General features: G+C 69.3%; 110 protein-coding genes and 2 pseudogenes (2 of these 112 only partly in view). 50 read left to right on the top strand and 62 right to left on the bottom strand.

Annotated elements, in window-relative coordinates:
- Positions 1-961: the beginning of an AAA family ATPase gene (locus tag QF046_RS15260; protein ID WP_307371424.1), read on the bottom strand. The gene continues 1,886 nt to the left of window position 1, outside the view; only the first 961 of its 2,847 coding nucleotides appear in the window; the start codon lies at positions 959-961; its stop codon lies off the left edge, out of view.
- A 58-nt stretch (positions 962-1,019) separates the two neighbouring features.
- Here QF046_RS15260 and QF046_RS15265 point away from each other — a divergent pair, with 58 nt between their 5' ends.
- Positions 1,020-4,808, top strand: a complete 3,789-nt coding sequence (locus QF046_RS15265; protein WP_307371427.1) for an adenylate/guanylate cyclase domain-containing protein — start codon at positions 1,020-1,022, stop codon at positions 4,806-4,808.
- A 54-nt stretch (positions 4,809-4,862) separates the two neighbouring features.
- On the opposite strand, the gene QF046_RS15270 is transcribed toward QF046_RS15265, so the two are convergent.
- Positions 4,863-5,855: a hypothetical protein gene (locus QF046_RS15270; protein ID WP_307371430.1), complete on the bottom strand. Its 993-nt coding sequence runs from the start codon at positions 5,853-5,855 to the stop codon at positions 4,863-4,865.
- 114 nt (positions 5,856-5,969) lie between these two features.
- On the opposite strand from QF046_RS15270, the gene QF046_RS15275 reads away from it, so the two are divergent.
- Positions 5,970-9,146, top strand: coding sequence for an MDR family MFS transporter/patatin-like phospholipase family protein (locus QF046_RS15275; protein WP_307371433.1), 3,177 nt, complete (start codon positions 5,970-5,972; stop codon positions 9,144-9,146).
- Positions 9,147-9,155: 9 nt separating this feature from the next.
- On the opposite strand, the gene QF046_RS15280 is transcribed toward QF046_RS15275, so the two are convergent.
- Entirely contained in the window at positions 9,156-10,559 is a 1,404-nt protein-coding gene (locus QF046_RS15280) for an MFS transporter (RefSeq protein WP_307371435.1), read from the bottom strand.
- Between the two features lie 149 nt (positions 10,560-10,708).
- On the opposite strand from QF046_RS15280, the gene QF046_RS15285 reads away from it, so the two are divergent.
- Entirely contained in the window at positions 10,709-11,110 is a 402-nt protein-coding gene (locus QF046_RS15285) for a hypothetical protein (protein ID WP_307371437.1), read from the top strand.
- Between the two features lie 21 nt (positions 11,111-11,131).
- On the opposite strand, the gene QF046_RS15290 is transcribed toward QF046_RS15285, so the two are convergent.
- From QF046_RS15290 to QF046_RS15305, 4 genes are all read right to left on the bottom strand, one after another.
- Positions 11,132-11,476 (bottom strand): hypothetical protein, encoded by a 345-nt coding sequence (locus tag QF046_RS15290; RefSeq protein WP_307371439.1) that lies wholly within the window; start codon positions 11,474-11,476, stop codon positions 11,132-11,134.
- A gap of 90 nt (positions 11,477-11,566) precedes the next feature.
- Complete coding sequence (locus QF046_RS15295) at positions 11,567-12,142, bottom strand: hypothetical protein (RefSeq protein WP_307371442.1); 576 nt, start codon at positions 12,140-12,142, stop codon at positions 11,567-11,569.
- Positions 12,126-12,944 (bottom strand): prolipoprotein diacylglyceryl transferase, encoded by an 819-nt coding sequence (locus tag QF046_RS15300; RefSeq protein WP_307371445.1) that lies wholly within the window; start codon positions 12,942-12,944, stop codon positions 12,126-12,128. The genes QF046_RS15295 and QF046_RS15300 overlap by 17 nt, the downstream gene beginning before the upstream one ends.
- A gap of 1 nt (position 12,945) precedes the next feature.
- Positions 12,946-14,886 carry a radical SAM protein gene (locus QF046_RS15305; protein ID WP_307371446.1) on the bottom strand — a complete coding sequence of 647 codons (1,941 nt, stop codon included), beginning with the start codon at positions 14,884-14,886 and terminating at the stop codon, positions 12,946-12,948.
- 256 nt (positions 14,887-15,142) lie between these two features.
- Here QF046_RS15305 and QF046_RS15310 point away from each other — a divergent pair, with 256 nt between their 5' ends.
- From QF046_RS15310 to QF046_RS15320, 3 genes are all read left to right on the top strand, one after another.
- Entirely contained in the window at positions 15,143-15,625 is a 483-nt protein-coding gene (locus QF046_RS15310) for an FBP domain-containing protein (RefSeq protein WP_307371448.1), read from the top strand.
- Between the two features lie 113 nt (positions 15,626-15,738).
- Complete coding sequence (locus QF046_RS15315) at positions 15,739-16,380, top strand: NADPH-dependent F420 reductase (protein WP_307371450.1); 642 nt, start codon at positions 15,739-15,741, stop codon at positions 16,378-16,380.
- Positions 16,381-16,486: 106 nt separating this feature from the next.
- Complete coding sequence (locus QF046_RS15320; protein WP_307371451.1) at positions 16,487-17,710, top strand: HupE/UreJ family protein; 1,224 nt, start codon at positions 16,487-16,489, stop codon at positions 17,708-17,710.
- A 9-nt stretch (positions 17,711-17,719) separates the two neighbouring features.
- Here the strand turns inward: QF046_RS15320 and QF046_RS15325 are convergent, their stop codons facing one another.
- Positions 17,720-18,430 carry a hypothetical protein gene (locus tag QF046_RS15325; protein ID WP_307371453.1) on the bottom strand — a complete coding sequence of 237 codons (711 nt, stop codon included), beginning with the start codon at positions 18,428-18,430 and terminating at the stop codon, positions 17,720-17,722.
- Between the two features lie 192 nt (positions 18,431-18,622).
- Here QF046_RS15325 and QF046_RS15330 point away from each other — a divergent pair, with 192 nt between their 5' ends.
- The gene (locus QF046_RS15330) at positions 18,623-20,200 is read left to right on the top strand and encodes a fibronectin type III domain-containing protein (protein WP_307371455.1); all 1,578 of its coding nucleotides are present in this window, start codon (positions 18,623-18,625) and stop codon (positions 20,198-20,200) included.
- Between the two features lie 74 nt (positions 20,201-20,274).
- The gene (locus QF046_RS15335) at positions 20,275-21,264 is read left to right on the top strand and encodes a WxL protein peptidoglycan domain-containing protein (RefSeq protein ID WP_307371456.1); all 990 of its coding nucleotides are present in this window, start codon (positions 20,275-20,277) and stop codon (positions 21,262-21,264) included.
- Here QF046_RS15335 and QF046_RS15340 read toward each other — a convergent pair.
- The 8 genes and pseudogenes from QF046_RS15340 to QF046_RS15375 form a co-directional block, all read right to left on the bottom strand.
- Positions 21,173-22,135: a PaaX family transcriptional regulator C-terminal domain-containing protein gene (locus tag QF046_RS15340; RefSeq protein ID WP_307371458.1), complete on the bottom strand. Its 963-nt coding sequence runs from the start codon at positions 22,133-22,135 to the stop codon at positions 21,173-21,175. The two genes, QF046_RS15335 and QF046_RS15340, sit on opposite strands and share 92 nt — an antisense overlap.
- The gene (locus tag QF046_RS15345) at positions 22,132-23,424 is read right to left on the bottom strand and encodes a kynureninase (protein ID WP_307371460.1); all 1,293 of its coding nucleotides are present in this window, start codon (positions 23,422-23,424) and stop codon (positions 22,132-22,134) included. The genes QF046_RS15340 and QF046_RS15345 overlap by 4 nt, the downstream gene beginning before the upstream one ends.
- Position 23,425: 1 nt before the next feature.
- On the bottom strand, positions 23,426-24,397 hold the full coding sequence (locus tag QF046_RS15350) for a hypothetical protein (RefSeq protein WP_307371462.1): 972 nt from the start codon (positions 24,395-24,397) through the stop codon (positions 23,426-23,428).
- Entirely contained in the window at positions 24,394-25,248 is an 855-nt protein-coding gene (locus QF046_RS15355; protein WP_307371464.1) for a tryptophan 2,3-dioxygenase, read from the bottom strand. The genes QF046_RS15350 and QF046_RS15355 overlap by 4 nt, the downstream gene beginning before the upstream one ends.
- Before the next feature lie 150 nt (positions 25,249-25,398).
- Positions 25,399-25,977: a cysteine hydrolase family protein gene (locus QF046_RS15360; RefSeq protein WP_307371466.1), complete on the bottom strand. Its 579-nt coding sequence runs from the start codon at positions 25,975-25,977 to the stop codon at positions 25,399-25,401.
- Positions 25,974-27,444, bottom strand: a pseudogene (locus QF046_RS15365) (cytosine permease). The gene QF046_RS15360 and the pseudogene QF046_RS15365 overlap by 4 nt, the downstream one beginning before the upstream one ends.
- A gap of 78 nt (positions 27,445-27,522) precedes the next feature.
- Complete coding sequence (locus tag QF046_RS15370) at positions 27,523-27,927, bottom strand: arsenate reductase ArsC (protein ID WP_307371468.1); 405 nt, start codon at positions 27,925-27,927, stop codon at positions 27,523-27,525.
- Positions 27,924-28,619, bottom strand: coding sequence for an aquaporin (locus QF046_RS15375; RefSeq protein WP_307371470.1), 696 nt, complete (start codon positions 28,617-28,619; stop codon positions 27,924-27,926). Before QF046_RS15375 ends, QF046_RS15370 begins: the two co-directional genes overlap by 4 nt.
- Before the next feature lie 48 nt (positions 28,620-28,667).
- On the opposite strand from QF046_RS15375, the gene QF046_RS15380 reads away from it, so the two are divergent.
- Positions 28,668-29,342 (top strand): MarR family transcriptional regulator, encoded by a 675-nt coding sequence (locus tag QF046_RS15380; RefSeq protein ID WP_307371472.1) that lies wholly within the window; start codon positions 28,668-28,670, stop codon positions 29,340-29,342.
- Between the two features lie 17 nt (positions 29,343-29,359).
- On the opposite strand, the gene QF046_RS15385 is transcribed toward QF046_RS15380, so the two are convergent.
- Together QF046_RS15385 and QF046_RS15390 are read right to left on the bottom strand one after the other, a co-directional pair.
- Positions 29,360-30,664 carry a M18 family aminopeptidase gene (locus tag QF046_RS15385; protein WP_307371474.1) on the bottom strand — a complete coding sequence of 435 codons (1,305 nt, stop codon included), beginning with the start codon at positions 30,662-30,664 and terminating at the stop codon, positions 29,360-29,362.
- A 49-nt stretch (positions 30,665-30,713) separates the two neighbouring features.
- Complete coding sequence (locus tag QF046_RS15390) at positions 30,714-31,370, bottom strand: response regulator transcription factor (protein WP_307371476.1); 657 nt, start codon at positions 31,368-31,370, stop codon at positions 30,714-30,716.
- A gap of 230 nt (positions 31,371-31,600) precedes the next feature.
- Between QF046_RS15390 and QF046_RS15395 the strand changes: the two genes are divergently transcribed.
- Positions 31,601-32,743: a sensor histidine kinase gene (locus QF046_RS15395; RefSeq protein WP_307371478.1), complete on the top strand. Its 1,143-nt coding sequence runs from the start codon at positions 31,601-31,603 to the stop codon at positions 32,741-32,743.
- Between the two features lie 195 nt (positions 32,744-32,938).
- On the opposite strand, the gene QF046_RS15400 is transcribed toward QF046_RS15395, so the two are convergent.
- Both QF046_RS15400 and QF046_RS15405 read right to left on the bottom strand, forming a co-directional pair.
- Entirely contained in the window at positions 32,939-33,679 is a 741-nt protein-coding gene (locus QF046_RS15400) for a membrane protein insertase YidC (protein WP_307371480.1), read from the bottom strand.
- Positions 33,680-33,763: 84 nt separating this feature from the next.
- On the bottom strand, positions 33,764-34,048 hold the full coding sequence (locus tag QF046_RS15405) for a DUF6412 domain-containing protein (protein WP_307371482.1): 285 nt from the start codon (positions 34,046-34,048) through the stop codon (positions 33,764-33,766).
- Between the two features lie 128 nt (positions 34,049-34,176).
- On the opposite strand from QF046_RS15405, the gene QF046_RS15410 reads away from it, so the two are divergent.
- Positions 34,177-34,380 carry a hypothetical protein gene (locus tag QF046_RS15410; protein ID WP_307371483.1) on the top strand — a complete coding sequence of 68 codons (204 nt, stop codon included), beginning with the start codon at positions 34,177-34,179 and terminating at the stop codon, positions 34,378-34,380.
- A gap of 9 nt (positions 34,381-34,389) precedes the next feature.
- On the opposite strand, the gene QF046_RS15415 is transcribed toward QF046_RS15410, so the two are convergent.
- The gene (locus QF046_RS15415; RefSeq protein ID WP_307371485.1) at positions 34,390-34,884 is read right to left on the bottom strand and encodes an FHA domain-containing protein; all 495 of its coding nucleotides are present in this window, start codon (positions 34,882-34,884) and stop codon (positions 34,390-34,392) included.
- Positions 34,881-35,306: a CBS domain-containing protein gene (locus QF046_RS15420; protein ID WP_307371486.1), complete on the bottom strand. Its 426-nt coding sequence runs from the start codon at positions 35,304-35,306 to the stop codon at positions 34,881-34,883. Before QF046_RS15420 ends, QF046_RS15415 begins: the two co-directional genes overlap by 4 nt.
- 313 nt (positions 35,307-35,619) lie before the next feature.
- Here QF046_RS15420 and QF046_RS15425 point away from each other — a divergent pair, with 313 nt between their 5' ends.
- A complete protein-coding gene (locus QF046_RS15425) occupies positions 35,620-36,297 on the top strand; it encodes a DUF6766 family protein (RefSeq protein ID WP_307371489.1) in 678 nt (225 codons plus the stop codon).
- Positions 36,298-36,309: 12 nt separating this feature from the next.
- On the opposite strand, the gene QF046_RS15430 is transcribed toward QF046_RS15425, so the two are convergent.
- The gene (locus tag QF046_RS15430; protein ID WP_307371490.1) at positions 36,310-36,618 is read right to left on the bottom strand and encodes a hypothetical protein; all 309 of its coding nucleotides are present in this window, start codon (positions 36,616-36,618) and stop codon (positions 36,310-36,312) included.
- Between the two features lie 80 nt (positions 36,619-36,698).
- On the opposite strand from QF046_RS15430, the gene QF046_RS15435 reads away from it, so the two are divergent.
- From QF046_RS15435 to QF046_RS15450, 4 genes are all read left to right on the top strand, one after another.
- A complete protein-coding gene (locus tag QF046_RS15435; protein ID WP_307371493.1) occupies positions 36,699-37,034 on the top strand; it encodes an ATP-dependent DNA ligase in 336 nt (111 codons plus the stop codon).
- A 112-nt stretch (positions 37,035-37,146) separates the two neighbouring features.
- Positions 37,147-37,611, top strand: a complete 465-nt coding sequence (locus tag QF046_RS15440) for an SRPBCC family protein (RefSeq protein WP_307371495.1) — start codon at positions 37,147-37,149, stop codon at positions 37,609-37,611.
- Between the two features lie 22 nt (positions 37,612-37,633).
- Positions 37,634-38,593, top strand: a complete 960-nt coding sequence (locus tag QF046_RS15445; RefSeq protein ID WP_307371497.1) for a TIGR03885 family FMN-dependent LLM class oxidoreductase — start codon at positions 37,634-37,636, stop codon at positions 38,591-38,593.
- On the top strand, positions 38,590-40,230 hold the full coding sequence (locus QF046_RS15450; protein WP_307371499.1) for an alpha-amylase family glycosyl hydrolase: 1,641 nt from the start codon (positions 38,590-38,592) through the stop codon (positions 40,228-40,230). Before QF046_RS15445 ends, QF046_RS15450 begins: the two co-directional genes overlap by 4 nt.
- Here the strand turns inward: QF046_RS15450 and QF046_RS15455 are convergent.
- Together QF046_RS15455 and QF046_RS15460 are read right to left on the bottom strand one after the other, a co-directional pair.
- A complete protein-coding gene (locus tag QF046_RS15455; protein WP_307371500.1) occupies positions 40,179-40,367 on the bottom strand; it encodes a hypothetical protein in 189 nt (62 codons plus the stop codon). The two genes, QF046_RS15450 and QF046_RS15455, sit on opposite strands and share 52 nt — an antisense overlap.
- The gene (locus QF046_RS15460) at positions 40,364-40,600 is read right to left on the bottom strand and encodes a hypothetical protein (protein WP_307371502.1); all 237 of its coding nucleotides are present in this window, start codon (positions 40,598-40,600) and stop codon (positions 40,364-40,366) included. The genes QF046_RS15455 and QF046_RS15460 overlap by 4 nt, the downstream gene beginning before the upstream one ends.
- A gap of 203 nt (positions 40,601-40,803) precedes the next feature.
- Between QF046_RS15460 and QF046_RS15465 the strand changes: the two are divergent.
- The 3 genes and pseudogenes from QF046_RS15465 (at position 40,804) to QF046_RS15475 (ending at position 43,142) form a co-directional block, all read left to right on the top strand.
- Positions 40,804-41,689, top strand: a pseudogene (locus QF046_RS15465) (SDR family oxidoreductase).
- A complete protein-coding gene (locus tag QF046_RS15470; protein WP_307371506.1) occupies positions 41,686-42,000 on the top strand; it encodes a hypothetical protein in 315 nt (104 codons plus the stop codon). The pseudogene QF046_RS15465 and the gene QF046_RS15470 overlap by 4 nt, the downstream one beginning before the upstream one ends.
- Before the next feature lie 101 nt (positions 42,001-42,101).
- Positions 42,102-43,142 carry a nitronate monooxygenase family protein gene (locus tag QF046_RS15475; RefSeq protein ID WP_307371508.1) on the top strand — a complete coding sequence of 347 codons (1,041 nt, stop codon included), beginning with the start codon at positions 42,102-42,104 and terminating at the stop codon, positions 43,140-43,142.
- 3 nt (positions 43,143-43,145) lie between these two features.
- Here QF046_RS15475 and purU read toward each other — a convergent pair whose 3' ends face one another.
- Positions 43,146-44,009 (bottom strand): formyltetrahydrofolate deformylase, encoded by an 864-nt coding sequence (gene purU, locus QF046_RS15480; protein ID WP_307371509.1) that lies wholly within the window; start codon positions 44,007-44,009, stop codon positions 43,146-43,148.
- A 147-nt stretch (positions 44,010-44,156) separates the two neighbouring features.
- On the opposite strand from purU, the gene QF046_RS15485 reads away from it, so the two are divergent.
- The 3 genes from QF046_RS15485 (at position 44,157) to QF046_RS15495 (ending at position 45,996) form a co-directional block, all read left to right on the top strand.
- Positions 44,157-45,155: a magnesium transporter CorA family protein gene (locus tag QF046_RS15485; protein WP_307371511.1), complete on the top strand. Its 999-nt coding sequence runs from the start codon at positions 44,157-44,159 to the stop codon at positions 45,153-45,155.
- A 163-nt stretch (positions 45,156-45,318) separates the two neighbouring features.
- Positions 45,319-45,486 (top strand): hypothetical protein, encoded by a 168-nt coding sequence (locus tag QF046_RS15490; RefSeq protein WP_307371512.1) that lies wholly within the window; start codon positions 45,319-45,321, stop codon positions 45,484-45,486.
- 51 nt (positions 45,487-45,537) lie between these two features.
- Complete coding sequence (locus QF046_RS15495; RefSeq protein WP_307371514.1) at positions 45,538-45,996, top strand: glutaminase; 459 nt, start codon at positions 45,538-45,540, stop codon at positions 45,994-45,996.
- Between the two features lie 9 nt (positions 45,997-46,005).
- Here QF046_RS15495 and QF046_RS15500 read toward each other — a convergent pair whose 3' ends face one another.
- A complete protein-coding gene (locus QF046_RS15500; RefSeq protein WP_307371516.1) occupies positions 46,006-46,767 on the bottom strand; it encodes an SDR family NAD(P)-dependent oxidoreductase in 762 nt (253 codons plus the stop codon).
- Positions 46,768-46,853: 86 nt separating this feature from the next.
- Complete coding sequence (hisD, locus tag QF046_RS15505; RefSeq protein WP_307371519.1) at positions 46,854-48,170, bottom strand: histidinol dehydrogenase; 1,317 nt, start codon at positions 48,168-48,170, stop codon at positions 46,854-46,856.
- A 72-nt stretch (positions 48,171-48,242) separates the two neighbouring features.
- Between hisD and QF046_RS15510 the strand changes: the two genes are divergently transcribed.
- Positions 48,243-49,181 (top strand): LysR family transcriptional regulator, encoded by a 939-nt coding sequence (locus QF046_RS15510; RefSeq protein WP_307371522.1) that lies wholly within the window; start codon positions 48,243-48,245, stop codon positions 49,179-49,181.
- Positions 49,182-49,226: 45 nt separating this feature from the next.
- Here the strand turns inward: QF046_RS15510 and QF046_RS15515 are convergent, their stop codons facing one another.
- The 4 genes from QF046_RS15515 to QF046_RS15530 form a co-directional block, all read right to left on the bottom strand.
- Positions 49,227-50,033, bottom strand: coding sequence for an amino acid ABC transporter ATP-binding protein (locus QF046_RS15515; protein WP_307372877.1), 807 nt, complete (start codon positions 50,031-50,033; stop codon positions 49,227-49,229).
- A gap of 70 nt (positions 50,034-50,103) precedes the next feature.
- Complete coding sequence (locus QF046_RS15520) at positions 50,104-50,757, bottom strand: amino acid ABC transporter permease (RefSeq protein ID WP_307371524.1); 654 nt, start codon at positions 50,755-50,757, stop codon at positions 50,104-50,106.
- 54 nt (positions 50,758-50,811) lie between these two features.
- Complete coding sequence (locus QF046_RS15525) at positions 50,812-51,618, bottom strand: ABC transporter substrate-binding protein (RefSeq protein WP_307371526.1); 807 nt, start codon at positions 51,616-51,618, stop codon at positions 50,812-50,814.
- Between the two features lie 174 nt (positions 51,619-51,792).
- On the bottom strand, positions 51,793-52,506 hold the full coding sequence (locus tag QF046_RS15530) for a GMP synthase (protein ID WP_307371528.1): 714 nt from the start codon (positions 52,504-52,506) through the stop codon (positions 51,793-51,795).
- Positions 52,507-52,606: 100 nt separating this feature from the next.
- Between QF046_RS15530 and QF046_RS15535 the strand changes: the two genes are divergently transcribed.
- Positions 52,607-55,147, top strand: a complete 2,541-nt coding sequence (locus tag QF046_RS15535) for an ATP-dependent Clp protease ATP-binding subunit (protein WP_307371530.1) — start codon at positions 52,607-52,609, stop codon at positions 55,145-55,147.
- A gap of 90 nt (positions 55,148-55,237) precedes the next feature.
- Here QF046_RS15535 and QF046_RS15540 read toward each other — a convergent pair whose 3' ends face one another.
- From QF046_RS15540 to QF046_RS15550, 3 genes are all read right to left on the bottom strand, one after another.
- On the bottom strand, positions 55,238-56,110 hold the full coding sequence (locus tag QF046_RS15540) for a CPBP family intramembrane glutamic endopeptidase (protein ID WP_307371532.1): 873 nt from the start codon (positions 56,108-56,110) through the stop codon (positions 55,238-55,240).
- Between the two features lie 224 nt (positions 56,111-56,334).
- On the bottom strand, positions 56,335-57,063 hold the full coding sequence (locus tag QF046_RS15545; protein WP_307371534.1) for a LysR substrate-binding domain-containing protein: 729 nt from the start codon (positions 57,061-57,063) through the stop codon (positions 56,335-56,337).
- Positions 57,064-57,104: 41 nt separating this feature from the next.
- Complete coding sequence (locus QF046_RS15550; protein ID WP_307371536.1) at positions 57,105-57,782, bottom strand: metalloregulator ArsR/SmtB family transcription factor; 678 nt, start codon at positions 57,780-57,782, stop codon at positions 57,105-57,107.
- Between the two features lie 122 nt (positions 57,783-57,904).
- Here QF046_RS15550 and QF046_RS15555 point away from each other — a divergent pair, with 122 nt between their 5' ends.
- The gene (locus tag QF046_RS15555) at positions 57,905-58,300 is read left to right on the top strand and encodes a hypothetical protein (RefSeq protein WP_307371537.1); all 396 of its coding nucleotides are present in this window, start codon (positions 57,905-57,907) and stop codon (positions 58,298-58,300) included.
- On the opposite strand, the gene QF046_RS15560 is transcribed toward QF046_RS15555, so the two are convergent.
- The 3 genes from QF046_RS15560 to QF046_RS15570 all read right to left on the bottom strand — a co-directional run bounded on the left by QF046_RS15560 (position 58,273) and on the right by QF046_RS15570 (position 60,216).
- Entirely contained in the window at positions 58,273-58,632 is a 360-nt protein-coding gene (locus QF046_RS15560) for a hypothetical protein (protein WP_307371539.1), read from the bottom strand. The two genes, QF046_RS15555 and QF046_RS15560, sit on opposite strands and share 28 nt — an antisense overlap.
- On the bottom strand, positions 58,629-58,970 hold the full coding sequence (locus QF046_RS15565; protein WP_307371541.1) for a hypothetical protein: 342 nt from the start codon (positions 58,968-58,970) through the stop codon (positions 58,629-58,631). The genes QF046_RS15560 and QF046_RS15565 overlap by 4 nt, the downstream gene beginning before the upstream one ends.
- Before the next feature lie 82 nt (positions 58,971-59,052).
- Positions 59,053-60,216: a PspC domain-containing protein gene (locus QF046_RS15570; protein WP_307371542.1), complete on the bottom strand. Its 1,164-nt coding sequence runs from the start codon at positions 60,214-60,216 to the stop codon at positions 59,053-59,055.
- Between the two features lie 114 nt (positions 60,217-60,330).
- Between QF046_RS15570 and QF046_RS15575 the strand changes: the two genes are divergently transcribed.
- Genes QF046_RS15575 through QF046_RS15585 form a run of 3 tightly spaced genes read left to right on the top strand, consistent with a single transcriptional unit; the run spans position 60,331 to position 64,319 of the window.
- A complete protein-coding gene (locus QF046_RS15575; protein WP_307371544.1) occupies positions 60,331-61,557 on the top strand; it encodes an ATP-binding protein in 1,227 nt (408 codons plus the stop codon).
- Positions 61,554-62,234, top strand: a complete 681-nt coding sequence (locus tag QF046_RS15580) for a response regulator transcription factor (RefSeq protein WP_307371546.1) — start codon at positions 61,554-61,556, stop codon at positions 62,232-62,234. Before QF046_RS15575 ends, QF046_RS15580 begins: the two co-directional genes overlap by 4 nt.
- A gap of 15 nt (positions 62,235-62,249) precedes the next feature.
- Entirely contained in the window at positions 62,250-64,319 is a 2,070-nt protein-coding gene (locus QF046_RS15585) for an acyltransferase family protein (protein WP_307371547.1), read from the top strand.
- 9 nt (positions 64,320-64,328) lie between these two features.
- On the opposite strand, the gene QF046_RS15590 is transcribed toward QF046_RS15585, so the two are convergent.
- From QF046_RS15590 to QF046_RS15615, 6 genes are all read right to left on the bottom strand, one after another.
- On the bottom strand, positions 64,329-64,736 hold the full coding sequence (locus QF046_RS15590; RefSeq protein WP_307371549.1) for a transferase: 408 nt from the start codon (positions 64,734-64,736) through the stop codon (positions 64,329-64,331).
- An 80-nt stretch (positions 64,737-64,816) separates the two neighbouring features.
- The gene (locus QF046_RS15595) at positions 64,817-65,590 is read right to left on the bottom strand and encodes a DNA-formamidopyrimidine glycosylase family protein (RefSeq protein ID WP_307371550.1); all 774 of its coding nucleotides are present in this window, start codon (positions 65,588-65,590) and stop codon (positions 64,817-64,819) included.
- Positions 65,583-66,332, bottom strand: a complete 750-nt coding sequence (locus QF046_RS15600; protein WP_307371552.1) for an EI24 domain-containing protein — start codon at positions 66,330-66,332, stop codon at positions 65,583-65,585. Before QF046_RS15600 ends, QF046_RS15595 begins: the two co-directional genes overlap by 8 nt.
- Positions 66,333-66,539: 207 nt before the next feature.
- Positions 66,540-71,243: an ATP-dependent helicase gene (locus QF046_RS15605; protein ID WP_307372878.1), complete on the bottom strand. Its 4,704-nt coding sequence runs from the start codon at positions 71,241-71,243 to the stop codon at positions 66,540-66,542.
- Between the two features lie 47 nt (positions 71,244-71,290).
- Entirely contained in the window at positions 71,291-71,605 is a 315-nt protein-coding gene (locus QF046_RS18330; protein ID WP_373425737.1) for a type II toxin-antitoxin system RelE/ParE family toxin, read from the bottom strand.
- A complete protein-coding gene (locus QF046_RS15615; protein WP_307371555.1) occupies positions 71,602-71,886 on the bottom strand; it encodes a type II toxin-antitoxin system ParD family antitoxin in 285 nt (94 codons plus the stop codon). The genes QF046_RS18330 and QF046_RS15615 overlap by 4 nt, the downstream gene beginning before the upstream one ends.
- Before the next feature lie 73 nt (positions 71,887-71,959).
- Between QF046_RS15615 and QF046_RS15620 the strand changes: the two genes are divergently transcribed.
- Positions 71,960-72,574: a hypothetical protein gene (locus QF046_RS15620; protein ID WP_307371557.1), complete on the top strand. Its 615-nt coding sequence runs from the start codon at positions 71,960-71,962 to the stop codon at positions 72,572-72,574.
- A gap of 38 nt (positions 72,575-72,612) precedes the next feature.
- A complete protein-coding gene (locus tag QF046_RS15625; RefSeq protein WP_307371560.1) occupies positions 72,613-73,023 on the top strand; it encodes a DUF6157 family protein in 411 nt (136 codons plus the stop codon).
- A 14-nt stretch (positions 73,024-73,037) separates the two neighbouring features.
- Here QF046_RS15625 and QF046_RS15630 read toward each other — a convergent pair whose 3' ends face one another.
- From QF046_RS15630 to QF046_RS15675, 10 genes are all read right to left on the bottom strand, one after another.
- A complete protein-coding gene (locus tag QF046_RS15630) occupies positions 73,038-73,220 on the bottom strand; it encodes a PspC domain-containing protein (protein WP_307371562.1) in 183 nt (60 codons plus the stop codon).
- Between the two features lie 14 nt (positions 73,221-73,234).
- Positions 73,235-74,413 carry a PA2928 family protein gene (locus QF046_RS15635; protein ID WP_307371564.1) on the bottom strand — a complete coding sequence of 393 codons (1,179 nt, stop codon included), beginning with the start codon at positions 74,411-74,413 and terminating at the stop codon, positions 73,235-73,237.
- Entirely contained in the window at positions 74,407-75,441 is a 1,035-nt protein-coding gene (locus tag QF046_RS15640; RefSeq protein ID WP_307371565.1) for a PA2928 family protein, read from the bottom strand. Before QF046_RS15640 ends, QF046_RS15635 begins: the two co-directional genes overlap by 7 nt.
- Before the next feature lie 2 nt (positions 75,442-75,443).
- The gene (locus tag QF046_RS15645) at positions 75,444-76,136 is read right to left on the bottom strand and encodes a hypothetical protein (protein WP_307371566.1); all 693 of its coding nucleotides are present in this window, start codon (positions 76,134-76,136) and stop codon (positions 75,444-75,446) included.
- A 53-nt stretch (positions 76,137-76,189) separates the two neighbouring features.
- Entirely contained in the window at positions 76,190-77,539 is a 1,350-nt protein-coding gene (locus tag QF046_RS15650) for a CHAT domain-containing protein (RefSeq protein ID WP_307371568.1), read from the bottom strand.
- Positions 77,533-79,185, bottom strand: coding sequence for a hypothetical protein (locus QF046_RS15655; RefSeq protein WP_307371570.1), 1,653 nt, complete (start codon positions 79,183-79,185; stop codon positions 77,533-77,535). The genes QF046_RS15650 and QF046_RS15655 overlap by 7 nt, the downstream gene beginning before the upstream one ends.
- A complete protein-coding gene (locus QF046_RS15660) occupies positions 79,182-80,249 on the bottom strand; it encodes a hypothetical protein (RefSeq protein WP_307371572.1) in 1,068 nt (355 codons plus the stop codon). Before QF046_RS15660 ends, QF046_RS15655 begins: the two co-directional genes overlap by 4 nt.
- Positions 80,246-81,538 (bottom strand): hypothetical protein, encoded by a 1,293-nt coding sequence (locus tag QF046_RS15665; RefSeq protein WP_307371574.1) that lies wholly within the window; start codon positions 81,536-81,538, stop codon positions 80,246-80,248. Before QF046_RS15665 ends, QF046_RS15660 begins: the two co-directional genes overlap by 4 nt.
- An 11-nt stretch (positions 81,539-81,549) precedes the next feature.
- A complete protein-coding gene (locus tag QF046_RS15670; RefSeq protein ID WP_307371576.1) occupies positions 81,550-83,253 on the bottom strand; it encodes an ABC-F family ATP-binding cassette domain-containing protein in 1,704 nt (567 codons plus the stop codon).
- Between the two features lie 353 nt (positions 83,254-83,606).
- Positions 83,607-84,257, bottom strand: coding sequence for an alpha/beta hydrolase (locus tag QF046_RS15675; RefSeq protein ID WP_307371578.1), 651 nt, complete (start codon positions 84,255-84,257; stop codon positions 83,607-83,609).
- A gap of 70 nt (positions 84,258-84,327) precedes the next feature.
- Between QF046_RS15675 and QF046_RS15680 the strand changes: the two genes are divergently transcribed.
- Positions 84,328-84,915, top strand: a complete 588-nt coding sequence (locus QF046_RS15680) for an NUDIX hydrolase family protein (RefSeq protein WP_307371579.1) — start codon at positions 84,328-84,330, stop codon at positions 84,913-84,915.
- A 13-nt stretch (positions 84,916-84,928) separates the two neighbouring features.
- Here QF046_RS15680 and QF046_RS15685 read toward each other — a convergent pair whose 3' ends face one another.
- Entirely contained in the window at positions 84,929-85,666 is a 738-nt protein-coding gene (locus tag QF046_RS15685; RefSeq protein WP_307371581.1) for an SDR family NAD(P)-dependent oxidoreductase, read from the bottom strand.
- 129 nt (positions 85,667-85,795) lie between these two features.
- Between QF046_RS15685 and QF046_RS15690 the strand changes: the two genes are divergently transcribed.
- From QF046_RS15690 to QF046_RS15730, 9 genes are all read left to right on the top strand, one after another.
- The gene (locus tag QF046_RS15690) at positions 85,796-87,709 is read left to right on the top strand and encodes a M3 family metallopeptidase (protein ID WP_307371583.1); all 1,914 of its coding nucleotides are present in this window, start codon (positions 85,796-85,798) and stop codon (positions 87,707-87,709) included.
- Between the two features lie 171 nt (positions 87,710-87,880).
- Complete coding sequence (locus tag QF046_RS15695; RefSeq protein WP_307371584.1) at positions 87,881-89,602, top strand: dihydroxyacetone kinase family protein; 1,722 nt, start codon at positions 87,881-87,883, stop codon at positions 89,600-89,602.
- Between the two features lies 1 nt (position 89,603).
- Positions 89,604-90,059: a ribose-5-phosphate isomerase gene (locus QF046_RS15700; RefSeq protein ID WP_373425738.1), complete on the top strand. Its 456-nt coding sequence runs from the start codon at positions 89,604-89,606 to the stop codon at positions 90,057-90,059.
- A gap of 10 nt (positions 90,060-90,069) precedes the next feature.
- A complete protein-coding gene (locus QF046_RS15705) occupies positions 90,070-90,807 on the top strand; it encodes a triose-phosphate isomerase family protein (RefSeq protein ID WP_307371589.1) in 738 nt (245 codons plus the stop codon).
- 30 nt (positions 90,808-90,837) lie between these two features.
- Complete coding sequence (locus tag QF046_RS15710; protein ID WP_307371590.1) at positions 90,838-91,557, top strand: GntR family transcriptional regulator; 720 nt, start codon at positions 90,838-90,840, stop codon at positions 91,555-91,557.
- A gap of 153 nt (positions 91,558-91,710) precedes the next feature.
- A complete protein-coding gene (locus tag QF046_RS15715; protein WP_307371591.1) occupies positions 91,711-92,709 on the top strand; it encodes a sugar phosphate isomerase/epimerase in 999 nt (332 codons plus the stop codon).
- Positions 92,710-92,734: 25 nt separating this feature from the next.
- On the top strand, positions 92,735-93,706 hold the full coding sequence (locus QF046_RS15720; RefSeq protein ID WP_307371593.1) for a 3-hydroxyacyl-CoA dehydrogenase family protein: 972 nt from the start codon (positions 92,735-92,737) through the stop codon (positions 93,704-93,706).
- A gap of 11 nt (positions 93,707-93,717) precedes the next feature.
- A complete protein-coding gene (locus QF046_RS15725; protein WP_307371594.1) occupies positions 93,718-94,488 on the top strand; it encodes an SDR family NAD(P)-dependent oxidoreductase in 771 nt (256 codons plus the stop codon).
- A 194-nt stretch (positions 94,489-94,682) separates the two neighbouring features.
- On the top strand, positions 94,683-96,080 hold the full coding sequence (locus QF046_RS15730; RefSeq protein ID WP_307371595.1) for an MFS transporter: 1,398 nt from the start codon (positions 94,683-94,685) through the stop codon (positions 96,078-96,080).
- An 84-nt stretch (positions 96,081-96,164) separates the two neighbouring features.
- On the opposite strand, the gene QF046_RS15735 is transcribed toward QF046_RS15730, so the two are convergent.
- On the bottom strand, positions 96,165-97,232 hold the full coding sequence (locus QF046_RS15735; RefSeq protein ID WP_307371596.1) for a low specificity L-threonine aldolase: 1,068 nt from the start codon (positions 97,230-97,232) through the stop codon (positions 96,165-96,167).
- Positions 97,233-97,285: 53 nt separating this feature from the next.
- Between QF046_RS15735 and QF046_RS15740 the strand changes: the two genes are divergently transcribed.
- Positions 97,286-98,764 carry an MFS transporter gene (locus tag QF046_RS15740; protein WP_373425739.1) on the top strand — a complete coding sequence of 493 codons (1,479 nt, stop codon included), beginning with the start codon at positions 97,286-97,288 and terminating at the stop codon, positions 98,762-98,764.
- A gap of 12 nt (positions 98,765-98,776) precedes the next feature.
- Here the strand turns inward: QF046_RS15740 and QF046_RS15745 are convergent, their stop codons facing one another.
- Positions 98,777-99,430, bottom strand: coding sequence for an SDR family oxidoreductase (locus QF046_RS15745; protein WP_307371600.1), 654 nt, complete (start codon positions 99,428-99,430; stop codon positions 98,777-98,779).
- Positions 99,431-99,554: 124 nt separating this feature from the next.
- Positions 99,555-100,985: a DUF6421 family protein gene (locus QF046_RS15750; RefSeq protein ID WP_307371601.1), complete on the bottom strand. Its 1,431-nt coding sequence runs from the start codon at positions 100,983-100,985 to the stop codon at positions 99,555-99,557.
- Positions 100,986-101,057: 72 nt separating this feature from the next.
- Here QF046_RS15750 and QF046_RS15755 point away from each other — a divergent pair, with 72 nt between their 5' ends.
- The 3 genes from QF046_RS15755 (at position 101,058) to QF046_RS15765 (ending at position 103,347) form a co-directional block, all read left to right on the top strand.
- Entirely contained in the window at positions 101,058-101,498 is a 441-nt protein-coding gene (locus tag QF046_RS15755; RefSeq protein WP_307371602.1) for an Lrp/AsnC family transcriptional regulator, read from the top strand.
- A gap of 101 nt (positions 101,499-101,599) precedes the next feature.
- Complete coding sequence (locus QF046_RS15760; RefSeq protein ID WP_373425763.1) at positions 101,600-102,550, top strand: 1,4-dihydroxy-2-naphthoate polyprenyltransferase; 951 nt, start codon at positions 101,600-101,602, stop codon at positions 102,548-102,550.
- On the top strand, positions 102,550-103,347 hold the full coding sequence (locus QF046_RS15765; protein WP_307371603.1) for a protein phosphatase 2C domain-containing protein: 798 nt from the start codon (positions 102,550-102,552) through the stop codon (positions 103,345-103,347). The genes QF046_RS15760 and QF046_RS15765 overlap by 1 nt, the downstream gene beginning before the upstream one ends.
- A 3-nt stretch (positions 103,348-103,350) precedes the next feature.
- Here QF046_RS15765 and QF046_RS15770 read toward each other — a convergent pair whose 3' ends face one another.
- Positions 103,351-104,382: a DUF5937 family protein gene (locus QF046_RS15770; RefSeq protein ID WP_307371604.1), complete on the bottom strand. Its 1,032-nt coding sequence runs from the start codon at positions 104,380-104,382 to the stop codon at positions 103,351-103,353.
- A gap of 72 nt (positions 104,383-104,454) precedes the next feature.
- Between QF046_RS15770 and QF046_RS15775 the strand changes: the two genes are divergently transcribed.
- The 3 genes from QF046_RS15775 to QF046_RS15785 are packed head-to-tail and all read left to right on the top strand — an operon-like array spanning position 104,455 to position 105,790.
- Entirely contained in the window at positions 104,455-104,808 is a 354-nt protein-coding gene (locus QF046_RS15775) for a cupin domain-containing protein (RefSeq protein WP_307371605.1), read from the top strand.
- 34 nt (positions 104,809-104,842) lie between these two features.
- The gene (locus tag QF046_RS15780) at positions 104,843-105,136 is read left to right on the top strand and encodes a DUF4287 domain-containing protein (RefSeq protein WP_307371607.1); all 294 of its coding nucleotides are present in this window, start codon (positions 104,843-104,845) and stop codon (positions 105,134-105,136) included.
- A gap of 12 nt (positions 105,137-105,148) precedes the next feature.
- On the top strand, positions 105,149-105,790 hold the full coding sequence (locus QF046_RS15785; protein ID WP_307371608.1) for a dihydrofolate reductase family protein: 642 nt from the start codon (positions 105,149-105,151) through the stop codon (positions 105,788-105,790).
- Between the two features lie 24 nt (positions 105,791-105,814).
- Here the strand turns inward: QF046_RS15785 and QF046_RS15790 are convergent, their stop codons facing one another.
- Positions 105,815-106,084, bottom strand: coding sequence for a DUF4229 domain-containing protein (locus QF046_RS15790; protein ID WP_307371609.1), 270 nt, complete (start codon positions 106,082-106,084; stop codon positions 105,815-105,817).
- A 108-nt stretch (positions 106,085-106,192) separates the two neighbouring features.
- On the opposite strand from QF046_RS15790, the gene QF046_RS15795 reads away from it, so the two are divergent.
- Positions 106,193-106,534, top strand: a complete 342-nt coding sequence (locus QF046_RS15795; protein WP_307371610.1) for a PLD nuclease N-terminal domain-containing protein — start codon at positions 106,193-106,195, stop codon at positions 106,532-106,534.
- Complete coding sequence (menD, locus tag QF046_RS15800; RefSeq protein ID WP_307371611.1) at positions 106,531-108,204, top strand: 2-succinyl-5-enolpyruvyl-6-hydroxy-3-cyclohexene-1-carboxylic-acid synthase; 1,674 nt, start codon at positions 106,531-106,533, stop codon at positions 108,202-108,204. Before QF046_RS15795 ends, menD begins: the two co-directional genes overlap by 4 nt.
- 39 nt (positions 108,205-108,243) lie before the next feature.
- On the opposite strand, the gene QF046_RS15805 is transcribed toward menD, so the two are convergent.
- Positions 108,244-109,251 (bottom strand): DNA recombination protein RmuC, encoded by a 1,008-nt coding sequence (locus QF046_RS15805; protein WP_307371612.1) that lies wholly within the window; start codon positions 109,249-109,251, stop codon positions 108,244-108,246.
- 615 nt (positions 109,252-109,866) lie between these two features.
- Between QF046_RS15805 and QF046_RS15810 the strand changes: the two genes are divergently transcribed.
- Complete coding sequence (locus QF046_RS15810; RefSeq protein WP_307371613.1) at positions 109,867-110,721, top strand: PPK2 family polyphosphate kinase; 855 nt, start codon at positions 109,867-109,869, stop codon at positions 110,719-110,721.
- 6 nt (positions 110,722-110,727) lie between these two features.
- Here QF046_RS15810 and QF046_RS15815 read toward each other — a convergent pair whose 3' ends face one another.
- A protein-coding gene (locus tag QF046_RS15815) for a thiolase family protein (protein ID WP_307371614.1) crosses the window boundary here: on the bottom strand, positions 110,728-111,857 show its 3' portion. It continues 55 nt past the right edge of the window; 1,130 of the gene's 1,185 nt are visible here — the last part of the coding sequence; its start codon lies beyond the right edge, outside the window; its stop codon occupies positions 110,728-110,730.

A 111,857-nucleotide genomic window follows, 5' to 3' on the forward strand; every position in this document is an offset into this window, starting at 1 on the left:
TCTCTTCGATGAATCCGGCGGCGAACGACTCCCGCAGCAGGGGCAGGAGCTCGCTCATCGGCTGATCGGCGACCAGGCGCAGCTGCGACGGCGAGAACCGTGTGCCCAGGAGAGCGGCGGTGGTCAGCAGCTCCCGGGTCTGCGGACTCAGATGACTCAGATGGCGCATCATGATCGTCGCCAGCGAAGGGGACGGGCCGATCGGCGCATCCAGCAGCGCCTCGCCGCGCCCGCCGAGCGTGACGGCGCCGTCGCGCAGGAGCGCGCGGATCATCTCGGTGAGGAACAGCGGGTTGCCTCCCGCGGCCGTCGTGTAGCGTGCGAGTTCGCCCTCGACTCGTGCGCCGGTGAGATTCTCGGCGATCGCCAGGCAGGTCTCCTCCGGCAGCGGGTCCAGCACGATCGAGTGCAGCAGCCCGCGCTCGCTGAGCACGCTGAGCAGACGATCGAGAGCCGGGACCGTCTCGTGCCTGGCCTGTGTGCGCAGAGAGGCGATGATCGCCAGCGGCAGCTGGTCGAGTGTGCGGCTGAGCCGGGTGAGCAGACGCAGCGACGCAGCATCGGCCCAGTGCAGATCCTCGAGCACCAGCAGCGCGGGCTCCCTGGCGACCTCCTCGATGATCGCCAGCAGGCGCTCACCGGCGATCTGCTCGCTCTGCTCCGCGGCGACGCGCTGATCGTCCTCGTCGAGCACGTCGGCCAGCGCATCCAGCAGCAGTCCGAACGGACGCCGCCGGTCCATGGCATCCGTCGCACCGCGCAGAATGCGCCTGCCCTGCGGCTCGCGTGCGAGCACCGCCTCGATCAGCGACGTCTTGCCGATGCCGACCTCGCCCTGCACGGAGACCACGAGTCCGCTCGACGACCCGGGTCCGAGCGCCTCGATGACGCGCTCGACCTCGGCCTCCCGGCCCAGGAAGAGTCTTCCGGGCGGGACGGTGGGCAGGGCGGACACAGGCATGCTGATGGCCCCCAACTCTCTGCCCCCGTTAGCTGGATTCTAGCGATGGAGGAGACCCATGTGGCCTGAATCGTCGGCGGAGGCCGATCGTGGTGACCCGTTCGCCCCGCGGCTCGTTCGCGAATGGCTCGCGCAGATGCCCGACGAGCGTCACCGCAGCCTGCCGGGAACCATGATCTTCGCGGACATCTCCGGCTTTACGCGGCTCACCGAGCGGCTGGCGCGACAGGGCAGAGTCGGCGCCGAGCTGCTCAGCGACACCCTCGACCTGACCTTCACGCGGCTGCTCGAACCCGCGTTCGACGACGACGCCGACCTGCTGAAGTGGGGCGGGGACGCCGTGCTGCTGTTCGTGCGCGGAGCCGAGCATGCAGCTCGCGCGGCACGCATCGCGCATGGCATGCGCGCGGCGCTGCGCACCCTCGTCCGCGATCGCATCCTCCCGGTTCCCGCGCAGCTGCGCATGTCGATCGGCATCCGCACCGGAGTGTTCGACATGTTCTTCGTCGGCGACCCCGCCAGCCATCGCGAGCTGATCGTCGGCGGACCGGACATCACTCGACTCGTCGCCATCGAGCAGACGTGCGACGCCGGTCGGATCCTGGTCTGCGCCGACACCGCCGACCTGCTGCCGTCACGGCTGCTCGGCGACGCGCACGACGTCGGCGGGGACAGGGAGGGACGGATGCTGCGCACGGCGCCCTCCGGGGCACGCCGCCCGCCGCGGACTCCCGTCGGGCCCGGCCCGTCGGTGCTGCCGACGCTGCCTCCCGGCATCCGCGCACAGGTCCTCTCGGGGCCCGGCGAGCCCGAGCACCGGCCGGTTGCGATCGGGTTCGTGCAGTTCACCGGCACCGACGCCCTGCTGCAGGACGCGGAGCGCGCGGCCGACGCCGTCGCGGCGCTGGTCGAAACCGTGCAGCGCGCCTGTCTGCGGCACGGCGTGACCTTCTTCGAGACCGACATCGCCGCGGACGGCGGGAAGATCATGCTCATCGCGGGGGCTCCGCGCAGCGCGGGCCGGGATGCCGCGCGGATGCTGTCGGTCGCGCGGCAGATCGCCGATCACACCGGTCCGCTGCAGGTGCGGGTCGGCGTGTCCACCGGCCCCGTGTTCGCCGGCGAGCTGGGGCCGGCGCTGCGGCGGGCGTACTCGGTCAAGGGCGATGCCGTGAACCTCGCCGCCCGGCTGCTCGGTCGGGCGCAGCCAGGGCAGGTGGTGGCCACTGCGGATGCCGTCAGCACTGCCCGTCTGCGCTTGCAGGCGGTGCCGATCGAGCCGTTCCTGGTGAAGGGCAAACGCGTCCCCGTGCACGCCCTGACGGTGCTGCACGTCGACGAGCAGACCTCCGACGCTCGGGGGGAGACGCCGTTCGTCGGCAGATCCGCCGAGATCGCCGTGCTGCGCGCGGCGCTGGCTGCGGCATCCGATCATCGAGGCAGCGTGATCGACGTCGTCGGCGAACCGGGCATCGGCAAGACGCGGCTCGTCGCCGAAGCGGGAGCGCCGGACGGCATCCGGTCACTGGTGACCAGCGCGAGCGGCTATGAGGCGGATGCTCCCTATGCGGCCGTCGGGGGTCTGCTGCGCGCGGCCCTCGGCATCGCCCCGCACGACGAGTCGGATGCCGTGGCATCACGCCTGTCCCAGACCGTGCATGCCGAGCGGCCGGACCTGCTGCCGTGGCTGCCGCTGATCGGCGTTCCTCTCGGCGTCGAGCTGCCCTCGACCCGTGACGTCGATGAGCTGGACCCTCGCTTCCGACGCGGGCGCATCGAAGACGCGGTCGTCGCACTGCTTGCGAGCCTGCTCCCCGCGCCCACGGTGCTGATCTTCGAGGACACGCATCTGCTCGACGAGGCGTCCGACTCGCTGCTGCTGCGTCTCGAGTCTGAGGCGCATCGGCATCCGTGGTGCGTGATCGCGACCCGCCGGGAGGTGCCCGTCGGCCATGTGCCGCGGCTGCAGGAACCGGCCGACCGCCGCATCGCGCTCGCCGCGATGCCGCATGAGCTCGCGCGTGCCCTCGTCGAGCAGGCGGCCGGATCGGTGCGGCAGAGCCGCCATGCGCTCGAGGCGATCGTGGAGCGCGGGCAGGGCAACCCCCTGTTCCTCACCTCGCTTGCGACCAGGCAGTCGGGTTCGACGACTGAGGAGGAGCTGCCCGGATCGGTGGAGGCGGTGCTGCTCGTCGACATCGACCGTCTCGACACCGCCGACCGTGCGCTGCTGCGGCTCGCCGCGGTGCTCGGCACCCGCTTCGATCCGCGATTCCTCGCACGGCTGCGAGATGCGGGTGCTGAGACGCGCCTGAGCGCCGAGGACATCGCCGATCGGCTGGCGGAGTTCGTGCGTCCGGTCGATGACGGCGACCTGGAGTTCCGACACGCGATGGTGCGCGACGTCGCCTACGCGGGCCTGCCGTTCCGGCTGCGGCGCAGACTCCACGAGCAGGTGGCGCTCGCCTGGGAGAACGCGGCCGACCAGTCGTCGTCCTCCGAACGGCTGAGTCTGCACTTCCATGCCGCCGGCTTGCACGAGCGGGCATGGGTGCATTCGCTGCATGCGGGGGAGCAGGCCCGGGGCAAGTACGCCTACGCGCAGGCGGCGGCCTTCTTCGCCCGAGCCATCGACGCCGCGATGCACCTGCCGCAGATCCCGCGTGCGGATCGGGCGGCGGCCTTCTCGTCCCTCGGCGACAGCCTCGACATGGCGGGGGATGCGACGGGCGCCCTGACGGCACTGCGCCGCGCACGGCGCGAACTCGCGGGGGACCCGGTCGCGACCGGGGACCTGCTCTACCGCGAGGCCCGTATCACGCAGCGTCTGGGACGCTACCGGGCGGCGATGGCTCAGTTGACGCGCGCGTTGCGCATGCTCGAGGAGAGCGTCGGCGCTGAGGCCGATGCGGTGCGCGCACAGCTCGCCACCCGCTACGGGTTCTGCCTGCACCTGCAGAGTCGTGCGCGCGATGCCGTGCGCTGGAGCCGCCTCGGAGTGGAATGGGCGGAGGCGTCGGGTGACCGCTCCGTGCTCGCGCACGCCTGCAACGCGCTGCACCTCGCCTACGGCGCGTCGGCGCTGGACGAGGACCGGCCGTACGGGCAGATCGCGCTGGGCCTGTACGAGCGGCTCGACGACCTGAGCGGCCAGGCGCTCACTCTGAACAACCTCGCCATCGACGCGTACAACGGCGGCGAGTGGAACGACGCGATCAGCGCCTTCGCCCGGTCGGGCGAGACCTTCCGCCGTCTGGGCGACGAGGCCAACGAGGCGACCGCGCTGTACAACACGGCTGACGTGCTGGTCGCCCAGGGCCGGCACGGCGAGGCGCTGCCGGTGCTGCAGGCGGCCCTGCGGCTGGCTCGCCGCGTCGATGACGAGGAGCTCGTCGGCCTGGTGCTGCGCGAACAGGCCAGGGCCGAGGCCGGCGTCGGAGACAGCTCCGTCGCCTGGCCGCTGTTCGACGAGGCGCGCGCGGTGCTCGCCGGGTTGGAGCTCGCCACCGAGGTGGCGCTGCTGGACGCGGCGCGTGCGGAGGCGCTGACGGATGCCGGGGATGCCGAGCAGGCACTGGCGCTCATCGACGACACGATCCGGGCCGCGCGGCTGCGGGCCGCCGACACGCTGGCTCGGCTGCATCGCATCCGCGCCCAGGTGCTCGTCTCCCAGGGTGAATCCTCGCAGGCCGCCGAGGCCGCGCGCGAGGGACTGGCCCGCACCACGGGCGGCTACGGGGGCTACGAACCGGCGCTGCTGCAGCTCGCGCTGGCCGAGGCCACCGGCGACGACGAACTGCAGTCGCAGTCCCGGCGCACGCTGCGCGACCTCGGTGTCGTCGTCTGATCACGCATCGACGGGCTCGGCCGCGCATGCGCCGCCGAGCCCGTCGAAGGGTGATCAGATCATTCCGCGCACGTCGTGCAGGAAGAGGACGACCAGTCGCAGGTCGCCGGCGTTCAGGCGGCTGCTGGAGACGACGTCGGTGCAGAACGTCTGATCGGCTCCGATGATGCCCTTCGCGGGGCACAGCGGGGCGATCGTCAGTGCCCCGGTCGCCGACTCCGACCACTGCGCCCGGTAGGACGCCACCCCGCCCTTGCCGCACAGCGTCTTGTCGCAGTAGATCGACATGCTCGCCGGGGCCGTCCGGGTGTACAGGTCGGCACCGTCAGGGCCGGTCAGGTCTCCCAGGAACTGCGTGACCAGGCTGCGGGCCGTGCAGGTCGCGCCGGTCGGGCATGCGCCCAGGCTCAGCGCCGTGCCGCCGGTCGCGCCGCGCGGCAGGGTGACGACGCCGCACATCGGGTGCGCCGCGTCCACGACCGCGCAGCCCGCGGCATCGGCTCCCGCCGTGCCGTTCTTCAGCGCGGGGCTCTGACCGTCGATGAGCGTCAGGCTCAGATCGACCGGGAACGCGGCGGCGACGCCCGAGACCGTCGGCGGCACCGTGGTGTGCTCCGGCGGCGTCGCGGTGATCGAGGCCGTCACGGTCAGTGCGGCCGTCGCCTGCGAGTACGAGGTCGAGATGTGCAGGCTCGACGCGCCGGCGGGCAGCGTGGCGGTCGTGGTCTGCAGCACGCCCGGCCCGGTGGCGGTGAGGGTCACCGTGGCCGGGTACTCGTACACGGCGGGCATGCCACCCGCATCCGTCAACGAGACACCCACGTCGAACGGCGTGCCGACGGCCGCGAGCACAGCGGGAAGCGACCCGGACGGCAGGGTGCCCAGCGACGCCGCGATGGCGGGGTCGGTGGTGACCGTGACGGTGGCGGCGGTCGGCAGCGGGGGCGGCGGGTCGGCGGACGCCATCTGCGGCGCGACCAGCGCCGACAGGGCGAGCGCCGCCACGGCGATCAGCGAGCGGGTGATCCGCAGGCGACGGTGCGACATGGGGGACTCCTCGGTGGGTGAACAGGCGGTGATCTCAGCCTGTCCTCGCGCGCACGGGAAAAGATCCGTGAGTTCACTGAGGTTTACGCTCCCCCGGCCCGAGAAGCTGGCGGAATGATGTTGCAGTCTGCCCGCCGGGGCGTGTCCGAGTCGCGCGAGCCCGGTGCCGTCGTGCGGCGGGGACGGGTACCTGAGCGGACCGTGCTGCTGGTGGCCTCGTTCGGGGCGCTGCTGGCGTTCCTCGACGCGACCATCGTCAACATCGCGTTTCCCAGCATCCGCGAGTCGTTCCCCGACGAGTCGATCAGTGAAATCTCCTGGGTGCTGAACGCGTACAACATCGTGTTCGCCGCGTTCATGATCGTGTTCGGCCGACTCTGCGACCTTCTGGGGAGGCGCCGGGTCTACCTGCTGGGGGTGGCCGTCTTCACGATCTCGTCGCTGGTGTGCGCGTTGGCGCCGTCGCTCGGTGTGCTGGTGGGGGCGAGGATCGTGCAGGCGCTGGGTGCCGCGATGCTCGTGCCCGCCTCGCTCGCCGTGGTGATCGACGGGTTCCCCGCGGCGAGGCGGGCGCGGGCCGTGGGCCTGTGGTCGGCGGCCGCCGCGGTCGCATCGGGGCTGGGGCCACCGATCGGGGGCGCGCTGGTCGAGGCGGGCGGCTGGCAGTGGGCGTTCTGGGTGAACCTGCCGCTGGGGGCGCTCGCCTGGTGGCTGGGGCGGCGTCAGCTGGTGAACAGCCGCGCCCCCGGCCGCCGTCGGATGCCGGACCTGCGCGGCGCCCTGCTGCTGGCGGGCTCGCTGGGGCTGATCAACGCCGCCATCATCAAGGGCGACGACTGGGGCGCGGCCAGCCTGATGCTGTGGCTCGTGGTCGGCGGGGCGGTGGTGCTGTTCGGCGGGTTCATCCTGAGCTCGATGAGGCACCGCTCGCCCGTGCTCGACCTGGCGATGATGCGCAATCGCTCGTTCCTGGTCGCGAACATCGCCACGCTCGTCGCGGGGGTCGGCTTCTTCGCGTACATGCTGGGCAACGTGCTGTGGCTGCAGTACGTCTGGCAGTACACGCTCCTCGAGGCGGGGCTAGCGCTGGTGCCCGGGGCGCTGGTCGCGGCCCTCGTTGCGGGACTGCTCGAGCCGATCGCCGCCCGGGTCGGCTACCGCTGGATCATCGCGGGCGGCTTCGTCGTCTGGGCGCTCGGCTACGTCTGGTACGTGACGGTGGTGGGGACCACGCCGAACTTCCTTGCGGAGTGGCTGCCAGGGCAGATCATCAGCGGCATCGGGGTGGGTGCGACCCTGCCGCTGCTGGCGGCATCGACGCTGGCGACGCAGCCCGACGGGAAGTACGCCACGGCATCCGCGGTGATCTCCAGCGCCCGCCAGATCGGCGGCACGATCGGCGTCGCGCTGCTGGTCGTCATCCTCGGCACTCCCACTGCGGCGACCGTCGTGCAGGATCTGCGCGACGGCTGGACGATGAGCATCTACGCGTTCGCGGCCGGCGCCGTGATCACCCTGTTCCTCGGGCGGGTGGATCACGGCGGTCACGTCGCGGCGACGGATGCCGAGGAGCGGCCCTCACCGCTGCGGATGCCGGATGCCGCACGGTCGGTGGTGCTGCGCCGGGCGATCCCGACGCCGGAGGAGTCGCTGTTCGGGCGCCTGCCGGAACCGGCGCGGGAGCGGCTGCGCGCGGATGCCCCGCGGCGCACGGTGCCCGCGGGGGAGTGGCTGCTTCGGCAGGGCGAGAGCGCCGACTCGATGTTCGTCGTGATCTCGGGGCGCGCCGAGGTCGTGATCGACGACGAGGTGGTGCGGGAGATCGGCCCCGGTGCGGTCGTCGGCGAGCTGGCGCTCTTCACGGACGGGCCCCGCTCGGCATCGATCCGCGCCCGCCGGGACTGCCAGGTGCTGGAGGTGTCGCGCGAGCTGCTGCAGCACACGATCGGCGAGGATGCCGGGGCGCTGTCCGCGCTGGTCACCGCCCTTGCGGGCCAGCTCGCCGAGGCCAGTCCGCCCGCCGCACGGACGGCATCGCGCCCGCGGTTGATCGCCGTCGTGGGTGCCGGTGCGGGCGCCCCGGTGCAGGCCGTGGCAGGCATGCTGCACCGCGGTCTCTCGGCGCACCTGAGGGTGGCGCTGCTGTCCGGCGCGCACACCCCCGAACAGGTCGATCGCGCCGAGGCGGACAGTGAACGCGTGATGCTCGTCGCCGACGGCTCGGATGAGGTGTGGGTGGGGCGCTGCGCACGGGAGGCGGATGCCGTCGTGCTGGTGGCCCGCGCGGAAGACATCCCGCCCGAGGCCTTGCCGACGATGACCTCCCGGCCGGAGCTCGTGCTGGTCGGTGCGCCGGGGCGCGCGGTCAGGCAGATCTGGCTGGATGCCGTGGACCCGTGGCGGGTGAGCGAGATCACGATGAACGACGCCGGATCGCCGGGGCGACCGCCGGAGGGCATCCGGGGTCTGATCGACCGGCTCGCGGGGCGCTCACTGGCGCTGGTGCTCGGCGGTGGCGGGGCCAGGGCCCTGACTCACGTCGGCGTGCTGATGGAGCTGGAGGAGGCCGGGCTGCGCGTCGACCGCATCGCCGGATCCAGCATGGGCGCGGTGGTCAGCGGCTACTACGCGACGGGCGCGTCCGCCGCCGAGCTCGGCGCAGTCACGTACCGCGAGTTCGTCCGCGAGGACATGCTGGGCGACTACGGGCTGCCGCGCACCTCGCTCGCCCGCGGACGGCGCGTGCACCGGGCGCTCGTGCGCTGCTTCGGCGACCTGAACATCGAGGAGCAGCCCCGCGGCTTCCGCTGCGTCAGCACCGACCTGCTCACCCGTGCCCCCGTGATGCATCGCCGGGGACCGATGGGGCAGGCGATCAAGTCGTCGGCACGGCTCCCGGTGCTGTTCACCCCGATCCCCAGCGAGGGGCGGCTGCTCGTCGACGGGGGAGTGCTCGACAACCTGCCGGTCGACACGATGGTCGAGCGCGATGAGGGTCCCGTGGTCGCGGTGAACATCTCGATGGGTGGCGGCGGTCACGTCCGCGCGCCCGGCGAGGCGCCGCGCCCGGTGCGGATCCCACCGCTGGGCGAGACCATGCTGCGCACCCTGATGATCGGCGGAGGCGGGGCGGCCGAGGCGCAGAACCTGGGCGCCTGGGTGATCACCCCGCACTCGATGGGGGTGGGGCTGCTGGAGTTCCACCAGTTCGACCGGATGGTCGAGGCGGGTCGGGCCGCCGCCCGCGACCTGCTGGATCAGGCGGGTGGGGAGCTGTTCGCGAGTCGGTGAGGCCGACCGTCAGCGCACCGGACCGGGGGTGGCCGGGGCCACGGCATCCGTCTCGGCCGGCTCGGCAGGATTGCGGCGGATGCCGATCCACGACACCACGCCGCCGACGGCGAACAGCGTCGCGGTCACCCAGGCGGCGCTGTGGAAGCCGTCGAGGTCGAGCGCGCCGCCGACGATGGTCGACAGCAGCGCGACGACCAGGAGACCCGCGACGCGGGAGACCGCATTGTTGACGGCGGACGCGATGCCGCTGCGGCTCTCGTCGATCGCGCCGAGGATGGCCGAGGTGAGCGGGGCGACGGTGAGGGCGAGCCCGAGTCCGAGCACGATCATGGCCGGAAGCACCTGCCACCAGTAGTCGAAGTCGGTGCCGACGGTGAGCAGCAGCAGCGCGCCGACCGCCATCAGGAGCGGTCCGACCGTCATGAACAGTCGCGGGCCGAGCTTTCCCGCCCACGCGCCTGCACGGGAGCTGAGCAGGATCATCAGGATCGTGATCGGCAGGCTCGCCATGCCGGCGGCTGTCGCGGGCAGGCCGGGGCCCTGCTGCAGGTAGACGCCGATCACGAAGCCGTTCAGCGACAGCGCCGCATAGACGAACAGCGTCGACAGGTTGCCCCAGCCGAAGTTGCGCACCCGGAACAGAGAGAGCGGCAGCAGCGGAGCATCCGACCGCCTCTGCCGGATCAGGAAGACGGCCGTCAGGATGATGCCGGCGATGCCGGGCATCCAGATCGCGGGGGACGCCCAACCCAGCCGCTCCTGCTCGATGAGCGCGAAGACCAGCGCGCCCAGGCCCAGCGCGCACAATGCGCCGCTGACCCAGTCCACCCGGACCGTCCGCACATGCTGAGGCAGGCGCAGCCGGCCCAGCATGATCAGGTTGACGGCGATCGGCAGGACGTTGATCAGGAACACGAATCGCCAGGACAGCAGGTCGACGAACAGTCCGCCCATCAGGGGGCCGATCAGCTGCGCGCCCGTGGTGAACGCCGTCCACACGCCGATCGCGCGCGACTGCACCTCGCCGCGCATAGTCGCGGTGATCAGGGCCAGCGAACTCGGCACCAGCAGGGCGCCCGCCGCACCCTGTGCGGCGCGGGCGATGATCAGCACGAGCGGATCCGGCGCGAGGGCGACGGCGACGGATGCCACGCCGAAGGCGATCAGCCCGATGCGCATCACAGTCACGCGTCCGTACGCGTCGGACACCGAACCCGCGAGCAGGATGAGTGCGCTCAGCGTGATCAGGTAGGAGTCCACCACCCACTGCTGGGTCACTATGCCGCCGCCCAGTTCGCGGCTGATCGCCGGGAGCGCCACGGTGACCACCGTGCCGTCGAGGAACGTCACGAACGAGGCGAGGATCGCGACGGAGACGACCAGGCGCTGCAGCGGGGTGAACGGTGTCACAGCCCGACTGTACTGCAGCCCTGGGACGGTGGGGCGGGTCGCGCGGATTCGCCCATCGACGCCGGCAGCGCACCGGCGTACCCTGGCGTCAGGCGGGTCCACCTGCCCGCCCGCAGCCGGCGAGAGCCGATGACGAGGAGCGGTGTGCGATGGACTCGATGATGATGGACGCCATGTCCAAGGACATGAAGATGCCGGGCATGGAGATGATGGACATGGCCGCCATGCAGGCGTGCATGGATGCGTGCGCCGCCTGCGAACAGGCCTGCACGGTGTGCTCGACGCAGACGATGGACTGCGCTCCGGCGTGCATGAACTGCGCCGACATGTGCAACACCATGATGCGCTCCATGCTGCGGATGCAGGGCATGACCCCGGCTGTGATGATGTCGATGCTCGACGCCTGCATCGCCATGTGCCAGATGTGCATGGAGGAGTGCATGGAGCACGCCGAGCACAGCGACGTCTGCCGGATGTGCGCTCAGGCGTGCAAGGCCTGCATGGACGCCTGTACCGCGATGCGCGAGTCGATGATGAAGATGGCTTCCTGACGAGATCCGCAGTTCAGAAGATCAGCGCGCGACGTTGAACTGCACGGCGCCCACGGCCAGCACGGCGTAGTCGCGGTGCAGGGCGACGGGAGTGCCTGCGGCGGCCTCGAGGGCCGCGCCCCCGGCGTTCCAGACGGTCGCGAGCTCGCCGTCCAGCGTGCGCAGGATCACGACTCCGGATGCCGCATCGGCATCCTCCACGAGCGCATCCACCCAGCCGAGCGGGGTCGCCGACGCCATCCGCGCCTGGATCAGGTGCAGGGCGTGGCCGGGAGCGAACGAGGAGCAGGCATAGCCGTGGGCGCACATGCACGCAGCATCCTGACGCACCTCAAGGGGCGAAAGGCGGGTCTGCGGCGTGGTCACGGTCGTCTCCTCTGGATCGGTTGATCCGAGGCTACGACCGGGATGTCACCCTGTCGATCCGCGGCGAAACGCGGCGAAACATGCTGGGCGTCAGCTGAACCCGCCCAGGATTACGATGCATGGGCCGATGACGATCAGCCACGCCGCCGCGGCGATGATCAGGATGCCCGTGGCGTAGGAGCGAGTCGCCCGGAAGAACATCATCACGATCGCCGCGATCGCGATCAACAGGAAGGGCCACAGCAGCCCGAGGATGCCGCCGTTGCCGCTCAGCATGTTGACGGATGCGAACATCGCGACGACTGCGAGGACATGCGCGACGACTCCTATCGCGATCCCGATCCCCAGTCCCGCGCCGAAGCTCAGTCCCTTCCGTTCGGGGACAGGTGGCGTCCAGGCGCCGGGTGCGTAGCCCATCGGTCCGGGCTGGGGCTGGCCGGACTGCTGCCACTGGCCGGGAACCTGAGGACCGGCGGCGTATGGATTGCCCGGCGCCTGCGGGATCGGGGGAAGGCCGGGCGGCGGCGGTGATCCCGCGTCACCCGGAACGGATGCCGCACCGGGAGGCGTCGCGTCCTCCGGCGGCACGACCGGCTCGGAGGCTGCCGCTGAGTCGTCGCGGGGATCCTCCGGGGGTGGAACGGGCTGGTCAGGCGTGCTGTCCATCGCGCACTCTCCTCTCATCGGTCACGGCACCGGCGACGCGGAAGCGTCCGGTGCGCAGCATCCAGATCATTCTGGCCGCCAGCAGCGGAATCGTCACCAGCAGGAACAGCTGCGGCCGGGTGAGTCCCATCCACGCGATCTCGTTCCCGCGCACGAACTCCACGGCGAAGCGGAACACCGCGTACGCGGCGATGTACAGCGTGAGCGTCTCGCCGGCGGCGATGCGGCGGTGGCGCAGCCAGAACCACAGCACCACGAAGGCGGCCAGGTGGAAGACGATCTCGTACACGAAGCTCGGGTGCAGCGGCACTCCCGCAGGCGAGCCGGTTCGGGTGGCGGCATCCGCATCCAGCACGATGCCCCACGAGGCGCCTGTCGGTGTGCCGGGCTGCTCGGTGAGCAGGCAGCCGATGCGTCCGATCGCCATCGCCAGCGCGACGGCAGGGGCGAACAGGTCGCCGCTGCGCTCAGGGTAGCCGCAGAGCTTCTTGGCGACGTGCACGCCCAGCCAGGCGCCGACCAGTGCCGAGAGCATCGAGGCGTTGCCGCGCGCGAGCTGGTCGATCAGGCTGAGGTTCTGCGACGGGTCGAGATGCTGTGCCCACGTGCCCAGCCGTGACAGCACGGCGGCGCCGATCAGTGCCCCGAGCACGAGGTACGCGATGCGATGATCCGTCACCCGACGGCGGCGCTTCTCGACCAGGAAGACGAGGCCGGCGGCGGTCAGACCCAGGGCGACGAACGTGGAATGCGTGTCCAGGGCGGGCAGCCAGGGCGCGAGGTCGCTCAGGGTCGGGAACATGTCAGCCCGCCAGCATCCGGACCCACAGCATGACCCAGAACGGGATCGCGACGGCGGCGCCGAGGGCGATCACCGACAGGTAGGCCAGCACCAGTCGGGTGTCGCCCAGCTTGCACTTCGAGCGCAGCAGCCCGCCTCGGCGGGCCTTCGCATATCCGGCGATCGCGATCAGGGCGAAGCCGAGCACGGCGATCGGACCCAGCACGGCGGAGATCAGCGCGATGGTGGTGAACACGCACAGTCGCAGCGGATCGAACGGCGGTGCCGGGTGACCGACGGCCGCGTCGAACTGGTTGAGCGGGGGAGTGGTCATCCGGACACCACCGGCAGGCGCGTACGCCCGCCCGTCTCGCGCACCTCGGTACTGATGGATGCCGGCCGACCTGTCGCGGTGGAGATGCGCGTGCGGCTGAGCGGCGCCCAAGCCTGCAGTGCGCAGAACGGGGCGCACTGGTGCGCGTTCGTCGTCTCGTTGACCGTCGCCACGTGCACGCAGCACTGGATCAGCCGCTCCTCGATCATCGTGTTGATGTCCATGAACGGCTTCACCGTGATGCGCAGCACCCGGTCGGCGAGCATCGCCCGCATCCGCTTGTGCTGACCCGGCAGCTTCGATGCCGCGAGCGTCGCGAGGGTGCCGACCCCGAGGTCGCAGTTCACGCAGATGTCGCGCCAGATGTCGCCCATCGACGGATGCGAGAGCGAGGACTGCTCGCTGAGCAGATCCATCAGCGAGCTCTTCACGACGTCGCGGATCGCCTTGTTCATGTTCGAGTCGGCGATGCGGTTGGCGATCAGGTCGGGGTTCAGGTCGAGGAACTCCTTCAACCGGCTCGTGTCCGATCAGCCCGACCAGCGACTTCCAGTCGCCCGAGTCGTCCTTGAGGAAGTAGCCCACCGAGCAGCAGTGCGGGTGGCTGCAGGGCAGAGCGGTCAGGTCGCGCCAGGTGATCTCGTCGCCGGTCTGCGGCCCGATCCGGGCCAGCACGCCGGTATGCGTGAGCCGGTCGTTCGGGTCGATGCCGGAGCTTCGTCCCGAGCCGAACACCGGCTGGATGGTCACACCGCCCACGTACGGCGTCGCCTGCGCTCGCCGGATGACCGCGCCGATCTCGTGGTCGTTCACCCCGAGGGTGGCGGTCATCGTCAGGGTGGTGAAGACCCCGGCATCCGACAGCCGCTCCAGCGCCCGCTCCTTGAACCGGCGGATGTCCGCGCCGCGGTGGAACGCGACGGACGCAGCCTCCTCGCCGTCGTACTGCAGGTAGATCTCCACCCGCTCGCGGTGCTTCTCGAGGAAGCGCACGAACTCGTCGTCGTTGGCGATGCGCAGCCCGTTGGAGTTCAGCAGGATGCGCACGATGGGCCGGGCGACGAGGTGCTCGATGAGCTGCTCCAGCCACGGGTACAGGGTCGGCTCGCCGCCCGAGAGCATCAGCACGTCGATGCGGTCGTTCTCACGGGCCAGTTTCGCGTCGACGGAGGCCAGCACCTCGGCGAGAGGGGCGACCGAGGACGCGGCGGGGCTCGACTCCGCGAAGCAGGTGGGGCATTTCAGGTTGCAGTGGTCGGTGATGTCCTCGAGGAGGATGCAGGTGTGCTGGGTCTGCATCTCGGGCAGGCCGTCCTCGTACGCCTGCGGGATGGGCTTGAAGTTGCCGGCGGTGTCGGGGGTGTGCACCTTGGTCGGCGCCGTCCACTGCTCCAGGTACCGCAGGATCTCGGTGCTCTCGTCGTACATCGTCGAGATGAGGCCGTGCTCGGGGCATCCGCGCTCCAGCCACACCGTGCCGTCGCGGTCGGCGAGCCAGCCCGACAGGCGGCGCACCTCGCTGAGCGGCTGGTCCGGCTTCTCCTCGTGACACTTCGGACAGAATGCGTTCACGTATCTGTGGATGCGGTGATCGCGCAACGGCATGCCCGCTCCTGGCTTCTGTGCCATGAGACCCCCTCGTTGCCACTCAGAGTAGCCGGGACCCGGCGGCGTACACTGTTCGACGTGCTGTTCATGGAGGGCGCCCGCGTGGCGCGAGAGGTGATCGTCGGTGCGTCGCGCACCGACGGCAGAGGCTGAGAGCGATCCGGCGGCGGAACCCCCGTCACCGGAGAATCGTCGCACCCCGGCATCCGGTCTGAGGATGCCGTCCTCCACGCACTCTCCCGCACGCCGTGCGGCAACGAACCGAAAGCACTTCCTCATGCGTCCCATCGACGAGCGCGCCATCCGCGCCTCCTTCCGCAACGCCTCCCGCAAAGAGGTCAGTTCCCTCACCCTGCCGGCCGACTTCGCCGAGCTCGACTTCGATCGCCTCGACTATCTCGGCTGGTACGACCCGAAGATGCCCCGCCGGGCGTACGTCGTCGCCGAGGTCGACGGCGAGCCGATGGGCGTGCTGCTGCAGCGCGCCGAGCAGCGCACCGCCAGGCGGGCGCAGTGCTCGTGGTGCGATGACGTCACCCTCCGCAACGACGTGCAGTTCTTCGCCGCCCGCAAGGCGGGTTCGGCCGGCCGCAACGGCGACACCATCGGCACGCTGGTGTGTGCCAACTTCGGCTGCTCCGCCAACGTGCGAAAGCTGCCACCGCTGGCCTACGAGGGCTACGACCGTGAGCTCGCGCGCGAACTGCGGATGCTGCGCCTCGGCGAGCACGTGACGGCGTTCCTGCGCGAGCTCGGCTGACCCGCCCGTTCTTGCCGGATGCTGGATCAGAAGTGCATCGGAACCGCGAGTCTCCGATGCGCTTCTGATCCACGTCGGGGGAATACCCGGCGGAGCACGACGTTGCCGGTGACATGACCACATTGGGAATCATCGGAGCAGGACACATCGGCAGCCAGGTCGCTCGAGCGGCGGTGACGGCCGGGTACGACGTGGTGATCGCGAACTCCCGCGGTCCCGAGACCCTGGCGGACCTCATCGCCGAGCTGGGGCCGAAGGCGAGCGCGGCCACGGCTGAAGAGGCCGGCCGTGCCGGCGAGGTGGTCGTCGTGACCGTGCCGCTGCGCGCGATCGAGCAGGTTCCCGTCGAGCCGCTCGCCGGCAAGATCGTGCTCGACACGAACAACTACTACTTCGAGCGGGACGGCCACATCGACGCGCTGGACCGCGGCGAGACGACCACCTCGGAGATCGTTCAGCGTCACCTTCCGACCTCCCGGGTCGTCAAGGCGTTCAACCACATCCTCTGGGGAGATATCACCACGGATGGGGCTCCGGCCGGCAGCCCGAACCGCCGCGCACTTGCCACGGCCGGTGACGACGCGGAGGCCGTCGCCTTCGTCACCCGCCTCTACGACGAGTTCGGCTTCGACACCGTGAACATCGGCCCGCTCAGCGAGTCGTGGCGCGTCGAGCGCGACCGTCCTGCATACGTCGTGCGTCAGAACGCCGAGGAGCTCACCGCGAACCTCGCGAAAGCGAACCGACTGCCCTGACCTCGGGCATGCGGCGGGGGACCGCGCCGGTTAAGCGGCGGTTGGTCCCCACGTCGCCGGCCGTTCACCCGGCATCGGGAGGATCCAGTGACTCTGAAGGAGCCTGATGCCACCCTCCGCCGACACTCGGCCCGCCGCACCCTCCGTCCTGCGACTCGTGGTCGCCCTGCTGCTCGCCGGAATGGGGATGCTGCTGGCAGCTCCCGCAGCATCCGGTCACGGCTTCAGCTCGGTCGTCTACGCCGAGGCGACCCAGCAGGACGGCGCGATGCACGTCGACCTCGCCCTGGAGTACGACCTGCTGGTCGTCACCGTCGCCGAGAACCAGGATGATCCCGACCTCTTCGAGGACGGGATGGCGGTGTGGAAGACCGGTGACGAGGCGGCGGCACTGCAGAAGCACTCCGACTCGCTGGTCGAGTACGTCTCCGACCGATTCCGAGTCGAGGCCGCAGGAGTCGCCTGCACCCCCGTCCTCGACGGCGAGCCGGGTGCCACGGTCCGTCAGGACGTGCCCTACGCGACGCTGCCGCTGCGATTCGACTGCCCGTCCGCCGGATCGCACGTCTTCACCAGCGGGCTGTTCCCCGACGATGAGGGCTACGTCACCGGAACGGTGACGCTGCTGGACTACGACCTCAGTGCCGCGCGCACCGGCAATGTCTCCCTCGACTCCCAGACGCCGAGCTTCGACACGTCCGAGCCCGTGCTCGAGCGGATGTGGCGCTTCTTCGTGCTCGGCGCCGAGCACCTGCTGTTCGGCATCGATCACATCCTCTTCCTGCTCGCGCTGATCGTCGGATCGTGGCGCCTGCGCGACATCGTGCTGGCGGCGACGGCGTTCACCGTCGCGCACTCCGTGACGTTCATCCTCGCCGCGCTCGGGGTCGTGTCGCTGCCCGACGCGATCGTCGAGCCCGTCATCGCCCTCTCCATCGCCGTCGTCGCGATCTGGTACCTGTGGCGCGTCTGGCTGGACCGTCGTACGCCGGATGCCGGGGTCGAGCGCACCAGGAGGACGGGCCACGACCGGGCGGACACCGCCCGTCTGGCGGTCGTGTTCGCGTTCGGGCTGATGCACGGACTCGGATTCGCCGGTGCGCTCGGCATCGACGAGCCGTTCTCGTGGGGCCTGCTCGGCTCACTGCTCGTCTTCAACGTCGGACTCGAGATCGCGCAGGTCGCGATCATCGTCGTGGTGTTCCCGCTGCTGCTGATGCTGCGCCGCCGGGCGCCGCGCACGGGGCTCGTCGTCGGCGTGCTCGTCGCCGCAGGGGTCGCCGTGATGGGCCTGATCTGGTTCGTCGAGCGGCTCGTCGCCCTCGGCTGACGGATGCCGTCAGCGGACGTCGATGACGATGCCGGTGAGGCCGTGAACGACGGCGGCGGCGCCGGCGGCCGCGGCGCGCTCGGCTGCGGAGGCGGTGTACGCGTCCACCACATCGGCATCCGCCGGGTTCGCCACTTCGGATCCGCGGGTGGAGGCTCCCGCCCACACCGCAGCCGTGACGTTCTCGGTCGGCTCGGGCAGTTGTGCGCCGATCAGCAGGAACTGCTCATCGAGGTGGCTGGCCGTGACCAGCGCGAGCGCGTCGACCAGGGCCGGGCTCGCCGACACGATCAGGTCGGCATGCAGATCCATCGCCTCGGAGATCGCCGCCACTTCCTCGTCCGGTGACGCGGCCCGCACGGACTTCAGGCTCGCGCCCTGCTCGTGCGCCCAGCGTCGCACGCCGTCCGCGAGGGCTGCGCTCGTGGGGTCGTGGTCCGCCTCCAGCAGCACCACGCGGTAGCCGGCGGCGACCTCGGCTCCGGCCCAGCTGTCCGGCTGCGGTGTGATGGTCGCGGCCGGTGACGGCATGGCATCCGGAGCCAGGAAAGCAGCGGGCAGGCTGCTCGAGACCGGCGCGCTGTCGCGCGGCGTCGACCAGTCGTCGACGCTGCTGCATCCCGCAGTCATCAGGGTCAGCGCGGTCACGGCCGTCGTGGCGGCGGCGGTCAGCGCGAAGCGCTTCCGAGCACGCCGGATGTCGGATGCGAAGGAGGTCACATCCTCGTTTCTACCCGACTCGATCCGTGCGGAAGCCGGTGGGAGGCCCCTGTCACCGGATGCCGGGGAAGAGTTCGGCCCGTGTTCACTGAGCAGTCATCCGGGGCGGCCAGCCTATCGATCAGCTGAGATCGGTTCGACCGACTCGGCCTTCTGCACGCCACGCATCACCTGAACAAGGAGCTCCCTCTGATGAAGGCATCGTCCCGCGCCCTCGGCGCACCCGCCCCCACGCTGAAGCGGCGCGCCGCCATCGGCGTCTTCGCCGCAGCAGCCTGCGCCGCGATGGTGTTCGGCGGCGTCGTCGCAGGCGCCGCCGCAGCCGAGTCCACCGATACCAGCGGCATCATCCTGCTCGCCGGCGCCGATGAGTCCCAGCGCGTCGTCAACTGGTACTCGTCCACCGGTGACGCCCAGGTCGTTCAGGTCGCCGAAGCCAAGTCGGTCAAGGGCGGCGTCTTCCCCGCGAGCGCATTCCAGTTCGACGCCGTGGTCAGCGCCAACACCGTGAACGGCGGCTTCAACGGGCACGCCGTGCTCTCGGGTCTCTCCGGGAACAAGAAGTACGTCTACCGCGTCGGCTCCGCCGGGCACTGGTCTCAGAGCTACGAGTTCGCCACGAGCAACGACAAGAACAGCAACTTCGACTTCCTGTTCTTCGGCGACCCGCAGATCGGCTCGTCGGGCGACATCGCCGCCGACGGCGAGGGCTGGCAGGCCACCCTCGCCACCGCCGGAATCCTCGACCCGCAGGCGCAGCTGTTCGTCTCGGGCGGTGACCAGGTGAACAAGGCCAACGCCGAGGCCGAGTGGGACGCGTTCCTTGCTCCCGACGAACTGCGCTCCACCCCGTGGGCCGCGACCATCGGAAACCACGATGTGGGCGGCAAGGCCTACGAGCAGCACCTGTGGACGCCCAACACCGATCGTTCGCCGCAGTTCTACCGCTCCGGCGATCTCACCACCCAGTCGGGCGGCAACTACTGGTTCACCTACAAGGACGTGCTGTTCATCGACCTGAACAGCAACGCCTACTCGGCGAGTGGCGCCGACGGAGTGGACGCGGATGAGGCGCACATCGGCTACGTGCGCGACGTGATCGAGGAGCAGGGCGCGAGCGCGAAGCACACCGTGCTCGTCTACCACCACTCGATCTACTCGCCCGCCTCGCACGCGAACGACGGCGACAACCAGAAGCGCCGTCAGGACTTCCCGACCGCGTTCTCGGAGCTCGGCGTCGACCTGGTGCTGCAGGGACACGACCACGCCTACTCGCGCTCCTACCTGCTGCGCAACGGCCAGAAGGCTGACGCGAACGAGCAGCCCGGCCAGGAGACGGTCTTCCAGGGCCCCGGCGGAGTCATCTACGTCACCGCGAACTCGGCATCCGGTTCGAAGTACTACGACCTGACGGCGCCGCGTGAGGGCTCGGATTTCGGTCCCGACCCGCTGAACCCGAAGAACCACTACGCGAACTCGGTCGAGAACCAGGACCACGTGCGCACCTACGTCAAGGTCGAGGTGCGTGACGGTCACCTCGCCGTGCAGAACATCATCGCCGGCGACTGCGAGACGGCGAACCCCGCCGTCGCGCGCGGCAAGGTCGGCTGGTGCGGTCCCGACGAGGGCGCCGGCGCCGAGATGGAGGTCGGCACCGCGCAGGACTCGGTCGTCATCCACAAGTACAAGGACGACGGCGTCGCCGGTGCCGAGAGCACCGTCGACTCGGTCCGCTCCGACGAGCAGGGCACGGTCACCTCGATCCGCTGACCTGCGTCACCATCACCGGGCCGGGAGGGCGTGCATGCGTCCTCCCGGCCCACCCCCGTCTCCGAAAGAACCTCATGGACTCTCCCTCCTCCTCGCGCCGGATGATCCCCGCGCTCGCCGCGATCGCACCGCTCCTGCTCGGCGGACTGCTCGTGCCGGCGGCATCCGCGGCATCCGACCTCGGCTGGGAGGTCTCGACCGTCGACGGCGAGCACGGCGCGGACCGGACGAACTACGAGTACACGGTGGAACCCGGCGTGCAGGTGGATGACAGCATCCGCATCTCCAACACCGGAACGGATGCCGTGACGATCGGCGTCTACCCGGCCGACGGTTTCACGACGCGATCCGGTGAGTTCGATCTGCGCACCCGCGAGAGCGGTGCGGAGGCGATCGGCGCATGGCTCTCCCTCGAGACCGATCAGGTGTCCCTGGAGCCAGGGATGTCCGCAGAGGTGCCGTTCCGCATCCGGGTTCCGAAGGGCGCCGGCGGGGAGTACGTCGGCGGTATCGTAACGACGGATGCCACAGCGACGGATGCCGTGGAGCGCCGCGAAGCCGTACGGGTGCGCCTGCACGTCGGCTCCTCGTTCCGCCCGGCGCTGACCGTGGGCGACGTGCACATCGACTACGCGCCCGCACCACTCGGCGCAGGACGGGCCACGGTCACCTACACGGTGCGCAACGCCGGTGACACGGTGATCTCCGCCGAGCAGTCGATCGCGGTGGCGGGCCCGTTCGGCATCGCCTCGCGCCGCGCGGGCGACTACCAGTCGACGCCTCAGCTGCTGCCAGGCGAGAGCTGGACGATGTCCGCCGACATCGACGGGGTGCTGCCGCTCGCCGTGCTCACCGCGACCGTGTCGGCCGTGCCGCTCTACATCGACGCCGCCGGATCCACCGGACCACTGCGGGCGATCGAGCAGACCGGGGTCGGCGCGGCCGTGCCCTGGGCGCTGCTCGGCGCCGTGGTCATCGTGGTGATGCTGCTGCTGTGGTGGACGAGACGACGGCGAGCACGTGCTGCCACGCCGGTGTCGTCAGTCGATCCGACAGCGCCGTGAACACCTCAGCACTGCGGGCGCCCGGCCAGTCTGTGGGCAGCAGCGAGGCCGGCAGGCCCGGATCCGTGTAGGGCAGCACGCGCCAGCTGTCGATCAGATGCACGTGGGCGGCGAACGGCGCGGCGGTGTCCAGTGCGTCGACGGATGCCAGGAACCGCTCGTGTTCGGCGCGCAGCGCCTCCAGGTCCCACCAGCTCCGCGCGGCATCGGCGAGCGGCTGCGCGGGTCGGGGATCGGCGGTGCGGAACAGCGTCGCGAACTCGCGGGCTCCGATCTCCTCCAGGAGTGCCTCGACCTCGGCATCCAGGTGCCCGGGCAGGATCCACAGGCCGGCAGATACAGCACCCGCGCCGATGAACTGCAGTCGTCGTCGCAGTTGGTGACGCAGGTCGCGCCGCGTCTCGGGAACGGTGGCCGACACCAGCATCCACTCGTCTCCCGGCTGCATGGTGCGCACGGTGAAGATGCGGTCGTCGCCGCGCTCCAGCATCCCGGTCGCGGCGGGGTTCAGCGCGTGGCCGCCGCTGTCGCTCGACAGCAGCAGGCCGCGCTGCTTGAGTCGGGTGATGGCCGTGCGCGCCTGCGGAGCCGGGATGCCGAGATCTCCCGCCAGCTGCACCAGCGCACTCGGCGCGATCTCGCCGCCCAGGGGTCGCAGGTACAGGCCGATGAACGTGCGCAGCAGCGAGGTGGCGCTGCCCGGGCGGGCGTCGATGTCGTCGAGCACCACCTCGGCGTGCCCTGTTTCGGCGTGCTCTTCGTCCTCGCCCCTGCTGGTCACCGCGGCCCCTGCTGATTTACGAGAATGAGCAGGGGCGGTGACGGTGAGCAGGGGCGGCGACTCCGAGGCCCGCGCGGGAAGGTCGGTCATGCCAGTGCGTCGCGGACGGCGAGGATGCCGCGCAGCGTCTCTTCATGCGACGTGCTCAGCGGCGACAGGCCCAGGCGGATGCCGTCGGGGAAGCGGAAGTCGGGGATGACCCCGTCCGCCCACAGAGTCTTCGTGACCTCCTGGAACGAATCGTGCCCGATCGTGATGTGCCCGCCGCGCTGCGATGCCTTGCGCGTGCTCAGCAGCCGCACGCCCAGCGGTGCGAGCAGCTCGTCGTAGGCGCGCACGGCGAAGTCGGTCAGCGAGACCGACTTGGCGCGCACGGCCGCGATCCCCGATTCGGCGATGAGGTCGAGCACCCCCTGCATGGCCAGCATCGACATCACCGGCGGGGTGCCGCTGAGCAGCTGACGGATGCCGCCGACCGGCGCGTACTCCGGACCCATCGCGAAGATGTCGGCCGCACCCCACCAGCCGTGGATCGGCTGCGTCAGCACACCCTGGTGCTCGGCGCGCAGATACGCGAACGCGGGAGAGCCGGGCCCGCCGTTGAGGTACTTGTACGTGCAGCCGACGGCGATATCGACGCCCCACTCGTCCAGCTGCATCGGCACGACGCCGACGGAGTGGCACAGGTCCCAGAGCATCAGCGCGCCCGCGTCCTTCACGATCTTCGTGATCGACTGCATGTCCGCCAGCGCACCGGAGCGGTAGTCCACATGGCTCAGCACGACGAGCGCGGTGCGGTCCGAGACCACGGCGGCGACGTCCTCGGCGGTGACGCCGGCCACGGCATCCGGCTCCACCCAGCGCAGGGTCGCGCCGGTCTCCTGCGCGACGCCGGCGGCGATGAACCGGTCGGTGGGGAAGTTCCCCGCCTCGATGACGATCTCATCCCGGCCCGGACGGGCAGCGATGGCGGCGCGAATCATCTTGTACAGCAGCACGCTCGTCGAGTCCGCGACGACGGTCTGACCGGCGGCGGCTCCCAACGCGACCTCGGCGATGCGGTCGCCGAGCACCATCGGCAGCTCCATCCACTGCTCGTCCCACGAGCGGATCAGCCGCGTGCCCCAGTCGTCGCGGATGAACGCGCCGACTCTGTCGGGCAGGTCCTTCAGCGGGCGGCCCAGCGAGTTGCCGTCGAGATAGGCGGTCACACCAGGGGCGTCGCCGAATGCCCGCAGATGGTGCGCGAGCGGGTCGGCCCCGTCGAGTCGACGGGCCTCGCTGAGCAGGTCGGGCGAACTGATGCCGGCCACGCGGCGATGCTCGTCCTCATGGGACTCGGGCGTGCGGGACTCGGGCGATTCGGGTGCTGCGGTCATGTCAGGCCTCCAGATCGGCGGGGGTGAGCGGACGGGCGAACAGAGGGTCGCCGGCGGGAAGGAAGAGCGGGTGTGCGTCAGGGGAGAGGGGAGCCAGGGCCTGCAGCAGGCGCATGCCGTCGACGCCGGCCTCGCGCAGGGCTTCGACCTCGGCGGCGTTCAGCTCGACGGGAGTGTCGCCGTTGCCCATGTCGGTGCCGTAGAGGATCGTGCCGCCGGCAGCGGCGAAGCGGCGCACGTTGTCGATCGCGATGGCGCGGTGCGGGCCGTCGTGCACCGCGAGCGTGGAGATCCACTGCACGGATGCCGCCTGATCGGCGATCTCATCTTCGGCGAGGCGCTCGCTGAACGGCGCGTGCGCCAGCCGGGTCGCGCCCAATCGCGCTGCGCGCTGCGCCTGGCCCGCGCCCTCGGCGTGCGCGACGACCGGCAGGCGGTGGGATGCTGCAGCCGCGACGATCGCGCGGAAGGTCGCGTCGTCGAGCACGGGGCCGGCCGCGCTGTTCAGTGCGGCCTTGATGAGGGATGCCCCTGCGGCGGCGGCCTCGTCCACCGCGGCGGCCGCGCTCGCGGCATCCGGAATCTCTCGCACGGAACCCGCCGGCGCCCAGGTGCGATCTGACGGATACCCACCGGGCGCGGTCAGGAACGCGCCCGCGTACTCGATGACGGCGCCGCGGATGGAAAGTGCAGGTTCCGGGGTGCTCTCGCCGACGTTTTCCATCCGTGACGCATCGGGACGGATGGAAAGTGCAGGCGCGAGGGGTGTTTCACCAGCATTTTCCATCCGTGCCGCCCGCGCCAGGTCGCGCAGCACCACGGGGTTTCCGCCGAGATCGACCACGCGACCGAGCCGCGAACCGGCCAGCCGGGTGTGGTCGACCAGCTGCAGGTGCACGTGATGGTCGGTGAAGCGGCCCGTGATGATGCCGCCGTCGACGGGGTGGATGCCGACTGGGCGGATGTCGATCACCGCCCGATCTCGGTGCGCACGCTGTACAGCTCGGGGAAGAACGTCAGGCTCAGAGCGCGCTGCAGGAAATCGACGCCGGTCGAGCCGCCGGTGCCCTTCTTCATGCCGATCGTGCGGGACACGGTGCGCAGGTGCCGGAAGCGCCAGAACTGGAAGTTGTCCTCGAGATCGACGAGCTCCTCGCACGCCTCGTACAACTCCCAGTGCTCCTGCGTGTTCTCGTACACCTCGCGGATCACGGGGATCAGCTCGTCCGTCTCGCGGTACGGCTGGCGCACGTCGCGCTCGAGGATGGATGCCGGGATCGGCAGCCCGCGGCGTGCCGCCAGGCGCAGGAACTCGTCGTACAGGGTGGGCCGCTCCCATTCCGCGGTGAGCAGTGCGAGGTTCTCGGGGTGGTCGCGGAACAGCCCCAGCATCTTCTCGTTCTTGTTGCCGAGCGCGAACTCGACGCCGCGGTACTGCACTGACTGGAAGCCGGAGGCGTTGCCGAGGAATCCGCGGAACTCGGCGTACTCGGTGGGGGTGAGCGTGGCCAGCACCGACCACTGCCGGGTCATGACGTCCTGAATGTGCTTGATGCGCGCGACCGGCTTGAGGGCTCCGCGCAGGTCATCGGCGGCGAGCAGGTCCCGCGCGCGGCCGAGCTCGTGCAGCATCAGCTTGAGCCACAGCTCGGTGGTCTGGTGCTGGATGATGAACAGCATCTCGTCGTGGTGCTCGGGGGTCGAGACCGGATGCTGTGAGCCGAGCAGTCTGTCGAGGTCGAGGTACGACCCGTAGGTCATCTTGTCCTTGAGGTCGGTGACGATGCCCTCTTCGAGTGCGCGCTCGTTCGCTTCGTTGCCCATGACCGCGACGATATCACTATCATGGCGACCGTCACAACGGTGAAATGGGCCCCGCTCCGTCGAGAGCACGGGACCTCGCCGAACGCACGGGACCTTCGCGCGAAGACGCCGTGCGCTCGGCGACATGTCGTGCTCTCGACGCGTGAGGGGTCAGGGCATCGCGAGGATCTCCGCCGTCGTCGCGAGCGTGATCTGCGGCGGGTACAGACCGAGTACGTGCAGCGCGGCGGCCTGGTTCTCAGTCGTCGATCCCGCGCATGCGTCGGTCGCGATCGTGATGCGGGCTCCGGCGTCCGCTCCGGGCAGCGCGGTCGACAGGACGCAGCAGTCCGTCGACACCCCGGTCAGCACGACGTGCGCGCCCGGGCCCACAACCGCTTCGAGCTGCGCACCCCACTTGCCGAACGTGGGCAGGTCGAGCGTCGGATGCGGGGACAGTCCGACCGCGTCCGGCACCAGGTCGTAGAGCGGATCGGATGCCGGCTTGTCGGCGAACGGCCAGGCGGCGAAGTACTCACCCCACGACGTGGAGCGGTCGGCGGTCGGCATCCAGCGCGTCACGAGCACGCGCTCGCCGAACGCATCGGCGAGACGGCGGATGTTCACCATCGCCTCCGCGAAGAACGGGGATCCCCATTCCGAATCCGGCGAGGCGAAGATGTTCTGCGGATCGATGACGACCAGCCAGCGCCCTTCGGCAGGCTCAGGGACCCGTCCTCGGCCGCTCACGCGTCGGCCTCCTGGCGGCGGATCTTCCCCGCCCGCGCGAACCAGGTCACGATGAACGACAGCACCAGGGCGAGGAAGACCCCCAGGTTCGCGTAGGCCCATTCGCCGTCCTTGCCGCCGATGAGGGGCAGCAGGTAGCCCTGCCAGTTGTTCCACGCGGCCTCATCGGCGAACAGGTTGATGACGAAGCCCCACCCGATGATCGAAGTGACGACCATGGTGATGATCGAGGTCCAATCCCAGGCGCCGTAGCGGCCGTTCGCGTCGAACAGGGCGCTCTCGTCGTAGTCCTTGCGGCGGGCGCAGGATGTCGGCGATGAGGATGCCGGCCCAGGAGGCCAGCGGCACGCCGAGCGTGATCAGGAACGACTGGAACGGTCCGAGGAAGCCCTGGTCGCCGAACACGACGAGAATCGTCACGATCGTGAGGATGACACCGTCGATGCCCGCCGCGGCGGGGCGGGGAATGCGGATGCCGAGGCTGAGCAGCGTCAGGCCCGAGGAGTAGATGCCCAGCACCGCGCCGGAGACCAGAGCGAGCACGGCGGTGACGAGGAACGGCACGAGCACCCAGATCGGCAGGATGACAGCCAGCGCGCCGATGGGGTCGGCGCCCACTGCGTCGAGCAGCTTGTCGTCGGAGCCGGCCAGCAGCACGCCGAAGATGACGAGGATGACCGGGGCGATCGCACCGCCGAACGTGTTCCAGAACACGATGGCGCCGTCCGACGCGGTGCGCTTCTGATAGCGCGACCAGTCGGCGGCGATGTTGATCCAGCCCAGCCCGAATCCGGTCATGACCATCACGAGGGCGCCGATCACCTGGCCGAGGTTGCCGTCGGGCTTCGCCATCACCGCCGCGAAGTCGATGTCGCCGGCCGCGAGGATCACGTAAAGGACCGTGACCACGCCGGTGATCCAGGTGAGCACCGACTGCAGCTTCATGATCGCGTGGTAGCCGAGCACGGAGGCCGTGACGATGAGAGCCGCGACGATCACGGTGGCGATGATCTTCAGCATCACGCTCTCGCCGTCACCGCCGAGCTGCGTGATGACGGTGGCCGTTGCGAGCACGGCCAGGATCGCCAGGAACGTCTCCCAGCCGATCGAGGTCAGCCATGACACGATGCCGGGCACCTTCTGCCCGTGCACGCCGAAGGCGGCGCGCGAGAGGACCATGGTGGGCGTGGATCCCCGCTTGCCGGCGATCGCGATCAGCCCGCACAGGAAGAACGACACCACGATTCCGACGATCGAGACGAGCGTGGCCTGCCAGAACGAGATGCCGAAGCCGAGCACGAACGAGCCGTAGCTCATGCCGAACACGGACACGTTCGCCGCGAACCACGGCCAGAACAGGTCGCGTGGCCGGGCGGTCCGCTGGGATTCGGGGATGATCTCGATACCGGCGTGCTCGATCAGCGCGGTCGTCGAGGCCTCTGAGGTCGCGGACATGGGTGCCTCCATGATGTCGGGATGGTGCTCATCCTGGCACCAGTCGCGCGTACGCGCGAGAGGCGGGCCGGAGTAATGGTCGAGCCGACCTCAGCGGGACAGCTCGGCGATCAGCCGCTCGACCCGGCGGCGGATCTCGTCGCGGATCGGGCGGACCGCGTCGATGCCCTGCCCTGCCGGGTCGTCGAGCTCCCAGTCCTCGTAGCGCTTGCCGGGGAAGATCGGGCAGGCATCGCCGCAGCCCATGGTGATCACGACGTCGGCCTGCTTCACAGCATCCACCGTGAGCAGCTTCGGCTCGCCGTCGGTGATGTCGATCCCGGCTTCGCCCATCGCCTCGACCGCGATCGGGTTGATCCGGTCCTTCGGCTCGGAGCCCGCCGAGCGCACGTCGATGCGGTCTCCGGCGAGGTGCTGCAGGAAGCCGGCGGCCATCTGCGATCGCCCCGCGTTGTGGACGCAGACGAACAGTACGGTCGGTGTGGAATCGGTCATGAGATCTCCTCGGGAGCGGCGGGACGACTGAACAGGGCGGCCGTGAGCAGGATGCCGATGATGGCGCCCACGAGCTGCGCGGCGACGAACGCCGAGGCGGACAGCGGCGAGATGCCGGCGAACGTGTCGCTGAACACGCGTCCGAGGGTCACAGCGGGGTTGGCGAACGAGGTGGAGCTGGTGAACCAGTAGGCCGCGCCAATGTATCCGCCGACGGCGATGGCGATAGCGAGGAGGCTCTGAGAGGCGCGCACCATGCCGGCGATCAGCAGGGTCAGACCGGCGGTGGCCACCACCTCGCCGAGCAGTGTTCCCGCACCGGCGCGGTCATGGGTGGAAATCGCCGCGGGAACCTCGAACATCGCGTTCGCGAGCAGTGCCCCGCCGATGCCGCCGGCCAGCTGGGCGATGACGTACAGCACGAGCTCGGCGGGCTTCAGCCCGTCGCGGCGACGCAGGACGGCGTCGGCCAGGGAGATCACCGGGTTGAAGTGTGCCCCGGAGACCGGCCCGAACAGCAGGATCAGGGCGGCGAGCCCCAGGGCCGTCGCGACGGAGTTCTCGAGCAGGCGCAGGCCAGGATCCGTGCTCAGTCGCGCGGCCGCGATGCCCGAGCCGACGACGATGGCGACGAGCGCGCCGGTGCCGAGGAACTCGGCCGACGCGCGACGGAGCTGATTCGTGTGTGTCATGTCGTGGACATCTTGACTCATCCGATTGCCTCAGTCAAGATTGAGGCAATGGATGCTGAGGAAGATCGTGAACTGGAGGCTCGAGCGCGACGCCACGCCGCGCTCGCCGAGCCCGTGCGCCTGCGGATCGTGGATCTGCTGGCACTGGGCGATCTGTCGCCGACGGAGCTCGGCCGGCGGCTGGGGTTGACGTCCAATCTGCTCGCGCACCATCTGAATGTGCTGGAAGCCGAGGGGCTCGTCAGGCGCGATCGTTCGGAAGGCGATGGCCGCCGCAGCTATGTGCGACTCGACGCGCACAGCCTGATCGATCCGACACCCGCCCGAACGGTCACCGCGCCCCGCGTCGTCTTCGTCTGCACCGCGAACTCCGCGCGGTCCCAGCTTGCGCAGGCCCTGTGGGGCGCTGCGAGTCCGGTTCCCGCGCTGAGCGCCGGCACGCATCCGGCGGACCGGGTCGCTCCCGCTGCCATCGACGTCGCCGCCCGCCACGGCCTGGATCTCACTCAGGCGGTGCCGCGACTCGTCGACGATCGGATCACGGCATCCGACCTGATCATCACCGTCTGCGACCGCGCACACGAGGAGTACCCCGCGACTTCACTGCATTGGTCCGTGCCGGACCCGGTGCGGGTCGGAACGCGGGCGGCGTTCGACGAGGCCTTCTCCGAACTCGAGACCCGCGTCTCATGGCTCGCGCCGCTGGTCCGTCTCGCAGCCTGACCGAGCGGCCGTGGACGTCAGCCGGCGAAGAACGCGCGGGCGACGCGCGAGAGGTCGTGCAGGTCGCTGACTCCGGCGAGCTCACGGGCCGAGTGCATCGACAGGATCGGGATGCCGACATCCACCGTGCGGATGCCGAGACGCGTCGCCGTGATCGGGCCGATCGTCGAGCCGCACGGCACCGCGTTGTTCGACACGAACTCCTGCGAGGAGACCCCCGCCTGCTCGCACCAGCCCGACCAGGCGGCGGCGCCGACGGCATCCGTCGCGTAGCGCTGGTTGGCGTTGATCTTCAGGATCGGACCCGAGCCGAGTACCGGCTGCACGACCGGGTCGTGCTTGTGCGCGAAGTTGGGGTGCACCGAGTGGCCCACGTCGCTGGAGACGTGCCATGAGGCCGCGAGCGCGCGGCGCTGCTCGTCCGCATCCGCTCCGAGACCGGAGTACAGCCGGGCCAGGACATCTTCGAGGAACGGTCCGGCAGCTCCCGAGCGCGACGCCGAGCCGAGTTCCTCGTGGTCGAAGGCGGCCAGGATCGGAATGACGCCCGGCGCCTGGGTCCCTGAGCCCGTCGAAGGGCCGGCAGCCTCGATCAGTGCGACCACGCCGGCGTGCACCGAGGCCAGGTCGTCGAGCCGGCCCGAGGCGAAGAACGCGTCGTCCTTGCCGAACACAGCACCGCGGGCGGCATCCGCCACCACCGCGTCATAGCCGCGGATCTCGGCGACCTCGACGCCGGCGGCTGCGGCGAGCTCGGCGAGGATGTCGGCGGATGCCGCATCTCCCAGCCCCCACACCGGCTGCGTGCCGGTCTGCTTGTCGAGGGAGAGTCCGTCGTTGACTCCGCGGTCCAGATGGATCGCCAGCTGCGGCAGGCGCAGCAGCGCCCCGGTCGCCGCCAACACGACCCGGCCGTCCGCCAGGGCCAGGCGCCCGGCCAGACGCAGCTCCCGGTCGAGCCAGGAGTTCAGCAGGGGTCCGCCGTAGACCTCGACCGCCGCCTGCAGCCACCCGTGGGAACCGGTGCTCGCCTTCGGCTTGAGCTTGAAGCCGGGGGAGTCGGTGTGCGCGCCCAGCACGTGCACGGGTGTGGTCGCCGCGGCATCCGTCGGAACGACCCAGCCGATCGCCGCGCCGTCGCGCACGACGACGAAGCGTCCGCCCGGCTGCGTCGGCCAGGCGTCGGTCTCGTCGAGACGGGTGAACCCGGCATCCTCGAGCCTGCGGGCGACCTCCTCCGCGGCGTGATAGCTCGACGGCGAGGCGGCGACGAAGTCCGCGAGATCGGAGGCGTGGGCGAGGGCGGCAGAGCTGACGGGCATGCCTTCGATGGTAGTCCGGCGGTTCGCGTGGGCTCGCCGCGCCCCGGCGTCAGTGGAAGTCGACGAGCCCCGCGTGCGCGGCGGCGACGAGGATCTGCACCCGATCGCGCACGTGCCACTTCGACATGATGCGGCCGAGATGCGCCTTGACCGTGCCCTCGGAGACGATCAGCGATTGCGCGATCTCGAGGTTGGACATGCCTCGGGCGAGACGATCGAGCACCTCGGCCTCACGGTCCGTCAGCGGCTCCAATGCCTCGGCCGCACCGTGAGCCGGCGCCGTGTCGCGCACATGGTTGACGAGCATCGCGGCGATGCGCGGCGAGAGGGAGCTCGCGCCGCTGTGGACTTCGCGGACGCCGTCGAGGATGATCTCGGCGCTGGAGTCCTTGAGCAGATAGCCGGATGCCCCGGCGCTCAGCATCGGCAGCACGGTGTCGCTGCCGTCGAGGGTGGTCACGGCGAGGATTCGGACGTCGGGCCAGCGCTCGCTGATGGCGGCGGTGGCCTGGATGCCGTTCATCTCAGGCATCTGCACGTCCATCATCACCACGTCGACGCTCTGGCGCTCGAGGAAGGCGATTGCCTCGATCCCGTTGTCGGCCTGCCCCACGACTTCGATCTCCGGCCCGCGCGCGACGAAGTGCGAGAGCGCCGAGCGCACCAGTGGGTCGTCGTCGACGATGAGAACGCGGATGTCCGGCATGACTGAAGCCTAACGGCGTGCACGGCTCCGACAGGGGTCGATGTGGACCTTTGTCCATCGAGGTCTGGCCTGAGAGGCGATGCGCTTTCCGGTCGCAGTCGAGAAGATCAATAGGTACTTGGACAAACGACCAGTGAATGAGGTGAATCACATGTCCATCTGGGAACTGCTCGCACGCGCACTCGGTATCTTCCGCTAAAGGTACCCCCTCGAATAGGGGATACTGAAGCATGTCCTTCGGTCTGGCTGCCAGGGAAGACTCCGGCACACTTCGCCTGACTCGAGGCGAGAAGCTCAGCTCCATCGAGCGGATCGCGCTCCTGGTGGGCATCGGCATCTTCATCGCCATCGACGTCGTCGGGATCTTCATGGTCCCTTCAGACAACGTCGCTTCCTCGATTCTGAGCATCTCGGCCACCGCGGTGTTCACCCTTTATCTCTGGTCCCCGGTCACCGCGACAGCCGTGCTGGGGGTCGTGTTCGCCCTCTCCTTCTTCGCCGGCACTGATACGTCTGTGCTGCTCGCCGGAACCGTCGCCGCCGGAATGGTCATGCGTCTGGGTTCCACAGCGCTGGTCCTCGCGTACGCGGGCGGCTTCCTCGTCGCCACCGCCGTCGTCGCATACGGTGACCCCGCGGTCCCCGTCAATGTCGGCATCTATCTGCTCATCGCAGCCATCGCCGGCGCCGTCGGCTTCACACTGCGACTGGCGTCCGATCGGGGTCATAGTCTCGAGAAGCGGCTCGCCGAGAGCGCCGAGCAGGAACGTCAAGCCGTCCTCGCCGAGCGGCGCTGGATCGCCGGCGAACTGCACGACAGCATCGCCCACCACCTGACGGTCGTGGCGCTGCACGTGCAGATGCTCGACGATCCGGTCTCCCTCCCGGGATCGCAGGAAGCGATCCGCGTCGCGGCGCGCAAGGCCATGGCAGACCTCCGTTTCGTCATCGAGCTCGCCGATGACGGCCCCCGCACCCGGGGCATGCAGGCGGGAGACCTCACGCAGGCGATCGACGAGGCGCGCTCCGAGATCGCATCAGCCGGGCACGTCGTCCGAGTGGACGGCGACGCCGGTGACGAGCGCATCCCGAGGGTGGCGGAGATCGCGTTCGCGCGAATCGTCCGCGAATCCGCAACCAACATCCTCAAGCACGCGGGGCCAGGCGAGGTGGACATCTGTCTGCAGGTCGACGATGAGCTCGTGGAGCTGACGATCACAAGCCCGCTTCCCGACACCCCGCGCCGGGATCTGCCGTCCAGCGGCACCGGGTTGAACCGGATGGCGGAGCGCGTTCTCGGCGCGAGTGGCGAGTTCAGCGCGGGTGCCGGGGACGGGCAGTGGCAGGTGCTCGCACGCCTCCCGCTCTCGTGATCGACCAAACGCTGGACGAAAGTCCATATGAGTCTCGCCCTTCGGCCCTATAGGTCCCGCTGCGGCCGGTCGTAGCCTGGAGTTCCCCAGATAAAGCGTCCCCAGCGCTGCGATCGCGGGCGTGATATATCGGCTTCTAGACCCGATGCGCCTGCGATCGCGTTTCTGTTTCCAGGCGGATCGCCCACTGAACGCTCACACGGGCAATGGGTAACGCCGGCGCAGCAGCGCACGCTGCACGAGCGTCCAGGTCACGGTGACGACGAGGTACAGCGCTGCGGCCAGTGGAACGAACGTCGCGAACACCGCCGTCAGGTAATGCAGGCCGTTCATCAGGCTCAGCATCCCGGGGGAGGCCAGCGGGCCCTCGGCCGGAACCTGCGGGCGGAACGCGCGTCGGGTGATGTCGGCGATCACGATGATGATCAGCAGCACCGCGCCCCATACGAGACCGGTCGGCAGGTCCAGCCCACCGCTGCCCAGCGCGTGCAGCAGCGAGGTGCCCAGCGGTGCCCCGAAGAGCTCGTGCGTCAGCAGCTCGTTCGCGTGCCCGGCGATCTGCGGGCGCAGGAACAGCGTGTAGAGCGTACCGACGACGGCCGCCTGCACCAGCAGTGGCAGGCAGCCGGCCAAGGGGGAGGCCTGCTCGTCGCGGTACAGGGCCATCGTCTCGCGCTGCAGCCGTTCACGATCCTTGCCAAGGCGTTTCTGCAGGTCGCGCATCTTGGGGGCCAGGCGCGCGCGCATCTGCTCCGCCTTGGCCTGGGAGACGCCGACCGGGATGAGTGCACAGCGCACCAGGAGTGTGACGAGGATCACAGCCATTGCCGATGCGGCAGTATCGGCCAGCGGCTCGAGCAGGGTGGAGAGGGAGAGCAGCGCGTTGTATGCGCCGTCGAGAAGAAGGGTCAGTGGAGGAAAGGCGAAGGTGTCCATCGGTGAGTCCGTTCGCAGTGGCGGGAAGGGTCGGCGAGAAGCCGCGTTCCCGTCCTCAGCGTCGGTCGCGAGAGGACATCGGGGTCACGCGGCTTGCGCGACTCCCGGTGCTCGCGGACGCGGATGCCCGGCGGCATCCGGATCGCTCTGCGAGAGGAGGGTGGAGACATCGATGGCCCGGCGAGGGTGCGGGGTGGAGCGGATGCCGAAGAGCGGCGAGACCAGCGTCACGGCGATGGCGATCACGGCGACCGCGACCAGCACGGCGGCGACGCCCAGCATTCCGCCGGCCTCCAGGCCCGAGGGGAGCGGGACGACGCCGAGCGCCGTCAGCGAGAGCAGCAGCAGCGCGTTGATCGACTCGATCATCCGGTCCCCCTTTCCTGGGACGAGGCTAGCACCCGGCGGACCTGGCCCGGAAAGGATGTCAACCCCCTCGGCGCCCGAGATGTCGGATGCGAGCATCGTGGCATCCGACAGTGAGGAGGAGGATTCTCATGACCGACCCCGAGATCCATACCTGGTGGCCCGGCCTGACCGCCGAGGCGAAGTACACGCTGGATGCGATGGATGGCGAGATCATCCCCGACCTGGTGCGCGACGAGATCGAGCAGCTCACCGGAAGCCGGATGTCACGGGACGAGCGCCTGAACATCGCGGACCGGGACTTCATCCGCACCCAGCGCGAAGCTGTCGATTGACGTCATCCGTCATCCGTCTTTGACCTCCTGGGTGCGGACCGTGTCCTGGCCCGCACGTTCGGCGGGATAGTCGGGCCGCTCAGGCTGCGGCAGCTGGTCGGAGAGTTCACCGCCCTCGCGTCCGCCGAACGGACGGCCGTGATCGGCGTATTCCGCCCGCCCGAAGACGAGGGTCCACTCGCCCAGGGTGAACCGGGCGCCGGTGCGCAGCACCTCGGTGCGCTCGCCCTCGTGGTCCGGCTCCGAGCTGGCATTCATCTCGCCCGCTCCGTGCAGGGTGAGCACGTACTCGTCGCGGTCGTCGTGAACGATCGTGGCGTGCACGGCATCCGTGCCCTGCAGCATCAGGTCGCTGCCCTGCCCCGATCCGATCGTGACCTCGTCCGCCGTGAGATCGAAGACGGAACGATCCTCGCCGCTGCGAGAGACCAGCAGGTGCGGCGCGCCCGACCCCCATTCGGCATGGGTGGTCATCGCGCTGTCGACCTCGGTCCGCCCGGTCATGGCTGCCCCTCGCGTGAGATGTGCTCGACGGTGTCGCCGGTGGTGTCGGGGTCGAGGCTGCGTGCGATGTCGGCCTGGCTGACGATGCCCACCAGCCGCTGCTCGTCGATCACGGGCACCCGCCGCACCTGGTGCTCGCGCATGAGCTCGAGCACGCTCGCGATGTCGTCGTCGGCCTGAGCGGTCAGGGGCGAGCCCTCCGCGAACCGTCCGGCGTTGGTGGTGTCGGGGTCGTAGCCGTCGGCGATGCCTTTCACGACGATGTCGCGGTCGGTCAGCATCCCCTTGAGTCGTCCGTCCTCGCCGCAGATGGGCAGTGCGCCCACGTCGAGATCGCGCATCAGCTCGGCGGCGATCGTGAGAGCGTCGTTCTCTCCGACGCACTGGGCGCCCGCGGTCATGATGTCGCGCGTCAGGGTCATGGCCCTGCTCCTCTCCTGCCTTTTCGGCGTTCGTTTCCTGTCGTCTGGTCACGACGCTAGCCAGAGCTCTCTCCGACGCTAATGGGGTTGACAGCGCCCTGCATGCTCGTCAACCCCCTTCTCGCAGGCGCAGGAGACGGCCACCCTTCAGAGGCGGACGAGCTCCGCAGGGGCCGGTGGTCCCGAGGACGAGAGGACCGGAGATGCAGCAGAATCCGAGTGGCGCCCTGACGATGTTCTGGATCTGGATGGGCACGGTCATCGTCGGCTTCCTGGCGATGATCGTGATCCTCGTGAGCGGCAGGTGAGTCGGATGCTTCGCACGCTGCGTGACAACGCGTTGAGTCTGTTCTTCTTGGCCCTGTTCGTGCTGGCGCTGTTCGGGCAGTCGATCGCGGGATTCCTGAGGACGAACGAGGAGCTGTCTCAGCACGCGATGCCTCAACAGGGATATCTCGAGTTCGTCTTCTCCAGCGACTTCGTCGTCGACGTCGCGGAGAACTGGCAGTCCGAGTTCCTGCAGTTCCTGCTGTTCATCGTCGCGACCGTCTGGCTCGTGCAGCGCGGCTCACCGGAGTCGAAGCAGCCGGGTGACGAGGGAGCAAGCAGCGACAAGGATCAGAAGGTCGGACCGTACGCCCCGGAGGATGCACCCGCGGGAGCGAAAGTCACGGGCTGGCGTCGCGTGGTGTACGAGAACTCCCTCGCCATCGTGATGGGGGCGATCTTCTTCGTGTCCTGGCTGATGCAGTCGCTCAGCGGCGTGGTCGTGATGAATCAGGAGAACGCCGAGCACGGCGAGGCACCGCTGACCTGGCTGCAGTATGTGGCATCGCCGGAATTCTGGGATCGCACGCTCCAGAACTGGCAGAGCGAGTTCCTCGCGGTCGGGACGATGGTGACGTTCTCGATCTTCCTGCGCCAGCGCTCGTCCGCGGAGTCGAAGCCGGTCGGCGCGCCGCACGTGGTGTCGTCGGAGTCGTCCGAGTGACGCGGCGGGGGATCACTCCCCGTCGAGGTGCTCCTCCAGCAGCATGATGCCGCCGCTGGAGTTCGCCGAATGCGCCATCGCGGTGATCCACTCGGCGCTCAGTTCCGGGCTGTCCGGGTCGCCGAACACGAATCGGAGCGGGATCGAGGGGTGCAGCCAGATCGTCGTGCGCCCGGGGTTCTCATCGCTCGGGTGCCGCCACGACAGGGTGAAGCTCTCGTTGCGCCGCAGTTTCGTGGCGATCACCACTTTCAGGTGCGCGAGAGCCCGATCTTCGATGACGATCGGCTCCGGGTCGTTTCCATAGAACAGCTGGCCCATGGGGCTAAGGTTAGCCCCGACGGCCCGTGCGGGCCAGGCATACTCCTAGTCCACGACGAAGAGAGGGCGCGGGCGAGATCATGGGAAAGTTCATCTATGACGCCTCGGTCAAGACCGACATCGAGGACCGGGCGCTCACACATCTGCAGCTCGTGATCTCGGCGAAGCTGCGCCGCGGGGAGCCGTTCCCGTTCAGCTGGCGGGAGGACCCGAGTGTCGGCGGCGGACGCACGACCGTCTGGGTGCACGCCGGCAGCTCGCTGGTCTTCAAGTACTTCGGCAGTCGTCAGCCGGCCATCAATCGTGCGTGGATCGAGGCGCTCGCCTTCACCGCCAACACCCCGAGCGGGCTGCATCTCGTTCCGGAGCCGCCCGAGGACCAGGTTCCCGGTCCCGAGGTGCACAACGGCGTCTGACGCCTCAGCTTCCGTCCGCCCTTCCCATAGGCAGGGACCCCCTCTCTCGTCAACCCCCGCGCGCCCCGGGCCTCGTACTCGTAGCGTCGGAGGCGACGAGAGGAATGGACGTATGGAGAAGGTCACTGCCGAGATCGAGGTGGATGCCCCCGTGCACCGTGTCTACGAGCGGTGGGCGCGTCTGGAGGAGCTGCCGTCATTCATGTCGATGGTCGAGGAGGTGACGCGCACCGGTGGTGAAGACGTCACCCACTGGGTCGTCCGAGTCGCGGGGGTGCGTCGCGAGTTCGACGCCCGCACGACCGAGCTGGTTCCCGACGAGAGGATCTCGTGGGCGAGCATCGACGAGGAGATGCACGCCGGCACCGTGCGCTTCATGCCGATCGACGCCGAACGCACACGCGTCGCCGTCGAGCTCGGCTGGGCGCCGAAGTCGTTCGTCGAGAAGGCCGGAGCGGCGCTGAACATCGATCGAGCGGCGATCGAGGCCGATCTCCGCCACTTCAAGGAGCAGATCGAGGACGACGCATCCGGCGCGGACTTCGTCGAAGGACGCGATCCCGACCTGCTGATCTGATCCGGCGGCGGGTGATGCGCTGATGACGAGCATCGGGTTCCACGCCTCGCACGAACAGCGCGCCCCGAGCCGGCTGCTGCGCGATGTCGTGCGCGCGCAGCAGGTCGGATTCGACGAGGTGATGTGCTCCGACCACATGGCACCCTGGCTGACCGCCCAGGGCGAGTCCGGTTTCGCGTGGTCCTGGCTGGGCGCGGCGCTGGCGACCACCACGGTGCCGATCGGCGTGGTGACCGCCCCGGGACAGCGGTATCACCCGACGGTGCTCGCCCAGGCGGCAGCCACGCTGGAGGAGATGTTCCCCGGGCGGTTCTGGGCGGCGCTCGGCAGCGGAGAGGCGCTGAACGAGCACGTCACCGGCGTCCCCTGGCCGAGCAAGCAGGAGCGGGATGCCCGGTTGCTGGCGTGCGCCACGGTGATGCGGAGGCTGCTGTCGGGGCAGAGGGTGAGCGTCGACGGGCCGGTGCGCGTTCATGACGCGCGGCTGTGGAGTCTTCCGGCCACGCCGCCCCCGCTGCGCGCGGCCGCGATCAGCCCGCACACGGCGACGCTGGTCGCCCCCTGGGCCGACGGCCTCATCACCGTCGGCGCCGATCCGGCATCCACCCGCGAGACGAGGGAGGCCTTCCGGGATGCCGGTGGTCGGGGGCCTCTGCTGCTGCAGATCCATCTGAGTCTCGAGGACTCGGACGAGGGCGCCCTGGCGTCGGCGCACGAGCAGTGGGCGCAGGCGACCGTGCCGCCGGAGCTGATGTGGGAGCTCGAGCAGCCCGAGGACTTCGAGGAGTTCGCCCGTCCGACCGAGGACCGGCTGCGCCAGAGCATCGTCATCGGCTCGAACGCGGGCGAGGTCGCCGGGCGGATCGCCGCCGCCGCGTCGGGCTTCGACGCGGTGTTCCTGCACCAGGTCGGGCCGGATCAGTCCGCATTCCTGGACCGATGCGAGGCCGAGCTGCTTCCGGCGCTGCGGAGGATGCTGTGAATCCCGCAGACACCAGTGACCTGTGGTGGCGCACCTCGGTGATCTACTGCCTCGACGTCGAGACCTTCCAGGACTCGGACGGAGACGGCTGTGGGGATTTTCCCGGACTCTCCCGGCGCATCGACGACCTCGCGGCCCTGGGTGTGACCTGCATCTGGCTGATGCCCTTCCAGCCCACCCCGAACCGCGACGACGGCTATGACATCTCCGACTTCTACGGTGTGGATCGACGGCTCGGCGACCTCGGTCACGTGACCGACATGATCCGGATCGCCCACAACCGCGGCATCCGGGTCGTCATGGACCTCGTGGTCAATCACACCTCCGATCGGCATCCGTGGTTCGTCTCGGCTCGTCGCTCCCGCGACTCGAGGCACCGCGACTACTACGTGTGGCGCGACCGCCCGCCGAGGGGCGAGCAGAAGGTGGTCTTCCCCGGCGAGGAGTCCAGCGTGTGGGAATTCGACGAACGCACCCGTCAGTACTTCCAGCACAGCTTCTACCGGCACCAGCCCGACCTGAACCTCGCCAACCCGCAGGTGCGGGCGGAGATCGCCCGCGTCATCGGTTTCTGGCTCGGACTCGGAATCGACGGGTTCCGGGTGGATGCGGTGCCCTTCCTCATCACGCGCGAGGGCATCGCCGACACGCACGACCCGCATTCCTTCCTGAGGGAGCTTCACCGCTGCGCGGGAAGGCGCCAGGGATCCGCTCTGCTTCTCGGAGAGGTGGGCCTGCCGCACGAGGACCAGATCGAGTACTTCGGCGAGGGGGGCACCGAGCTGGACATGCAGTTCGACTTCCTCACCGCCGAGACGATCTTCCTGGCGCTCGCGCGCCAGGAGGCCACACCGCTCGCCCGCGTGCTCGCCTCGCGGCCCCGGGTCGATGAGCGCCAGGGCTGGGCGATGTTCCTGCGAAACCACGACGAGCTGTCGCTGGAGCTGCTGAGCGAGAAGGAGCGCGAAGAGGTGTTCGCGGCCTTCGCGCCCGAAGAGCACCAGCGCGTCTACGGCCGCGGGATCGTGCGCAGACTCGCGCCGATGCTCGACGACGACCCGCGCAGGCTCCGCCTCGCGTACAGCTTGCTGTTCTCCCTGCCCGGAGCGCCGATGCTCTTCTACGGCGAGGAGATCGGCATGGGAGAGCTCGACGGGGACCTCGGCCGCGAGGCGGTGCGCGGACCCATGCAGTGGGATGCCGGACCCAAGGGCGGCTTCACGACCGCCCGGCGCTCACGCCGCCGCATCGCCACCGGAGGATACGGTCCTGCCCACGTGAATGTCCACGACCAGAGGCGCGACCCGGACTCACTGTGGTCGTTCATCTCCGTGCTCACCGCACGGTACCGCTCGACGCCGGAGATCGCGTGGGGCGACCTCGAAGTGCTCGATGCGGGGGACTCGCGCGTTCTCGTGCACGAGGCGACCTTCGGGGAGGTCAGCTTCATCGCACTGCACAATTTCTCCCCGGAGCCAGTGACCATCTCACTGAGGGAACTGCCCGAGGGGCGCACCGCCACCGTGCTGGTGGAGCATGCCGGAAGCACTCCCCAGGGCGAGCACACCCGCCAGCACCTGGGCGGCTACGGCTTCCGCTGGCTGCGGACGTCGGCGGCATCGGCATCCGCCGCCTGAGCCTCAGTCTCGTCGGTCTGGTCGTGCTCGTCGGGGTCGGCCGCCCCCGGATTCGCCACGTCCTCATCCACGGCGTCGTCGTCGGGTCGCTGCGGCTGCACGTGCTCCGGCATCATGCCCTGGTCGATGCCGCTCATGACCGTTCCTCGTCCTCGAGCACCGGCCCTGACGCGCCATCCGATCGCAGATCGTCCGGGGCATCGCCCGAGTGCTGTGCTCCGTCGCCCTCGGCGAGGTCTCCCTGGCCGTCCTCGCCCAGCTCCGCGTCGAGTGGCGCGTCGCCCTGACTGTCGGGCTGCAGATCGGGCCGGCCGACGACGGCGGCGTCCGGCTCGGGAGTGTCGCCGGCGGCATCCATGGAATCGGTCATCAGCATTTCCTCTCGTGATCTGCCAGTGTCCGGCGACCGTGGCGGAAGGGGCAGGGTGTTGACATCCTCTGGAACGAGGGGTACCGACGCCGGCATCCCGGCCGCCTGCCTTCTCGGCCCGTGACTGTCAACCCCCTGGCCGCCTGCGAGCACATCGCCGAAGCTGTGCAGACCAGCTTCCGAGACGCGACGAGAGGTGCGATATGACCGACAGCACACCCGATCCACGCCACGAGCATCGCGAGGAGGGGTTTCCTCCGCAGGAGCAGGATCAGCCCGGGCACACCGGCAGAACCGCACCCACGCCGGATCACGGCGAGGACTCGTACACCGGCAATGACCGCCTTCACGGCAGGAAGGCCCTGATCACCGGGGGTGACTCCGGGATCGGCCGTGCGGTGGCGATCGCGTTCGCACGCGAAGGCGCCGACGTCGCGATCGTGCATCTTCCGGAGGAGCAGAAAGGACGCCGACACCACGGTCGGGCTCATCGAAAAGGCAGGCCGGACCGGACTCAGCCTTCCCGGCGACCTGCGAGAGGAGTCGTTCGCCACCGACGCCGTACGGCAGGCGCGAGAGCGACTCGGGGGACTCGACGTGCTGGTGCTCAACGCCGGATACCAGCACGACATCGACGGTTTCGGGTCGCTGGTGACCGAGGATATGCGCCGGGTCTTCGACACGAACCTCTGCGGCACGATCTTCACAGCACGGGCGGCCTACCCGGACCTCGAGCCAGGTGCCAGCATCATCGTCACCGCATCCATTCAGGCCTACAACCCTTCGCCGGGGCTCATCGACTACGCCATGACCAAAGCGGCGCAGGTCGCATTCGTGAAGGCCCTCGCCGAGGAGGCGGGCAAGCGCGGCATCCGCGTCAACGCCGTCGCCCCCGGGCCGATCTGGACGCCGCTGATCCCCGCCACCGGCTGGGATGACGAGAAGATCGCGAGCTTCGGCGCGGACACCCCGCTCGGCCGGGCAGGGCAGCCGGCGGAGCTCGCCGGCGCCTACGTGTATCTGGCCTCGTCCGAATCCTCGTACACCTCGGGCAGCGTCGTCGCTGTGACAGGAGGAAAACCGCTGTGAGCACGCTGATCTCCGACCCTCCGAGCGCCTCGACGCCGCACGGCGACTGGGAGCTGACCCCCATCGGCCGCGGCAGCTGGCGCATCTGCGATCTTGCACGACGTCAGGCCGACGCGGACTGCCTGATCGCCTATGTCGAGCGCAACACCACCGGATCCCTCGATGTGCTGTGGCTGCGCCGGCCGTGTCCGCGCAGCACGCGCTTCCATGATTTCGACGAGCTGTACGCCGCGCTCGATGCGGCTGTCGCCGCAGCATCCGATCGATCCGCCTCTCCGTCGCCGATCCGGCACCTGCCTCCCCGCCGCTGAGCGGGCCCCGAGTCCTTCCGCCGCACCCGCCGCCGCCGACCCTCCCCCCGACCGGCGGCGGGAGCGGCGGAAGTGGTGGTGCACGGGCGTAGCCTCGGTGCATGACTGATCTGTGCGCGCTGCTCGGCATCCGGCATCCGATCGTGCTCGCCCCCTTCGGCGGGCTGTCCTCCGTGGCGCTCACGACAGCGGTGAGCGCGGCCGGCGGGCTCGGGTCGTACGGGCTGTACGGCTACGACGCGGACCGGATCTGCACGACGGCGGCAGCGTTGCGCGGATCCGGTCCGTACGCGCTCAACATCTGGCTGCCGACCGGCGATGAGGTCATACCCGGTCCCGAGCACGACACCTATGCGGCGGCGCTCGCGGACTTCTTCGCCGAGGTCGGGATCGAACCGCCAGCGCGGCCCGAACGGTATCTGCCGCCGCTCGATGAGCAGCTGGATGCGATCTGGGAAGCCGCACCGGCCGTGCTCAGCGTGGTGTTCGGCGTGCCTTCGGCCGGGATCGTAGAGGAGGCGCACCGCCGGGGCATCCGCGTTCTCGGCACAGCCACCACGGTCGCCGAGGCCGTCGCGCTGGAAGCAGGAGGAGTCGACGCCGTCGTCGCGACCGGCGCCGAGGCCGCGGGGCACAGGGTGTCGTTCCTGAAACCGGCGGAGGCGTCGCTGGTCGGGCTGGTCTCGCTCGTGCCTCAGGTGGCGGATGCCGTCAGCATCCCGGTCATCGCCGCCGGGGGCATCGGCGATCGTCGAGGCGTCGCCGCGGCGTTCGCGCTCGGCGCCTCGGGTGTGCAGGTGGGCACATCGTTCCTCGCCACGGCGGAGTCCGCCGCGAACGATGCGCACCGGGCCGCCATCCGCTCGACATCGGCGGATGGCAGTGTGCTCACGCGGGCGATGAGCGGGCGTCTCGCGCGAGGAGCCCGCAACCGCGCGGTCACCGCGATCGAGGAGTCCGGAGCGATCGCGCCGTTCCCCGCGCAGAACTGGCTGACCGGCCGCTTCCGCGCCGTCGCCGGGAAGCGCGGTCTCGGCGAGCTGCAGTCGCTGTGGCTCGGGCAGTCCGCGCCGCTCGCGCGGTGGGATGCCGCAGCCGAGGTCTTCGCCGAGCTGCTGGCGGGCGTGCCCGCGGTCGACTGAGAGTTACAGGATGACGGTCGAGCGGCCGTGCACGATCACACGATCCTCGGCGTGCCACTTCACCGCACGCGCCAGCACGAAGCGCTCCACATCGGCGCCGCGGCGCTGCAGCTCGGCGGCGGACTCGGCGTGCGTGACGCGCGTGACGTCCTGCTCGATGATCGGGCCCTCGTCGAGGTCGGCCGTGGCGTAGTGCGCGGTCGCGCCGATCAGCTTCACACCCCGGTCCTTCGCCCTGGCGTACGGGTTGGCGCCGATGAACGCCGGCAGGAAGGAGTGGTGGATGTTGATCACCGGCGCGCCGACCCGCTCGATGAAATCATCGGTGAGGATCTGCATGTACCGGGCCAGCACGACCAGGTCGACGTTGCCCTGCAGCAGCTCCAGCTGGCGAGCCTCCATCTCGGCCTTGGCATCCGGACCCTCGCCGCGGGGGACGTGCACGAACGGGACCCCGAAGGAGCGCACCGATGCGGCGAGGTCGGGGTGGTTGGAGACCACCATGGTCACGTCGATGTCCAGCTCACCGCGCTGCGTGCGCCACAGCAGCTCCATCAGGCAGTGGTCGTACTTCGACACGAAGATCGCGACTCGCTTGCGGGTGGACGTGTCGTGCAGCGACCACTCCATCGCGAAGCGCTCCGCGACCTCGGAGAGAGACGCCTCCAGTGCAGGTCGCTTCGTCGCGAGTCCGTCCAGATGGATCACCGTGCGCTGGAAGAAGCGACCGCCCACCTCATCAGTGGAGTGCTGATCGAGCGAGATGATGTTCGCCCCGTGCGACGCCAGCACTCCGGCGACGGCCGCGACGATGCCGGGCTGGTCGTCGCAGGCGATGAGAAGGCGTGCGGTGTCGGTCTGCGGCATGGATGCTCCTGAGCTGGGCGTTCTCTCGATTCTGCCCGTCACGTGTCGTGGGTGCGAATCGTCTGCTCGTCGTGGCCCGGCCTAGCGGGTGCGGGGTCCGGCGGCAATCCCCTTCCCGCCGCCGACGACACTCTCTACCGTGGGGACATGCTTCGACCGGTGCAGAACGGAGATGACGAGATGACCGATGCCGCACAGGAGCCGACGCGCGCCCCGGTCATCCTGATCAACCCTGCCGCTCCGGAGATCGACGATCTCGCGGCGCGCTTCGATCTGCATCCGCTCATCGCCGAAGATCTGCGGGCGGGCAGACAGCAGCCCAAGTTCGAGCGCATCGGCGCGCATCTGTATCTGTCCCTGTGGGATCTGAACTCCGAGCGGCCGGATGACGCGCCTGGCTCGCCCAGCGAACTCGCCTTGATCTTCGACCAGCATCAGCTCCTGCTCGTGCAGCGCGGCCCTCGCGAAGAGCTGCGTGATCTGAATGCGGTGCTTTCGGCTCCCGGCGTCGTGCCCGTGACCTCTACGATCTCGGCGGTGCACCGGATCCTCGATGTCGTCGTCTCGAACTTCGTCGAGCTCGGTGCGGCCATCGAGCGCGAACTCGACTCCGTGGAGGAAGAGGTGTTCGACAGCCGCGTGCGCGAGGACTACCGGCGCATCTACCGGCTGCGTCAGCGCATCGGACAGATCGATCGTGCGGCATCCGGTCTCGCCGAGGCGGTGCGCTCGGCGCAAGCGGAGGTCCAGGCGATCACGGAGCCGGAGCCGGAGCTGCGGCCCTACTTCATCCACCTGGAGCACGATGCGATCGGCATCGCCCACCTTGCGGCGGCCGAGCATGCGGCGCTGGATGCCGTCGTGTCGAGCCATCAGAGCAACGTGTCCACCCGGCAGAACCGGGACATGCGCACGATCTCCGCCTGCGCGGCGCTGCTGGCCATCCCGACCGTGATCGCCGGGATCTACGGGATGAACTTCAAGAACATGCCGCTGCTCGGTTGGGGGCTCGGCTGGCTCATCATGATCGGCATCATGATGGTGATCGATGTCTCGGTGTACCTCCTGTTCCGACGTCGCGGGTGGCTCGGCGGTGCGCCGGCGGCGCGCAGCGATGGCGATGGCGACGGCGAAGCCCGCACCTGACTCGCCGGCCGACGGACGCCGACGGTGCGTGGGGAGTCGGTCATGCGGGATAACACCGGAATTCGGGTGAAGTCAACCCCCGCGACCGGGACACCGTGGGCTGGCATGCTCGGGCAACATGCAATGCGGGCCCCGCGCTGCAGATCGATCGAAGGAGCAGGTCATGAACATCGCGCTCATAGTCATCATCGTCATCGCGGTCATCGTCGCGATCGTCTCCGGATTGAACGCCGCACTGAGCTGGCTGCTCTGGGTCGCGTTGATCGTCGGCGTGATCGCCCTGATCGCGTTCCTGATCCGTGTCCTCAGCGGGCGCAACACCAGCGTCTGAGAGACGCAGCGCGGGCCGTCCGCCCGTGACCTCCGGCGTTAGCCTGGTGGCATGGACACGACGGTCTCGCTGCTCGCCGATGCGCGTCGGCGACTGGCCGGAGCGCCGAAGGAGAGTCTGGGCCTGCTGCGCACGTCGCGCTGGCGCGGCGACCGCATCGTGCGGGCCGGAGAGGCCTGGCATCTCGGGGTGCTCTTGCTCACGGACGATGTGGTGCTCGCGACCGGTGAGATCCTGCGTGCGGCCGAGGAGGTGCGCCGCGGCTACACCGCGGACTCGTCGCGCGCGCGTGCCGAGCGGCGCGCGCAGGCCAGACGCGGTGGCTTCGCCGAGGGCGAGGTGCTGCACATCGATTGGCAGGTGCTGGACGCAGACGCAGTGGATGCCGGTGCGGCATCCGGTCCTCTCGCGCTGCTCGACGGAGCGCCGGGGGTGCGCTGGTCGCCGAACGGTGGACTGATCCCGCTGGCCGGGTATCTCGACGAGAAGATCGGATTGCTGCGGGGTTGAGCGGCGGGTCTACGTCCGGAAGTGCGAGGCGCCGTTCAGATCGAGGACGGCCCCTGACGCCCAGACGGCCTCAGGTGAGGTCAGGTAGAGCACCGCGTTCGCGACCTCTTCCGGTGTGCCGACCCGGTGGAACGGACTCTGGTCGCGGATGCTGTCGCCGGCGGGCCCGGTCAGCTTCGGAGTCTGCCGCTCGGTCGCGATGAATCCGGCGGCGACCGAGGTGACGGAGATGCCGTGCGGGGCGAGCGAGGCTGCCATGGTCTGGCCGAATGCGTGCAGTCCGGCCTTCGAGGCGGCGTAGGCCGGATGATCCGGCTCGCCGCGGAATGCGCCGCGCGATCCGATGTTCACCACGGCACCGGGCCTGCGCTGATCGATGAGGTGCTGGGCGACCAACATCGTGATGTTGGCCGCGCCCACGAGATTCACATCGATCATCTGACGCCAGGCCTGCTGCCATTCCGTGTAGGACGTGCCGACGGCCGGGTGACGATTGCCGACATTCGGCGCGACGGCGGCGTTGTTGACGAGGATGTCGATCGATCCCAGCGTGGAGACGGCGGTCGCGACGATGGTCTGCGCGGCCGCGGCATCGGCGATGTCTCCGCGGACGAGCACGTGGCCGCTGCCTGGCAGCGAATCCAGCGTCTCCTGCGCGGCAGCGGCGTCCGAGCCGAAATGCACGGCTACGACGTCGCCGCGCCGTGCGAGGGCCTGCGCGATAGCCCGCCCGATGCCCCGGGAAGCGCCGGTCACGAGAGCGTTGGTCATGCTCGATCCTCGATTCCGCTGTCCTCGGCTCGATGCCGTCCTCGGCGCGGCACAGTGCGCCGAGGACAGCATCGCAGAGAGGGGTCTCAGTTGCGGTAGCGATCCAGTCGCATCTGCGCGGTGGCTTCGTGCGCGGCCATGCCCTCCGAAGCTGAGATCGTGACGACGGCGTCGGCGAGCAGTGGCGTCGCCTCCTTCTCGATGCGCTGGTAGGTCAGCGGCTTCAGATAGCGAGAGACCGAGAGCCCGGCGCTGTGCTTCGCGCCGCCTGCGGTGGGCAGTGTGTGATTCGTGCCGGCCATGCCCTTGTCGGAGTAAGCCACCGTGCTCCACGGGCCGAGGAAGATCGAGCCGTAATTGCGCAGAGCGTCGTGGTACCACGCGTCGTCGGCGGTGATGACCTCGAGATGCTCCGGGGCGAGATCGTCCATGAGCGCTGCGGCGACCTCGCGGCTGTCGGCCACTGTGACCGAGCCGTAGTCGCGCCAGGCCGGGCCGCAGATGTCGCGAGTAGCGATGGTCGTCAGCTGACGCTCCACAGCGGCGATGACGTCGTGACCATGCTGCTCGTCGGTCGTCACGAGTGCTGCGGGCGAGTTCGGCCCGTGCTCGGCCTGCCCGAGAAGGTCCGCGGCGACGAGCTCGGGAGAAGCGGTCTCGTCGGAGAGGACGGCGACCTCGGACGGTCCGGCGAGCAGGTCGATCGCCACCCGCCCGAACAACTGGCGCTTGGCCTCTGCGACGAAGGCGTTGCCCGCGCCCACCAGCATGTCGACGGGAAGGTCATCGATGAGTCCGAATGCCATGGCGGCGAGCGCCTGGACTCCACCGATCAGGAACACGCGGTCGGCGCCGGAGACGTGGGCGGTGTACAGGACGGCGTCGTTCGGGCCGCCGTCGGGCTGAGGGGGAGTGCAGGCGATGACGTGCGGGACGCCGGCGGCTTTGGCGACGCCCACGGTCATGAAGGCGCTGGCGGTGAGGGGGAAGCGTCCGGCGGGCATGTATGCGCCGACCCGGCCGACCGGGATGTAGCGGACTCCGGTGCGCAGCCCCGGGACGAGCTCGACCTCGAAGTCGGTGTGCCCCGCACGCTGATGCTTGGCGAAGGCCTGAGTGCGCTCCGCTCCAAGCTCGATGGCTTCGCGAAGGCGGGGGTCGATGCGGTCGCCACTCGTGGCGATGTCCTTCGCCGAGATCTCGAAGTCATCGCCCTCCCAGCGGTCGAGTCGCTTCGCGTAGTCGCGGACCGCGTCGAGGCCGCGCTTCTCGATGTCGAGCAGCATGGCGGAGACCGTCTCGACGACCTGGGGGTCACGCTGTGCAGCGGGGACGTCCAGAGGTGTCTTCAGCCGCGTGAAATGGCCGTCGTGCATCTTGAGAACCGGATCAGTGAACTTCATGATCAGAGGTTAGGAAGCAACCGCACACCTGCACAACGAGGGCATCAACTCTGGAATGCATAGGATGAGGCTATGACGATCACGCAGCTGCGCGCCTTCGTGCACGCCGTCGCCGGAAAATCGTTCACGGCGGCTGCGGAGGCGCTCGGCGTGTCCCAGCCGACAGTGTCCGCGCTGGTGCGCAAGCTCGAGGAGCACCACGGAGTGGCTCTCTTCATCCGGACGGGTCGAAGCCTCACACTGACGGCCGCAGGCCAGGAGCTGCTGGTGTGGGCGCGTCAGATCGTGGAGTCCGCGGGGCAGGCGGACAACGCCATCGCCGAGCTTCGTGGCCTGCGGCGAGGTTCGATCTCACTCGGCGTGCTGCGCAACGCCAACTTCTACTTCCTGCCCGAGATGATCGAGCAGTTCCACAGACTGCATCCCGACGTCCGGCTGCGCCTGTTCGGACAGAACTCGTTCGAGGTGGTCGAGGGCGTGCGCGAGGGCACGCTCGAGGCTGGCATCGTCGTGCTCCCGGTTCCGGATGCAGAGCTGGAAGTCTTCCCGCTCATCCGTGACGAGGTCCTCTGGGCGAGCGCGGATCCCTCCCATGTCGCAGCGCCGGTGACGATCGAGCAGATCGTCACCCGACCGGTGGTGCTCTATGACGCGAGCTACAGCTGGAACGACCCCACGCGCCGCCAGCTGAGCGAGAGAGCTCAGGAGCGTGGGCTTCGATTGCAGCCGCAGGTGGAGGTCGAGTACCTGGAAGCGGCGCTCGAGCTCGTCGTCCGCGGAGTCGGAGACACGATGGTCTCGCGGGCGGTGACGCAGAGCAGCAGCTTCCCGCGTAGCGTGCACGTCGTGCCCTTCGACGTCCCGATGTACGACACGATCGCGTTCATCCGTCGCAGGAACAGCGTCCTGTCGCCGGCGATGCTTGAGCTCATCGAGCTGGTCAGCGGGCTCCTGCAGCGGCGGGCGCCCGCAGAGGACCGACTGCAGCGCGCGGTTCCTCGCCCCGAGTAGGTGACCGGCTGGCGAATCGCGAACCGGTCACCGACGGAGCGGGACTCAGTTCTCGTCTTCGATGTCGTCGTCCACGACGCTCAGCGCCTCGGTCTCGGGCGTCGCGAGGAGCCCGGAGCGGCGCAGCAGCGCCCTGGTCTTGCTGTGTCGAGGATTGCCGAACACGCTCTCTGGCGCGCCCTGCTCGACGATGAGGCCGCCGTCCATGACGACGATGCGATCGGCGATCTCCCGGGCGAACTGCATCTCGTGAGTGACGATCATCATGGTCGTGCCGCTCACCGCGATCTTCTTGATGACCGCGAGCACCTCGCCCACGAGCTCCGGATCGAGCGCGGAGGTCGGTTCGTCGAAGAGCAGCACGCTCGGCTCCATGGCCAGCGCCCTCGCGATCGCCACCCGTTGCTTCTGGCCGCCGGAGAGGCGTGACGGGTAGTTCGCCATACGGTCTTGCAGACCGACAAGTGCGAGAGCCGGTTCGGCGAGTGAGCGTGCGGCGGCCTTCGACATCTTCTTGACATCGAGAAGAGGTGCCATCACGTTCTCGAGCGCCGTCTTGTTCATGAACAGGTTGAAGTGCTGGAAGACCATGCCGATATCGGTGCGCTTGCGTGCCGTCTCTCGCGCCGACTCGGGTGCGAGGACCCCGTTGCGCTCCCGGTAGCCGACGAGATGGTCGTTGACCAGGATACGACCGGCATCGATCAGCTCGAGCTTGTTGATGCAGCGCAGCAGTGTCGACTTTCCCGAGCCGCTGGAACCGATGACCGCGACGACTTCGCCCGGTGAGACATCGAGATCGACGCCCTTGAGCACCTCGAGCGTCCTCCGGGTGTCCTTCCTGCCGATCATCCTCTGCCAGAGGGTCGGCTTCTCGCCGATCTCGAAGCTCTTGTACACGTCCTGGATGCTGATGACGGGATTAGGCACGGGCTCTCGCCTTCCTTTCAAGAACGATGACGAGGCGGGACAGCGGGAGCGAGAGCGCTAGGTAGAGCAGTGCCGCGGCCGTGTAGATCTCCACGGTCTGGAACGTCTGGGCGTTGACGGTGTTGGCTGTCTTCAGGATCTCCGACACAGCGATCACCGATGTCAGAGCGGTGTCCTTCACCATCGCGATGAAGTAGTTGCCGATCGGGCCGAGGGCGATCTTGAACGACTGCGGAATCACGATCCGCCACAGGGCCTTTGTCGGCGTGTATCCCAACGAGAGCGCGGCTTCGGTCTGACCGCTGTCGACCGCGAGGATCGATGTGCGGTACACCTCTGAGAGGTAGGCGGCGTAGTTCAGGCCGAGTCCGATGATCCCCGCCGAGACCGGATCGAGCTGAATACCGATGACCGGCAGCACGAAGTAGATGTAAACCAGCTGCACGAGCAGCGGAGTGCCGCGCAGGATCTCGACGAAGACCGTCGCGATGGTGCGCAGTGCCCAGTTGTGCGACAGCCTCGCCAGCGCGACAAGCAGCCCGAGGCTCAGCGCCAGCGCCATGGCTCCGATGGCGAGCTGCGCGACGACGGGGATCGCCCTGATAAGGCTGGGGAAGACGCCGAGGACATTCTGGATGAACTCCATGGAGTTCCTTTCATGGGGCGGTCGGTGGGCATCGAGATGCCCACCGACCGGTCGTCACTCGGCGATGTTGTCTTCGTTGAGACCGTACTTCTGCAGGATCTCGAGGTACTTCGGCGAGGCCTTGAGATCTGCCAGTGCGCCGTTCAGTTCGGTGATGAGCTTCTTGCTGTCCTCATCCTTGCGGAAGGCCGCGGCGATCGTCCCCGGGAAGTACGGCTCGTAGGGGGTGACCAGCTTGACCTTGTCGTTCGGGTTCTGGGTGAGGGCCCAGGCGACCACGGCCTGATCAGTGAAGGCCGCATCGACCTGCTTGTTGGCGACGGCCTGCAGCATGTTCGCCTGCGAGTCGTACATCTTGATGTGCGACTCGGCGGTCAGCTTCTGCGCGATCTCGAGGTGCGTGGCGCCGGTCATGACGCCGATGGTCGTGCCCTTGGCATCATCGCGGGACTTCAGCGTGGATCCGGACGGCACGACCATGCCCTCTCCCTGGTAGTACCAGGTGTCCGAGTAGGCGAGGGTTTTCTTGCGCTGGTCCGTGACGTAGAGGCCGTCGGCGATGAAGTCAGCCTTCTTCGAGAGCACGGTCTGCGGCATCGTCGCGAAGTCGGTGACGACGACCTCGATCTTCCAGTTCAGCTCGTCCGCCATCGCCTGCAGCATGTCGCCGTCGACGCCGGTGAGCTTGTCGGTCTTCTCGTCGATGAAGGAGAACGGTGCGTCGTTGGAAGTGACGATGGTGACAGTCCGTGCACCGCCAGCCGCCGAGGGGGTCGATGTGCCGCCTGCACTGCACGCACTGAAGACGAGGGTGGCCGCCGCGAGTGCGGCGATCAGGGCGGCGTTCTTGCGGATGCTCATCGGGTTGAACCTTCCTGTTGGGCGAGGCTGCATCGTTGCGGCAGGTGCTGATCAGTTTCAAGAATGCGGGATCAATGGACAAGACCCCAATTCACTATGCAAGTCATAGTGTTCGACTATGGCGGGAGCGTGCGGGAGGGCGGGGCAGTTCTCACGAGGGCCGGAGCAGCCGACTCAGCCGAGCAGGCTCGGGAACCGGCTCAGCAGGTCTGCGCCGTCCACCGATGACGCCAGCACCATCTTCTCGGTCGCGGCGTACTCGCTCGCGTCGAAGTAGCCGGATGCTCGGTACACCGCCATGCGGTCGGCGAAGTCCTGGGGCGACGCCTCCGGGTGGAACTGTGTCGCATACAGGCGGTTGCCGACGCGGTACGCCTGCACCGGGCAGGCATCGTTCGTGGCGAGCAGCACCGCGCCCGGGGGCGTCTCAGCGGCGGACTCCTTGTGCGCGGTGAACACCGACATCTCGGGCGCGTTCGGCCCGAACAGGGCATCAGCCGCACCCGCCTCGGTCAGCCGGATCCGTGCGGCCTGGACGCGCTCGGGATGATCCATGGTCACCTCGCCCCCCAGCATCCGCGTCACCACGCCGATGCCGTAGCAGGTGAACAGTGCAGCCGCCTTGCCGTCGATGGCGCGGGCGGCGATGCGCTCGAGGTCGCGCTCCACGACCCGCTGCTCGTCGCCTTTGTCGGCATCCGTGACGTTGAACGGCGACCCGCCGATCACGAAGCCGTCGTACTGCTCCCACTCGACCGTCTCCAGTGACGCGTGCAGGAGATCGAGTCGGTCGAGATCCCGGATGCCGAGATCGCGCGAGAAGGAGCGGTGCTCGGCATCCGCTGCACTGCGCTCCGGGCGCACGCAGACGTAGAGCACCGAGGACATGCGACGAGTCTATTCGGCGGGTTTGACGGACACCGGGAATAGGCGTCATCATGTGACGTTGAAGTTGATAGAACTGCACTCAAGTCTGAGAGGAAGCGAAATGCCCAACGACTTCAACCAGGCGGGTTCGGGCTCGTTCGACGAGTTCCTCGCCCGCTACCTCGCCGGTGAGCAGGCCCGTCAGGGTCGGTCGATCGACCTCAGCCGGTTCCTCACCGCGCGCACCCAGCAGATCCTGCAGAGCGCAGGACGCTTCGCGCTGGAGCGCGGCCAGACCGAACTGGACGCCCTGCACATCCTGCGGATGATCGTCGAGGATGACAGCGTCTCGGCCGCCATCGAGCGCATCGGGGTCGACCCGTCCGCGATCATCACCGCCGTCGAGGCGCGCCTGCCGCAGCACCGCGGCACGGCCGATGTGGATGCCGCGACCCTCACTCCCAGCGCCTCGCGGGCGCTGTTCCACGCCTACCAGGTCGCCCGCTCGTCGGGTTCGACGTACATCGACCCCGACCACCTGTTCTTCGCCCTCGTGCTCGGCCAGGACGTGCCCGCCGGGCAGATCCTCGGCCGCGCCGGCGTCACCGCCGAGGCGCTCACCCAGGGCCTGCGCGAGCCTGTTCCGGCCGGCGAGTCGCCTCAGCGCGAAGCCGCTGACCCGGCATCCGAGACCCCCATGCTCGACCAGTACGGACTCGACCTCACCGCGCGCGCCCGCGCCGGCGAGCTCGACCCGGTGATCGGCCGGGCGAGCGAGATCGAGCAGACCATCGAGATCCTCAGCCGCCGCACCAAGAACAACCCGGTGCTGATCGGCGAGGCCGGCGTCGGCAAGACGGCGATCGTGGAGGGTCTGGCCCGCGCGATCGTCGACGGCACCGTGCCCGCGCAGCTGAAGGACCGCCGTGTGGTCGCCCTCGACCTGCCGGCGATGCTCTCCGGCGCCCGCTACCGCGGCGACTTCGAGGAGCGGCTGACCAAGACCATGGACGAGATCGCCGAGCACAAGGGCGAGGTCATCGTGTTCATCGATGAGGTGCACACGGTCGTCGGCGCAGGCGGCTCCGGTGAGAGCGGCGGGATGGACGCCGGCAACATCCTCAAGCCGCGGCTGTCGCGGGGCGACCTGCACCTGGTGGGTGCGACGACGCTCAGCGAGTACCGCCGCATCGAGAAGGACCCGGCGCTGGAGCGCCGCTTCCAGCCCGTGAAGGTCGCCGAGCCGCTGATCGAGGATGCTGTCCGCATCCTCGACGGACTGAAGCCCGCCTACGAGGAGCACCACGCGGTGTCGTACACCGACGAGGCGATCCGCAGTGCGGTCGAACTGAGCGCGCGCTACCTGCCCGACCGGGTGCTGCCCGACAAGGCGATCGATCTGATCGACCAGGCGGGTGCCCGGCTGCGGCTGCGCCTGGGGCTGGTCACCGACATCGAGGCGCTGGCCGACGAGCTCGTCGACCTGGAGATGCGCAAGGACATCGCCGTCGGCGCCGAGCACTACGAGGAGGCCTCGCGCCTGCGCGACGAGATCGCCCGCGTGCAGGCACGGATCGACGAGGTGGACGTGCCGTCGTCCACGAGTGCGGATGCCGTGGTCGACGAGCCTGAGATCGCCGCGGTGATCTCGCGGGCCACCGGCATCCCGGTCAGTCGTCTCACCGAGACGGAGCGGGAGCGGCTGGGCGACCTCGAGGCAGACCTGCACTCCCGTGTGATCGGTCAGGACGACGCCGTGGCTGCCGTCGCGCGCTCCGTGCGGCGCAGCCGTACCGGCATGGGCGACGCCAACCGCCCGGTCGGATCGTTCCTGTTCCTCGGGCCCACCGGTGTCGGCAAGACCGAGCTGGCGAAGGCCCTGGCCGACCGCCTCTTCGACGACGAGACCGCCGTGATCCGCTTCGACATGAGCGAGTTCGGCGAGCGGCACACCGTGTCGCGCCTGGTCGGCGCCCCTCCCGGATACGTCGGCTACGACGAGGCCGGACAGCTCACCGAGCGCGTGCGGCGCAACCCGTACTCGATCGTGTTGTTCGACGAGATCGAGAAGGCGCACCCCGACGTGTTCAACCTGCTGCTGCAGGTGCTCGACGACGGGCGTCTGACCGACGGGCAGGGTCGCACGGTCGACTTCCGCAACACGGTGATCGTGATGACCTCGAACATCGGCTCGGAGTTCCTCGCGTCGCGCTCGGGTGCGCTCGGCTTCGTATCCTCGCACGATGCCTCGGGCTTCGCCTCGCAGGAGGACCTGCGCGCCCGCGTGATGGGCAAGCTGCGTGAGGCCATGCGGCCCGAGTTCCTGAACCGGATCGACGAGATCGTCATCTTCCAGAAGCTCTCGCGTGAGGAACTCGGTCAGATCGTGCGGCTGATGCTGCAGGCGACCACCAAGCGGCTGGCCGGCCGTGAGATCGGATTCGACGTCACGGATGCCGCGGTCGCCTGGCTCGGCGAGCACGGGTACGAGCCGGAGTACGGCGCCCGGCCGCTGCGCCGGCTCATCCAGCGCGAGGTGGATGACCGCATCGCCGACCTGCTCGTCTCGGGCGGCCTGGCCGACGGCGGCGCGGTGCGAGTGGATGTCGTCGACGACGGCATCCGAGTCGATGCACGCGTCGATCTGGCATCCGCCGCCTGACTCCAACACCCGTCTATATGGCGCAAACCGCCCTGGATTCGTATGAATCGGGGCGGTTTGCGCCATATAGACGGGCTTGTATCGCTCGGGTCAGCGGTGGCGAAGCGGGACCATGTTTCCGCGGCGGCGGGCCGTGCGGAGCAGGATGATCGAGGCGATCGTGCAGACTGCGATCGCGAACAGGCTCCCCTCCGGACCGAACGCGCCACCACTCAACCAGTCCGGACCCGAGGTGGTCGCCGCCACGAGCGAACCGGCCATCTCGCTGCCCGAGGTCACGGTGCCGAAGAGCGCGACGATGGCGACGTTCCAGCCGAAATGCAGTCCGATCGACAGCCACAGCGAACCCGTCGCCAGATAGGCGGCACCGAGCAGGAGACCCGCCTCGATCGTGATCGCCAGTGCGCCCCAGAGCGTGGCGTCGGGGTTGAGCAGGTGGATGAGTCCGAAGAGTGCCGACGAAACCGCGAGGGCGAGCCAGGTTCCCCAGCGCTGCTGGACGAGCCGGAAGATGATGGCGCGGAACAGCACCTCTTCGGCGATCGCCACGGCGACCATCGTGCCGATCACGGCCAGCGCGCCGCTCAGCGAGCCCCAGCCGGTGATCCGGTAGCCGCCGAACAGGGCCATCAGTCCGATCGTCACGGCCGCCAGCAGCACACCCGCCGCCACTCCGGTCAGCACGCGTCGCATCGCGGACGGCGCGGCGAGCTCGATCACAGGGCGCTTCTCCAGTCGGCGGACACTGACCCGGTAGAGCCAGAGCACGAGCACCCCGAGAACTGGTCCGATCAGAAGTGCGGCGACCGGGTTCTGCAGCGCGGAGGTGATCGCGCCCGTCGCGATCATCACGACGGCGAAGCCGACGATCATCAGCGTCGCGGTGAGGGCCGGGCGGATGCGCCGGCCCGCATCGGGATGGGCGCCGGCAGTGCGGCGGGTGTCGGTGTGTGCGGTTTCCATCGGATGCTCCTCGTGCGTTTCTGCGGACACGAGAACGCTACGGAGCAGCGCGGTCCGGGCACATCACCCCGGAGAGCGCATCTGTCTCCCACCGGGGAGGGATGCCGAAGGGGCGGCTCTGGCTCCGGGGTACGAGTCAGGCGCTGCTGTACATGTGGCACACATGGTCGCTCTGCGCATCGCGGACGCGGCCATGTGTGCCACATGTGCGTCGGAATGATCGGTCAGCGCGAGGAGTTCGCGGTGCGGCCGCGGACGATCCCGACGAACGCGTCGACATCGGGGGTGGTCGCATCGATCGGCCACGCCAGCGCGACCGTCGAGGTGCGTCCGCCCAGCAGGGGGCGGTAGTCGGCGTCCTTGCGACGGTGGAGGCGGGCGAGTGACATGGGGACGACGAGGATGCCGACGCCGGAAGCGACGGTCTCGACGGCATGCTCCGTGGTCGGTATCGTCGGGAAGTTCGGGGCGGCGGTGGGCAGATCCAGCGGACCCAGCACATCGTCACCCGGGGTGATCAGCACCTGGTCGACAAGATCGTCGGCGGTCAGCTCGTCGGCGGCCAGCAGGTGCGAGTCCTTCGCGGCCACCACCACGGGGACCTCGTCGTAGAGCGGGATGACGTGCAGATCCTGCGTGCGCTCGAGCGGCAGGCGCACCAGTGCGAGGTCGAGGTCGTCGAGGCGTTCGCGCTGATCGGCGAAGGAGATCGGCACGAGCTCGAGCTCGACGTGCGGCATCCGCTGCTTCCAGGCATCGACCCACTTGCCGGGGGTGGTGCCGGGGACCAGGCCGAGGCGCAGCGTGCGCGGCTCCTCCGCAGGACCCGGCATCGGCTTCTGGGGGGCGGGCTTCTTCTGGGACGGCTTCTGGCCGGACTTCTGAGGTGCGCCCTTCCTCTGCGCGGGCTTGCCGGGGCGCGGTCGTGCGGGGCGTCGCCGGTCGTTCCTCATCGCATCAGCGTATCGGCGACCGGGTCGTGGATGCTGTGCGGTCAGCCCGCAGGACGGATCGCGACGCAGCACTGGCCGGCGTGCGGTTCGCCGTGCGCGTGCAGGTGCGGGCAGTCCATCCCCTCGAGGATGCCGCCGATGAGGGCGAGGTTCGCCGAGCAGACCAGCTCGGTGTGCTCGCGGGCGAGCGAGTCGAAGGGACAGTTCGCGAGGGTCAGCGCGCCGTCCTCCTCGCGCGGCTCGAAGCCCTGCGCGGCCAGTACTCCCGCGACGCGATCGAGATCGTCCGGTGCGCCGGACGCAGGAGCGGATGCCGCGATCACCCGGCCCTCGTCGCGGGCGACCTCGGCGACCGCCTCATCCAGAGCGGTGCCGCCGGCCGCACGTTCGATGGCGCCGGCCAGCAGGTGGCCGACCAGGTCGTAGCGTCGCTCGGGAAGCGACACCGAGATGGTCTGATCCACCCGTCGGTAGAGCTTCGACGGCCGGCCTGCGCCGGGGCCGGAACGCCCGGTCAGGCGGCGGAACTCGGTCTCGAGCAGCCCCGCCTCGACGAGCTTGTCCAGGTGAAAGCGCGCCATGTGCGGGGCGATCCCGACGGCATTCGCAGCGGACTCGCGGCTGACCGGCTCGGGCTGCCCCGCCACGTGCTCGTAGAGCGCTCGCCGGGTGTCATCGGCAAGGGTCCCGATGCTCGAGACCTGTTCGGTGATGTCCATGGTGACCTTCTAAAAGAAGAACTACTTGCATTTAGAACAGACTGCTTCTATGTTCGATAGTAACTTCTTTTAGAAAGGTCGGCAGGAAAATGGGTGGTCAGAGCGAGGCACGATCCGCATCGATGCAGAACGGCGATCATCTCGCGTTCCTGCTGCTGCGCACGGTCTTCACCGTCGCGCCGATCCTGTTCGGACTCGACAAGTTCATCAGGATCCTCACATCGGATTGGGAGCGCTACCTGGCTCCCTGGATGAACGACATCATCCCCGGCGACGCTCGCACGGGCATGCTCATCGTGGGTGTCGTCGAGATCATCGCCGGTGTCCTGGTCGCCTTCCTGCCCAGGCTCGGCGGGCTGGTGGTGGCCGCGTGGCTGCTCGGGATCATCATCAGCCTGGTCAGCGTCGGCGGATACCTCGACATCGCCCTGCGCGACTTCGGGCTGCTCGTCGCGGCCCTGGCGCTGTCCTTCCTCGCTGCGGGCCAGGGCTACGGGTGGCTGCGGCGACGCAGCTGAACACGCCGCATCAGACCGACCGCGCCGGTGATGAGCACCAGCACTCCGACCGACAGCAGTGCAAGCGCGGTGATCGTGCCGGGGTTCAGCGAGGCGAACCAGTCGGTGACGTCGCCGCGTCGACCGACGCTGCTCAGCATCCAGATCCCGAACCAGGCGATCGCGGCGAAGCACGCACCCCACACGATCGCCGCCCAGCGGGTGCGGGGCAGAGGAGCGGATGCCGTGGGCTCCGCGTCTGCGGAGACACTCGCGGACTCTGCCATCGGCGCATCCTCGAAGCGACGCGTCTCGGTCAGATCGGACGTCGGCACGATCGGGTCGGTGCTCATTCAGGCTTCTCCTCGTCGGTGCGGGTGGAATAGATCACCAGGATCTGTCCGGATTCCTGGTCGATCGTCACGGGTACCGTCAGCATCGTCTGCGAAGCCTCGGTGTTCGAGGGATCCGGCGCAGATGAGACGGTCTCCCGGTAGAGGGTGCTGCCGTCCGCTTGCGGTATGCCGGTGAAGTCCCCGGTGGTGGTGGCAGCGTCTGCATCCACTTCATAGCTCTGCCAGCGCACGCTGCCGTCGGCGAGCGTTGCCGTCAGCCGCAGTTCGACGCCCTCGCTCACGAAGATCTCGGTGTAGCCGGTGCCCTTGTAGAGCACCACCGGCTGCGAGCGCACATCCTTCAGATTCTGCAGGTGGATGCCCGTGTTCCCGAACGGCTGTCGGATCGAACTGTCGTCGGAGTTCGAGAGATTGGTGTCACCGAACCGCACGTTGCCCACTGATGCCGCGGCACCCGTGATCGTCCCCGCGATCAGCGTCGCGACCGCGACGAACGCGAGGAATCCACTGCGCCGGCGGGCGACGCCGGCGACGATCATGCCGAAGGCCAGCACGAGCGCGGCCGTGAACAGCGCCATGCCCGCGGTCGCGGCATCCGGATCCTGCGACCAGAGCCAGACGGCGGTCGCGGCAACCAGTGCCCACGCCGACGACGGTGGCGACATAGGCGAAGCTCGCGCGGGGGTTGGAGGCGCGACGGATGCGACGACGCTGAGCCGCCTCGGCGGCGAAGGCGGCCGCGGTCGACTGCCGTTCCGCACGTGCCTGATCGCGGGCCGCCTTCTCGGCATCCTGCTGCTGCTGGCGCCAGGCCTGATCCTGCTGCTGCCAGGCGGCGTGCTGCGCACGCCAGGCGTCCAGCGCATCGGCATCCGCCGGCTCGTCGGGAGGCTCGGGGAGGAGGGAGGATGCCGGCGACGTACCCTCCGTACCGGCATCCTCCTCTCGGATCTCCGCGTCGACGGCGGCTCCCGAATAGCCGGCCGGAGCGGAGGGACGAGGGGACGTCGAGACCGCTGGCCCTTCGACAGGCTCAGGCACCGTTCGCGGATCCGACGAGACACCCCCCGGAGCGCGGCGCGCGGCGCGCACGATCAGGACGAGCAGGATGCCGACCAGCACCAGCCCGATGACGAACAGGAAGGCGCCGAACCCGCTGACCCCGTACGACTGGTACGAGTACGGGTTGAGGAAGCGCTCGACCAGGAACGGGCCGGAGACCGGTGCGATCGTCAGCAGCCCGACCACGAGACCGCCGAGGATGCCGAGCTGCGCCGGTTCGAAGCGGCCGCGCAGCAGCTCGCGCAGGTGGATGCGCCCGTCGGGATCGGGCAGCAGCGCCCAGGCGGCGGCGTACAGGAAGATGATCGGCAGGCCGAACAGCGCCGCCACCACCAGGATGCCGCGGATGACGAGCGGGTCGATGCGCAGCCGGGAGGCGATGCCGGCGGCGACGCCGCCGATCCATCCGTCCGAACGGGCCAGACCGAGTCCGGCGACCCACGCGAAGAAGCGGTCGGAGCGCTGCGACGATGCGGGGCGCTGCGTCTCGGGCGGTGGTGGGAGAGTCGGAAAGCTCATGCTCCGATCCTGTCTGTCGCCGGGAGCCGGTCGCTATGGGGTGATCCCCTGACTCGACCCTGAACCTGGTTCGCGGGCCCGCAGAAGTGTGCCGGTGGGTGATTGGATGGCGTCATGTCCTCTTCCGTGCTGCACTCGCCGCCGCGCCCGTCGCCTCCTCCTCGGCCGGAGTTGACGCGGGTGCGCGAGTGCCTGATCTCCGGAACCGCGGCGGGCCTGGCCCGGCATCTCGGCGTGCGGGCGTGGCTGGTGCGGGCGATGTTCATCGCACTCACGATGCTGGGCGGCGCGGGGGTGCTGCTCTACGTCTGGTGCTGGGTGTTCACACCGTGGGAACAGGGGGAGTCCGCGCCATCGCGGCGGGCCCCGGTGTCCTGGGTCCTCCTGGCCGTCGGCGGTCTGCTCGAGCTGATCGTGCTGCCGCAGCTGAACACCGGATACATTCTCAGCCTCCCCCTGTCTGACATGTACGCCATCGGCGACGGGCCGGTGATCTACGACCTGGGCATGCTGCTGATCGCGGTGGCACTGCTGGTCGGTGCGGCGCTGTGGGCAGACCTCATCGACCGGAGCGACCCGGCCCGCGGCCCGCGGCACGCGGCCGTGGTGCGGGGGATCGCCGTCGCGCTGATCCTCGTTCTGGTCGTCGTGATGCTGATGCGCTCGGTGAACCCGGTCCTGCTGCTCGCACCGTTCGCGGGCCTGCTGGCGATGTTCGCCTCGTCGCTCATCCACCGCTGGCGGGAGCTCTCGGGGGAGCGCATCCGCCGCATCCGCGAAGAACAGCGCAGCGAGATGGCCGCGCACCTGCACGATTCGGTGCTGCAGACCCTGGCTCTCATCCAGAACCGTGCGGGTGCCTCGAGCGAGGCCGCGCGTCTCGCCCGCGCCCAGGAACGCGAACTGCGGGCGTGGCTCTACGACGGTGATGCGCCGGCCGACAGCGACCTGGCCACCGATCTGCGCGACTACGCGGGTGCACTTGAGCTCGACTACCCCGTGCGCATCGATGTCGTCTCGGCAGGGCTGTCGACCGAACGCGCCAGCGGCGAGCTGGCGGCCGCCGCCCGCGAGGCGATGCTGAACGCGGCCCGGCACGCCGGTGGCGAGATCTCGGTCTACATCGAAGGATCCGTGACGGGCGTCGACGTGTTCATCCGCGATCGGGGATCGGGCTTCGCCCTCGACGACGTGCCCGCCGACCGGTTGGGCGTGCGGCAGTCGATCATCGGACGGATGCGTCGCGTCGGCGGATCTGCGCGGGTGCGCAGCGACGAGGGCGGAACCGAGGTGCACCTGCAGATCGTGGGCACGCACGCGAGGGCGACGGAGGACGCATGAGCGACAGCATCCGTGTGGTGATCGTCGACGACCACTCGATCTTCCGCTCCGGACTGCGCGCCGATCTCGACGGCTCTGTCGAGGTGGTCGGCGAGGCTGCCGACGTGCCTGCGGCGATCGCGGTCATTCGCGAGACCGCGCCGGATGTGGTGCTGCTGGACGTGCATCTGCCCGGCGGCCCTTCGTCAGGCTCAGGGACCCAGCTGCCCGAGGCGACCGGGGGTGAGTCCGTGATCCGCGGCAGCGCCCCGACATCGACGCGCTTTCTCGCGCTGAGTGTGTCGGATGCCGCGGAGGATGTCGTCCGCGTCATCCGTGCGGGTGCTCGCGGCTACATCACGAAGGGCTCGTCCGGCATCGAGGTCTCCCAGGCCGTGCGCGCGGTGGCGGACGGGGACGCCGTGTTCTCGCCGCGCCTCGCAGGATTCGTGCTCGACGCTTTCGGTGCGGTCGCAGGCGAGACCGCGGCGGTGGATGACGAGCTCGACCGGCTGTCGGCCCGCGAGCAGGAGGTGATGCGTCTGATCGCCCGCGGCTACGCCTACAAAGAGGTCGCAGCCGAACTGTTCATCTCGATCAAGACCGTCGAGACGCACGTGTCGGCGGTGCTGCGCAAGCTTCAGCTGTCCTCACGTCACGAGCTGACCGTCTGGGCCTCCGAGCGGCGGCTGCTCTAGAAGTCGGGTGTGCGGGTGACCAGGGGGAAAGCGGTCGGCGGCGTTCGTTCGGAGGACGGGCCGTCGAGCGTGCGCGCCGACATCCAGGGCCTTCGCGCCGTGGCCGTGGCGCTGGTGGTCCTCTTCCACCTGTCCGCGCGGACGCTCCCCGGCGGGTACGTCGGCGTCGACGTGTTCTTCGTCATCAGCGGCTACCTGATCACCGGTCACCTGCTCCGTGAGGTGAACCGCACGGGGACGGTGCGACTGGCGCGGTTCTGGGCGCGTCGCGCCCGTCGGCTCCTGCCCGCCTCCTTCACGGTCCTCGCCGTCTCGTGGCTCGTCGTGTGGCTCGTGCTTCCGGTCACGGCGCGCCATCAGAACTTCACCGAGATCGGCTTCGCAGCCGGCTATGCGCTCAACTGGCGCCTGGCGGCCATGTCGGTCGACTATCTCGGAGCCGAGAACGCGCCGAGCGTCGTGCAGCATTTCTGGTCGCTCTCCGTGGAGGAGCAGTTCTACCTCGTCTGGCCGCTGCTCGTGCTGCTCGCCATCGCCGTGTCCGTGAGGCTGAGGCGGGGGCGCGTGACGCGGCGGGGATTGATCGCGACAACCCTCGGCGTGGTCTTCCTCGCATCGCTCGCCCACTCCATCATCGCGACGTCGATCTCGCAACCAGAGGCCTACTTCGCCACGACCACGCGCGCCTGGGAGTTCGCGGCCGGAGGGCTGCTGTGCTTCCCCCCGGCGTCGCGTCTGTCACCGCTCTGGCGCGCCGCGCTCAGCTGGGCTGCGGTCGCGGTGCTCATCGCCGTCGCCGTGACCTACTCGGGGAAGACGGACTTCCCCGGTTCCGCGGCACTGCTGCCGGTGGTCGCCTCTGCCGCACTCATCCGCGCGGGCGGTGACGACGGATGCCGATGGGCACCGCAGCGGATGCTGGGCTCTCGACCCCTGCGCTTCCTGGGCGACACGTCGTATGCGATCTATCTCTGGCACTGGCCGGCGATCATCGTGGCGACATCGCTTTCCGGTGGGCCCCTCACCGTGCCCGCGGCGGTGATCGTGGTGGTCGTGACGATCGTGCTCGCCGCCCTGACGAAGCGGTACATCGAAGACCCGGTGCGTCGCGCTCCCGGCATCCTGAGCCGGCCCGCGCCGACTCTCGTCCTGACCGCAGCCGGGGTCGCGATCCTGCTCGCGCTGACCGTGGTCCCGTTGCGGGCCGCGCACGCGCACGCCGAGGCGTACGAGCATCGTGTCGCCACGCAGATCGCCGACACCGACGGGTGCTTCGGCGCCTACGCCCTCATGAACGGATGCGCGCATCCGTTCTCTGCGCAGGGCACCGACCCCCTCGCGACCCAGGTCGGCTACCTGTCGCGCATGCCGGACCCGAAGCATTGCACAGCGGAAGACGTGGCGGGGCGGCAGGAGGTGCGCTGCCACGTCGAGGGCGACGGGCCGCGGGTGGCGTTCATCGGCGATTCGCACGCGGAGCACCTCGTCGAGCCGATGCTGCTGGTCGCCGAGCGCGACGGCTGGGATCTCGTCGTGCGCACCAGGGGTGGATGCTCGGCGTTGGAGGACCCGGACGACATCGGCGGCGCCGGGCACAGTCGTCGCTGTGAGGCGTGGGGTCGCGAGGTGCACGAGGAGCTTCTCGCGGACGACCGCATCGATGCCGTGGTGTTCAGCCTGCGTCCGACGACGAAGAAGCCGTCCACGGCGTTCGCGTCCGACAGGATGGCTCACCTCATCGCCTCCGGGCGACGCGTCGGCCTGATCAGGGACGTGCCAGGCACCGAAGACGAGAAGGGCGTGGGAGCGCCCGCCCGCACGGGCCCGGAATGTGTCACCGGGTCGCCGGGGCGTGACGACCCGTGCGTCCGTGTCGATGCGGCCGGGCGGGACTGGGCATGGGATGCCGCCGTGCAGGCCGGAGCCACCGTGATCGACACGCACGAGCTGCTGTGTCCGGGCGGCGTCTGTCACGTGGTCATCGGCGGCACGATCGTCTATGGCGACAGCAACCACTTGGCCGTGCCGTTCGCGAAGACGCTCGCGCCGTGGCTTGCGACACGGCTTCGACCGCTGGCGGAGTGAAGTGCGGCGTCAGGCGGCGAGCCAGAGCCCCTTCGGGTCGGTGGCGATCCGCAGGCCGGCGGCGACTGTCTCGTCGTCGCCGATGCGCGCTCCTCGGGCGATGCGCGCTCCGGCGCCGATGTCGGTGCGGACGCCGACGTGCGCGCCGTCGCCGATCACCGCGCCCTGCCCGATGTGGGCGTGGGCGTCGATGTAGGCGTTCTCGCCGATCACGGCATCCGAGTCGACCCAGGCGCCGCGCACGATCCGTGCGCCGGCTCCGATCTTCGCCCCGGGTTCGACATAGGCCCCGGCCTCGATGAGCGCCTTGGGGTTCACCTTCGCGCCGTGCGCGACGAAACCACGACCATTGACGTGCTTGCGGTATCGCAGCGTCTCGCCCCGGTCGTCCTCGATGTCGATGTAGTTCTTACCCACTGTTCCTCCCGTGTCCGGAGACTTCCGGATATAGCTACAACGACGACCGGTGCAAATTCATTCCCCGCAGGGGATGCCGGTCATCGCTGGCAGCTCGGGCACCAGAACGTGACGCGCTCGCGGGTCGGATCGGCGCCCAGTTCGCCGCGGAGGATGGGGGTTCCGCACCGCCGACACGGACGGTTCGCGCGACCGTACACCCAGTCGGTGAAGCCTCGGCGGGCATCGCCCGTGAAGGTTCGGTCGATGCGATCGCGATTCGCGCGGATGGTGCGCGCGCCGAGCGCGAGAAGAGCGTCGACATCGACATCCGGGGTGGGCGTCTCGGGCAGGACACCGCGCAGGAAGAGCAGTTCGGCGGCGTACTCGTTGCCGAAGCCGGCGACGTTGCGCTGGTCCAGCAGTGCGACATGAATGCTGCGGGTGTCGGCGCTGAGCCGGCGCACGGCTTCTGCGGCATCCCAGTCATCGGAGAGCGGATCCGGACCCAGATGCCCGACCAGCTCGCCCTCGTCGCGGGTCGCGACGACGCGGACCTCGGCGATGTCGATGCCCACGGCATCCCTGGCTGCGGTGCCGACGATCGCGCGGACCTTGAACGCCGGATGACGCCACTTCTCGCCCGGCCGGTAGAGGCGCCAGGCGCCGTCCATGCGCAGATGGGAATGCAGGGTCTGATCGCCGATGCGCATGAGGATGTGCTTGCCGCGCGGCACGACCTGATGCACCGTCTGACCGGTGAGATCGACCGTGGCGGCGCCAGGGACACGCAGGTCGAAACGGGTGACGACCTGTCCGCGCAACGCCTCGTCGAGTCGCCGCGTGGCCTGGAAGACGGTGTCGCCCTCAGGCACGAACAGGGCCCTGGGGCTGATCGAGCAGATCGCGGGCCAGGATCGTCGCGCCGGCAACCGCGGTCGGCATGATGAACACGGCGCCGAGCGGCACCATGAAGCACAGCTGCGTCGCGACGCCGAAGCCGAGCAGACGCGAGCGTCGAGCGGCGAAGATCCTGGAGCGGATGTCGCTGGGGACGTCGCGGGCGTTGAGGGCGCGTCCGGTGAGTTCGCGAGCCAGCAGGCGGCCGGTCAGCAGGATGCTGACCACGGTCGCGAGCACCGCGCCGACCACCGGTATGAGGCCGATCAGCAGAGCGAGAATGGCGACGAGCACGCCGAGCGCGACCAGTCGGATGCTCTCGCCGAACGCCACCCGCAGTCCGCCGTCGCCCTCGGGCACCTGTCCGCCGAGGTCGTTCTCCACCGCGCGCCAGATGCGCTGGTAGAACGGGTCGCCGATCAGCAGCGTGAGCGCCGTGAACACCACGCTGGCCAGCACCAGTGCGCCGATCGCGATGACGATGCCCACCGCCGATCTCAGCGCCGTGGCCCAGAACGGATCCCATCCGTCGGCGAACGGGGTCATCCACTCGGTGATGGATCCGAGTGAGAGCAGCAGCGGCAGGAGTGCCGCGATCAAGAGCACCAGAGCGATGAGTCCGGGGATGAGACCGAGGAACATCAGGCCCGGGCGCTTGCGCCAGTATCCGAAGCCGCGGCCGAGGAACCGGATGCCGGTGAAGAACTCGCGGATCACCGGGCGTACCCCGCAGCTGCGTGGCGGCGTGCGGTGGCGGTGACCTCCAGAAGGTCGTCGGACGTCGTCTTCATGCGTTCAGCCAACCACACGGAGGTGCCGAGCAACCAAGCAAATGTCGAGCCACCAGGCGAACGACTGCCATCTGCCTGGTGGGTGGGTGATTGCTTGGTGGGTCGGCGATGTCGCATCTACGGGCGACAGTGGTCAGCTCGCCTTGCGGAGGGCGTAGCCGCGCGGGGTGGGAACGAAGCCGGCCTCCTGCAGTGCGAGGGCGAACGGGGTGCCGTAGACGCCGGCGCCGTTGATCTTCTCCACGGTGAGAGTCTCGAGGCGGCGGGCCCGCGACGTGGCGGCGAGATCGGATGTCGCGGCCCGCAGCGTCGCCGGGTCGTCGTCGAAGGCCAGCACGGTGCGTCCGCCGCGCTCCAGATACAGCACGAGCGCCCCGTCGACGAGCACCACCAACCCGCCGGCTTTGCGGCCAGGACGATGGGAGACTCCCTCGAGGCCGGGCCAGGCGAGCGCCGCCCCGTAGGGGTTCGCGGGGTCGGTTGCGGCGAGCGTGATCGCGTGCCGCGGTGGGGGATCGGTGAGCCCGGCGAACGTGCGCAGCCGGTCGACGGTGGTGGATGCCGCGAACTGTGCGGCCCCGAGCCTCTCGATCACGTAGCCGCGTCGAGCATGACCGGCCTCCTCGAACCCGGCCAGCACCCGATACGCCTGCGCGAACCCGCCTGGTACGCCCTCGGCCTGCACGGAGCCGCGCGTCACGACCCCGTACCGGTCGAGCAGCAGTCCCGCCGTGACGGTCGCGCGTCGCGCGGCATCCGGATCTGCCTCCGGCAGCACGGCCCAGCGTCCGCCGAGGCCGGTCGACGACGGGCGCGCGGCGGTCCGCGCCAGCGAGATCCCGCGATACGTGCGGGTGCGCGGCGCACGCCGGGTCGTCTTGTGCGCCTGCGACCCGCCCGCCAGCAGCGCCCGCACCGGCGAGAACGTGTCGTTGGTGATGTGCCCCTGCCAGGTCAGCGTCCAGAGGGCGTCGAGTACGGACTGCTCGTTCTCGGCATCCGTCATCGCCTTCAGCGCACCGGCGAACGACGCGCCGCTGAGTCGCAGCGAGTCGAGGATCCTCTCCTCCAGGGAGCCCGGTGCCGGCGCCTCCTCCGGGATCGGCAGTGTGAACGGCGCGAGGTCAGTCGGATGCAGCGACACCCAGCCGTCCCGGCCCGGGAGCGCACCATGCCCCGCCCAGACGACCTCGCCGGCTGCAGTGAGCTCGTCCAGCAGCGCGGGCGCATAGTCGCGCACCCGGCCGGGCAGGACCAGCGACTCCCACGCGCTCGCCGGGATCGGCACCCCCGCGAACTGCTCGATGACGCTCAGCACCCCGTCCACACCTTCGAGCGGTCGGGTCAGATGCTGCCAGTCCGGCAGGAACCGCGCGAACGCCTGCGGGCTGACCGGCTCCACGCTGCCCCGGATCGCGGCGAGAGAGCGCATCCGCAGGCGGCGCAGCACCTCGGCGTCGCACCATTCCTTGGACCCGCTCGGGTCCGCGTCGGCTGCCGGCAGGAAGTATCCGCTGGTGAGCCTGCCCGCGGATTCGAGCCGCTGCAGCGTGTGCCTCGCGACCGCCGCGCCGATCCCGAAGCGGGTAGCGACGGCCTCGGTCGTGAAGGGACCGTGGGTGCGGGCATGGCGGGAGACGAGATCGCCGAGCGGATCGGCGACGGGGTTCAGGAACGCGACCGGGATGCCGGTGGGCAGAGCCGCGCCGAGGGCATCGCGCAGCCGCCCGGCGTCCTCGATCACGGCGAACCGGGCGTGCCCGGCGATCGTGACGGGAATCGCCCGCCGCGCGGTGACGAGCTCGGTGAGCAGGGTGGCGGCGTGTTCGGGTGTCGCAGAGGCGGCGGGAGGCGTTTCGTCTCGCTGCGCTCGCTCAACGACCGGAGAAGGTTCCAGGCGCTCGGCGACCTCGGCGGCATCCATCGGCCCGAGCATGCGCAGCAGATCCGCGACCCCTTCGAGGCCTCTCGCCCGACGCTGGATGTCGAGGCGCTGCACCTCGTGCTCGAACTGCGCGATCACGTCGGGGTCGAGCAGCTCGCGCATCTCGACCGTGCCGAGCAGCTCGCCGAGCAGCGCCGGGTCCACCGAGAGCGCCGCGGCCCGCCGCTCGGCGAGAGGCGAGTCGCCCTCGTACATGAACGCGCCGACGTAGCCGAACAGCAGATCGCGAGCATAGGGAGACGGCTGGGCGGGCTCCGTCTCGATCAGGCGGATGCGCCGCTCGGAGACATCCGTGATCAGCCGCCGCAGCGACGGCAGGTCGTAGACGTCCTGCAGCACCTCGCGCAGCGTCTCCAGGATCACGGGGAACGTCGGATGCCGCCGTGCGACCTCCAGCAGCTGGGCGGAGCGCTGGCGCTGCTGCCAGAGCGGAGTGCGCTTGTTCGGGTTCATCCGCGGCATCAGCAGGGCGCGCGCGGCGCTCTCCCGGAACCGGGAGGCGAACAGGGCCGAGCCGCCGACCTCGCTCGTGACGATCTGCTCCAGCTCGTCGGCGTCGAACACGAACAGATCCGCGCCGGGTGGTTCGGCATCGGCATCCGGTATCCGCACGATGATGCCGTCGTCGCTCGCGACGGCGGAGCCCTCCACACCCAGGCGCTCGCGGACGCGCGCGTTCACGGCCAGCGCCCACGGCGCATGCACCTTCATGCCGTACGGGGAATGCAGGATGACGCGCCAGTCTCCGACCTCGTCGTGACCACGCTCGACGGTCAGCGTGCGGTCGGTCGGCAGAGTGCCCGTCGCCTCGCGCTGCTCGGTGAGATAGCCGATCAGGTTGTCGCGAGCCCGTTCGTCCAGGCCCGCGTCGATCAGCCGCTGCTGCGCCTTGGCGGGCGTCGCCGTGGAGACCTCGCGCGAGAACCTGCCCAGCGCCTCGCCCAGCTCGAAGGGTCGGCCGAGTCCGTCGCCGTGCCAGAACGGCACCTTGCCCGGTTGCCCGTAGGCGGGGATCACGTTCACGCGGTCGTGGGTGATCTCGGCGATCCGCCAGCTCGTGGTGCCCAGCGTGAACACGTCGCCGACGCGGGATTCGTAGACCATCTCCTCGTCGAGCTCGCCGACGCGCGCGCCGGTCGTCTCACCGGCGACGAACACGCCGAACAACCCGCGGTCGGGGATGGTCCCGCCGCTGGTGACCGCGATGCGCTGCGCGCCGGGCCGGCCGGTGAGGGTGCCGGCATCCCGATCCCACACGACGCGCGGGCGCAGCTCGGCGAACTCGTCGGACGGGTACTTGCCGGCCAGCAGATCCAGCGTCGCCTCGTACGCCGACCGCGGCAGCGTCTGGAACGGGGCGCTGCGCCGCACCGTCTCGTACCACTCCTCGACCGAGATCGGCTCGAGCGCGCAGGCGGCGACGGTCTGCTGGGCGAGGATGTCGAGCGGATTCCGCGGCACGCTGATCGCCTCGATCTGCCCCTTCAGCATCCGCTCGGCGACGATCGCGGTGTGCAGCACGTCGCCGCGCTGCTTGGGGAACATCGAGGCGCGGCTGATCTCGCCGACCTGGTGCCCCGCGCGGCCGATGCGCTGCAGACCGGATGCCGCGGACGGCGGTGCCTCCACCTGGATGACGAGGTCGACGGCACCCATGTCGATGCCGAGCTCCAGGCTGCTGGTCGCCACCACGCAGCGCAGGATGCCGGACTTCAGCTCTTCTTCGACGATCGCGCGCTGCTCCTTGGAGACCGAGCCGTGGTGCGCCTTCGCGAGCACCGGGTCTGCTCCGGCGGTGGAGCCTGCCTGCGCCGCCCCGACGGCCCCTCCAGACGGCGCATTCGCGCCGCCTGGAGCCTCTGCCGCGGGGGCCCGCGCGGCGGGCGGTCCTGCCGATTCAGGGAGCGCCACCCCGATCCGCTCCGAATAGATCTCGTTGAGTCGGCCGGTGAGCCGCTCCGCCAGTCGACGGGAGTTCGCGAACACGATCGTCGAGCGGTTCTCGAGCACCTTGTCGACGATCGCCTCTTCGACGTGAGGCCAGACCGAGCCGGTCACTTCCGTGTACTCGGCAGGCTCATCCGGGTCGGCCGCCGCAGCGCCCGGCGGCGGGGGAGGGTTGCGCATGTCGTCGATGGGCACGACCACGCCGAGCTCGAACGTCTTCACCGCTCGCGGCGCCACGATGTCGACCGGCGCCGAGCCGCCGAGGAATCGGGCGACCTCGTCGATCGGGCGCACGGTCGCAGACAGGCCGATGCGCTGCGCGGGGTACTCGGCCCCACGCGCCGTCCGCAGTGCATCCAGCCGCTCCAGACTGACGGCGAGGTGCGCGCCGCGCTTGGTCGCCGCGACCGCATGCACCTCGTCGATGATCACCGTGTGCACGTCGCGCAGCGTCTCGCCGGCGCGGCTGGTGAGCATGAGGTACAGCGATTCGGGCGTGGTGATGAGGATGTCCGGAGGCGCGCTCACGAGCTTGCGTCGGTCGCTGGCTGTGGTGTCACCGGAGCGCACCCCGACGGTCACGGACGGCACGGGCAGCCCCAGCCTGCGGGCCGACTGACCGATGCCGATCAGGGGCGAGCGCAGGTTGCGCTCGACGTCGACGCCCAGCGCCTTCAGCGGCGAGATGTAGAGCACGCGGGTGCCGGCTTCTGCTCCCCTGGGTTCCTGAGCCTGTCGAAGGGCCGCCTTCTCGCGGAACGTCCGGTCGATCGCCCACAGGAACGCGGAGAGCGTCTTGCCCGACCCGGTCGGCGCGACGACGAGGGCGTTGCGGCCTGCCGAGATCGCCTCCCAGGCTCCCGCCTGGGCGGGAGTGGGCGCGTCGAATGCCCCGCGGAACCAGTCCTGGGTCGCGGGAGTGAAGCGCTCGAGCACATCCGGCACCTCTCCATCATGCGGCAGGCCGCCGACACCGAGGCCATTCGTGCGGGTCACTCGGGTAGAGCTGCGAGCAAAGCGTCGTGATCGCGGCCACCGTAGTAGACGCCATGGACCTGGATGGATGTGGGAGCTATCGCGAAGGCGATGATGACTCGACGGCGGAAACCGACTGTGCGCAACGTTGGGCGTATGTCTTCGCGGCTGATTCCGATGTATGGGTGGCGGGCCAAGCCGTCGCAGAAGTCGAGAATGTCCGTGACGAAAGCTTCCGCCCGGTCCGGGAATCCAGACTGCTCGGCTATCCACCCATACAGCTCGGTCAGTTGCTGTCGGGCCTCGGGTGAGTAGAGGACCTCGTAGCTCACGAGTCGGTGATGGCCGTTCGTGACCGATGCGCTTCCGAAAGATGGGCACGCATCTCAGCGGCGCTGACTGCTCGTGACGGATCAGCCTGAAGTGCGTCGTACGAGACTGCGACTTCGTCCTGCAGCCACATGTCGACAGCTGCTTCGCGGGCGAAAAGTGCACGTAACCCGTCACGTACGACTTCGCTTTCGCTTGCGTACTCGCCGGACGCCACGCGTTCCCGTAGCGCCGCCGCCATTTCTTTCGGGAGGGTGATGCTGAGCTGTTTGGTGGTGCGCATGCAGAACCTCGATTCAGTAGGATTCAATCCTACTCGGCGGGCCGACATCCGGTGCTCGCGATAGCGTGACGGGATGGATGATGCCGAATTCAGTCGTCTCTACGGCGAATGGAGGCCGCGAACCCCGGCCGACGTCCGTGACTTCTTCGACGGCTACCCCGGCATCTGGTGGATCGCCGGCGGCTGGTCCCTGCAGGCGTTCACCGGCGTCGAGCGACACCACGAGGACATCGATCCAGGCATCCTGCTTGCACAACTGCCGTTGATGCGCGCGCACGCGCGGGGACGCCTGGACCTCTGGGCGGCGTTCTCGGGCGCGTTGAAGCCGGTGGCATCCGACGATCCCGCCGATCTGCCGGACGGTTGCAACCAGCTCTGGTCCCGGCCCAGTGCCGCCGACCCGTGGGAGTACGACATCCTGCTCGGCCCCGGCGACCCGGACGAGTGGCGGTACCGACGGGACCCCAGCATCCGGATGCCGATGGCCGAGGCGCTCTGGGAGCGCGACGGCATCCGCTACCTGCAGCCAGAGATCCAGCTGCTCTACAAGGCGCGCGGCCTGCGCGAGAAAGACCGGGCAGACTTCGCCGCGACACTGCCGTTCCTCGACGGACGCCGCCGGTCGTGGCTTACGGATGCCCTGGAGCGGACCATCCCCGTGCATCCATGGACACCGTCTCTGCGCTGACTATTGCCGATGTCGGCGCCGATGGCCAGGCTGTACCCATGGCTGAGCACACGACGAACTACCAGAACACCTTCATCGAGGTGTCGGAGGACTGCCCGATCGATCACGGTGCCGAGCCGCCGATCGCCGAGAACGCGTCGATCGCCGCGCTGCACTATCGGCTGATCTCCGAGCGGCCCTACGAGCTCACCTCCGACGACGTGCTCTTCGAGACCTACGCCCTGCGCAAGGGCATCGACACGGACGACGCCCAGGCGAGGGCCGAGTTCTTCTCGAAGGGTCAGGCCTGCCTGCGCTCCTCGCCGCTCGGCAAGCGCTACGGCTGGGGCACGCACCACGATGCGCAGGGTCGGGTCGGGCTGGTGCCGCGCGACTCGAACGAGTACGCGGCACTCGCCGCAGACCCCTCGGTCACCCACACGAGGGCGATGCGCTCCTCGCGCGCCTGAGAGGTCAGCGCCGTTCAGTACTCGTTCGGAATGATGATCCACAGCAGGATGTAGGCCCAGAGCGACAAGCCCGCGAACAGCACGGCGAGTACCGTGACGACCCGGACGGTCGTGGGGCTGATGTCGAATCGCCGCGCGACGGCTGCGCAGACTCCGGCGATGACACGGTCCTGGTGGGAGCGAACGAGAGGGTTCATGCCTCCAGCCTGCCTCACCACGGCATCCCGAACCAGCCGTGCTTCGCGATCACGACCTCTCGCATCGATCCCTCGGGTGAGACCAGCAGCACGACCGAGGTCACCGGAACCGAAAGGCTCGGCAGCACGCCGGGCAGGTAGCGATCGACGATCAGCACGGAGCCTCCATCGGGACCTCGCCGCGCGTGGGTCGTCCCGCCTTCAGCGGGGTTCGTGCCGAGCAGCGCCCCGTCCACCGCGTCGACTACACTGATCGCCCTGGCATCGTCGCGCGCGCTCGCATCGTGCTCGATGACGGCGTAGCCGGAGTCGGTGCCCAGTGCAACCGCCCGCGATTCACCCTCGGGGAACACGTCATCCGCCCACGCCGCATCGGGGCACGCGCCGGCGAGCGGTTCATTGTGGGTCGATTCGGCGACGAACCCCGGCGCGACGAACGCCTCCGTGCCCACAGTGGACGGCGAACCATCCGCACCCGGCCTGCTCAGTCGTTCGCCGGGGGTACCGGGTGCCGACCCGGCGGGCACTCCGAATCCGAGCTCGCCGGCATCGGTGTGCGTCCGCTCGCTGAGGACGGGATCCGGCACCGCGGAGAAGTACGCGTGTCCCATCCTGTCCAGAACGCACTCCCACGTGCTCCGCGTCCGGTCATCCACCACGACTGCAGTCAGGGAGTCGATCGCGATCGCCCGCACGCGCCCGTCGTCCGGTCGGAGCATGATCGCTCGTCGGGAGTCGCTGTAGAAGATCTCGGACTGGAAGACGTCGAGATCCTCAAGCCCATCGATGTCGCCCGAGCGCGCGATGACCGATCCATCCTCGAGATCGACCACGGTCAGCTCGAAGCTGTCGAGCAGGTAAGCGTAATCACGGCCGGCTGCCAGTGTGGTCGCCTCCATGGACCCATTGCCCAGGCTGCGATCCCAGACGCTCGCCCCGGTGTCGACGTCGATCGCCGCGACCCGTGTATCGAGCGCCCCAGGCAGGAAGAAGGGGAGCCCGGAATAGCCGGAATCCACGTATGCGAAGATCACGACGTCGCGGCCGTCGACCTGCGCGAAGGCGAGTCCGGGGCCGACGCGCGCCGCGGTGTTGATCAGCGGTCCGGGTACGACGGCGAACACCGCCACGAACGCGACGACGGCCAGCGAGGCCAGCGCCGTCAGCAGCACCTTCAGGCCCTTCTTCACCATCCGAGGAACCCCCGCTCTCCGATCACGGAGGAGCGGATGCCGTCGGCCGTCGCCACCACGAGAAGACCGCGGTCGGAGTCGTCGTCGGTGAGGATCACGACGTGGCCGCGACCGTCGTCGACGACCGATACCGCCGCATCATCCGCCTCGACCGTGCCGATCAGGCGTCCGCTCGCGAGCTCGCCCATCTGGAAGACATAGCTCGCATCCGATGACTCCGGCTCATAGGTCTGCGACACTGCGAACCCGTACTGCGAGCCGGCGGCATAGCCCGAGGCGGCATCCAGCAGCACATCGCTGTCCCAGCCCTCGGACGCCCAGTCGGCATACACGGTCTTGTCGTCCGGCAGCGGTGCGCTGTAGCTCAGCAGCTCCCAGCTGTCGGGGTAGTAGACGTCACCCGAAGTGTGCTCCTCCGTGTTCAGCACATCGCGCCACCGGGCGTTGACGGCGCTCGACGCGGGCGCCGCGTCCAGAGAATCCAACGGGATGCTCAGGACGGTGCCGTGCTGATCGAGCAGCACGATCTCCTTCGCCTCGGCATCCCAGGCGTATGCATCGAGCGAAGCGATGTAGTCGTCGTCCAGGCCCCGGATCTCGGCATCCTCGGCGACGATCTCACCGGATGCGGCATCCAGCACGGTGAGTCCGTCGTCCGAGCGCACATAGGCATACTCGGAACCCACCGCGAGAGCTTCGGCATTCGGCGACGGATACGCGTTCGACAGCATCGTGTCCCAGATGCGCTCGCCGGTGTCGAGATCGAATGCTTCTGCCTGCACGCTGTGTCCCATCGACTCGACCCGGAAGAGATCGAGGTGCGGGAACGTGTCGGTCTCGTACACGACCACCGCGATATCGCGTCCCTCGACCTCACCGACCGCGACGACACCGGAGACACGCGCGCGGATCGGCCCGGCGGTCGTCTCGATCAGGGTGAGAAAACCCCCGACGAGGAAGATCACCAGGATCGACCAGCCGATGAGCGGCTCCACCCAGGCGCGGCTCTTCTTCTCTGTCTCACGCATGATCATCCTCTGGTGTTCCAGCCGACCACCATGGAGCGTCGGCGTCCCGGATGTTCCGGGTCGTAGTGCAGGAGGAAGGTCTGCCTCTTCGTGACCGAGCGGATGCCGGCTGGCGCCGTCCGCGTGAACCACCGCTGCCTGCCCTCCCGATCGGTGAACGTCATCGTCGGACGGAAGAGGAACCGCTCATTGCGGTAGAGGGTGCGCACCTCGGTCACCGTCGCGGTGGCACTCGCCCCGGCGGACCGGATGCGGGAGTCGTGACGTGCACGCCGTGCGCGAGAGATCGCCAGCAGGTTCGGGGAGCCGTAGACGGCGACACCGCCGATGAGCATCACGAGCGCCCAGAACACCAGGACGAACTCGGGGCCGCCGAGCACGGACGCGAGCAGAGCGCCGGTGCCAGCGCCGGTGAACCAGGCCCCCGGCAGGCGGGGGAGCGAGGAGGACTCCTCGACCTGGCGCCGCTGCGCCGTGTTGAGGTCCGCGAACAGCACCCCGATGCCGGCGAAGATGCTGATGTTGAAGGCGACCATCGACGGCGATGTCGCGGCAGGGTCGCCTTGCAGCATCCGGACCCAGAGCGCAGCCGCAGCGAACGCGATGCCGCCGACGACGCCCCACAGGGCGGTGACGATGATGCGCGCGCCGCGGGCCGTTCCCCAGGGGCGGCGGCTCGGATCGTTCAGGCTCATGTCGCACCTCCTGCCCCGAGACTAGGAAGGCGCAGGTGCTCCCGATCACAGCCTCAGACGAGCGGAGGCGGGGGAGCCCAGGCGGTCGCGAGGGTGCCCCAGATGATCGGGGAGTGGCGCGGATCACCGGTCGCGGTCCATCGGCGACGCTGCTCGCGCTGCCATGCTCCCAGCACTGCGATCGGATCGACCGCTTCGTGTGCCGTGTTCACCGCGATGATCGCTTCGGCAAGCATGCCCTCGGCGCGTTCGGCCAGAGCAGGGACGAAACGGCGCAGCCCTGCCTCCGTCGGCAGCGTCCATCGGGTCGCGGTGACGTACTCCGCACCGCGCGTCGTGAATGCGGCGACCAGTCCGGTCGGCTCGGCGAAGCGCAGGTCGCTTCCGGAATCGCAGGCGATCAGCGCCACCCGGTTCGGTGCGCGCAGAGGTGGCAGCTCGGGTGCGCCGATCGCGATGTCGGCCGCCGAGTACGGCCGGTGTCCGCCGATCGGCGGTGTGAGCCCGGGAGCATCCGCCCGATCGGAGAGGTGCATCCGCGAATCCAGCGCATAGGTCGATGCGGTCACGTGTCCCACGTACAGCAGCCGACCGGCATCCGTCACCGCGTCGGCCAGGGCCGAACGCCCGATGTCGCGACGCCGGAACGCCGCCTCTGCGGAGCCCGCGAGCGGGCGCACGCGATTTCCAAGGTCCGCGACCATCTCCGCCAGCGGCGACTCTGCGGCCACCGGGCCGAGCACGCTGCCCAGCGCGCTCGCCGCCGGAAATCCGGGAACCACCGGATCCAGCACGGCCGCGACCGTCGACTCCGGATGCCACGGCGAAACCACTCGCGCCGGGTCATTGCGCAGGGACGCGGGCAGCAGAACGGAGGCGTCGACCATGTCGATGCCGCGCTCGCCGCCGGAGGTGCTCATCAGCTCCCACGGCAGCTGGGCGGTGGAGGGCGAGAGCTGGATGCGCAGGTGCGGGCGACGCCCGGCGACCTCGAGGGCGTTCAGCTCCAGCGCCAGCCACTGCGGGACGAGGGCGGACGTGAGTATCTCCGCCAGGTGCTGCTCGCGCTCCAGGTCGAGCATCGCCCCATCACTCAGCGCCCGACGGAGCGCCTGCTCTCCGCTCTCGCCGGCAAGGGGTGTGGGCAGAGCCTGTGCGAGGGCATCGAGAGCCGGAGCGACCAGCGACCGCTCGATCACGGTCATCCGCGGAGAATCGAGCTGATGGTCCCAGATCCAGTTGACGAAGAGATCATCGCCGTCGACGTACCGCAGGCGCGCGACCGGCTGGGCGCCGTCCGGAAGATCGGCGAGAACGATGTCGGGGTCGAACCGCGGTGCCGGCGCGAGCGGACCGAGATGCTTCATCTCGCGCCAGTTCTTCGGCGATCGCCACTTCACCATGCGGCCACCACCGTCTCGGATCGCACGGTGACGCCGTATTCCGCCTCCGCGATGCCGATCCACTTCTCCAGCGCCGGCGCTGTGCCGGGAATCGGCATCACCCGCGGCGGCGCGGCGAACCGGTAGGGCAGGGCTGTCGCCTCGGTGATGAATCCGGATGCCGCGGCCGGCAGCAGCGCGCCGGACTCGGGTGCGGATGCGGGGAGCATCTCGGCGACCGGTGCGAACGGCGCAGCATCCGGAGTCGTCTCAGCCGCCTCAGTCGTCTCAGCCGCCTGCGCCTCGAGCGCCTCGGTATGCAGGGTCGCGGACGCTGCGGCGTTCTCGATCAGGGCGAACAGCACCTCTCCGTCGCCGAGGGTGACTGCCAGACGGAACGCCAGTTCGCGGGCAGGAGCCGACACCTGCAGACTCCAGCGTTCCCGGATCGGCCCCGGTGCGAAGTCGGCGCGCAGCGCCTCGGTCGCCAGCAGCACGGGGATCGCCAGGTCCAGCCCGCGCTGCAGCCGTTGCGTCCGCTTGCCAGGCAGTGGGGTGAAACTCGCCCATTCCGCCTGCATCTCCGCACGCCGCAGGTCCACCCGGCAACGCTCGTGCGCCGAACGCGACAGTTCGCGGGCGGCGAGGTAGGCCTCATCAGCCAGCACGAACTTGCCGCGCTTCGACTCGGCATCGCCGAGGAAGCCGTACGCCTCGCGACGATCGTGGACGGCGCCGTCGGTACCGAGGTCGGCGATGAGCATCCGCAGCACCTTCGCCGCCAGCACGGGGTTCCCTGTCTGCAGGTAGTTCGCGGCGACCCCCATGCGACTCGCGATCTCACGCGTGACGAGATCGCCTTCGCGGGCGAGCGCGACGGCCTGCCGGAACAGATCGTCGGCCTGCGCATGGTCGCCCTGCCGCATGGCGCTGCGCGCCCTGTTCTCCATGGTGATCTGTCGGGTGACGATGCTGCCGGCCGGATCCTGGACGGTGCCGGCCAACGCGATGAACTCCTGCGCCGCAGCCATGTCTCCGGTGTGCTGCGCGATCGCGCCGAGGGTGAGATAGGGGTGCGCCGCGAGAGTCGGGTCGACGCGGGCGGCCAGATCGAGGGCGCGCCGGGCTTCCGCCTCGGCATCCTGCATTCGACCGGTGAGGAGCAGCAGCGAGGCGCGGACATTGTGCGCCTGAAAGCGCATCAGCTCGGCCTGACCGATGTCGTCATGGGCGTCGAGGAGTGCCAGGGCCTCGTCGATCTGCGCGCCCGCCTCCTCGAATCGATCGCTCTGCACGAGGATCTGAGTGCGCGAGACCATGGCGTTCGCAACGACCGTGCGGGTACCGCGCGCATCACCCGCCTCGTCGATGATCCCCGCGTTGATGGCGAGTGATTCGTCGACGAGTCGCAGCGCCTCCGTGAGTTCCGCACGGTAGTCGTGGGCGCCGGACAGATTGAGCAGCGCCCGGGCGCGCAGATCCCTGGCCTCGATCTGCGTGCTGCCCTCGGTGAGCGAGATCGCCTCGCGGAGCATCCGCACGCCCTCGTCGACCCTGCCCTGGCCCAGAGCCTGCGCCCCGTCGTTGTTGAGATCGCGCACCGGAATCCACGCCTCGCTGGTCGGCACCCGTCCGCGGATGTGACGCGCGTCGTCGCCGTCCGTCATTCGCCGGCCATCCGCTCCGCGATGCTCGCCGCGGGGTCGGCGAGGCGGCGTACCGCGTGGGCGCGCACCGCGTCGCGATCTGCCTCGATCTCGGCAGGCCCAGGGGTCGGGGCGAGCACCGGGTCGCGCACCCAGAGGATGCGCTGGTCGAGCGGGAGGAGAGCGACGGATGCCACGACCGGGATGCTGCCCGTGAACGCGTCACCGTCGCCGCGCAGCGGGAGATCGATCCGGAGGGACTCCGGCCCGAAACGTGCCCGGAGCCGGGCTGGGGCGCCGGGCACGCCGACGCCGGGGACCGCGACGACGGTGACCTGCAGATGTGGCACGCCGTCCACATGTCGCAGCGACCACTGCGCGTCACTGTCGGCGGCCACGGTCTGCGCAGGCACGTCGGACCAGCGGACAGGTGCGGTCCCGTGCCCGATCTCGATGCCTGCACCGACCGGTATGCGAGCGCCGGCGGCGAGCGCCCAGTCCTGGGAGGCGGCGGATGCCGCGGGGCGCAACTCGACGGCGTGATCCTCAGCCAGCTCAGCCAGAGCGTGGAGCAGTGCGGCGGCCTCGGCGCGAAGAGCCTGGGGCACCGCGGCGAGAGCCGTGGCCGCGTCCGCCGCGTCTCGAAGTGCGCGTTCGACAGCATCCTCGTCGTCGAGCAGATGCTCCACCGCGTGCACGGCGACAGCGATCTCGGCGGCGAGCACCGGAACGCTCAGCGCCGGGGTGCGGATGCCGGCCGGCCACCAGTCGCGGGCCCAGGTCAGCACGGCCAGATGGTGGGTGGCATCGACGAGCCCGGCATGGTCCGGCAGCGGCAGCGCGATGTCATCGCCGACATCGATGGCCGCGGCGATGTCGTGGCCGTAGATGTCGGCGAGCCAGCCCGCCGCCTCCACCGGACTGTGGATCTCCGCATCGGGGAAACGTGCGTCAGAGGCGGCGTCCCAGTGGAGCAGCGCTCCGCGCGCCTCGATCATCGCGGTGCGGATGACGGTGGATTCAGCGTCCGACCGGGAGTGCGAGAGGCTCGCCGTGCCGTCATGGATGCGGATCCGGATGCTCATGCCGCGCCCTCCGTGTCGCGCGCGAGCGCGAGCTTCAATCGATGTCGCTGGTCCATCACGACCGAGCGGAGGATGCCGTCGAGCGTGTCCCACAGCTCGCTCGCCGGTGTCGGCAGGTCGCGCAGCTCTCGCCCGTGCATCCGCACCCACAACCGGCGCAGATATCCCTGACGCACGGTGTGCACGTCCGCACGGATCGCCTCGGGAACACCGCTGAGGTCGGCGGGAAGGCGCCGCACTCGCCGCACGTACGCCTCGCGGTCCCACCGCCCGCGCAGCAGCCGATGCGCGTTCGTCGGCCGCAGCAGCGCGACCGGCTCCAGCGCGTGAGCAGCCTCGGCACCCAGCATCATGACCGCACGACTCCGCTCGTCGGCGAGCTCCCATCCCTGTGCGGTGCGGGCGATCTCGTCTGCCAGCACCTCTGCGGCATCGAGATCGGTCGCAGCCGTGCTGCCGGAGAGGGCGGCGAACAGCCGTTCATAGACCGAGCGGTCGAAGGGGAGGGGCAGGCTGCGCTTGGATGCGGTGGTTCCCAGCTCCGGCATCCCCGGGCGTACGAGCGTGGTCAGACCGAGCACGCGCGCGGCATCGGGGGATTCCAGAGCGGATGCCGCGGCGCTGCCCGCACACGTCGCGACGAGAGCCTCGAGATCAGGAGTCGCTTCCGTGCCGCAGGCGTTCAAGGCGTCGAAGACGAGTGCGGCAGCATCCGAAGTCGTGTTCTGCGGGAGCCCCCGCGAGCGCCAGGCGGCGAGGATCTCGCTGTGCAGCCGATCGGCTTCGTCCGCATCCTGCACGAGTTCGCGGATGCGTGTCATGACGTTCTCGCCGCTGGACTGCGCGATCTCCTGCACCGTGTCGGCGGCGGTCCGCTCGGCTGTCGCGGGGGTCGGCACGCCGTGCAGGCGAGCGAGCTCGAAGCAGCGCTGGAAGTACTTCTCCTGCGGGTTGCCGTCGCTGATGCGCAGCGCGCGACGGGCTGACTTCAGGGCGACGAACCACTGAGCGGTGGCAGTGAGCGCACCGCCCTCGTCCGCGATGCGCCCGACGAGTTCGGATGCGGCATCCGGAGTCAGCGACAGACCGGCCAGATGCGGGTTCTGCACCGGACGGATCACCAGCGGGTCGAGGATCAGCTTGATCGTGCGTGCGAGGGGCCGCCCCGAGCCGTTGCTGAGGACCTCCACCCCTGCACCGAGAGCCGCCCACCCCTGGGCGATCGCCACCGCACGCGGGACGGTGGCGATCGCAGAGGTGAGGTCAGCGCCGCTCGTGGTCGAAGCCATGATCACCCACCCTATCCACGGGGCGCCGGCCGATCGTCGATCTGCTGAAGCACACCCTCCCCGTCCAGCTCCAGGGTGAGATCGAGGTCGAGGCGCTGCAGGAAGACGTCGTCATGGCTGACCACCAGCACGGCTCCGCGGTAGGCGCGCAGCGCCTCGACGAGCTGTTCGACCGTGTCGAGATCGAGGTTATTGGTCGGCTCGTCCAGCACCACGACGTGCGGTGCGGGATCCGCGAGCAGCAGCTTGGCCAGCGCTACGCGGAACCGCTCCCCGCCGGAGAGGGCACTGACCGGCCGCTCCATCGTCGCGCCGCGGATCAGGAACCGGGCCAGCCGGTTGCGCAGCTCCTTGTCGGGCACGTGCGGTGCGGCCGCGGCGATGTTGGCGACGACGGATGCCGACTCGTCGAGCCCGTCCACGCGCTGGGACAGGTATCCGATCCGGTCGGTGTGCGCCTTGACGCGGACTTGTGCGGTTGCCACGGAGGAATCCGAGGATTCTGTCCGCGGCAGGTGCATTCCTCCGCACGAAGCGCCCGCATCCGCATCCGCATCCGCATGCCCTCCCGCCTCGACCAGGCGGCGCAGCAGGGTCGTCTTGCCGACCCCGTTGCGTCCGATCAGCGCGACTCGCTCCGGGCCCTGGACGACCCAGGAACGCGCCTCGTCGCCGATCGTCAGGATCCGACGCGAGGACGACACCCCGGGATCCGGCAGCTCGATCTTCATCGAGTCGTCGTCCCGCACGCGGTGCCCCGCGGCATCCAGCGCCTGCCGTGCGGCATCCTCCTTGCCTGCGACCTCCGTGCGCAGCCTGCCGGCAGAGACCTGCGCGGCCATCTTGCGCCCGTTCGCGATGATCTTCGGGACCCGCTTCTCCTCGAACGCCTTGCGACCCATCTGGGCCCGGCGGGCGAGCTTCGTCTCGGCCTCGATGCGCTGACGCTTCTCCTTCTTCAGTGTCTGGGCGGCATCGCGTTCGGCCTGCCTGGCGGCATCCTGTTCGCCGTCCAGCCACTCCCGCCACTGCGAGTACGACCCGCCGAACACGCTCAGCGTGCTGCCGTAGAGCTCGGCGGTGTCGTCCATCAGGTCGAGGAGTGCGATGTCGTGGCTGACCACGATCAGTGCGCCCTTCCAGGCGCGCACCATCTCGGACAGTCGGGCTCGCGCATGGCGATCGAGGTTGTTCGTCGGCTCGTCGAGCAGCGTGATGGGCGCGCGCCTCAGGCGGATGCCGGCTATCGCGACCAGCACGGCCTCGCCGCCGGACAGCTCGCCGACCGTGCGGTCCAGGAACGACGGATCCAGTCCTGCCTCGGCGAGCGACGCCTCAGCCCTCGCCTCGATGTCCCAGTCGTCTCCGACGGCATCGAAATGCGCCGGGTCGACGTCGCCTGCCGTGATGGCGCGCACCGCGTCCAGCGGTCCGGCGATGCCCAGCAAGTCGGCCACGCGCCGGTCGGTGTCGAGGGTGAGGCGCTGCGGCAGGTAGGCGATATCAGCGGATGCCGTGATGGCACCCGACGTCGGCGTGAGCTCGCCGGCGATCAGGCGCAGCAGGGTGGACTTGCCGGCGCCGTTGCGGCCGACGAGTCCCGTGCGACCCGAGCCGAACGAACCGGAGAGCGCGTCGAGCGCGATCGAGCCGTCTGGCCAGGTGAAGGTGAGCCGGTCGAGGGTGACGGCGGCGGAAAGAGAAGGTGTTGACATGGGCGACTCCCGGGGTATGCGGGTGCGCGGATGCCGACGGGGGTCCCTGAGCCTGCCGAAGGGCACGTCGTGGAAGACGTGGAAAGACAGATGCCGGAGCGGAAGGATCGTCGGATCAGCGCGTGGATGAGAACGCGGAGAGGAGACGATTCAGATCAAAGGACTTCCAGACACGGCGGACAGGACTCTGAGACTTTAGCCGGTGCCGGTCGGCGCGCGCAACCCGGGCGTGTCGCACTGCCGGACTGCACGATCTGCGGAGGCCTTTCCGATCCGCCGACGAATTCGGCGATGAGGCCCGCGGATCGGGAAACGGTCCGCAGATCGGGGCGGCCGCGGTTGGGCCGTGCCGCTCAGCCGATGGAGTCCTTCCACTGCGAGAGGAAGATGCGCACGTCGGCGAGCTCCTGCTCGGAGATGGAGTGCGTGAGTCCTGGGTAGACGCGGCCGGACAGCTCGGAGTGCGCGGGAAGCCACTGCGCGGTGTGGTCGACGAGATTCGGAGGGATGACGTCGTCGCGGCTGCCGCGCCCCCAGAACACCGGCGGCTTCTGCTCCTGCAGGGCGGCATCGTTCGGCAGGTCGCCGGGGGCCGCGTAGCCGCTCAGCGCGACCACGGCGTCGATCTGCTCGGGCGCGAGGCGCAGGGCCTGCAGTGAGACGGCGGCGCCCTGCGAGAAACCCAGCAGGGCGACGGACGAGGCCCGGGCAGAGGCGGTGGTAAGCCACCGCAGCAGGGCCTCGGCGGCGGTGGTGATGCCCGCCGCATCCCGCGTGTTCAGCGAGTCGATCGCGTACCAGGAGCGCCCGGGCATCGGCCACGGCGGAGCCAGCGGGGCGGCGACGGAGGCCACGGCGATGCCGTCCGGCAGGTACGGGACCAGCCCGAACAGGTCGTTCTCGTCCGCTCCGTAACCGTGCAGGAGCACGAGCAGCGGCATCCCGTCGCGGTCCTGAGGAGACCAGAGCGTCAGGCTGTCCTCGAGCGTCAGCACAGCATCCATGCACCCATCTTGCCTGCTCTCACCGACGTTCGAACGGGTGGGATCCAGCATCGGCTGGTAGAACTGACACATGGCGGTGCGCACCCCTGATCCTGACCCCGACGACGACTTCGGATTCGACGGCGTGCCCGCCGCGGACGACAATCCCGGCTGGCTGAGCGACATCGAGCTCGAAGAGGCCCGTCGTCGACTGCCGATGCTGTACGTCGAGGCGATTCCCGTCGTCACCGACGGCGCGGGCCAGGTCACATCCATCGGCGTGCTGCTGCGCTCGACGCCGTTGGGCGAGATGACCCGCACCATCGTGTCGGGGCGGGTGCGCTACGGCGAGACCGTGCGCGATGCGCTGTTCCGTCATATCGAGAACGATCTCGGGCCGATGGCCTTCCCGCTGCTGCCCGTGTCTCCCACCCCGTTCACCGTGGCGGAGTACTTCCCGATCCCGGGAGTCAGCGCTTTCGACGACGACCGGCAGCATGCGGTGTCGCTGGTGTTCGTCGTGCCCGTCACGGGTACCTTTGAGCCGCGTCAGGATGCTCTCGAGGTCACCTGGTTCTCGCCGGAGGATGCGGGATCCGATGCCCTCTCCGCCGAGCTGGAAGGCGGGCGAGGCACCCTGATCCGCATGGCACTCGCCCACCTCGGCCTGCTGCGCTGAGGCAGCTCCAGCATCAGCCGGCGGTCACTCCGCCATCGGCCACGAACTCCGAACCGGTGACGAAGGTCGCGTCGTCGCTGGCGAGGAAGGTGATCAGCGCGGCGATCTCCTCGGGGCGTCCCAGGCGGCCCATCGGAGTGCCGGCGATCAGCATGTCGCGGTCGGTGTCGCCGAGGATCGGCGTGTCGATGAATCCGGGGTGCACCGAGTTCACGCGCACACCCTCCTTGGCCCAGCCCAGCGCGGTGGTCTTGGTGAGCAGCCGCACCGCGCCCTTGGCGGCGTGGTAGGCGGGGCTCACGCCCGAGCCGACGATGCCGTACATCGAGCTGATGTTGACGACCGAGCCCTTGCCGCTCTTCTTGAGTGCGTCGGCGGCGGCCTTCATGCCGAGGAAGACGCTGGTCTGCGTGACGGCGACGACCATGTTCCAGGTGTCCAGCGAAGTGACCTCGATCGCCTCGGTATCGCCGATGCCGGCGTTGTTGACGAGGATGTCCAGCGCACCGTAAGCGTCGACGACCTTGGCGACGGCGTCGTTCCAGCCGTCCTCGCTGGTGACGTCGAGGTGGACGAAGAGGGCCTTGCCGCCGTTCTTCTCGATCTCGGTGGCGACCTGTGCGCCGAGGTCGTCCTGCACGTCGGCGATCACGACCGCTCCGCCCTCGGAGGCGATGCGCTGTGCCGTCGCCTTGCCGATTCCGCTCGCGCCGCCCGTGACCAGCGCCACACGTCCATCGAAACGAGTCATGATCTCCTCTTTCTTCGGTCGGGTCGTCCCGGCAGCCGCCGGCCCGATCATCATGTGCAACCGCGGGCGGTGCACTTATATTCCATTGAATACAGTTTGGGTGGTCGCGAGTCCGCGTAGGCTCGTCGGGTGATCGACAACATCGTCTTCCCCGCAGTCTCCGGCGACTGGCTCGCCTTCGTCACCACCCGCGTCTCGGAGCGGCTCGCTCGCGTGGACGCCCTCGCCGACCGCCTCAAGGACGGCCCCGCGCGCACGACGCTCGAGACTCTCGCGCTCTGGAACGATCTGCAGATCGCCCTGCGTCAGGCGCGCAGCGAGTCCGATGTGCTGTGCGAGGTGCACCCGGATGCCGAGGTGCGCGCTGCCGCGGAGAAGAGCGTCGCCGCTGCGCAGGCGGTCGAGGCCGCGCTGATGGCGGATGCCGCGCTCGCCGCCGTATTCGCCGGCACCGACCCCGCAGGCCTCGACGCGGATGCCGCACGGGTGCGCGATCACCTGCTGCGCGACTTCCGTCGGGGCGGTGCCGACCGCGACGAGGCGACCCGCGCGAAGGCACAGGAGCTCGCCGCGCGCGATGCCGATCTCAGCCTCGCGTTCGCGCGGAACATCCGCGAGGGCAGGCGCGAGATCCGGGTGAAGCCCGAGGCGCTGGCGGGCCTGCCCGAGGACTTCATCGCGCAGCATCCGGTCGGAGACGACGGGCTGGTCGCACTGAGCACGGATGCCATCGACGTGACCGCCGTGATGAACTACGCCCACGACCGCGACACCCGCATCGCGCTGCGCACCGCCCGCGCCGACCTCGCCTGGCCCGCGAACGACGAGGTGCTCGCCGAACTGCTCGATGTGCGCCAGCAGCGCGCCGACCTGCTCGGCTACGCCACCTGGTCCGACTACGAGACCGAGAACCGGATGGCGGGCTCCGCGGCACGCGTCGCCGCGTTCCTCGACGAGGTCGACGAGGCTTCGCTGGCGGCTTCCGATGCCGAGTACGCCCTGCTGCTCGAGCGGTTCCGTCAGGACGTCCCGGATGCCGCGTCCGTCACCTCCGCCGACCAGGCGTACCTGCTCACCCGACTGCACGAGGAGCGCTTCGCGGCCTCCTCGCAGGAGGTGCGCCGACACCTCGACTTCGAGAAGGTGCTCGCCGGCCTGCTCGACACCACGGGGCGGCTGTTCGACATCGAGTACGTGCCGACCGCCGACACCGCCTGGCATGAGGACGTGCGCTCTTACGACGTCGTGCGCGCGGGGGAGCGGCTGGGCCGCATCCACCTCGATCTGCATCCGCGCGAGGGCAAGTTCAACCATGCGGCCTGCTTCCCGCTCGCTCCGGGCGTGCGCGGACGGGTGCTGCCCGAGGCGGCGCTGGTATGCAACTTCTCCCGCGGCCTGATGGAGCACCGTCAGGTGCAGACCTTCTTCCACGAGTTCGGGCACCTGGTGCACGACATCCTCGGCGGCGAGCAAGACTGGGTGGCCTTCTCGGGTGTCGCCACGGAATGGGACTTCGTCGAGGCGCCCAGCCAGATGCTGGAGGAGTGGGTGTGGGATGCCGACGTGCTGGCATCCTTCGCCACCGACGACTCCGGCGCGCCCATCCCGGCCGACCTCGTCGCCCGCATGCGCGAAGCCGACGCCTTCGGGCGGGCGCTGCTCGTGCGCACCCAGCTCGGCCACGCCCGCGTCTCGTACCAGCTGCACAAGGACCGGCCGGCGGACCTCGCCGCCGCGACCGACCACTGGTACGCCGTGTCCACCCCGGTGGAGCACCTGGCAGGCACGCACTCCTACGCGGCCTTCGGCCACCTCACCGAGTACGGCTCGTGCTACTACACGTACCAGTGGAGCCTCGTCATCGCCCGCGACCTGCTCACCGGCTTCACGGGCCTGATGGATCCGGCATCCGCCACCCGGTACCGCAGGGAGATCCTCGAGCCCGGCGGAAGCCGGGATGCCGCCGATCTGGTCGAGGCGTTCCTCGGCCGTCCCTTCACGGTCGACGCGTACCGCGCGTTCCTGGGGGCGCCGGCCGCCTGACGCCGACACCCCGTGATACCGCCGAGACCCCGTGCTGCAGACGACCGCAGCACGGGGTCTCGGCGAGAAGGCGGGGTCTCGGAAACTCCACCACACCGCTGATCCAATTTCCTATAGGATAGCCAGACCAGCTGCACCACGAAGCGCCCGGAGCGCACGGAGGAGACCGCAATGACGCGCTTGTTCAACGATCCAGGCGACTTCGCCAAGGAGGCGGCAGAGGGGCTCGCCCTCGCCTCGGCGCGATGGGTGCGTCCGGTCCTGGGCGGCGTGGTGCGATCGACCAGGGGGCCGGAGCCGACGGTCGCCGTAGTGATCGGCGGGGGCAGCGGTCACTACCCGGCGTTCGCCGGCCTGGTCGGGCCCGGCCTCGCTCACGGTGCGGCGATGGGGAACCTCTTCGCCTCGCCCTCCGCGCACCAGGTCCACTCTGTCGCGACTGCGGCGGACGAGGGCCGGGGAGTGCTGCTCAGTTACGGCAACTACGCCGGTGACGTGCTGCACTTCACGCAGGCTCAGGAGCGCATGCGGGCCGCGGGCATCGACTGCCGCACGGTCACGATCACCGACGACATCTCCAGCGCACCTGTGCACGAGATCGAGAAGCGCCGCGGCATCGCGGGCGATCTCGTCGTCTTCAAGGTCGCGGGCGCGGCCGCCGAGTCCGGCGCCGACCTGGACGATGTGGAGCGCGTGGCCATCCACGCCAACGAGCGGACCCGCACCCTGGGTGTGGCCTTCGCCGGCTGCACTCTGCCCGGCGCCACCGAGCCGTTGTTCACCGTGCCGGAGGGGCGGATGGCGGTCGGACTCGGCATCCACGGAGAGCCCGGCATCGACGAGGTCGACGTCCCGTCCGCCCACGGCCTGGCCGAGCTCTTCGTCTCCTCGCTCCTGGAAGAGCTCCCCGACGGCGTCTCCCGCGAGGGTGCACGCGTCGTGCCCATCCTCAACGGGCTCGGCAACGTCAAGTACGAGGAGCTGTACGTCGTGTACGCCTCCGTGCACCGGCTGCTTGAAGAAGCGGGTCTCACCGTCGTGTCGCCGGAGGTCGGCGAGTTCTGCACGAGCTTCGACATGGCCGGCGCCTCGCTGACACTGCTCTGGCTCGATGACGAGCTCGAAGAGCTCTGGCTCGCACCTTGCGACACCCCCGCCTTCCGCAGGGGAGCGGTCGAGGGGCGCGTCGAGGTGGAGCACGTCGATGTCGCGCAGGAGCAGCGGACCCTCGGCGAGGCCACGTCCGAGTCGCGCGAGGCGGCAGTCGTTCTCGTCCGAGCCTTCCAGGCGGTAGCGGGGGTGCTGGATGCCGAAGCCGACGAGCTGGGCCGCATCGACCGCATCGCCGGCGATGGCGACCACGGTATCGGGATGCAGCGCGGCAGCCGCGCGGCGGCGAAGGCTGCGCACGAGGCGTTCGAGATCGGTGGCGGCGCCGGCGGCGTGCTGCAGTGGGCGGCTGACGCCTGGGCCGACGACGGCGGCGGCACCTCGGGTGCCATCTGGGGCGAGATGCTGGCTGCGCTGGCCGTATCCTTCGGCGACTCGGCGGCGATCGACGCGGAGCAGGTGCGCGTCGGGGTGCTGCGCATGAAGGACGCCGTGATGTCCTTCGGCAAGGCCAAGCCGGGTGACAAGACGATGATCGACGCGATCGTGCCGTTCGCCGATCATCTCGACGAACAGGTGCGCGGCGGCGCCGGCCTGGTGCCTGCGTGGACGGATGCCGCCGCCGTCGCCACCGAGGCGGCCGAGGCCACCGCATCCCTCACCGCCAAGCTCGGCCGTGCCCGCTCGCACGGCGACAAGAGCCTCGGCACCCCGGATCCGGGCGCGGTGTCCTTCGCGCTCATCACCCACACTGTTCTCGACATCCTGAAAGGGGATGACTGATATGGGACTTCGACTCGTGATCGGCTCGGACGACGCCGGATTCGACTACAAGGAGCGCATCAAGGCCGACCTGCTGAACAATCCGCTGGTCTCCGAGGTGGTCGACGTCGGTGTCGACGCGGACGGCCACACCAACTACCCGACCGTCGCGACGACCGCGGCCGAGAAGGTGGCCGCAGGCGACGCCGACCGTGCCATCCTCATCTGCGGCACCGGACTGGGCGTCGCCATCGCGGCGAACAAGGTCGCCGGCATCCGCGCCGTCACCGCTCACGACTCCTACAGTGTGGAGCGCTCGGTGCTCTCCAACGATGCCCAGGTGCTGTGCATGGGGCAGCGGGTGGTCGGCATCGAGCTCGCCAGGCGCTTGGCCGCCGAGTGGCTCACCTACACGTTCGACCCGCAGAGCGCATCCGCCGAGAAGGTCCGCGAGATCTGCGCCTACGAGGGCGTCTGACGTCGCGACCATGGCGAAGCGGATGCTGATCGGCGCGAGCCTGAAGATGTACTTCTCGCACGCGCAGACCGTGGCGTGGACCACCGCGGTCGCGGCACTGCTCGCGCAGCATCCGGCACGCGACCGGGTGGAGATGTTCGTCATCCCGCAGTATCCGTCGATCCCCGGCTGCCTCGAGGCGGCGGGCGGGCTCACCGTCGGCGCGCAGGACGTCTCCGAGCACGACTCGGGCGCGTTCACCGGCGAGGTGTCGGCCGCGGTCCTGGCGGAGCTCGGATGCCGATACGTCGAGGTCGGGCACGCGGAGCGGCGCCGGTTGTACGGCGACACCGATGAGGTCGTCGCCGCGAAGACCGCGGCGGCGATGCGCGCCGGACTCGTTCCGATCCTCTGCGTCGGCGAGGCGGAGCAGGTCGGGGACGAGGCCGCGGCCCTCGCCTGCTCCGCGCAGGTGGACTCCGCGCTCGCTCTCGTCGCCGACGTCGGCGAACTCGTCATCGCCTACGAGCCGCTGTGGGCCATCGGCGCGCCCGCTCCGGCGCCGGCGGAGCACATCCGCGGCGTCTGCGACCGGCTGCGCGCACACGCGGATCTCCGGGGCCTGAGCGCCCGCGTGATCTACGGTGGTAGTGCAGGACCGGGAACCATCGCCGACATCGCAGACAGCGTCGACGGGATCTTCCTGGGCCGCTTCGCCCACGACCCGGAGGCGGTGCGGTCGATCCTGGATGAGGCCGCCGCAGTGTGACGGGCGACGAGAGACGACGACGGAGAGCAGATGGCTGGTGAGGGCCGCACGGCACCCGGATGGGACTCGACGATCGAGCGTCGGGGCCTGCGCGACCGCGTCTACGAGCGGATCCTGCAGCTGCTGCTGAGCGGTGAGGTCGCGCCGGGGGCGCGGCTCTCGATCGACACGCTCGCCCGCCAACTGGACGTGTCGCCGACCCCGGTGCGCGAGGCGATGGTGCATCTGGAGCGCACCGGCCTGGTCACCCGAGAGGCGCTCAAGGGCTACCGGGTCGCGCCGCCGCTGGGGGCGACACAGCTGCGCGAGCTGTTCGACGCGCGCATCATGCTCGAGATCGAAGCCGCCAGGCTGGCCACCCCCGCTGATCCCGACATGCTCGACGAGCTGCGAGAGGCCGAGGACGAGCATCGCCGCAGTGGTGAGCGCGTCATCGAGGCGATCCATGCGGGCAGCAACGACGTCGAGCTGACCACCGCGTACTTCGCCGCGGATGCGGCGTTCCATGAGGTGGTCTTCCGGCACTGCGGCAATCGCTATCTGCGACAGATGTCGGAGTCCCTCGGAGCTCAGCTGCACCGGATGCGGCAGAGCATGGTGCACGGGGTCACGGATGTGCGCGAGGCCATCGCCGAGCACGAGGCGATCCGCCAGGCGTTCCTCGCGGGCGACCCGGAGCAGCCCGCCCGGATGATGCGCCTGCACATCGAGGGAGTCCGGGCGAGATCGCTGGACCTGGAGAAGGACTGACCGCAGTCCTGGCGGCTGTGACGGCCGGCCTGCGATGCGCAGGGGAGTCGTGATGGCATCCCTGTCGAAAGCTGCCTCTTGCCTCTTTCTCTATTTCCTATAGGATCTAGGAAGACTCGAGATTCCGTCGAACACATCGTCAATGGAGCCGCAATGACCGCAACGCCCGAACTCACCGCCGACAACTGGCCGATCGCCACCTGCATGCATGGCTTCGCCGCGGTCGCCGCAGACGGAACCCGCCTGCACGACGCACCGTCCGAGCGGTGGGACGAGGTGTTCGGACAGGTCGAGCGCCTCGGGTTCGATGCGATCGAGATCGCCGACAGCCACATCCGTCCTTCCGACCTGACCCCCGCGCGTCGCGACGAGCTGAAGTCGATCGCCGACAGCCACGGCGTGCGCCTTCTCTCGGTGCACGTCCAGCGCCAGAGCGTCATCGAACCGGGCAAGGGCGAGCAGAACCTGGCCTACGCGCACCAGGCGATCGACGCTGCGGCCGAGCTGGGCATGCAGGTCTTCTCCACCGGGCTGCACCAGCCCTTCACCGAGGCCCAGCGCAAGGCGCTGTGGTTCTGGACGGTGCAGGGCCCGGTCGACCCCGACGACGCGGAGACCCGCGCACTCGCCGTCCGCCGGCTGCGCGAACTGGGAGAGCACGCGGCATCCGTCGGCCTGCCGATGGCGCTGGAGATGTACGAGGACACCTATCTCGGCACCGCCGACAGCGCCGTTCGGCTGATCGAGGAGATCGGGCTGGACAACGTCGGCCTCAACCCCGACATCGCCAACCTCATCCGACTGCACCGTCCCATCGAGGACTGGCGCGAGATGCACGCGAAGACGCTGCCCTACGCCAACTACTGGCACGTGAAGAACTACACCCGCGACGAGGCCGGCGACGGCAGCTGGGCGACCTCCGTGCCGACCAGCATGCAGCTCGGGCTCATCGACTACCGCGCCATGGTCGCCGACGCCGTGCGCGTCGGCTTCCGCGGACCGTTCCTCATGGAGCAGTACGGCGGAGACAGCCTGGGCGTCTGCGCGACCAACCGCGACTACCTGCGCACGCTGCTTCCCGAAGACGGCGTGTCCGCATCGGGCGGCAACCGCACCCCGAACGCAACCGCCGCCCAGACCGTCAGCGCCTGAGCGCACCTACGAAGGAGACCGAGAAATGACTCAGCAGGATCGTCCCGTCTACGCCGTCGTGGGCAGTGGCTACATGGGCGGCGGCATCGCGCAGTCGCTCGCGCTCTCGGGTGCGGACGTGCGCATCGCCGATGTCGACATCGAGATCGCCCGCAGCAATCGCGAGCGCCTGATCGCCGAGGCGGAGCAGTTCACCGCCGACGGACTCTTCCCCGAGGGGGCCTCCGCGACCATCGCCGAGCGCCTCACCGCCGCGACCATCGAGGATGCCGTCGCCGGCGCCTCGTTCATCGAAGAGGCGGTGCCCGAGAAGATCGAGATCAAGCACGCCACGCTGCGCCGCATCTCCGAGGCCGCAGCCCCCGACGCCGTCATCGGCAGCAACACCTCCACCATCCTCATCGAGAAGCTCGCCGAAGCGGTCACCAACCCCGGCCGCTTCCTGGGTGTGCACTTCTCGAACCCGGCGCCGTTCATCCCCGGTGTCGAGCTGATCCCGCACGCCGGCACCGACGAGGCGACCCTTCCTGTCGTCGAGCAGATCGTCGCCGCCACGGGCAAGGAGACAGCGCGCGTCAAGGACGCCACCGGCTTCGTGCTCAACCGCCTGCAGTACGCGCTGTTCCACGAGGCCACGCAGCTGGTCGAGGCCGGCGTCGCGACCGCAGAGGACATCGACACGATCGTGCGCACCACGTTCGGCTTCCGACTGCCCTTCTTCGGGCCGTTCGCGATCGCCGACATGGCAGGGCTCGACGTGTACGCGTTCTGCTACGCGTCGCTGCAGACCGAGTTCCCCGAGCGCTTCGCGACGCCGAAGGCCCTCTCCGACCTCGTCGAGGCGGGAAAGCTCGGCACCAAGACCGGCGCCGGCTTCCTCGACGTCCCCGCCGAGCGCACCCCCGAGCTCATCGCGTACCGCAACAAGGCGTACGTCGCGATGAAGAAGCTCATCGACGAGCTCGGTCCGGCCCCCATCCACCCGGCAGCCGGCTGAAGGGCATCCGCATGGCAACTCCCTTCCCCGCCCCGCGCACGGTCATCCTGACCGGTGCGGCCAGCCCGCGCGGCATCGGTCGCGGCACCGCCTTCCACCTCGCCGAGCTCGGCTGGAACGTCGGCATCATCGACATCGACGCGGATGCCGCGGCGCGCACCGCCGCGGAGGTCGCCGACGCTCACGGAGTGCAGGCCGTCGGAGTCGGTGCGAACGTCGCCGACCGGGCGGCAGCCGTCGCCGCGGTCGATGAGCTCGAAGCGGCGCTTCCGCAGATCGTCGCGCTGGTGAACTTCGCAGGCGTGTCCTCTCCGGTGCCGTACCTCGAGGTCACGCCCGAGGAGTGGCACCGCGTCGAGTCGATCAACATCGACGGCGTGCACTGGGTCACCCAGCGCGTCGCGAGGACGCTCGCCGAGAACGGCGTGGGCCGGCTCATCGGCATCTCCTCGGTGTCCGCCCAGCGCGGCGGCGGGACCTACTCCAAGACGCCGTACTCCGCATCCAAAGCCGCCGTGATCGGCCTGATGCGCTCGATCGCCCGAGAGCTGGGACCGGTCGGCGTGACCGCGAACGTCATCTCTCCCGGACCCATCGACACCGACATCATGGGCGGGACCCTGTCGGAGGAGCGCAAGTCAGCGATGGCGGCCGACGGCGTGCTGACGCGGATCGGCACACCGCAGGACATCGCGGCCGCCGTCGCCTACCTGATCAGCGAGGACGCCGGATTCGTGACGGGCCAGACCCTGAACGTCGACGGCGGACTCTACATGCACTGACATCCCGCACCGACGAGGAGAACACCATGCTCGGATCCTGGTCCAAAAGTCGTCTCATCTTCCTGATCATCGGGGTGACCTGCGTCGCCATCGGCCTCGCCCTGATCATCCCCGGGCTCGGGTCCTGACGCGCACAGCACCATCTGATCCATCACTGCCCGATCCCGGGCGCCGATCTGCTCAAAGGAGAGTCAATGTCACATCAGAAGTTCGGCGCGGCCACCCGCGCCAACGCCACAGTCGCGAAGGGGCTGCTGGCGAATCCGAATCTCACCAGCGGCATCCGCAAAGCCACCTTCCGGCTCATGCCGATGCTGATCATCCTGTACTTCATCGCCTTCCTCGACCGCACCAACGTCGGCTTCGCCGAGGCCGCGATGGAGGTCGACCGCGGGATCACCGCGGGCGCCTACGCGCTCGGCGCCGGCATCTTCTTCATCGGGTACGCGCTGTTCGAGATCCCCTCGAACCTGCTGCTCGACAAGTTCGGAGCCCGGTTCTGGCTGGCCCGCATCGCGGTCACGTGGGGCATCGTGGCGGCGGCGTTCGCGTTCGTCAACGGCGAGACGATGTTCATCATCCTGCGCTTCCTGCTCGGTGTCACCGAGGCGGGGCTCTTCCCGGGCGTCATCATGTTCCTGGCGCAGTGGTTCCCGAACAAGCGGCGCGTGCAGATGTTCGCGCTGTTCTACCTCGCGCAGCCGTTCTCGCAGATGCTCGGCGCCCCGCTGTCCGGCGGCCTGGTCAGCTTCGGTGACAAGGTCACGCCGTGGGCCGGATGGCAGGTCATGTTCTTCGTCGAGGGTGCACTGGCGGTCGTCGCCGGCATCGCGGCGCTCTTCTTCCTAGTCGACTCACCGCAGAAGGCCAAGTTCCTCACGGACGAGGAGAAGGCCGCGATGAAGGAGGTCATGGATCACGAGGACTCGGTCAAGGAGGCGGACGGTCCCCGGGGCATCGCCGCAGCGCTGGTGAACTGGAAGGTGTGGTACTTCACCATCATCTACTTCTGCCTGCAGATCGCTGTCTACGGCACCACCTTCTACCTGCCGCAGCAGGTCTCCGCACTGATCGGTGAGAAGGTCGGCTGGCAGGTCGGTCTGGTCTCGGCCATCCCGTGGGCTGTGGGTCTCTTCGCCTGCTACTACGTCGGCAAGCACGCCACCACGGTCCGCCGTCGCCGCGTCTGGGGCGCTCTGTTCTTCATCGTCACCGGTCTCGCCATCCTCGCCTCGGCCTGGGCGGGAGCGAACGCACAGGGGCTGCTCGGAATCCTCGCGATCACCGTCGCCGTCGCGGCGTTCCTGTCCGTGGGGCCGATCACCTGGTCGTTCCCGACGTCGTTCCTCACCGGCGCCGCCGCGGCCACGGGCATCGGCCTCATCAACTCGCTGGGCAACCTCGGTGGGTTCGTCGCGCCGATCATGCGCACGGGCATCAACGAGGCCGCTCCCACCGACAGCGGTGCGTGGGGTGTGGTTTCGCTCGGCGTGTTCGCCTTCCTCGCCGCCGCCATGATGTGGGCCACACGGTTCTTCAGCTCGAAGGCCGACGCCCTGCTGGTCGACGACGAGAAGGTTCTCGCTCACTGAGGTCGTACGCAGAAGGCGCGCGTGCAACCGCACGCGCCCCTTCTGCGTATGCCCTGTGCGCTCGACGGAGTGCGAGCGCGGGGTTCAGGCAGTCGTCAGGCGGGAGAGCTCGGCGACGAAGGCGTCGACGTCGGACTCCTCGGTGTCGAAGCTGCACATCCAGCGCACCTCGTTGCGCGCGGCATCCCAGTCGTAGAAGCGGAAGCTCTCGCGCAGTCGGTCGGCGATGCCGTCGGGCAGCGTCGCGAAGACGCCGTTGGACTGGGTGGGCTGGGCGAACCCGACACCGCGGATGCTGCCGTCGGCGAGTCCCGCCTCGACCTCTCCGCGCAGGCGCTGCGCCATGGCGTTGGAGTGGCGTGCGTTGCGCAGCCACAGATCGCCCTCCAGGAGCGCGATCAGCTGGGCCGAGACGAAGCGCATCTTCGACGACAGCTGCATGTTGTACTTGCGGCTGTAGATGAGTCCGTCCGAGGCCTCGGGGTTCAGCACGACGATGGCCTCGCCGAGCATGGCGCCGTTCTTCGTGCCGCCGAAGCTGAGCACGTCCACGCCGGCATCCGTGGTGAAGGCGCGCAGCGGCACGTCGAGTGCGGCGGCGGCATTCGAGATGCGGGCACCGTCCAGGTGCAGCTTCATGCCGCGCTCGTGCGCGTGGTCTGCGAGGGCGGTGATCTCCTCGACCGTGTAGAGGGTGCCGAGCTCGGTGGACTGCGTGATCGAGACCACCAGCGGCTGCGCGCGGTGCTCGTCGCCCCAGCCCCAGGCCTCGCGATCGACCAGCTCAGGGGTGAGCTTGCCGTCGTCGGTGGGCACCGTCAGCAGCTTGAAGCCGCCGATGCGCTCCGGGGCGCCGCCCTCGTCGACGTTGATGTGGGCGGTGGATGCCGAGATCACGGCGCCCCAGCGCGGCAGCATCGACTGCAGTGCGGTGACGTTCGCACCGGTTCCGTTGAACACCGGGAATGCCTGCACGCGCTCACCGAAGTGCTGTGCGAAGACCTGCTGCAGCCTCTCGGTGTACTGATCCTCGCCGTAGGCGATCTGGTGCCCGTCGTTGGCGGCGGCGATGGCCGCAAGAACCTCGGGGTGGATGCCGGAGTAGTTGTCGGATGCGAAGCCGCGCACAGCGGTGTCATGCAGAGTGCTCACTGGATCAGCCTAGTTCGTTGTCGGCGTGCGGAATCCGTGAGGAGCCCTGTCGGATGTCGGTCCCCGTGACTACCCTCGAACCCGTGAAGGGAACCGTCGAGACCAGGGCGTTCGCGAACGTCCTCGTGAACACGCTCATCGCCAATGTGACGACGAGCTTCCTCTGGTTCGCGCTCACATTCTGGGTCTACATCGAGACGCAGTCCGTGCTGGCGACCGGTGTCATCGGCGGGGCTTACATGCTTCTCGTCGCGTTCTTCTCGATGGTGTTCGGCACGATCGTCGACAGGTTTCGGAAGCACACCGTCATGGTGCTCTCCAGCGTCGTCTCGGCCGTCGCGTTCTCGGCGGCCGGGATGCTGTATCTCTGGCATCCGGAGTCCGAGCTGCTCGACATCGGCGCTGTGTGGTTCTGGCTGTTCGCGCTCATCATCCTCTTCGGCGGTGTCATCGAGCAGCTGCGCAGTATCGCGCTGTCGACCACGGTCACGCTGCTGATCCCCGAAGAGAAGCACGCCAACGCCAACGGACTGGTCGGCACGGTGCAGGGCATCGCGTTCCTCGTGACCAGCGTGTTCTCCGGGCTGTCGATCGGGTTCCTCGGCATGGGCTGGACGCTCGCGATCGCGATCGCGGCGATGATCCTGACCTTCGTTCACCTTCTGTTCGTGCGCATTCCCGAGAGCGCACCGCTGCGCGACCCGGGTGCCCCGAGCGCACTCGATTTCCGCGGCAGCGTGCAAGCGATCCGCCAGGCACCGGGACTGTTCGCGCTGATCGTCTTCTCGACGTTCAACAACCTCATCGGCGGCGTCTACATGGCGCTGATGGATCCGTACGGACTTACCCTGTTCTCCGCTCAGCTGTGGGGCATCGTGCTGGCCGTCGCCTCGACGGGCTTCCTCATCGGCGGCGCTCTGGTGGCGAAGTTCGGTCTGGGCCGGCGGCCCGTGCGCACCATGCTGCTGATCGTCATCGCCATGGGTCTGCTCGGAGCGGTGTTCATGCTGCGCGAGTGGTGGCCGCTGTACGTGGTGGGCATGTGGATCTACATGATGCTGGTGCCGCCGGTGGAAGCCGCCGAGCAGACCGTCATCCAGAAGGTCGTGCCCTTCGCGCGCCAGGGGAGGGTGTTCGGCGTCGCCCAGGCGTGCGAGGCAGCGGCCGCACCGATCACCGCGTTCCTGATCGCCCCGCTCGCCGAGTTCCTCATCATCCCGTACATGCGCGCTGAGCAGGGGCGGATGCAGTGGGGCTGGCTGCTGGGTGAGGGCGAGGCCCGCGGCATCGCCCTGATCTGCCTGTTCGCCGGCATCATCATGATGATCGTCGGCGCGCTCGCGTTCCTCACGCGCTCGTACCGCCTGCTCACCGAGCTCTATGCCCGTGCGCCGGGCGAACCCGCCGGCGGGGAGAGCGCATCGACGGCTGCTGGGCCAGCGCCCGACCCGGTCGCCGCGCGCGGAGGTCGGGTGCCGCTCGAATCAGTCGATGGCCCGCACGACGACGGGCAGGTCGCCGGTAGGCGGTGAGCGACCGGCGGATCAGAGCGCGATGACGGTGTCGTTCAGGTCGGCGGCATCCGAATCCCACAGCGATACGACGGCACGGGCCAGCGCCTCGGGTTCCAGTGCGCCCTTGGCGCGGAAGACGACGGATGCCGCGCGCAGCGGCTCACCGGCATCCCGGGCCGCCTTGGCGTAGCCCTGCGCGACCGCGCGTGCCCACGCCTCGCCGGCCGCCTTCATCGCGGCGTAGTTCGCCCCACCCGCAAGCGGACGCTCCACCACCGTCGAGGACACGATCGCGAAGCGACCGGCATCCGACGCCCTGATCGACGCGTCGAAGGCGCGGCTCGTCGCGCGCACCGCCTGCAGCGCGGGCAGCAGTGCGTCTAAGTCCGCGTCGCTCTGCCCGGCGAGACCGCCGCCGCCGCGCCAGCCGCCGACCAGCGGGATCACCGCGTCGACCGCGCCGATCCGCTCGGCCAGTGCCGCCATCTCGGTCAGCGACGAGGCATCCGCGACCTCGGTCCGCGCTCCGGCATCCGCCAGCGCGGCCAGCCGTTCAGCCGAGCGGCCCGTCGCGATCACGCGCGCGCCGGCATTCAGGAGGGCACGAGCGGTGGCCAGACCCGCGGCGCTGGTCGCGCCGGCGAGAAGGACGGTGCATCCGGATGCTGTCATGCTCGTGCTCATTCCTTCAGGCGACGGATGTCGGACGAAAAGACGGATGTCAGTCAATACACCCATTCTGCGCCGACATCCGTCGTTCGCGCCGACATCCGTCGAGCACGGGCCCGCGGTCCTGATTCGGGTGTGGCTACAGATCGGTGCCGCGGATGCCGACGGTCGACTCGATGACCGGCATCATCTTCTTGTTCAGCGTCTCGAAGAACATCGACAGCGGGAACTCGTCATCCATCACCGCGTCGGTGTAGCCCTTCGGCGCGCCGGCGAGGATCTCGTCCGACAGGCCGCGAGCCCACTGCGAGGCCGGGTGCGGGGTGAGGGTGCCGCGGACCAGCTCGTACGCCGCGAGCCAGTGCGCGATCTTCGGACGGTCGATCGAGTGCCAGTACAGGTCGTCGATCGCATCACCGAGTGCAACCACCGCGTCGGGCACGTTGTCCCAGTCGAAGGCCAGAGCCGTGTCGGTCCAGTGCAGCACGCCGCGCTGGTGCAGCCAGGCGAACAGCAGCTGACCGCCGACGGCGTCGTAGTTGCGCGTGCGGTTGCCGGTGATCGCGAAGCGGAAGATGCGATCGAAGATCACCGCGTACTGCACGAGGTGCGCGTACTCGTGCATCTCCTGCTCAGTCTCGGTGAGCATCTCGCCGGCGGCGACGCGGGCGTCGAAGGCCCGCTCGATCCTCACCGACTCGCGGAACGCCGTCATGTCGCAGCGCATCTCCTCGAGCGAGTAGAGGAAGAACGGCATCCGCTGCTTGATCATGAACGGGTCGAAGGGCAGGTCGCCGCGCATGTGCGTGCGGTCGTGGATGATGTCCCACATCACGAACGTCTTCTCGGTGACCTCCTGGTCATCGAGCATCTTCGCGGCGCGCTCGGGCAGCTCGAGGTTGGTGATCTCGGATGCCGCGCGCACGACGCGACGGTAGCGGGCGGCCTCGCGATCCTGGAAGATCGCGCCCCAGGTGAACGAGGGGATCTCGCGCATGGCGACGGTCTCGGGGAACAGCACGGCCGAGTTCGTGTCGTAGCCGGGCGTGAAGTCGACCAGGCGCAGCGAGACGAACAGCTTGTTGCCGTAGTCGCCGGACTCGAGCTCGGCGATGAACTCCGGCCAGATCGTCTCGACGATGAGGGCCTCGACGAGGCGCTCGCTGGAGCCGTTCTGCGTGTACATCGGGAACACGACGAGGTGACGGATGCCGTCGACGCGGTGCTGCTGCGGCTGGAAGGCCATCAGCGAGTCCAGGAAGTCGGGCTCGGCGAAGCCGCCGTCGGCCCAGCGCTGGAAGTCGACCACGAGCGCGTCGAGGTACTCCGCGTCGTGCGGGAAGGCGGGGGAGAGGGCGCGGATGCCGGCGATGATCGCGGCGACGTGCTGCGAGGCGGTCTCGCGGTCGGCGGCCTCGGGCACGGAGCCGTCCTTGATCTGCAGCGGGCGCAGCGCGATCGCGGCGTCCTTCAGCTGCAGCCAGGCGGCGCTGGTCTCCACGGTGGACGCATCCTCGACGACCTCAGGTTCGCCGATGATGGCCGGGTTGTGGGTGGTGATGAGGGACATCGGAGCCTCCGATCGAAAAGGTAAGCGGAAATTTTCCGGTGTAGTCCGGTTTCTACCGTTATTATTCCATTCATGGATGACTCTGTCGACCACACGATCCTCTCGGCCCTCGCCCGGGACGGGCGCGCCACGCTCGCGCAGCTGTCCGACGAGACAGGCTTGTCGACCTCCGCCGTGCAGTCGCGTCTGAAGCGCCTGGAGAGTCGGGGCGCGATCACCGGCTACCAGGCCGTGCTCGACCCCGAGGAGGTCGGCGTGCCGCTGTCGGCGTTCGTCGAGATCACGCCGCTCGATCCGGCTCAGCCCGACAACGCCCCCGAGCTGCTCGAGCACCTCGGTGCGATCGAGGCGTGCCACTCGATCGCGGGGGATGCCGCCTACATGCTGTTCGTGCGGGTGGCCACGCCGCGTGCGCTGGAGCAGCTGGTCAACGACATCCGGCTGACGGCGAACGTCAGCACCCACACCACCGTCGTCCTGCAGACGTACTACGAGCGCCGCCCCATCATCTGACCAAGCCCGTCTATTTGTGCCTTACGCGCCCCGAGAAGCGTTTTCCGCCTGCATACGGCACAAACAGACGGGCTTGGGGCATCGGCCGGGTCAGTAGGATTCTGACCGTGGCATCCAGAAGCAAGAAGAAGCGCACCAGCGGCAACCCGGCCAAGCGTCCCGTGGTCGAGGCCGGCCCCGTGACCGTCGGCGACTGGATCGGCGCCGCGCGGCTGAGGACTCTGCCGCTCGCGGTCGCGCCGGTAATCCTCGGAACCGGCGCAGCGCAGGTGACCGACCGCGAGCTGCACTGGGTGATCGCGCTCGCCTGCCTCGCCGTGGCGGTGCTGCTGCAGGTCGGCGTGAACTTCGCGAACGACTACAGCGACGGCATCCGCGGCACCGACGCCGTCCGAGTCGGACCCGCCCGGCTGACCGCATCCGGACGCGTGTCCCCCCGGCAGGTGCTGATCGCCGCGCTGATCTTCTTCGCGCTCGCCGCTGTCGCAGGTCTCGCGATCGTGATCCGCACGCAGCAGTGGTGGCTGCTCGCGGTCGGCGCCATCAGCATCGTCGCCGCCTGGTTCTACACCGGGGGCAAGCGCCCCTACGGCTACAACGCCATGGGCGAGCTGTTCGTGTTCGTCTTCTTCGGGCTGGTCGCCGTGCTCGGCACGACCTGGGTGCAGTCGTCCGCACTGCCACTCGAGGCCTGGCTCGCGGCCGTCGCCGCAGGACTGTTCGCCTGCGCCGTGCTGCTCGCGAACAATCTGCGCGACATCGACCAGGATCGCGAGGTCGGCAAGCGCACGCTCACGGTGCTGATCGGCAAGCGCGCGACGCAGATCGTGTACACGCTGTTCGCCCTGGCCCCCTTCGTCATCGCCGCGATGTTCGCCCTGCTGCTCTACCCGATCGCCTGGCTGTCGCTGCTGGTGCTGCTGGCGATCATCCCTGCGATCCTCATCGTCTGGACCTACCGCGAGCCGCGTGAACTGGTGATCGCGCTGAGCCTCACGTCGCTGTCGTCGGTCGGCTATGCGGTGCTCATCTACTGGGCGCTCGTCGCCTGATGACGCCGGAACTGTTCTCCCTCTCGGCCGAGGTCGGGCAGGAGAGCGAGGACGCCTGCGCCATCGGCGTCGGCATCGGTGTCGTCGTCGACGGGGCGGGGCTGCCCGCGTCCATGCGGAAGGGGTGCTCGCACTCGGTCGCCTGGTACGCGCGGATGCTGGCGGAGGAGCTGCGGATGCGACTGGAGTCGAGCCTCTCATCGATGACGGATGCTCTCGCCGGCGCCATCGCTGAGGTGACCGAGGCGCACGCGACCACCTGCGATCTCTCACAGGGGTCGCCCAGCGCGACGGTCGCCGCCTGGCGGATCGTCGGAGACGAGGTCGAACATCTGGTGCTCTGCGACGCCTCGGTCGTACTGATCGGAGTCGACGGGAGTGCGCGTGAGGTCACGGACGACCGGATCACGGCTGCAGTGCAGACGCGCGCCGAGTCGCTGGCGTCCGCTGCCGGTATCCCCACCGCGACAGCCGGCATGCGCTTCGCCGCGCTCGACGACGCCCGCAACGTCGAGGGCGGCTTCTGGTGCGCGCACATCGACCCGGATGCCGCACGGCATGCGCTCACCGGGCGCACTCCGATCAGTGAGCTGCGGGCCGTCGTCGCCGCCTCGGACGGTGCGACGCGCGGGTTCCAGCTCGTCGGCGCGCACACCCTGCGGGACTTCGCGGACCTCGCCGTGAACGGAGACGTCGCGCGAATCGCGGCGGAGATCCGCGCCGCGGAGGATGCTCACGGCGTGCCGCCGTTCACCAAGCCGCACGACGACATCGCGCTGGTGTCCGTCAGGTTCTGATCGTCAGAGGCCCGCGCCGACCAGCGCCTCACCGAGCGGGGTGCGCAGATGCAGCATCCGGTTCCCCTCGCGCGAGCTCGTGACCAGCCCGGCCCCGCGCAGCACGGTCAGGTGATGGGATGCCGTGGACACGGCGATCCCGGCATCCGCGGCCACCTGCGACGTGGTGCGCGCGGTGTGGGCGCGCAGCAGGATCCCGGAGCGCACCGGCCCGAGCAGCGCGCCGAGCGACATCTCGAGCTCCGCGCTGTCCCGCGCCCATCCTGCGGTCACGCCGCGCGCCGGGTAGAACAGGGTGGGCTGGGCGGGCGGCTCGGTGATCACCATGCACCCCCATGACGACATGACCGACGGCACCAGTACGAGGCCGGATTCTCTGCAGTCGACGTCTTCGCTGTGCCGGCGCAGCTGCACCCGAACCGCTCCGTCGCTCCACTGCACGGTGCGGTGCAGGCCGCCGGCCATTCGTGCGAGCTCATCGGCTGTGACCGTGCGGGCACGCACGGCGATGTCTGCGCGCAGCATCCGCTCCAGTTGCGGCCAGACCGGCGCCAGCACGGCATCCCAGACCTGCTCGCACGCCTGAGCGACCAGCGCTCGCGTGCGTTCGGGATCCTTGCGCATCCGCGACAGCGCGGCCCGCTGCGCGCCAGTGGAGCGCGCGATGCGCTTGTCCAGGTCGATCAGGATGCCTGGAATCGGCGCCGCGGCGAGCGCGGCGAACTCATCGGCCGGGGTCATGTCCCAGCGGGCATCGGCGGTCAGGAAGTCCGGCATGTAGCCGTCGGCTCCGACGACCTGCGCAAGCAGTGCCAGCGGTTCGCGCGGGACGCGGTCGCGCACCTGTCGCAGCCAGACCCACTGCAGCGGATGCTGTGCGGGGCGGAGCAGGGTGCGAACGGCGTGCGTGAGTTCGTGGCCCGGTGAGATGCCGAACCGCACTGCCTGGATGTCGCCGGGGCTCAGGCGGAAGTCGACGCGGTGATCGGGATGATCCATGCCCTCGACAGGTTGCGCCCCTCTGTTTCGATCCACATCGAAACTCTAGGGAGTCGTGCCGCGCAGCGAAAGAGTGAGAGTGCACATCGAACACAGAAGGGTACGACGATGAAGACACTGGCTGAACCGACCCGGGTCAGGGCGGCCGAGATCCCGCTGGGGACGGGGTCGAGCAGACGATTCGAAGGACGCGACCACGGGGCGGCCGTGTCGTACTTCTACATCGATAACCAGCCGGGTCAGGGATCAGGGCTGCACTGGCATCCGTATCCTGAGACCTGGGTGCTGCTCGAAGGCGAGGCGACCTTCCAGGTCGATGACCAGCTGATCCGTGCCGCGGCCGGCGACACCGTCACCGGTCCGGCGTTCGTGCCGCACCGCTACACGAACACCGGTACCGGAGCGATGCGACTGATCTGCATACACGCCTCGTCCGTGATGATCCAGACAGACCTCGACTGAACCACCATCGAACCTCCATCGAACGGAACACCTCATGTCCTTCCAGGCATACCTCGACAACATCGAGACCAAGACCGGCCTGACCCCGCGCCAGTTCATCGAACTGGCCACGGAGCGCGGCTTCGGTCCCGACACGAAGGCCACACCGATCCTTGAGTGGCTGAAGGCCGACCACGACCTCTCCCGCGGCTACGGGATGGCTCTCGTGCACGTGATCACCAAGGGCCCGCAGATCAGTGCGAAGCACGTCGGGTCGGATGGCGCCCACGCCGATCCGACCGACCGGCTGTGGCTGGACGGTAGAGCCACGAACCCCGAGAACGCCTGAGGAGGCGCACCCATGGCTGTGAAGGTCGATCTCAACATCTCTCTGGACGGCTTCGCCACGACGACCGATCAGACGCCCGAGAACCCGTTCGGCGATGACTGGCAGCGCCTGGTCGCCGCGTATGTCGGCACCCGGACGATGCGGGAGCGCGTGCTCGGCGACACCTCAGGAGCCGGCACGACGGGCATCGACGAGAAGTACGCGAGCGCTTACTTCGAGGGCACCGGCGCCGAGATCATGGGCGCGGGCATGTTCGGCCTGCACCAGAACGCCGACGACCCCGACTGGCGCGGCTGGTGGGGAGATGAGCCGCCGTTCCAGGTGCCCGTCTTCGTGCTCACGCACACAGCGCGCGCATCGATCGAGTTCGACACCGGCACGGTGTTCCACTTCATCGAGGCGTCACCGCAGGACGCACTGGCGCGAGCTGCAGAGGCGGCGGACGGCGGAGATGTGCGCGTGGGCGGCGGCGTCGACGTGGTGCGGCAGTTCCTGGCAGCGCGACTCGTCGACCGCATCCACTTCGCGGTCGCGCCGATCGTGCTCGGTCGTGGGGAGCGGATCTGGGACGGACTGCGCGGACTGGAAGCCGAGTACGAGGTCACCAGCGAGGTGGCCGAGAGCGGCGTGACGCACCTGAGCTTCCGGCGCTGACCGGCTTCCGGATGCCGACGCGGCTCACTCGGTCGCGCCGTCCTCCGCTGCCTCGTCTTCGATCTCCCCGACGGATCCGCCGCGCCGGCGCCGCTCGTAGAGCTCACGCGAACTCTGCGAGAGCGGCGTGCGCAGGAAGAGCAGCGAGATGCTCATGCCGATGAGAGCGGCGAAGAGTGCTGCGAGCCACCAGAACTCGCGGAAGATCGGGAAGAGCCACATGATCGCCAAGGGCACGAGGAACGCCAGCAGCCGCAGCACGGTGTAGACGAGGAGGGGTGGCAACTTCTTCACGCCCCAAGTCTAGGAGCGGCGATTAGGCGCCGGCTGTGCGGTGGCGATGGGTGCGGCTTCGGATGCCGTGCCCAGGCCGCTCATCGCAGGCGGACCTACACTGGAAACATGGCACGTTTCCTGATCATCGGCGGATTCCTCGCCGTTGTGTTCTGGGTCTACAGCATCGTCGACTGCGCCGTGCAGCCGGCGACGCGGCACCGGGGCGTCTCCAAGTCCGTCTGGGTGCTCATCGTCGTGCTGCTTCCCGTCATCGGCGGCATCCTCTGGTTCACCCTCGGTCGCCTGAGTCGCGGCGAGGTCGACACCGGGTACGTGGTCCCTCCGGATGATGACCCGCAGGTGCTGCGTCGCATGGGCAATGCCGAGCAGGACGCCCGCATCCGCGAGCTGGAAGAGGAGCTCGCTCGGCTCGATGACGAGTCCGACGGCGCGGATCCGCGCTCGTGACGGCGTCGCCGGCGAGTGACGCGGCGGCCGAGCTCCTCACCGAGCTGATCGGGAACGGCGTGCGCGACCTCGTGCTCTCGCCGGGGTCGCGGTCGCAGGCGATCGCTCTCGCCGCGATGGAGCTGTCGCGCAGCGGTGCACTGCGCGTGCATGTGCGCATCGATGAGCGGGTCGCAGGATTCACCGCCCTCGGGATCGCCCGCGAGACGGGTCTGCCGGTACCCGTGGTCTGCACATCGGGGACGGCGGCCGCCAATCTGCTGCCGGCCACGATGGAGGCGTTCCACTCGGGAGTGCCGCTTCTGCTGCTGACCGCCGACCGTCCGCCGGAGCTGCGCGGCGTGGGCGCGAACCAGGCCACCGTGCAGCCTGGGCTGTTCGGCGCCTTCGTGCGGATGGCTGTGGATGCCGAAGTGCCGTCGGCCGACGCAGGGGACGCGACTGTCTGGTCAGGTTTGGCTTCGCACGCGATCGAAGCGTCGCTGGGCATCGCGGGCAACGGAATCCCCGGCGTCTCGGGGCCGGTGCATCTGAACCTTCCCGCGCGCGATCCGCTGTCCGCCGCCGGTTCCGTCAGCGCCGCGCCCGGTCCCGCGCCCGCACGGGTCGCGGCCGCGCCGCTCGTGCTGGAGCGCGGTCCGCGCACGATCGTGATCGCCGGTGCGGATGCCGGTGCGGATGCCGAGGCGCTCTCGCACGCGGGAAGCTGGCCGCTCATCGCCGAGATCGTCAGCGGAGCCCGGTTCGGCCGCCTCGTCGTGCACGGGTACCGCGAACTGCTGCGCGACGAATCGCTCGGCGGACGGGTGGAACGCGCGGTGATCTTCGGGCATCCCACGCTCAGCCGTGAGGTGGCCGCCCTGCTGGCTCGCACCGACGTGGACGTCGTCGCGGTGCGCCGCGGCGGCGAGGAGCTCAACCTCAACGGGCGGACGCGGCCGGCGGATGCCATGTCCGTGGCGGACGGGCCCGCCGACCGGCAGTGGCTCGGCGCCTGGATGAACGCCTCGGCTGCCGCCGTGGTGGATCTCAGCGCACCCGCCCCCGATCAGGAGGGCCTGTCTTCGGCGGACAAGAACGCACGGCTCGGTGCGGTGCGCGCCGAGTTGGAAGCCGTGCGGAAGCGGGTCGATCGGCAGCTGCTGGCGGATGCGGTGTGGCGTGCGACCTGGCCGCACGATCGGCTCGTGTTCGGGTCGTCGCGACTCGTCCGTGTCGCCGATCAGGTGCTCGGCGGCAAGAAGGTTCCGGTGCACTCCAACCGCGGGCTCGCGGGGATCGACGGCACCATCGCGACGGCGATCGGCATCGCCCTGGCCAGTCAGGCGGCGGGCGCCGCGGGCGTGACCCGGGTCCTGCTCGGCGATCTGGCGTTTCTGCACGATGTCGGCGCGCTGCTCCTGCCGGAGGGCGAAGCGCGACCTCGCATCCAGGTGATCGTCGGCAACGACGGCGGCGGAACGATCTTCGACGGCCTCGAGGTGGCGGCATCCGCCCCCGCTGAGGATCTCGACCGAGCCTTCTACACGCCGCAGTCGGTGGGGCTGCGTGAACTCGCCGCCGCCTACGGGTGGGAGTTCACGCAGGTGGCGACGCGATCGGCCCTGGATCAGGCGCTGACCTCGCCCGCGGCAGGTCCGCAGATCATCGAGGTCCCGCTGGAGCGCTGACTCGGCGCGCTCGACGTGTTCGGCGCGCTCGCCGTACCGTCACTCCAGGCGCTGCGTGATATCGCCGACGTCGGCACTGGCGTACCGCTCCCCCTCGTGCTCGCCCTGCTCGAGCTCGTACAGGTCGGCCTTCTGCGGGGCGATCGCCAGCGCCTCGACGGGCGAGGTGTCCGAGAGCACCTCGTCCAGGCCCTGCAGGGCACTGAACCTGCGCGCCTGCGTGACGACGTTGCGATCCAGGGATCCCGCGAACCTGTTGTACGCGTCGACCGTGGTGTTCAGGCTCCGCCCCAGCTTCGCCAGGTGCTGTCCGAGCGTGCCCAGCCGCTTGTGCAGCTCTTTGCCGACCGTGAAGATCTGCTGCGCCTCCTGCGCGAGCTGGTCCTGACGCCAGGCGTGCCCGACCGTGCGCAACAGGGCGATCAGCGTCGACGGCGTGGCGATCACCACGTTGCGCTCGAACGCGTACTCGTACAGCGTCGAGTCCTGGTCGAGCGCCGCGGCGAGGAACGGCTCCGCGGGTACGAACATCACCACGAACTCGGGGGAGCCGGCCACGACATCCCAGTACTCCTTCGTGCCGAGGTCGTCGATGTGCTTCTTGAGATGGCGGGCGTGGGCCTGCAGGCGCTGTGCGCGCACGGTGTCGTCGGTGGCCTCCATGGCCTCGAGGTAGCCGTTGAAGGCGACCTTCGAATCGACGACCACACGCTTGTCGCCGGCGAGGTGAACGACCATGTCGGGGCGCAGCGCACCTTCATCAGTGGAGTGGTGCAGCTGCTCGTCGAAGTCGACGTGATTGATCATTCCCGACGCTTCCACCACGCGACGCAGCTGCAGCTCGCCCCATCGCCCCCGCACCTGGGGGGCCCGCAGCGCGTTCACGAGCTTGCGCGTCTCGGAGCCGAGCGTCTCGGACGACTGCCGCATGAACTGCAGCTGCTCGGTGAGCGCGGCGTTCGCCTCGAGCCGCGTCTTCTCCGCGGTGGTCATCTCGGTCTTGACCGTGTCGAGCGTCTTCTGGATCGGCTCGATCAGCTGCTGCACGGCATCCTGACGCTTCTGCAGTTGCGGCAGCGCCCTCGCTCTGGCTGCGCTTGAGGCGCTCCTCCGCCTGCTCCAGGAACACCTTCGAGTTGGCTTCCAGCGCCCGTCTGCTCAGCGCGTCGAACTCGTCGGACAGCCGCTTCTGGTCGGCCTTCAGCTCTTCCAGCCGCTCGGCCGCGCGAGAGCGCTCGGCCGCGACATCCGCGTCCGCCTCCTCGCGCACCTCCGCGAGCCGGCGCACGTGCTCGGCGCGCACCTCGCCCAGCCGCGCCTCGGCATCCGTCTTCGCCTGCGCGACCGCTGCCTCGCCTGCCGCGCGCACCTCCGCGACACGGCGCTCGCTCAGTGCCCGCTCGTCCCGCACGCGCGCGGTCACCTCGGCGCGCAGCGCCTCGGCCTCCCGCTCGAGCGAGTCCGTGCGCAGACGGGCGGACTGCGCCTCTGCCCGCACTGCGGCATCCGATGCCCTGCCGCGCAGCATCCCGAGAACGAACCCGAGGCCACCGGCGAGAGCCGCGGCGATCACCGCGACCACGATGACGAGAAGCGAAGTGTCCATGAGGCGATTGTGCCCCGGGCCTCGGACACCGGGCCGAAGGCGGGCATGATGTCTCCATGGGAAAGCACACCTGGACCGACCGACCGAGTGACATCCTGCGCGTGGAGAAGGGTGCTGCACTCGATGCCGTGGCCCCGGACAGCACCCCGGGCTTCAGCGGGGACAAGGCGGCCGGCGAAGCGCAGCTCAAGGCGCGGCGCAAAGCGCTGGGCGAATTGCAGGAGCGGCTCTTCGCGGGATCGCGCGCAGGCGAGGCGACGGATGCGGTGCTGCTCGTGCTGCAGGCCATGGACACCGCGGGCAAGGGCGGCATCGTGCGGCATGTCGTCGGCGGAGTCGATCCGCAGGGCGTCGAGCTCGCCGCGTTCAAGGCGCCGACGACCGAAGAGCTGGAGCACGACTTCCTCTGGCGCATCGAGAAGCGCCTGCCGCAGCCCGGGTTCATCGGCGTCTTCGACCGTTCGCACTACGAGGACGTGCTGATCGGCAAGGTGCGCGGCCTCGCCGGCCCTGAGGAGATCGAGCGTCGCTATGACGCGATCGTCGAATTCGAGCGGCGCGTCGCGGCATCCGGCATCCGCATCATCAAGGTCATGCTGCACATCTCCCCGGACGAGCAGAAGGAGCGTCTCGCCGAGCGCCTGGACCGTCCCGACAAGTACTGGAAGTACAACCCCGGCGATGTCGACGAGCGCCTGCGCTGGAACGACTACATGGCTGCGTACCGTGACGTCGTCGAGCGCACGTCCGCGCCCGAGGCGCCCTGGTCCGTCGTCCCCGCGAACCACAAGTGGTACGCGCGCCTCGCCGTGCAGGAGCTGCTGATCGATGCGCTGGAGGACATCGACCCGCAGTGGCCGAAGGCCGACTTCAACGTCGAGGCAGAGAGGAAGAGGCTCGCCGCGAGCTGAGCCGACTCAGCGCTCGACGAGCAGCGCCGTACCCTGACCGACTCCGACGCACATCGTCGCGAGACCGCGACGAAGGTCGCCGCGTTCGAGGCGAGACAGAAGCGTCACGACGATCCGCGCGCCGGAGGAGCCGAGCGGATGCCCGAGCGCGATCGCCCCGCCCCAGGCATTGACCCGGTCCGCATCGAGGTCGAGCGCATCCATGCAGGCGAGGGACTGCGAGGCGAAGGCCTCATTGAGCTCGACCGCGTCCACCTCGTCGACAGTCCACCCTGCACGACCCAGTGCCTTTCGTGTGGCCTCCACCGGGCCGAGACCCATGATCTCCGGCTGGAGAGCGGATGCCGCATGCGCCACGATGCGTGCTCGCGGGATGAGTCCGAGCTCACGCACCGCGCGGTCGCTGGCCACCAGCACGGCCGAGGCGCCGTCGTTGAGACTGCTGGAGTTCCCGGCCGTCACGACCGCACCACCTGAGACCACAGGGCGCAGACGCCCCAGTGCCTCGATGCTCGAGTCGGCGCGCGGGCCCTCGTCGAGGCGGACGGTGCCGCCGGTGACCGGAACCTCGACGATCTCATCGTCGAACATCCCGTCCGTCTGCGCCTGCAGGGCGCGTCGGTGGCTCTCCAACGCGAACGCGTCGGCACGGTCGCGGTCGATGGCACGGCGCTCGGCGACGAGCTCGGCCGTCTCGGGCATGCTCAGTGTCGCATTCTCGCGCTGGGCCAGTCGTGGGTTGACGAATCGCCAGCCGATCGAGGTGTCGAAGCTCGCACCGGGGCCCGCGAAGGCGCGCTCCGGTTTCTGCTGCACCCAGGGCGCGCGCGACATGGACTCCACGCCGCCGGCGATGACGAGGTCCGCCGATCCGGAGGCGATCAGTGCGTGCGCGGTCGTGATCGCCGTCATGCCCGAGGCGCACAGCCTGTTCACGGTGTACGCAGGCAGGCCGTCGGGGAGCCCCGCCAGCAGCACCGCCATGCGGGCCACGTTGCGGTTGTCCTCGCCGGCTTGGTTCGCGCAGCCCAGGATCACCTCGTCGAGCCTGGCGGGATCGACGCCGGTGCGTTCGACGAGGGCGCGCAGGGTGAGGGCGGCGAGGTCGTCGGGCCTGACGCGCGAGAGCGCACCGC

The sequence above is a fragment of the Microbacterium sp. W4I4 genome (assembly GCF_030816235.1).
Lineage (GTDB): Bacteria > Actinomycetota > Actinomycetes > Actinomycetales > Microbacteriaceae > Microbacterium.

Excerpts from the sequence above, each read along its gene's own strand:
- QF046_RS15745 (WP_307371600.1), bottom strand. The coding sequence starts at position 99,430 with ATGAGCACGAGCATGACAGCATCCGGATGCACCGTCCTTCTCGCCGGC.
- QF046_RS15540 (WP_307371532.1), bottom strand. The coding sequence starts at position 56,110 with ATGGAAACCGCACACACCGACACCCGCCGCACTGCCGGCGCCCATCCC.
- QF046_RS15665 (WP_307371574.1), bottom strand. The coding sequence starts at position 81,538 with ATGGCTTCGACCACGAGCGGCGCTGACCTCACCTCTGCGATCGCCACC.
- QF046_RS15625 (WP_307371560.1), top strand. The coding sequence starts at position 72,613 with ATGGCTGAGCACACGACGAACTACCAGAACACCTTCATCGAGGTGTCG.
- QF046_RS15295 (WP_307371442.1), bottom strand. The coding sequence starts at position 12,142 with ATGGACAGCACGCCTGACCAGCCCGTTCCACCCCCGGAGGATCCCCGC.
- QF046_RS15675 (WP_307371578.1), bottom strand. The coding sequence starts at position 84,257 with ATGGATGCTGTGCTGACGCTCGAGGACAGCCTGACGCTCTGGTCTCCT.
- QF046_RS15510 (WP_307371522.1), top strand. The coding sequence starts at position 48,243 with ATGACGATCACGCAGCTGCGCGCCTTCGTGCACGCCGTCGCCGGAAAA.
- QF046_RS15755 (WP_307371602.1), top strand. The coding sequence starts at position 101,058 with ATGGATGACTCTGTCGACCACACGATCCTCTCGGCCCTCGCCCGGGAC.
- purU (WP_307371509.1), bottom strand. The coding sequence starts at position 44,009 with ATGCCGCAGACCGACACCGCACGCCTTCTCATCGCCTGCGACGACCAG.
- QF046_RS15370 (WP_307371468.1), bottom strand. The coding sequence starts at position 27,927 with ATGACCGATTCCACACCGACCGTACTGTTCGTCTGCGTCCACAACGCG.
- QF046_RS15275 (WP_307371433.1), top strand. The coding sequence starts at position 5,970 with ATGATGTTGCAGTCTGCCCGCCGGGGCGTGTCCGAGTCGCGCGAGCCC.
- QF046_RS15265 (WP_307371427.1), top strand. The coding sequence starts at position 1,020 with ATGTGGCCTGAATCGTCGGCGGAGGCCGATCGTGGTGACCCGTTCGCC.
- QF046_RS15460 (WP_307371502.1), bottom strand. The coding sequence starts at position 40,600 with ATGACCGATTCCATGGATGCCGCCGGCGACACTCCCGAGCCGGACGCC.
- QF046_RS15640 (WP_307371565.1), bottom strand. The coding sequence starts at position 75,441 with ATGCGTGAGACAGAGAAGAAGAGCCGCGCCTGGGTGGAGCCGCTCATC.
- QF046_RS15440 (WP_307371495.1), top strand. The coding sequence starts at position 37,147 with ATGGAGAAGGTCACTGCCGAGATCGAGGTGGATGCCCCCGTGCACCGT.
- QF046_RS15550 (WP_307371536.1), bottom strand. The coding sequence starts at position 57,782 with ATGGACATCACCGAACAGGTCTCGAGCATCGGGACCCTTGCCGATGAC.
- QF046_RS15520 (WP_307371524.1), bottom strand. The coding sequence starts at position 50,757 with ATGGAGTTCATCCAGAATGTCCTCGGCGTCTTCCCCAGCCTTATCAGG.
- QF046_RS15375 (WP_307371470.1), bottom strand. The coding sequence starts at position 28,619 with ATGACACACACGAATCAGCTCCGTCGCGCGTCGGCCGAGTTCCTCGGC.
- QF046_RS15305 (WP_307371446.1), bottom strand. The coding sequence starts at position 14,886 with ATGGCACAGAAGCCAGGAGCGGGCATGCCGTTGCGCGATCACCGCATC.
- QF046_RS15525 (WP_307371526.1), bottom strand. The coding sequence starts at position 51,618 with ATGAGCATCCGCAAGAACGCCGCCCTGATCGCCGCACTCGCGGCGGCC.
- QF046_RS15720 (WP_307371593.1), top strand. The coding sequence starts at position 92,735 with ATGACTCAGCAGGATCGTCCCGTCTACGCCGTCGTGGGCAGTGGCTAC.
- QF046_RS15660 (WP_307371572.1), bottom strand. The coding sequence starts at position 80,249 with ATGAGCATCCGGATCCGCATCCATGACGGCACGGCGAGCCTCTCGCAC.
- QF046_RS15475 (WP_307371508.1), top strand. The coding sequence starts at position 42,102 with ATGACTGATCTGTGCGCGCTGCTCGGCATCCGGCATCCGATCGTGCTC.
- QF046_RS15425 (WP_307371489.1), top strand. The coding sequence starts at position 35,620 with ATGCTTCGCACGCTGCGTGACAACGCGTTGAGTCTGTTCTTCTTGGCC.
- QF046_RS15725 (WP_307371594.1), top strand. The coding sequence starts at position 93,718 with ATGGCAACTCCCTTCCCCGCCCCGCGCACGGTCATCCTGACCGGTGCG.
- QF046_RS15270 (WP_307371430.1), bottom strand. The coding sequence starts at position 5,855 with ATGTCGCACCGTCGCCTGCGGATCACCCGCTCGCTGATCGCCGTGGCG.
- QF046_RS15700 (WP_373425738.1), top strand. The coding sequence starts at position 89,604 with ATGGGACTTCGACTCGTGATCGGCTCGGACGACGCCGGATTCGACTAC.
- QF046_RS15680 (WP_307371579.1), top strand. The coding sequence starts at position 84,328 with ATGGCGGTGCGCACCCCTGATCCTGACCCCGACGACGACTTCGGATTC.
- QF046_RS15620 (WP_307371557.1), top strand. The coding sequence starts at position 71,960 with ATGGATGATGCCGAATTCAGTCGTCTCTACGGCGAATGGAGGCCGCGA.
- QF046_RS15335 (WP_307371456.1), top strand. The coding sequence starts at position 20,275 with ATGGACTCTCCCTCCTCCTCGCGCCGGATGATCCCCGCGCTCGCCGCG.
- QF046_RS15570 (WP_307371542.1), bottom strand. The coding sequence starts at position 60,216 with ATGAGCTTTCCGACTCTCCCACCACCGCCCGAGACGCAGCGCCCCGCA.
- QF046_RS15395 (WP_307371478.1), top strand. The coding sequence starts at position 31,601 with ATGTCCTTCGGTCTGGCTGCCAGGGAAGACTCCGGCACACTTCGCCTG.
- QF046_RS15400 (WP_307371480.1), bottom strand. The coding sequence starts at position 33,679 with ATGGACACCTTCGCCTTTCCTCCACTGACCCTTCTTCTCGACGGCGCA.
- QF046_RS15715 (WP_307371591.1), top strand. The coding sequence starts at position 91,711 with ATGACCGCAACGCCCGAACTCACCGCCGACAACTGGCCGATCGCCACC.
- QF046_RS15340 (WP_307371458.1), bottom strand. The coding sequence starts at position 22,135 with ATGACCGACCTTCCCGCGCGGGCCTCGGAGTCGCCGCCCCTGCTCACC.
- QF046_RS15785 (WP_307371608.1), top strand. The coding sequence starts at position 105,149 with ATGGCTGTGAAGGTCGATCTCAACATCTCTCTGGACGGCTTCGCCACG.
- QF046_RS15405 (WP_307371482.1), bottom strand. The coding sequence starts at position 34,048 with ATGATCGAGTCGATCAACGCGCTGCTGCTGCTCTCGCTGACGGCGCTC.
- QF046_RS15635 (WP_307371564.1), bottom strand. The coding sequence starts at position 74,413 with ATGGTGAAGAAGGGCCTGAAGGTGCTGCTGACGGCGCTGGCCTCGCTG.
- QF046_RS15515 (WP_307372877.1), bottom strand. The coding sequence starts at position 50,033 with ATGATCGGCAGGAAGGACACCCGGAGGACGCTCGAGGTGCTCAAGGGC.
- QF046_RS15580 (WP_307371546.1), top strand. The coding sequence starts at position 61,554 with ATGAGCGACAGCATCCGTGTGGTGATCGTCGACGACCACTCGATCTTC.
- QF046_RS15630 (WP_307371562.1), bottom strand. The coding sequence starts at position 73,220 with ATGAACCCTCTCGTTCGCTCCCACCAGGACCGTGTCATCGCCGGAGTC.
- QF046_RS15390 (WP_307371476.1), bottom strand. The coding sequence starts at position 31,370 with ATGCCGGACATCCGCGTTCTCATCGTCGACGACGACCCACTGGTGCGC.
- QF046_RS15380 (WP_307371472.1), top strand. The coding sequence starts at position 28,668 with ATGGATGCTGAGGAAGATCGTGAACTGGAGGCTCGAGCGCGACGCCAC.
- QF046_RS15530 (WP_307371528.1), bottom strand. The coding sequence starts at position 52,506 with ATGTCCTCGGTGCTCTACGTCTGCGTGCGCCCGGAGCGCAGTGCAGCG.
- QF046_RS15750 (WP_307371601.1), bottom strand. The coding sequence starts at position 100,985 with ATGTCCCTCATCACCACCCACAACCCGGCCATCATCGGCGAACCTGAG.
- QF046_RS15315 (WP_307371450.1), top strand. The coding sequence starts at position 15,739 with ATGACCACATTGGGAATCATCGGAGCAGGACACATCGGCAGCCAGGTC.
- QF046_RS15430 (WP_307371490.1), bottom strand. The coding sequence starts at position 36,618 with ATGGGCCAGCTGTTCTATGGAAACGACCCGGAGCCGATCGTCATCGAA.
- QF046_RS15545 (WP_307371534.1), bottom strand. The coding sequence starts at position 57,063 with ATGAGGAACGACCGGCGACGCCCCGCACGACCGCGCCCCGGCAAGCCC.
- QF046_RS15320 (WP_307371451.1), top strand. The coding sequence starts at position 16,487 with ATGCCACCCTCCGCCGACACTCGGCCCGCCGCACCCTCCGTCCTGCGA.
- QF046_RS15300 (WP_307371445.1), bottom strand. The coding sequence starts at position 12,944 with ATGTTCCCGACCCTGAGCGACCTCGCGCCCTGGCTGCCCGCCCTGGAC.
- QF046_RS15490 (WP_307371512.1), top strand. The coding sequence starts at position 45,319 with ATGAACATCGCGCTCATAGTCATCATCGTCATCGCGGTCATCGTCGCG.
- QF046_RS15330 (WP_307371455.1), top strand. The coding sequence starts at position 18,623 with ATGAAGGCATCGTCCCGCGCCCTCGGCGCACCCGCCCCCACGCTGAAG.
- QF046_RS15355 (WP_307371464.1), bottom strand. The coding sequence starts at position 25,248 with ATGGGCAACGAAGCGAACGAGCGCGCACTCGAAGAGGGCATCGTCACC.
- QF046_RS15780 (WP_307371607.1), top strand. The coding sequence starts at position 104,843 with ATGTCCTTCCAGGCATACCTCGACAACATCGAGACCAAGACCGGCCTG.
- QF046_RS15730 (WP_307371595.1), top strand. The coding sequence starts at position 94,683 with ATGTCACATCAGAAGTTCGGCGCGGCCACCCGCGCCAACGCCACAGTC.
- QF046_RS15685 (WP_307371581.1), bottom strand. The coding sequence starts at position 85,666 with ATGACTCGTTTCGATGGACGTGTGGCGCTGGTCACGGGCGGCGCGAGC.
- QF046_RS15410 (WP_307371483.1), top strand. The coding sequence starts at position 34,177 with ATGACCGACCCCGAGATCCATACCTGGTGGCCCGGCCTGACCGCCGAG.
- QF046_RS15500 (WP_307371516.1), bottom strand. The coding sequence starts at position 46,767 with ATGACCAACGCTCTCGTGACCGGCGCTTCCCGGGGCATCGGGCGGGCT.
- QF046_RS15615 (WP_307371555.1), bottom strand. The coding sequence starts at position 71,886 with ATGCGCACCACCAAACAGCTCAGCATCACCCTCCCGAAAGAAATGGCG.
- hisD (WP_307371519.1), bottom strand. The coding sequence starts at position 48,170 with ATGAAGTTCACTGATCCGGTTCTCAAGATGCACGACGGCCATTTCACG.
- QF046_RS15285 (WP_307371437.1), top strand. The coding sequence starts at position 10,709 with ATGGACTCGATGATGATGGACGCCATGTCCAAGGACATGAAGATGCCG.
- QF046_RS15345 (WP_307371460.1), bottom strand. The coding sequence starts at position 23,424 with ATGACCGCAGCACCCGAATCGCCCGAGTCCCGCACGCCCGAGTCCCAT.
- QF046_RS15765 (WP_307371603.1), top strand. The coding sequence starts at position 102,550 with ATGACGCCGGAACTGTTCTCCCTCTCGGCCGAGGTCGGGCAGGAGAGC.
- QF046_RS15560 (WP_307371539.1), bottom strand. The coding sequence starts at position 58,632 with ATGAGCACCGACCCGATCGTGCCGACGTCCGATCTGACCGAGACGCGT.
- QF046_RS15650 (WP_307371568.1), bottom strand. The coding sequence starts at position 77,539 with ATGGTGAAGTGGCGATCGCCGAAGAACTGGCGCGAGATGAAGCATCTC.
- QF046_RS15655 (WP_307371570.1), bottom strand. The coding sequence starts at position 79,185 with ATGACGGACGGCGACGACGCGCGTCACATCCGCGGACGGGTGCCGACC.
- QF046_RS15670 (WP_307371576.1), bottom strand. The coding sequence starts at position 83,253 with ATGTCAACACCTTCTCTTTCCGCCGCCGTCACCCTCGACCGGCTCACC.
- QF046_RS15455 (WP_307371500.1), bottom strand. The coding sequence starts at position 40,367 with ATGAGCGGCATCGACCAGGGCATGATGCCGGAGCACGTGCAGCCGCAG.
- QF046_RS15740 (WP_373425739.1), top strand. The coding sequence starts at position 97,286 with ATGTCGGTCCCCGTGACTACCCTCGAACCCGTGAAGGGAACCGTCGAG.
- QF046_RS15485 (WP_307371511.1), top strand. The coding sequence starts at position 44,157 with ATGCTTCGACCGGTGCAGAACGGAGATGACGAGATGACCGATGCCGCA.
- QF046_RS15575 (WP_307371544.1), top strand. The coding sequence starts at position 60,331 with ATGTCCTCTTCCGTGCTGCACTCGCCGCCGCGCCCGTCGCCTCCTCCT.
- QF046_RS15385 (WP_307371474.1), bottom strand. The coding sequence starts at position 30,664 with ATGCCCGTCAGCTCTGCCGCCCTCGCCCACGCCTCCGATCTCGCGGAC.
- QF046_RS15710 (WP_307371590.1), top strand. The coding sequence starts at position 90,838 with ATGGCTGGTGAGGGCCGCACGGCACCCGGATGGGACTCGACGATCGAG.
- QF046_RS15435 (WP_307371493.1), top strand. The coding sequence starts at position 36,699 with ATGGGAAAGTTCATCTATGACGCCTCGGTCAAGACCGACATCGAGGAC.
- QF046_RS15445 (WP_307371497.1), top strand. The coding sequence starts at position 37,634 with ATGACGAGCATCGGGTTCCACGCCTCGCACGAACAGCGCGCCCCGAGC.
- QF046_RS15555 (WP_307371537.1), top strand. The coding sequence starts at position 57,905 with ATGCAGAACGGCGATCATCTCGCGTTCCTGCTGCTGCGCACGGTCTTC.
- QF046_RS15705 (WP_307371589.1), top strand. The coding sequence starts at position 90,070 with ATGGCGAAGCGGATGCTGATCGGCGCGAGCCTGAAGATGTACTTCTCG.
- QF046_RS15645 (WP_307371566.1), bottom strand. The coding sequence starts at position 76,136 with ATGAGCCTGAACGATCCGAGCCGCCGCCCCTGGGGAACGGCCCGCGGC.
- QF046_RS15695 (WP_307371584.1), top strand. The coding sequence starts at position 87,881 with ATGACGCGCTTGTTCAACGATCCAGGCGACTTCGCCAAGGAGGCGGCA.
- QF046_RS15795 (WP_307371610.1), top strand. The coding sequence starts at position 106,193 with ATGGCACGTTTCCTGATCATCGGCGGATTCCTCGCCGTTGTGTTCTGG.
- QF046_RS15420 (WP_307371486.1), bottom strand. The coding sequence starts at position 35,306 with ATGACCCTGACGCGCGACATCATGACCGCGGGCGCCCAGTGCGTCGGA.
- QF046_RS15415 (WP_307371485.1), bottom strand. The coding sequence starts at position 34,884 with ATGACCGGGCGGACCGAGGTCGACAGCGCGATGACCACCCATGCCGAA.
- QF046_RS15775 (WP_307371605.1), top strand. The coding sequence starts at position 104,455 with ATGAAGACACTGGCTGAACCGACCCGGGTCAGGGCGGCCGAGATCCCG.
- QF046_RS15495 (WP_307371514.1), top strand. The coding sequence starts at position 45,538 with ATGGACACGACGGTCTCGCTGCTCGCCGATGCGCGTCGGCGACTGGCC.
- QF046_RS15310 (WP_307371448.1), top strand. The coding sequence starts at position 15,143 with ATGCGTCCCATCGACGAGCGCGCCATCCGCGCCTCCTTCCGCAACGCC.
- QF046_RS15535 (WP_307371530.1), top strand. The coding sequence starts at position 52,607 with ATGCCCAACGACTTCAACCAGGCGGGTTCGGGCTCGTTCGACGAGTTC.
- QF046_RS15810 (WP_307371613.1), top strand. The coding sequence starts at position 109,867 with ATGGGAAAGCACACCTGGACCGACCGACCGAGTGACATCCTGCGCGTG.